The 114231-nt window shown below is 63.9% G+C and carries 103 protein-coding genes (2 of these 103 running past the window's edge); 41 read left to right on the forward strand and 62 right to left on the reverse strand.

Annotated features, from left to right (window positions below; translation table 11 throughout):
* Positions 1 to 1992: the 3' portion of an efflux RND transporter permease subunit gene (locus GR138_RS09825; RefSeq protein WP_160858840.1), read on the forward strand. It extends 1212 nt beyond the left edge of the window; only the last 1992 of its 3204 coding nucleotides appear in the window; the start codon falls outside the window, past its left edge; it ends in the stop codon at positions 1990 to 1992.
* A gap of 105 nt (positions 1993 to 2097) precedes the next feature.
* Here GR138_RS09825 and ureG read toward each other — a convergent pair whose 3' ends face one another.
* Positions 2098 to 2709, reverse strand: coding sequence for an urease accessory protein UreG (gene ureG / locus GR138_RS09830; protein ID WP_160858842.1), 612 nt, complete (start codon positions 2707 to 2709; stop codon positions 2098 to 2100).
* A gap of 417 nt (positions 2710 to 3126) precedes the next feature.
* Between ureG and GR138_RS09835 the strand changes: the two genes are divergently transcribed.
* Positions 3127 to 3432 (forward strand): hypothetical protein, encoded by a 306-nt coding sequence (locus tag GR138_RS09835; RefSeq protein ID WP_160858844.1) that lies wholly within the window; start codon positions 3127 to 3129, stop codon positions 3430 to 3432.
* A gap of 161 nt (positions 3433 to 3593) precedes the next feature.
* Here GR138_RS09835 and GR138_RS09840 read toward each other — a convergent pair whose 3' ends face one another.
* Positions 3594 to 4472, reverse strand: a complete 879-nt coding sequence (locus tag GR138_RS09840) for a LysR substrate-binding domain-containing protein (protein WP_160858846.1) — start codon at positions 4470 to 4472, stop codon at positions 3594 to 3596.
* Positions 4473 to 4581: 109 nt separating this feature from the next.
* On the opposite strand from GR138_RS09840, the gene GR138_RS09845 reads away from it, so the two are divergent.
* From GR138_RS09845 to GR138_RS09865, 5 genes are all read left to right on the forward strand, one after another.
* The gene (locus tag GR138_RS09845) at positions 4582 to 6108 is read left to right on the forward strand and encodes an ABC transporter substrate-binding protein (RefSeq protein ID WP_160858848.1); all 1527 of its coding nucleotides are present in this window, start codon (positions 4582 to 4584) and stop codon (positions 6106 to 6108) included.
* Between the two features lie 267 nt (positions 6109 to 6375).
* Positions 6376 to 7047, forward strand: coding sequence for a dimethylsulfonioproprionate lyase family protein (locus tag GR138_RS09850; protein WP_160858850.1), 672 nt, complete (start codon positions 6376 to 6378; stop codon positions 7045 to 7047).
* Positions 7044 to 7997: an ABC transporter permease gene (locus GR138_RS09855; protein ID WP_160858852.1), complete on the forward strand. Its 954-nt coding sequence runs from the start codon at positions 7044 to 7046 to the stop codon at positions 7995 to 7997. The genes GR138_RS09850 and GR138_RS09855 overlap by 4 nt, the downstream gene beginning before the upstream one ends.
* Positions 7994 to 8872: an ABC transporter permease gene (locus GR138_RS09860; RefSeq protein WP_160858854.1), complete on the forward strand. Its 879-nt coding sequence runs from the start codon at positions 7994 to 7996 to the stop codon at positions 8870 to 8872. The genes GR138_RS09855 and GR138_RS09860 overlap by 4 nt, the downstream gene beginning before the upstream one ends.
* A gap of 3 nt (positions 8873 to 8875) precedes the next feature.
* A complete protein-coding gene (locus GR138_RS09865) occupies positions 8876 to 10921 on the forward strand; it encodes a dipeptide ABC transporter ATP-binding protein (protein WP_160858856.1) in 2046 nt (681 codons plus the stop codon).
* On the opposite strand, the gene GR138_RS09870 is transcribed toward GR138_RS09865, so the two are convergent.
* Complete coding sequence (locus tag GR138_RS09870) at positions 10916 to 12181, reverse strand: NAD(P)/FAD-dependent oxidoreductase (RefSeq protein WP_160858858.1); 1266 nt, start codon at positions 12179 to 12181, stop codon at positions 10916 to 10918. The two genes, GR138_RS09865 and GR138_RS09870, sit on opposite strands and share 6 nt — an antisense overlap.
* Before the next feature lie 65 nt (positions 12182 to 12246).
* Entirely contained in the window at positions 12247 to 13650 is a 1404-nt protein-coding gene (locus GR138_RS09875) for an aminotransferase-like domain-containing protein (RefSeq protein WP_160858860.1), read from the reverse strand.
* 222 nt (positions 13651 to 13872) lie between these two features.
* On the opposite strand from GR138_RS09875, the gene GR138_RS09880 reads away from it, so the two are divergent.
* The 6 genes from GR138_RS09880 (at position 13873) to speB (GR138_RS09905) (ending at position 20009) form a co-directional block, all read left to right on the forward strand.
* Complete coding sequence (locus GR138_RS09880) at positions 13873 to 14952, forward strand: ABC transporter ATP-binding protein (protein ID WP_160858862.1); 1080 nt, start codon at positions 13873 to 13875, stop codon at positions 14950 to 14952.
* 39 nt (positions 14953 to 14991) lie between these two features.
* On the forward strand, positions 14992 to 16041 hold the full coding sequence (locus tag GR138_RS09885; RefSeq protein WP_160858864.1) for an ABC transporter substrate-binding protein: 1050 nt from the start codon (positions 14992 to 14994) through the stop codon (positions 16039 to 16041).
* A 70-nt stretch (positions 16042 to 16111) separates the two neighbouring features.
* Complete coding sequence (locus GR138_RS09890; protein WP_160858866.1) at positions 16112 to 17368, forward strand: ABC transporter permease; 1257 nt, start codon at positions 16112 to 16114, stop codon at positions 17366 to 17368.
* Positions 17368 to 18189: an ABC transporter permease gene (locus GR138_RS09895; protein WP_160858868.1), complete on the forward strand. Its 822-nt coding sequence runs from the start codon at positions 17368 to 17370 to the stop codon at positions 18187 to 18189. Before GR138_RS09890 ends, GR138_RS09895 begins: the two co-directional genes overlap by 1 nt.
* Before the next feature lie 14 nt (positions 18190 to 18203).
* A complete protein-coding gene (locus GR138_RS09900; protein ID WP_160858870.1) occupies positions 18204 to 18941 on the forward strand; it encodes an aspartate/glutamate racemase family protein in 738 nt (245 codons plus the stop codon).
* Between the two features lie 96 nt (positions 18942 to 19037).
* Positions 19038 to 20009 (forward strand): agmatinase, encoded by a 972-nt coding sequence (gene speB / locus GR138_RS09905; RefSeq protein WP_160858872.1) that lies wholly within the window; start codon positions 19038 to 19040, stop codon positions 20007 to 20009.
* 225 nt (positions 20010 to 20234) lie between these two features.
* On the opposite strand, the gene GR138_RS09910 is transcribed toward speB (GR138_RS09905), so the two are convergent.
* From GR138_RS09910 to GR138_RS09940, 7 genes are read right to left on the reverse strand one after another with little or no spacing between them, the layout of a single operon-like run.
* The gene (locus GR138_RS09910) at positions 20235 to 21671 is read right to left on the reverse strand and encodes an NAD-dependent succinate-semialdehyde dehydrogenase (protein ID WP_160858874.1); all 1437 of its coding nucleotides are present in this window, start codon (positions 21669 to 21671) and stop codon (positions 20235 to 20237) included.
* Positions 21672 to 21690: 19 nt separating this feature from the next.
* Positions 21691 to 23637, reverse strand: coding sequence for a 3-hydroxyacyl-CoA dehydrogenase NAD-binding domain-containing protein (locus GR138_RS09915; RefSeq protein WP_160858876.1), 1947 nt, complete (start codon positions 23635 to 23637; stop codon positions 21691 to 21693).
* A gap of 31 nt (positions 23638 to 23668) precedes the next feature.
* Positions 23669 to 24928: a CaiB/BaiF CoA transferase family protein gene (locus GR138_RS09920; RefSeq protein WP_160858878.1), complete on the reverse strand. Its 1260-nt coding sequence runs from the start codon at positions 24926 to 24928 to the stop codon at positions 23669 to 23671.
* Positions 24925 to 25959, reverse strand: a complete 1035-nt coding sequence (locus tag GR138_RS09925) for an ABC transporter ATP-binding protein (RefSeq protein ID WP_160858880.1) — start codon at positions 25957 to 25959, stop codon at positions 24925 to 24927. Before GR138_RS09925 ends, GR138_RS09920 begins: the two co-directional genes overlap by 4 nt.
* Positions 25956 to 26954: an ABC transporter ATP-binding protein gene (locus GR138_RS09930; protein ID WP_160858882.1), complete on the reverse strand. Its 999-nt coding sequence runs from the start codon at positions 26952 to 26954 to the stop codon at positions 25956 to 25958. The genes GR138_RS09925 and GR138_RS09930 overlap by 4 nt, the downstream gene beginning before the upstream one ends.
* Positions 26951 to 27787, reverse strand: a complete 837-nt coding sequence (locus GR138_RS09935) for an ABC transporter permease (RefSeq protein WP_160858884.1) — start codon at positions 27785 to 27787, stop codon at positions 26951 to 26953. Before GR138_RS09935 ends, GR138_RS09930 begins: the two co-directional genes overlap by 4 nt.
* A 4-nt stretch (positions 27788 to 27791) precedes the next feature.
* A complete protein-coding gene (locus GR138_RS09940; protein WP_160858886.1) occupies positions 27792 to 28805 on the reverse strand; it encodes an ABC transporter permease subunit in 1014 nt (337 codons plus the stop codon).
* A gap of 165 nt (positions 28806 to 28970) precedes the next feature.
* Here GR138_RS09940 and GR138_RS09945 point away from each other — a divergent pair, with 165 nt between their 5' ends.
* Both GR138_RS09945 and GR138_RS09950 read left to right on the forward strand, forming a co-directional pair.
* Positions 28971 to 29828, forward strand: a complete 858-nt coding sequence (locus GR138_RS09945) for an IclR family transcriptional regulator (RefSeq protein ID WP_160858888.1) — start codon at positions 28971 to 28973, stop codon at positions 29826 to 29828.
* Between the two features lie 23 nt (positions 29829 to 29851).
* Positions 29852 to 31144 carry an acetoin dehydrogenase dihydrolipoyllysine-residue acetyltransferase subunit gene (locus tag GR138_RS09950; RefSeq protein ID WP_160858890.1) on the forward strand — a complete coding sequence of 431 codons (1293 nt, stop codon included), beginning with the start codon at positions 29852 to 29854 and terminating at the stop codon, positions 31142 to 31144.
* 3 nt (positions 31145 to 31147) lie between these two features.
* Here GR138_RS09950 and GR138_RS09955 read toward each other — a convergent pair whose 3' ends face one another.
* Genes GR138_RS09955 through GR138_RS09965 form a run of 3 tightly spaced genes read right to left on the reverse strand, consistent with a single transcriptional unit; the run spans position 31148 to position 34211 of the window.
* Positions 31148 to 31795, reverse strand: coding sequence for a class II aldolase/adducin family protein (locus tag GR138_RS09955; protein WP_160858892.1), 648 nt, complete (start codon positions 31793 to 31795; stop codon positions 31148 to 31150).
* 9 nt (positions 31796 to 31804) lie between these two features.
* Positions 31805 to 33061 carry a four-carbon acid sugar kinase family protein gene (locus GR138_RS09960; RefSeq protein WP_160858894.1) on the reverse strand — a complete coding sequence of 419 codons (1257 nt, stop codon included), beginning with the start codon at positions 33059 to 33061 and terminating at the stop codon, positions 31805 to 31807.
* A gap of 10 nt (positions 33062 to 33071) precedes the next feature.
* Positions 33072 to 34211: an acyl-CoA dehydrogenase family protein gene (locus GR138_RS09965; protein ID WP_160858896.1), complete on the reverse strand. Its 1140-nt coding sequence runs from the start codon at positions 34209 to 34211 to the stop codon at positions 33072 to 33074.
* 161 nt (positions 34212 to 34372) lie between these two features.
* Here GR138_RS09965 and GR138_RS09970 point away from each other — a divergent pair, with 161 nt between their 5' ends.
* From GR138_RS09970 to GR138_RS09985, 4 genes are all read left to right on the forward strand, one after another.
* Positions 34373 to 36544, forward strand: coding sequence for an alpha-ketoacid dehydrogenase subunit alpha/beta (locus GR138_RS09970; RefSeq protein WP_160858898.1), 2172 nt, complete (start codon positions 34373 to 34375; stop codon positions 36542 to 36544).
* 45 nt (positions 36545 to 36589) lie between these two features.
* Positions 36590 to 38191, forward strand: coding sequence for an ABC transporter substrate-binding protein (locus GR138_RS09975; protein ID WP_160858900.1), 1602 nt, complete (start codon positions 36590 to 36592; stop codon positions 38189 to 38191).
* 54 nt (positions 38192 to 38245) lie between these two features.
* Positions 38246 to 39490: an aminotransferase class III-fold pyridoxal phosphate-dependent enzyme gene (locus tag GR138_RS09980; protein WP_202402581.1), complete on the forward strand. Its 1245-nt coding sequence runs from the start codon at positions 38246 to 38248 to the stop codon at positions 39488 to 39490.
* An 86-nt stretch (positions 39491 to 39576) separates the two neighbouring features.
* Entirely contained in the window at positions 39577 to 40545 is a 969-nt protein-coding gene (locus tag GR138_RS09985; protein ID WP_160858902.1) for an aminotransferase class IV, read from the forward strand.
* A gap of 116 nt (positions 40546 to 40661) precedes the next feature.
* On the opposite strand, the gene GR138_RS09990 is transcribed toward GR138_RS09985, so the two are convergent.
* Positions 40662 to 40910, reverse strand: a complete 249-nt coding sequence (locus GR138_RS09990; RefSeq protein ID WP_160858904.1) for a hypothetical protein — start codon at positions 40908 to 40910, stop codon at positions 40662 to 40664.
* A gap of 296 nt (positions 40911 to 41206) precedes the next feature.
* Here GR138_RS09990 and GR138_RS09995 point away from each other — a divergent pair, with 296 nt between their 5' ends.
* From GR138_RS09995 to GR138_RS10005, 3 genes are read left to right on the forward strand one after another with little or no spacing between them, the layout of a single operon-like run.
* Complete coding sequence (locus tag GR138_RS09995; protein WP_160859236.1) at positions 41207 to 42220, forward strand: alpha/beta hydrolase; 1014 nt, start codon at positions 41207 to 41209, stop codon at positions 42218 to 42220.
* A gap of 31 nt (positions 42221 to 42251) precedes the next feature.
* Entirely contained in the window at positions 42252 to 42734 is a 483-nt protein-coding gene (locus GR138_RS10000; protein ID WP_420853628.1) for a cytochrome P460 family protein, read from the forward strand.
* 23 nt (positions 42735 to 42757) lie between these two features.
* The gene (locus GR138_RS10005; RefSeq protein ID WP_246200375.1) at positions 42758 to 43462 is read left to right on the forward strand and encodes a DUF4405 domain-containing protein; all 705 of its coding nucleotides are present in this window, start codon (positions 42758 to 42760) and stop codon (positions 43460 to 43462) included.
* Here the strand turns inward: GR138_RS10005 and GR138_RS10010 are convergent.
* Positions 43427 to 44317, reverse strand: coding sequence for a LysR family transcriptional regulator (locus GR138_RS10010; protein ID WP_202402582.1), 891 nt, complete (start codon positions 44315 to 44317; stop codon positions 43427 to 43429). The two genes, GR138_RS10005 and GR138_RS10010, sit on opposite strands and share 36 nt — an antisense overlap.
* Before the next feature lie 133 nt (positions 44318 to 44450).
* Between GR138_RS10010 and GR138_RS10015 the strand changes: the two genes are divergently transcribed.
* The 3 genes from GR138_RS10015 to GR138_RS10025 all read left to right on the forward strand — a co-directional run bounded on the left by GR138_RS10015 (position 44451) and on the right by GR138_RS10025 (position 47791).
* Positions 44451 to 45440, forward strand: coding sequence for an aldo/keto reductase (locus tag GR138_RS10015; RefSeq protein WP_160858908.1), 990 nt, complete (start codon positions 44451 to 44453; stop codon positions 45438 to 45440).
* 21 nt (positions 45441 to 45461) lie between these two features.
* On the forward strand, positions 45462 to 46043 hold the full coding sequence (locus GR138_RS10020; RefSeq protein WP_160858910.1) for a flavodoxin: 582 nt from the start codon (positions 45462 to 45464) through the stop codon (positions 46041 to 46043).
* A 278-nt stretch (positions 46044 to 46321) separates the two neighbouring features.
* Positions 46322 to 47791: an amino acid carrier protein gene (locus GR138_RS10025; protein WP_160858912.1), complete on the forward strand. Its 1470-nt coding sequence runs from the start codon at positions 46322 to 46324 to the stop codon at positions 47789 to 47791.
* On the opposite strand, the gene GR138_RS10030 is transcribed toward GR138_RS10025, so the two are convergent.
* Positions 47742 to 48377 carry an NrsF family protein gene (locus GR138_RS10030; protein WP_160858914.1) on the reverse strand — a complete coding sequence of 212 codons (636 nt, stop codon included), beginning with the start codon at positions 48375 to 48377 and terminating at the stop codon, positions 47742 to 47744. The genes GR138_RS10025 and GR138_RS10030 overlap by 50 nt on opposite strands.
* A gap of 1 nt (position 48378) precedes the next feature.
* A complete protein-coding gene (locus GR138_RS10035) occupies positions 48379 to 48933 on the reverse strand; it encodes a sigma-70 family RNA polymerase sigma factor (RefSeq protein ID WP_160858916.1) in 555 nt (184 codons plus the stop codon).
* A 223-nt stretch (positions 48934 to 49156) separates the two neighbouring features.
* On the opposite strand from GR138_RS10035, the gene GR138_RS10040 reads away from it, so the two are divergent.
* From GR138_RS10040 to GR138_RS10055, 4 genes are all read left to right on the forward strand, one after another.
* Entirely contained in the window at positions 49157 to 49438 is a 282-nt protein-coding gene (locus tag GR138_RS10040; protein ID WP_160858918.1) for a BufA1 family periplasmic bufferin-type metallophore, read from the forward strand.
* Between the two features lie 70 nt (positions 49439 to 49508).
* Positions 49509 to 50363, forward strand: coding sequence for an MNIO family bufferin maturase (gene bufB, locus GR138_RS10045; protein WP_160858920.1), 855 nt, complete (start codon positions 49509 to 49511; stop codon positions 50361 to 50363).
* A 3-nt stretch (positions 50364 to 50366) separates the two neighbouring features.
* A complete protein-coding gene (locus tag GR138_RS10050; RefSeq protein WP_160858922.1) occupies positions 50367 to 51152 on the forward strand; it encodes an HvfC/BufC N-terminal domain-containing protein in 786 nt (261 codons plus the stop codon).
* Positions 51145 to 51600, forward strand: a complete 456-nt coding sequence (locus GR138_RS10055) for a DoxX family protein (protein WP_246200379.1) — start codon at positions 51145 to 51147, stop codon at positions 51598 to 51600. The genes GR138_RS10050 and GR138_RS10055 overlap by 8 nt, the downstream gene beginning before the upstream one ends.
* 48 nt (positions 51601 to 51648) lie before the next feature.
* Here GR138_RS10055 and betA read toward each other — a convergent pair whose 3' ends face one another.
* From betA to speB (GR138_RS10075), 5 genes are all read right to left on the reverse strand, one after another.
* On the reverse strand, positions 51649 to 53337 hold the full coding sequence (gene betA / locus GR138_RS10060; protein ID WP_160858926.1) for a choline dehydrogenase: 1689 nt from the start codon (positions 53335 to 53337) through the stop codon (positions 51649 to 51651).
* Between the two features lie 16 nt (positions 53338 to 53353).
* Positions 53354 to 54817 carry a cytosine permease gene (locus tag GR138_RS10065; protein ID WP_160858927.1) on the reverse strand — a complete coding sequence of 488 codons (1464 nt, stop codon included), beginning with the start codon at positions 54815 to 54817 and terminating at the stop codon, positions 53354 to 53356.
* Position 54818: 1 nt separating this feature from the next.
* Entirely contained in the window at positions 54819 to 54986 is a 168-nt protein-coding gene (locus GR138_RS30230) for a hypothetical protein (RefSeq protein WP_202402584.1), read from the reverse strand.
* 110 nt (positions 54987 to 55096) lie between these two features.
* Positions 55097 to 56605: an aldehyde dehydrogenase family protein gene (locus tag GR138_RS10070; RefSeq protein ID WP_160858929.1), complete on the reverse strand. Its 1509-nt coding sequence runs from the start codon at positions 56603 to 56605 to the stop codon at positions 55097 to 55099.
* Between the two features lie 58 nt (positions 56606 to 56663).
* Positions 56664 to 57641 carry an agmatinase gene (gene speB, locus GR138_RS10075; protein WP_160858931.1) on the reverse strand — a complete coding sequence of 326 codons (978 nt, stop codon included), beginning with the start codon at positions 57639 to 57641 and terminating at the stop codon, positions 56664 to 56666.
* Positions 57642 to 57733: 92 nt separating this feature from the next.
* On the opposite strand from speB (GR138_RS10075), the gene GR138_RS10080 reads away from it, so the two are divergent.
* The gene (locus tag GR138_RS10080; RefSeq protein WP_160858933.1) at positions 57734 to 58666 is read left to right on the forward strand and encodes a LysR family transcriptional regulator; all 933 of its coding nucleotides are present in this window, start codon (positions 57734 to 57736) and stop codon (positions 58664 to 58666) included.
* A 136-nt stretch (positions 58667 to 58802) separates the two neighbouring features.
* Here the strand turns inward: GR138_RS10080 and GR138_RS10085 are convergent, their stop codons facing one another.
* The 8 genes from GR138_RS10085 to GR138_RS10120 all read right to left on the reverse strand — a co-directional run bounded on the left by GR138_RS10085 (position 58803) and on the right by GR138_RS10120 (position 66831).
* Entirely contained in the window at positions 58803 to 59693 is an 891-nt protein-coding gene (locus tag GR138_RS10085; RefSeq protein ID WP_160858935.1) for a polysaccharide deacetylase family protein, read from the reverse strand.
* Positions 59690 to 60427 carry an SDR family NAD(P)-dependent oxidoreductase gene (locus tag GR138_RS10090; RefSeq protein ID WP_160858937.1) on the reverse strand — a complete coding sequence of 246 codons (738 nt, stop codon included), beginning with the start codon at positions 60425 to 60427 and terminating at the stop codon, positions 59690 to 59692. The genes GR138_RS10085 and GR138_RS10090 overlap by 4 nt, the downstream gene beginning before the upstream one ends.
* On the reverse strand, positions 60424 to 61206 hold the full coding sequence (locus GR138_RS10095) for an SDR family NAD(P)-dependent oxidoreductase (protein ID WP_160858939.1): 783 nt from the start codon (positions 61204 to 61206) through the stop codon (positions 60424 to 60426). Before GR138_RS10095 ends, GR138_RS10090 begins: the two co-directional genes overlap by 4 nt.
* Positions 61207 to 61209: 3 nt before the next feature.
* Positions 61210 to 62181, reverse strand: a complete 972-nt coding sequence (gene speB, locus GR138_RS10100) for an agmatinase (protein WP_160858941.1) — start codon at positions 62179 to 62181, stop codon at positions 61210 to 61212.
* 39 nt (positions 62182 to 62220) lie between these two features.
* Positions 62221 to 63159: an ABC transporter permease gene (locus tag GR138_RS10105; protein ID WP_202402585.1), complete on the reverse strand. Its 939-nt coding sequence runs from the start codon at positions 63157 to 63159 to the stop codon at positions 62221 to 62223.
* Positions 63156 to 64265 carry an ABC transporter permease gene (locus tag GR138_RS10110; protein ID WP_202402586.1) on the reverse strand — a complete coding sequence of 370 codons (1110 nt, stop codon included), beginning with the start codon at positions 64263 to 64265 and terminating at the stop codon, positions 63156 to 63158. Before GR138_RS10110 ends, GR138_RS10105 begins: the two co-directional genes overlap by 4 nt.
* A complete protein-coding gene (locus tag GR138_RS10115) occupies positions 64262 to 65788 on the reverse strand; it encodes an ABC transporter ATP-binding protein (RefSeq protein WP_160858943.1) in 1527 nt (508 codons plus the stop codon). Before GR138_RS10115 ends, GR138_RS10110 begins: the two co-directional genes overlap by 4 nt.
* A 77-nt stretch (positions 65789 to 65865) precedes the next feature.
* On the reverse strand, positions 65866 to 66831 hold the full coding sequence (locus GR138_RS10120; protein WP_160858945.1) for a BMP family protein: 966 nt from the start codon (positions 66829 to 66831) through the stop codon (positions 65866 to 65868).
* A gap of 135 nt (positions 66832 to 66966) precedes the next feature.
* Between GR138_RS10120 and GR138_RS10125 the strand changes: the two genes are divergently transcribed.
* Positions 66967 to 67587 (forward strand): TetR/AcrR family transcriptional regulator, encoded by a 621-nt coding sequence (locus GR138_RS10125; RefSeq protein ID WP_246200381.1) that lies wholly within the window; start codon positions 66967 to 66969, stop codon positions 67585 to 67587.
* Here GR138_RS10125 and GR138_RS10130 read toward each other — a convergent pair.
* Positions 67584 to 68498 carry a LysR substrate-binding domain-containing protein gene (locus GR138_RS10130; RefSeq protein ID WP_202402587.1) on the reverse strand — a complete coding sequence of 305 codons (915 nt, stop codon included), beginning with the start codon at positions 68496 to 68498 and terminating at the stop codon, positions 67584 to 67586. The two genes, GR138_RS10125 and GR138_RS10130, sit on opposite strands and share 4 nt — an antisense overlap.
* 116 nt (positions 68499 to 68614) lie before the next feature.
* Between GR138_RS10130 and glyA the strand changes: the two genes are divergently transcribed.
* The 6 genes from glyA to GR138_RS10160 are packed head-to-tail and all read left to right on the forward strand — an operon-like array spanning position 68615 to position 77115.
* A complete protein-coding gene (gene glyA / locus GR138_RS10135) occupies positions 68615 to 69886 on the forward strand; it encodes a serine hydroxymethyltransferase (RefSeq protein ID WP_160858949.1) in 1272 nt (423 codons plus the stop codon).
* Positions 69879 to 71267: a dihydrolipoyl dehydrogenase gene (gene lpdA, locus GR138_RS10140; protein ID WP_160858951.1), complete on the forward strand. Its 1389-nt coding sequence runs from the start codon at positions 69879 to 69881 to the stop codon at positions 71265 to 71267. Before glyA ends, lpdA begins: the two co-directional genes overlap by 8 nt.
* Before the next feature lie 41 nt (positions 71268 to 71308).
* Positions 71309 to 72451 (forward strand): glycine cleavage system aminomethyltransferase GcvT, encoded by a 1143-nt coding sequence (gene gcvT, locus GR138_RS10145; protein WP_160858953.1) that lies wholly within the window; start codon positions 71309 to 71311, stop codon positions 72449 to 72451.
* A gap of 11 nt (positions 72452 to 72462) precedes the next feature.
* Positions 72463 to 72825: a glycine cleavage system protein GcvH gene (gcvH, locus tag GR138_RS10150; RefSeq protein ID WP_160858955.1), complete on the forward strand. Its 363-nt coding sequence runs from the start codon at positions 72463 to 72465 to the stop codon at positions 72823 to 72825.
* Between the two features lie 11 nt (positions 72826 to 72836).
* Positions 72837 to 75683 (forward strand): aminomethyl-transferring glycine dehydrogenase, encoded by a 2847-nt coding sequence (gene gcvP, locus GR138_RS10155; RefSeq protein ID WP_160858957.1) that lies wholly within the window; start codon positions 72837 to 72839, stop codon positions 75681 to 75683.
* 49 nt (positions 75684 to 75732) lie between these two features.
* A complete protein-coding gene (locus GR138_RS10160; RefSeq protein WP_160858959.1) occupies positions 75733 to 77115 on the forward strand; it encodes an L-serine ammonia-lyase in 1383 nt (460 codons plus the stop codon).
* A gap of 92 nt (positions 77116 to 77207) precedes the next feature.
* Here the strand turns inward: GR138_RS10160 and GR138_RS10165 are convergent, their stop codons facing one another.
* The 4 genes from GR138_RS10165 to GR138_RS10180 all read right to left on the reverse strand — a co-directional run bounded on the left by GR138_RS10165 (position 77208) and on the right by GR138_RS10180 (position 82995).
* Positions 77208 to 78605: an APC family permease gene (locus tag GR138_RS10165; protein ID WP_160858961.1), complete on the reverse strand. Its 1398-nt coding sequence runs from the start codon at positions 78603 to 78605 to the stop codon at positions 77208 to 77210.
* A gap of 383 nt (positions 78606 to 78988) precedes the next feature.
* A complete protein-coding gene (locus GR138_RS10170; RefSeq protein ID WP_160858963.1) occupies positions 78989 to 80581 on the reverse strand; it encodes a winged helix-turn-helix domain-containing protein in 1593 nt (530 codons plus the stop codon).
* Positions 80582 to 80840: 259 nt separating this feature from the next.
* Positions 80841 to 81974, reverse strand: a complete 1134-nt coding sequence (locus tag GR138_RS10175) for an NAD(P)-binding domain-containing protein (protein ID WP_160858965.1) — start codon at positions 81972 to 81974, stop codon at positions 80841 to 80843.
* A 91-nt stretch (positions 81975 to 82065) separates the two neighbouring features.
* Entirely contained in the window at positions 82066 to 82995 is a 930-nt protein-coding gene (locus GR138_RS10180) for a LysR family transcriptional regulator (RefSeq protein ID WP_160858967.1), read from the reverse strand.
* Positions 82996 to 83128: 133 nt separating this feature from the next.
* On the opposite strand from GR138_RS10180, the gene GR138_RS10185 reads away from it, so the two are divergent.
* Positions 83129 to 83992 (forward strand): pirin family protein, encoded by an 864-nt coding sequence (locus tag GR138_RS10185; protein WP_160858969.1) that lies wholly within the window; start codon positions 83129 to 83131, stop codon positions 83990 to 83992.
* A gap of 98 nt (positions 83993 to 84090) precedes the next feature.
* Positions 84091 to 84780 carry a hydrolase gene (locus GR138_RS10190; protein WP_160858971.1) on the forward strand — a complete coding sequence of 230 codons (690 nt, stop codon included), beginning with the start codon at positions 84091 to 84093 and terminating at the stop codon, positions 84778 to 84780.
* A 108-nt stretch (positions 84781 to 84888) separates the two neighbouring features.
* On the opposite strand, the gene GR138_RS10195 is transcribed toward GR138_RS10190, so the two are convergent.
* The 18 genes from GR138_RS10195 to GR138_RS10280 form a co-directional block, all read right to left on the reverse strand.
* Positions 84889 to 86385 (reverse strand): aldehyde dehydrogenase family protein, encoded by a 1497-nt coding sequence (locus GR138_RS10195; protein ID WP_160858973.1) that lies wholly within the window; start codon positions 86383 to 86385, stop codon positions 84889 to 84891.
* Between the two features lie 26 nt (positions 86386 to 86411).
* Positions 86412 to 87407 (reverse strand): helix-turn-helix transcriptional regulator, encoded by a 996-nt coding sequence (locus tag GR138_RS10200; protein WP_160858975.1) that lies wholly within the window; start codon positions 87405 to 87407, stop codon positions 86412 to 86414.
* A 47-nt stretch (positions 87408 to 87454) separates the two neighbouring features.
* Entirely contained in the window at positions 87455 to 88405 is a 951-nt protein-coding gene (locus GR138_RS10205) for an electron transfer flavoprotein subunit alpha/FixB family protein (RefSeq protein WP_160858977.1), read from the reverse strand.
* A complete protein-coding gene (locus GR138_RS10210) occupies positions 88405 to 89154 on the reverse strand; it encodes an electron transfer flavoprotein subunit beta/FixA family protein (RefSeq protein ID WP_160858979.1) in 750 nt (249 codons plus the stop codon). The genes GR138_RS10205 and GR138_RS10210 overlap by 1 nt, the downstream gene beginning before the upstream one ends.
* A gap of 67 nt (positions 89155 to 89221) precedes the next feature.
* Entirely contained in the window at positions 89222 to 90466 is a 1245-nt protein-coding gene (locus tag GR138_RS10215) for an acyl-CoA dehydrogenase family protein (RefSeq protein ID WP_276508777.1), read from the reverse strand.
* A gap of 203 nt (positions 90467 to 90669) precedes the next feature.
* Entirely contained in the window at positions 90670 to 91719 is a 1050-nt protein-coding gene (locus GR138_RS10220) for an alpha/beta hydrolase family protein (protein ID WP_160858983.1), read from the reverse strand.
* Positions 91706 to 92299: a gamma carbonic anhydrase family protein gene (locus tag GR138_RS10225; RefSeq protein ID WP_160858985.1), complete on the reverse strand. Its 594-nt coding sequence runs from the start codon at positions 92297 to 92299 to the stop codon at positions 91706 to 91708. Before GR138_RS10225 ends, GR138_RS10220 begins: the two co-directional genes overlap by 14 nt.
* A 24-nt stretch (positions 92300 to 92323) precedes the next feature.
* Positions 92324 to 92656 carry a cupin domain-containing protein gene (locus tag GR138_RS10230; protein WP_160858987.1) on the reverse strand — a complete coding sequence of 111 codons (333 nt, stop codon included), beginning with the start codon at positions 92654 to 92656 and terminating at the stop codon, positions 92324 to 92326.
* Positions 92657 to 92665: 9 nt separating this feature from the next.
* A complete protein-coding gene (locus GR138_RS10235; protein ID WP_160858989.1) occupies positions 92666 to 93670 on the reverse strand; it encodes a quinone oxidoreductase family protein in 1005 nt (334 codons plus the stop codon).
* 31 nt (positions 93671 to 93701) lie between these two features.
* Positions 93702 to 94580, reverse strand: coding sequence for a beta-keto acid cleavage family enzyme (locus GR138_RS10240; protein WP_160858991.1), 879 nt, complete (start codon positions 94578 to 94580; stop codon positions 93702 to 93704).
* Complete coding sequence (locus GR138_RS10245; RefSeq protein WP_160858993.1) at positions 94580 to 95341, reverse strand: SDR family NAD(P)-dependent oxidoreductase; 762 nt, start codon at positions 95339 to 95341, stop codon at positions 94580 to 94582. The genes GR138_RS10240 and GR138_RS10245 overlap by 1 nt, the downstream gene beginning before the upstream one ends.
* Before the next feature lie 3 nt (positions 95342 to 95344).
* Positions 95345 to 96271 carry a dioxygenase family protein gene (locus tag GR138_RS10250; RefSeq protein WP_160858995.1) on the reverse strand — a complete coding sequence of 309 codons (927 nt, stop codon included), beginning with the start codon at positions 96269 to 96271 and terminating at the stop codon, positions 95345 to 95347.
* 17 nt (positions 96272 to 96288) lie between these two features.
* Positions 96289 to 97074 carry a glutathione S-transferase family protein gene (locus tag GR138_RS10255; protein ID WP_160858997.1) on the reverse strand — a complete coding sequence of 262 codons (786 nt, stop codon included), beginning with the start codon at positions 97072 to 97074 and terminating at the stop codon, positions 96289 to 96291.
* Positions 97075 to 97138: 64 nt separating this feature from the next.
* The gene (locus GR138_RS10260) at positions 97139 to 98185 is read right to left on the reverse strand and encodes a branched-chain amino acid ABC transporter permease (protein ID WP_160858999.1); all 1047 of its coding nucleotides are present in this window, start codon (positions 98183 to 98185) and stop codon (positions 97139 to 97141) included.
* Complete coding sequence (locus GR138_RS10265; RefSeq protein ID WP_160859001.1) at positions 98182 to 99060, reverse strand: branched-chain amino acid ABC transporter permease; 879 nt, start codon at positions 99058 to 99060, stop codon at positions 98182 to 98184. The genes GR138_RS10260 and GR138_RS10265 overlap by 4 nt, the downstream gene beginning before the upstream one ends.
* Positions 99061 to 99072: 12 nt before the next feature.
* A complete protein-coding gene (locus GR138_RS10270; RefSeq protein ID WP_160859003.1) occupies positions 99073 to 99801 on the reverse strand; it encodes an ABC transporter ATP-binding protein in 729 nt (242 codons plus the stop codon).
* Complete coding sequence (locus GR138_RS10275) at positions 99801 to 100547, reverse strand: ABC transporter ATP-binding protein (RefSeq protein WP_160859005.1); 747 nt, start codon at positions 100545 to 100547, stop codon at positions 99801 to 99803. Before GR138_RS10275 ends, GR138_RS10270 begins: the two co-directional genes overlap by 1 nt.
* A gap of 86 nt (positions 100548 to 100633) precedes the next feature.
* On the reverse strand, positions 100634 to 101911 hold the full coding sequence (locus tag GR138_RS10280) for an amino acid ABC transporter substrate-binding protein (RefSeq protein WP_160859007.1): 1278 nt from the start codon (positions 101909 to 101911) through the stop codon (positions 100634 to 100636).
* A 317-nt stretch (positions 101912 to 102228) separates the two neighbouring features.
* On the opposite strand from GR138_RS10280, the gene GR138_RS10285 reads away from it, so the two are divergent.
* On the forward strand, positions 102229 to 103281 hold the full coding sequence (locus GR138_RS10285; protein ID WP_160859008.1) for a LacI family DNA-binding transcriptional regulator: 1053 nt from the start codon (positions 102229 to 102231) through the stop codon (positions 103279 to 103281).
* Between the two features lie 40 nt (positions 103282 to 103321).
* Here GR138_RS10285 and GR138_RS10290 read toward each other — a convergent pair whose 3' ends face one another.
* The gene (locus GR138_RS10290; RefSeq protein ID WP_160859010.1) at positions 103322 to 104380 is read right to left on the reverse strand and encodes a class I SAM-dependent methyltransferase; all 1059 of its coding nucleotides are present in this window, start codon (positions 104378 to 104380) and stop codon (positions 103322 to 103324) included.
* 158 nt (positions 104381 to 104538) lie between these two features.
* Here GR138_RS10290 and GR138_RS10295 point away from each other — a divergent pair, with 158 nt between their 5' ends.
* Positions 104539 to 105414 (forward strand): LysR family transcriptional regulator, encoded by an 876-nt coding sequence (locus GR138_RS10295; protein WP_160859012.1) that lies wholly within the window; start codon positions 104539 to 104541, stop codon positions 105412 to 105414.
* Between the two features lie 70 nt (positions 105415 to 105484).
* Here the strand turns inward: GR138_RS10295 and nagA are convergent, their stop codons facing one another.
* The 7 genes in view from nagA to GR138_RS10330 are tightly spaced (each overlapping or abutting the next) and all read right to left on the reverse strand, a layout consistent with a single transcriptional unit that may run on beyond the window.
* The gene (gene nagA, locus GR138_RS10300) at positions 105485 to 106636 is read right to left on the reverse strand and encodes an N-acetylglucosamine-6-phosphate deacetylase (RefSeq protein ID WP_160859014.1); all 1152 of its coding nucleotides are present in this window, start codon (positions 106634 to 106636) and stop codon (positions 105485 to 105487) included.
* Complete coding sequence (locus tag GR138_RS10305) at positions 106633 to 107925, reverse strand: class II D-tagatose-bisphosphate aldolase, non-catalytic subunit (protein ID WP_160859016.1); 1293 nt, start codon at positions 107923 to 107925, stop codon at positions 106633 to 106635. The genes nagA and GR138_RS10305 overlap by 4 nt, the downstream gene beginning before the upstream one ends.
* Positions 107922 to 109985 carry an ROK family protein gene (locus GR138_RS10310; protein WP_160859018.1) on the reverse strand — a complete coding sequence of 688 codons (2064 nt, stop codon included), beginning with the start codon at positions 109983 to 109985 and terminating at the stop codon, positions 107922 to 107924. The genes GR138_RS10305 and GR138_RS10310 overlap by 4 nt, the downstream gene beginning before the upstream one ends.
* On the reverse strand, positions 109982 to 110854 hold the full coding sequence (locus GR138_RS10315; protein ID WP_160859020.1) for a transcriptional regulator: 873 nt from the start codon (positions 110852 to 110854) through the stop codon (positions 109982 to 109984). The genes GR138_RS10310 and GR138_RS10315 overlap by 4 nt, the downstream gene beginning before the upstream one ends.
* Positions 110851 to 111993, reverse strand: coding sequence for an ABC transporter ATP-binding protein (locus GR138_RS10320; RefSeq protein ID WP_160859022.1), 1143 nt, complete (start codon positions 111991 to 111993; stop codon positions 110851 to 110853). The genes GR138_RS10315 and GR138_RS10320 overlap by 4 nt, the downstream gene beginning before the upstream one ends.
* Entirely contained in the window at positions 111993 to 114029 is a 2037-nt protein-coding gene (locus GR138_RS10325) for a DUF5107 domain-containing protein (protein WP_160859024.1), read from the reverse strand. Before GR138_RS10325 ends, GR138_RS10320 begins: the two co-directional genes overlap by 1 nt.
* Positions 114026 to 114231: the 3' portion of a carbohydrate ABC transporter permease gene (locus tag GR138_RS10330; RefSeq protein ID WP_160859026.1), read on the reverse strand. Its footprint extends 640 nt past the window's final position; 206 of the gene's 846 nt are visible here — the last part of the coding sequence; its start codon lies beyond the right edge, outside the window; the stop codon is at positions 114026 to 114028. The genes GR138_RS10325 and GR138_RS10330 overlap by 4 nt, the downstream gene beginning before the upstream one ends.

Raw genomic sequence — 114231 nt, forward strand, 5'->3', positions numbered from 1 at the left:
ATCGGTATCGTGGTGGACGACGCAATCGTCGTCGTCGAAAACGTCGAGCGCAACATCGAGAATGGTCTCAGCCCACGCGAAGCGACCTACCGGGCGATGCGCGAAGTGTCCGGCCCGATCATCGCGATCGCGCTGGTGCTGGTCGCGGTTTTCGTGCCGCTCGCCTTCATCAGCGGCCTGTCCGGCCAGTTCTACCGCCAGTTCGCCCTGACGATTGCCATCTCGACAGTCATCTCGGCAATCAACTCGCTCACCCTCTCACCGGCGCTGGCCGCCTTGCTGCTCAAGGATCACCACGCACCCAAGGACTGGCTGACCCGCTTCATGGACGGCCTGTTCGGCTGGTTCTTCCGTGGTTTCAACCGGCTCTTCGGCGCAGCCTCCAATGGCTACGGTCGCAGCGTCGGTGGTCTCGTCTCGCGCAAATCGCTGGTCATGGCCGTCTACCTCGCCCTCGTCGGCGCCACCTATGCGGTGTTCAACGCCGTGCCGGGCGGCTTCGTGCCGGCGCAGGACAAGCAGTATCTCATCGGCTTTGCGCAGCTTCCGGACGGCGCAACACTCGACCGCACGGAAGACGTCATCAAGAAGATGAGCGCGATCGCCCTCGAACAGCCGGGCGTCGCCCATGCCATCGCCTTCCCGGGCCTGTCGATCAATGGTTTCACGATCGGCTCCAACTCGGGCATCGTCTTTGCCGCGCTCGACCCATTCGAGGAACGCACGACGCCGGAGCTGTCCGGCGGGGCGATCGCCATGCAGTTGAACCAGAAATTCGCCGGCATCCAGGACGCCTTCATCGCCATGTTCCCGCCACCGCCGGTCAACGGCCTCGGCACGACGGGCGGCTTCAAGCTGCAGATCGAGGACCGTGCCGGCCTCGGCTATGGAGCCCTGAACGAGGCGACCCAGGCGTTCCTCGCGAAAGCCTATCAGACGCCGGAACTGGCAGGCCTGTTCTCCAGCTTCCAGATCAACGTTCCGCAGCTCTATGCCGACCTCGACCGTTCCAAGGCCCAGCAGCTCGGCGTGCGCGTGACGGACGTGTTCGAGACGCTGCAGATCTATCTCGGCTCGCTCTACGTCAACGACTTCAACGCCTTCGGCCGCACTTACAGCGTGCGCGTCCAGGCCGACTCTGCCTTCCGCGCCAAGCCGGAAGACATCGGTCAGCTCAAGGTGCGCTCGCAAACGGGTGAGATGATCCCGCTTGCCGCGCTCCTGAAGGTCGATGCCACGACGGGACCGGAACGCACCACGCGTTACAACGGCTTCCTTGCCGCCGACATCAATGGCGGGCAGGCACCGGGCTTCTCGTCCGGACAGGCGGAAGCGGCCATCGAGAAGATCGCTGCCGAGACCCTGCCGGCGGGCATCGACTTCGAATGGACGGACCTGACCTATCAGCAGATCCTCGCCGGCAATTCGAGCATCGTCGTCTTCCCGCTTGCGCTGCTTCTGGTCTATCTCGTGCTGGCCGCGCAGTATGAAAGCCTGACGCTGCCGATCGCCATCATCATGATCGTGCCGATGGGCGTGCTCGCAGCGCTCGCCGGGGTCTGGTACACGGGCGGCGACAACAACGTCTTCACCCAGATCGGTTTGGTGGTGCTCGTCGGCCTATCGGCGAAGAACGCCATCCTTATCGTCGAATTCGCACGCGAGCTCGAATTCGAGGGGCGCACCCCGGTGCAGGCCGCGATCGAAGCCAGCCGGCTTCGCCTGCGCCCAATCCTCATGACCTCCATGGCCTTCATCATGGGCGTCGTGCCGCTGGTGCTCTCGACGGGTGCGGGTGCCGAAATGCGTGCCGCGATGGGTCTTGCCGTGTTCTCCGGCATGATCGGCGTCACCTTCTTCGGCATCTTCATGACGCCGGTCTTCTACGTGCTGCTGCGCCGCCTCGCCGGCAACCGCCCGCTGGTGCAGCATGGCAAGTCGACCTTCGAGGAAACACGGCCGGGTGAATCCGAGGTCACACATTCCGCTTAGGCGGTAGTGAACTCTGACTTCACTTCCGTCCGGGTCTACGGCGGGAACCCATTCCGATTGATTTCGGGTCTGGGTTCCCGTTTTCGTTTTCCACGCCGCGGTCGCTTAGAGCCCGCCCTGCACCCGCAGAAAATCGACGATGCGGTCAACGCCATCACCGCGCTTCATATCGGAAAAGACGAAGGGACGCTCCGCGCGCATGCGACCGGCATCCCGCTCCATGACGTCGAGATCGGCTCCGACATGCGGGGCCAGATCTTTCTTGTTGATGACAAGCAGATCGGACCGCGTGATGCCCGGCCCGCCCTTGCGCGGGATTTCCTCGCCCTGGCAGACAGAAATGACGTAGATCGTCAGATCTGCGAGATCCGGCGAGAAGGTCGCCGCCAGATTGTCGCCGCCTGATTCGATAAAGACCACATCCAGTTCGGGAAAACGCCGGTTCAGATCGGCGATCGCCTGGAGGTTGATCGAGGCATCTTCGCGAATGGCGGTGTGCGGGCAGCCGCCCGTCTCAACCCCGACAATACGGTCCGACGGCAGCGCCTGCATGCGCACCAGCGCCTCGGCATCCTCCTTCGTGTAGATATCATTGGTGACGACGGCGACCGAGTAGTGCTCGCGCATCGCCTTGCAGAGCTTTTCGGTGAGCGCCGTCTTGCCCGAGCCCACGGGCCCGCCGATACCCACGCGCAGGGGACCGTTGTGTGATGTCATCCAAACCTCCGGGAAATAGGGAGCGCTGCGCCATAGACAGCATCGTGGTGGGCTCACAGGTGAGCAGGTCACCATTCGCATGTCAATTGGATCATCGACGGTGGGTGGGAGCCAGACGCCTGTAGAGAAGATGTCTCTTAAAGTCCAAAGATCAGTTCAGCCCTGTTCCAAAAAATCGAGCAGGACGGCATTGAACGATGACGCTGGTTCAAGGTTGACCAGGTGGCAGCCGGCGAGCGAAACGTGCCGGCGGGCAACCTTCGATCCCGGACAATGCGAGCGGGACCGCAGATATGAAGCCCCCGCAGCGCACCCTCGCTCAGCCAATCGAAAGAGAGTGGGTTGTGCAAAATTTGAATTGACCGCTTTCGATGGCAAGGCGACACTTCGTTCCTTAGCAGCGCAGGAGGACGAACGATGGACGAACCAGACCGTTGGCGCCACATGGCGAGCGCGCCAAGAGACGGCAGTCGGGTCCTCGTCACGGTCCGCTCGGCCGAACAGGGGCCGGCGGAAGTTGATGTCGCCTACTGGTCCCATGGAGATCGCTTCGGCGCGGAAGGCTGGCGTGCCTCCGATTCCGCGCCTGGCTGCGTCATTGAGTATGCCGAGCCGGAACTGAAGTGCTGGATGCCGATGCCGTCCGCGAATCTCAGCCGCGCCCGCGAACGGTCCCCCTGGGAGGGCGACGATGCCCAGCAGCTTGACGGTTCGGGGATCTAACGTCGCGCGCTGTTAAAGCCGCACCCTGTCGCTCAAACCCTTCGTCATGGGCGGGTAATTGGCGATCTTGCCGTCGCCAATGGTGGTGTTGCGGCCTTCGGGATGTGATCGGGTCGCTGTTGCAGGTCGTTTCTGTTCAGGGTCACGCTTTGCGGCGTGAATCAAACCAGGCCCTGGATCCACTGCAGGAACTTGCGCATCGCCTTTTCATTGCCCCGCCGCTCCAGGTGGACGAGATACCATCCGCCGAGCTGCATGACGTCGGAGCCCAGCGGCGCAACGAGCGTGCCGGCGGCGATATCGGCTTCGACGAGGAACTGCGGCACGACCACCAGCCCCTGTCCGTTGATCGCCGCCTCGATGGCAAGCAGGTTGCTGTCGAAGAGCGGCGCGGATTTCTGCGAAACGCCCGTGGCGCCGACGCTTGCCGCCCATATCGCAGCGTCCTCAGTGGTTCCGCTGACGGCAAGGAAGGAGAAATGCCGCAGATCCTCCGGTGTCTTGATGGCGCGGGCGATGGCGGGCGAGCAGACGCCGACGAGCCGCTCCCGGCGCAGGAGCGTATAGGACAGGTTCGGCCGGTTCGGCGTGCGCGTGTAGATGAAACCGATATCGGCGCGATCCGGATTGAATTCCCAGTCGAGCAGGCTCGCATCGAGGTTCACGGCAACCTCGGGAAAGGCCTCCTTGAACGTCTGCAGTCGCGGTATCAACCATCGCACGGCGACCGTCACATAGACCTGCACCGTCAGCGAGACCGGCGCATGCGTCTGGCGGATGAGATCGGTGGTCAGCGCGATCCGGTCAAGCGCGTCCTGCACGACGGGGAAATAGATTGCGCCCGCCTCGCTCAACTCTACCCGCCCAGGCAGGCGCAGGAATAGCGGCGTGCCGAGATGGCGCTCCAGCGAGGCGACCTGGTGGCTGATTGCCGATTGCGTCACGCGCAGCTCTTCGGCTGCCGCCTTGAAGCTGACGAGCCGTGCCGCCGCCTCGAAGGCTCGCAGCGTCGTCAGAGGAGGCAGAGTACGCCGGACCATGCTTGTCAACCCACATGAATTTTACTCATGTAGACGTTAATTCTAATCGTTTGCAAGGCGGCGGGCATCTTTTCATACTCGGGCCATAATCAAAAAATGGGGAACCGAAATGAAGAGACATCTTCTGAAGGGCACGGCGCTCGCCGTGGCCATGAGCGCCTTTGCGCTTTCCGCAATGCCCGTCGCCGCCCAGGAAGGCTGCGTTCGCGTGCTCGGCTACGAATCCGACGGCGAAAAGCAGACCATGGACCCAGCCGCGCTGATCGGTACCGACAGCGTCTACCATATCCGTTCGATCTACGAGCCGCTGGTCGACCGCAGCAACACCATGCAGCCCGTGCCGGTTCTGGCCGAATCCTGGGAGGCCAATGCCGATGCGACGGAATGGACCTTCCACCTCCGCAAGGGTGTGAAATTCCACGACGGTTCGGATTTCGACGCCAAGGACGTCGTCTATTCCTATAAACGCCTGCTCGATCCCGCCGTTTCGCCGGGCGGCTTCTCGACGCTTGCCTTCCTCGACGCCGATGGCATCACCGCCGTTGACGACCACACGGTGCGCTTCAAGGTCAAGCGGCCGGTCGTCGAACTGCCGATGCTGATCGCCACGAAATATGCGCTGATGGTGCCTGAAAACGCCAAGGCCGAAGACCTGCGCATGAAGGGCAACGGAACCGGCCCCTTCGTGCAGGAAACGTTCACGATCAACGGCGCCGTGCGTGTGATGCGCAAAAACCCGAATTACTGGCGCGCGAGCCTGCCAAAGGCCGAATGCCTCGAAATCACCACCAGCCTGGAGCCGACCTCGCGGCTTTCTGCGCTGCTGTCAGGCACGGTCGACCTGTCTTTGACCGTCGATCCCGCAAGTCTCATCACGCTGAAGGACAATCCCGCCGTCGAGCTCGTCGCAACGCCGGGCGCAACCTCACTCTATCTAGCCGTCTGGACCGACACGCCACCGTTTGACGACGTCCGGGTACGCCAGGCGATGAAGCTGGTGATGGATCGCCAGAAAATCCTCGACACGGTGCTGCTCGGTTACGGCGAGGTCGGGGCCGACACGCCGATCCCGCTGTCCTCGCCGCTCGGCCTCGGCACGCCGGCAAAATCGGTCGATATCGAGAAGGCGGCGGCGTTGCTTGCCGAAGCCGGCCACGCCGATGGTATTGATTTCGACCTCTACACCTCGGATTCCTATCCCGGCATGATGCTGCTCGCCCAGGTCTATGCCCAGATGGCAGCCCCCGCCGGCATCCGCGTCAACGTCATCACCTCGCCGGCCGAAGGCTATTGGGACACGATCTGGCTGAAGAAACCGGCCGTCATCTCCTACACCAGCGCCCGCCCGCCGGCCGAAGCCCTGACATTGTCGCTGAACAGCAAGTCGGAATGGAACGAGACGCACTGGAAACGCGACGATTTCGACGCGCTCGTCGTCAAGGCCGGCCAGACGGCGGACGAGACACAGCGCAACGACCTCTACCGCGAGGCCCAGCGCGTCGTCGCGGATGAAGGCGGCATGATCCTGCCGGTCTTCACGTCGGTCGTCGCGGGTCTGCGCAAAGGCTGCACCGGCTATACGCCGAATGTCGACGTCAACCGTATCGACTACGCTGCGCTGGCTTGCAGCGAATAAGCCGCCTGCCTATGGGCAGGACGATGCCGATTTCCCCTTCTCCCCCACGGGGAGAAGGTGCCGGCAGGCGGATGAGGGGGAGGTTGAAGGCGCAAAAGATTGTACTGATCCGTCTGCACCAGCCCCCTCATCCGACCCTTCGGGCCACCTTCTCCCCATGGGGAGAAGGGAAACTTGGCACCGCCCTGCCATGAGCGACAACCCGCCTTCCCTGCCGAGACCACACACATCCACGACACGCATCGCCCCGTGGAAGAGGATACCTGCATGACCACGTCCGCCCTCAAAACCTTCCTCGACCGTTTCGCCGATGCGCTCGACCATGACGACCGGCCGATCTCCCGGTCCCACGCCCGCCGACTGCGTCAATTGGCCGGGCACCTGCCGCAGGTGTCGGATGCTTCGCCGAGCCGGGTGCCGGTCCAGGCCGCCTGCGAGGCGGAGCTTGCCGTCTACGCCGCGCAATCGCCGCTCGCCCGTGCACTCGCCGATCTCCTGCCTTCCCTCCACATCACCCGCAGCAAGAACTACCTCGCCAACCCACCGAGCGGCGATTTCGGCGAGAACTATGGCTATGGCGTCATCTGCGGCCCCGAGGGCGGGCCGCCGACGCTGATCCGCGATCCCGAGATCGCCTTCGGCCTGATGTTTCTCGGCCCGAAGACCCACTATCCACTGCACCACCACCCGGCCGACGAACTGTACTACACCGTCACCGGACCCTCCTTCTGGCGCGCCGGCACGGCGAACTGGACCGGCCACGGCACCGATGCGATCATCCACCATCCGCCATGGCTGCCGCATGCGACGCTTTCGGCGGACCGGCCGCTCGTGCTGCTCTACATCTGGGAGGGCGACCTCGACACCGACGCCGCCTTCATTCCCGATGCCGTGACGGCAGAAGCCGCACTTTCCTCCCTGGGGCTCGAAGCGCCATGAGCATTTTTCGCCTTCTCGCCAGCCGAATCCTGTTTTCCGCCCTGACACTGCTGCTCGTCTCTATCCTGATCTTCCTGATCCTGGAAGCGCTGCCGGGCGACGTCGCCACCCGCATCCTCGGCCGCGAGGCCACTGCCAAGGCGCTGGAGGTTTTGCGCAGCCAGCTCCACCTCGACCAGCCCGCGCTGGTGCGCTACTTTCAGTGGCTCGGCGATTTTCTGCGCGGCGATCTTGGCACGTCGATTGCCACCGGCCGCCCGATCGCCGATGTGCTCGGCCCGCGCATCGTCAACACGCTGCTGCTCTCGCTGTTCGCCTTCGCCCTCTATATCGTGCTGGCGCTGGTTCCGGCGATCATCCAGGCGGTGAACCGCGGCAAGACGATCGACAACGTCATCTCGGTCATCACGCTCCTCCTGCTCTCGCTGCCGGATTTCCTTCTGGCGACGATGCTGCTCTTCCTCTTCGCCGTCGCCGTGCCAATCCTGCCGGCGCTCGCGACCATCTCGGAAAACAGCACCTGGCAGGAGATGCTGCGCGCCATGGTGCTGCCGGCCGTCACGCTCGCCATCATGATGGCCGTCTATGCCATCCGTGTGCTGCGCGACAGTCTGATCGAGGTGCTGCGTTCCGACTATGTGCGCCTTGCCGAACTGAAGGGCCTGCGCCCCCGCGCCGTGCTCTTCCGCCACGCGCTTCCGAACGCCATCGTGCCGGCGCTGAACGTTACCGCGCTCAATCTCGGCTTCCTCATCGGCGGCGTCGTCATCGTCGAGCGCGTCTTCTCCTATCCGGGCTTCGGCACGCTTTTGATCGACGCGCTGCAACTGCGCGATATCCCGCTCATCAAGGCGACCGTGATGATCAGCGCCGCCGTCTATGTCGCCGCCAATCTCGTGGCGGACGTGCTCGCCGTCCTGCTCCAACCGCGCCTGAGGACCAGCCGATGACATCAGTCACCTCTACCCCGTCCAGGCGTTTCAACGCCGCCCGCTGGCGCGCAACGCCCGGCCCGTTCAAGGTCGGCGCGATCATCCTTGCCGCCCATGCGCTCTTCGCCATCGTCGGCGCCGTCTGGACGCCCTACGGTTATGCCGAAATGGGCGCGGGCCTACCGCTGTCGGGCCTCTCGTGGGGCCATCCGATGGGACTCGACCAGATCGGCCGCGACGTCTTCAGCCGCTTCATGCACGGCGCGCATATCGTGCTGCTGCTCTCCTTCGCCGGCACCATCCTCGGCATGGTCGCCGGCACCACGCTCGGCCTCCTCTCCGGCTATGTTGGCGGCTGGTTCGATGCGGTCACCCAGCGCGTGGTCGAGGCGATGATCAGCATTCCCTTCCTGGCGCTTGCCCTCGTCATGATCATCGCTGCCGGCCCGGCGCTCGCCGGCGCGCCGGTGCTCATCGTCTTCGTCGTCGGCCTCGTCTATGCGCCACGCATCACCCGCATCGCCCGGGCCGCCGCCATGGAGATCGCGACGCGCGAATATGTCGCCGTCGCCGAACTGCGCGGCGAAGGCACCTGGTCGATCGTCTTCCGCGAAATCCTGCCCAATGCCGCAAACGTGCTGCTGGTCGAGTTCTCGCTGCGCCTCAGCTATGCGCCCATCCTCATCGGTGCACTCGGCTTCCTCGGCTTCGGTATCCGCCCGCCGACGCCGGAATGGGGGCTGATGATCAGCGAAAACCGCAACCTGCTGATCGCCTCGCCCGTGACGGTGTTTGGCCCCGGCCTCGGCCTTGCCTCCCTCGTCATCGGCTTCAACCTTTTCACCGACGGCCTGTCGCGCATGCTCGGCCAGCGGCCCGTCGCGGGAGCGTAAGACATGAAAAAGCTCATCGAAGTCCGCAATCTCAACATCGCCTATGGCAGTGCGGCCGGCTGGACCAATGTGGTGCAGGGCGTGTCCTTCGAGATCGCCCGCGGCGAGGCCTTCGGCCTAGTCGGCGAATCCGGCTGTGGTAAATCCACCGTCGCCTACCGCCTGCTCGGTTATGGCACGATCAACAGCCTGGTGCAGACCGGCGAAGTCATCTTCGACGGAATCGACCTGCTGAAACTCGACGCCACCGCCCTGACGCGCCTGCGCGGCAGCCGCATCGCGTTGGTACCGCAGAACCCGACGACCTCGCTCAGCCCCGGCATGCGCGTCGGCACGCAGATCCGCGAGATGATCGCCACGCACAGGGCGCTGCCGCCGGGCATGGCGATGGAGACCCGCATCGTCGAGCTTTTCGCGCTCGTCGGCCTGCCCGATGTCGGCCATCGTTATCCGCACGAACTTTCCGGCGGCCAGCAGCAGCGCGTGACGATCGCCATGGCCGTCGCTTGCAATCCCGACCTGCTGGTACTCGACGAGCCGACCACCGGTCTTGACGTCACCACCCAGCGCCAGATCATTCAGCTTCTTGCCGACCTGCGCGCCCGCATCGGCATGGCGATGCTCTACGTCACGCACGACCTTGCGCTGCTCGCCCAGATCGCCGACCGCGTCGGCGTCATGTATGCCGGCCAACTCGTGGAAGTCGCGCCCTGCGAAACGCTGCTTGCCGCCCCGGCGCACCCATATTCCCGTGGCCTCATCGCCTCCATCCCCACCATGGACGGCGCGGCCCAGCCGGGCCAGGGCCTGCGCGGCGTGCTGCGTCGCGACCAGATGTCGACAGGCTGCAAGTTCGAGCCGCGCTGCGATTTTGCCGCCGCCGCCTGTCGCACCACGCCGCAGGCACTTGAACCGGTTACGGGGGCCCGCACCGTCGCCTGCATGCGCTGGCGCGAGGCCGTCGCGCCGCATGTCCCGGTGCTGGTCAAGCGGGAAGACAAGAAGACCGCCGAAGTGCCGAAACGGGTGCTCTCCGTCGCCGACCTCGCGCTCTCCTATACACGCCCCAGCCTGTTCGACCGACTGCTTGGCCGCAGCAGCCCCGCCGTGGTGCGCGACATCGATCTCGACCTCAGGGCCGGCGAGGTGGTGGCGCTCGTCGGCGAATCCGGCAGCGGAAAATCGACGATCGCGCGCGCCATCAGCGGCCGCCTGCCGCCCCGCGCCGGCATTATCAGCCTTGATGGTGCAGCACTTGCACCGGCATTGAAGGACCGTTCGGTCGAGGAGCTGCGGCAGATCCAGTATATCTTCCAGAACCCGGACGCCTCGCTCAATCCGCGCCGACGCATCCGCGCGATCCTGGCGCGTCCCGTCGACCATTTCGGCATAGAGGTAGACGACAAGGCGTTGGAAACCGTGCTCGACAATGTCGGCCTGCATGCCGGGTATCTCGACCGCTTTCCCGAACAGCTCTCCGGCGGCGAGCGCCAGCGCATCGCCATCGCCCGCGCGCTGCTGGTCAATCCGAAACTGCTGATCTGCGACGAGATCCTCTCCGCCCTCGACGTCTCGGTGCAGGCACGCATCGTTGAACTGCTCCGCTCGCTGAAGGAAAAACACGCCGTCGCGATGCTCTTCATCTCGCATGACCTGGCCGTGGTGCAGGAATTCGCGGACCGCGTTGCCGTGCTCTACCGCGGCGAACTCATGCAACTCGCCGACACCGCCACGCTGCTTTCCGAACCGCTGCATCCCTATACTGAAATGCTGCTGGAAGCGGCTCCCAGCCTTCGGAAGGACCACTACGTCTCTCGCCCGCCGGCGGTTCCGAATTCGAAGGCCGCACAGGGCGTCGGCTGTCCTCTTGCCGGGCGTTGTCCGCGCCAGATCGGCAGCCTCTGCGCCGAGACCCGCCCTCCCCTTCAAACCACCGGCAATGGCTTTGTCCGCTGCCACCTGGGCGTCGAGGCGTTGCCAGTCCATTCCACACCAACAGACGCTCGTGACCCCTCCGTGCAGAAGGTTTCCTCTCAACGTTCTCTATAGGCGGCGAATGGGACGCAGCGCCGTGACGTCGAGGTGTGTGGCTCGGTCGGAGATCAGGTCACTCAGCAGCGCTCCCGTGACGCCCGCAAGCGTCAGGCCGAGATGACCATGACCGAATGCATAGATAACCCGCTCGGTTCGGGGCGACTTACCAATAACGGGAAGCGAATCCGGCATGGAGGGGCGCAAGCCAAGCCATTCGGACGTGCCCGTTCCAGCAGCGGGCAAGAGCTTTGCGACCGCGTTGCGGATCACGGACGTGCGCCGTTCGTTGAGCGGGGGCGCAAGGCCGGCGAGTTCCACTGTGCCGGCCGCGCGCAGGCCGTCAGCCATCGGCGTCATGTAGAAACCGTGCTCCGTATAGCAGACGGGGCGCCTCAGAAGGCCGCGGCCTTGCGGGAAGAGAACGTGGTAACCACGCTCCGTATCGAGACGGATGTGATCGCCGATGCTGGCGCCCAGGCTTTTCGACCAGGCGCCGGCCGCCACGACAATGCGGTCGGCGCCCAGTGTCTCATCCGCGAGGACCGCAGTTGCACTTTCCGCATCAATGCGCAGACCGCGCACATCACCCGTGATGAAGCGGCCACCGCGCGCAAGCACGGCTTTCGCGAGGCGGCGGGCGAGCTGCTCAGGGCTCGCGACGACATAGGCGTCCTTGAACAGCACGCCGCCGGCATAGTTTGCGGGGAGATTGGGTTCGAGGGCGCGGATATCGTCGGCGGAAAGACGGGCGAGGTTGACACCGTGGCGGGAGCGGAAATCGGCATCGCGGTCGGAGGCCGCACGGTCGGCGTTCGATTTGTAGAGATAAAGGCAACCATGCTCCTCGCGAAGGTCCATGGCACCTGCCTCCTCCATCAGCGGCCGCCAGGCGGCGTCAGCCTGTTTGAGCAGCGTTGAAAGCGTCGCGGCGATGCGCTCCACCCGGCCTGTACGGCTGGCAGAGAGGAAGCCAAGCAACCAGGGGGCAAGGCGAGGCAGATATTTCCAGTCGATGGCAAGCGGACCGAGCGGATTGGCGAGCATACCGGGCACGCGCCAGGCCACACCGGGCGTGGCGACGGGCACGACGCCGTGCGGTGCGATCGTGCAGGCATTGCCGTAGGAGCAGGCGTGGCGATAGTCCGAACCGTCGAGCGGCGGTGCCCGATCGACGATCGCGACGCGGTGGCCGTCGCGCAACAGCGTGAGGGCCGCGGTGAGGCCGATGAAGCCGGCACCGATGACGATGATCGATTGCTTGTGTGTTTCCGTCAAGCGCACTCCTCCCCTGGCGCGGATGAGCGTCAGCGCCAGCCCTTTGATTTTAAAATGAAACGTCTCTAGGCGTGGCCGATCAGCGCGCGTGGGCGATCAGCCAATGTCGACACGACGATGCGTAGCGCGGAGGCAAGCTCGTCACGCGAGGCGGCGCAGGCGATGTTGATGCGCACGGCATGTTCCACCGGCTGGCGATCGCAGGCGAAGGCGCTGGCCGGCATTACAGCGACGCCATGCGCGCTCAGCGTCGCGGTAAAGTCCTCCGACCGCCACGGTGCCGGCAGGCGCAGCCAGAGGAACATGCAACGCGGATCGGCACCGAAGCTGTGGCCGGTGAGAAGCGTCGCAGCCAGCGCATTGCGGGCACGTAGTTCGGCGAGCTGGGCCTTCAGGATGCTCTTTGCCGTGCCGTCTTCCAGCCAGCGAGTCGCGACGAGCAGCGACACGGGCGACGGCATCCAGGAGGTCGTGCGGATCGCCTCCGCCGTTACCAGTGCAAGGCCGGGCGGGCAGGTCAGGTAGCCGACACGCAGGCCGGGCGCCAACGCCTTGGAGAGTGCGGAAATGTGGTAGGTGCGGTGTGGCGCCAGCGTGAAAAGCGCCGGTGCCCGGTCGCCGAGCATCGGGCCGTAAACGTCGTCCTCGATGATGACGACATCATGCCGCTCACAGACTTCGACGAGTTCGCGCCGGCGGCGCTCGCTCATGGTGACGACGCTCGGATTGTGCATGGAGGGCGTGGTGAAAACCGCGCGCACGGTCTCGCGGCCGCAGACGGCTTCGAGTTCACTCGCCGACAAACCCTCCTCATCCGTGCCGACGCCGACGATCCGGAAGCGGAACATCGCGGCAAGCGCCTTCAGGCCGTAATAGGTCAGCCGGTCGGAAACGATGACGTCACCGGGCTCGATGATGCTGCTGACGACGGCCAGCAGCGCGTGCTGTGCGCCGCTGGTCACCACGATGTCCGCTGCCGCGGGCGTAAAGCCGTTCAGCGAGATCCACTGGCGCCCCGCCTCGCGTGCCCAGGCCGGCCCCTCCGGCGGCTGGTATTCCTGCATTTGCGCGAAACGCGGGTCTTCGGCCAGGTGCGGCAGGGTCTCGGCGAGGCGCTGCTGGAAATCATCCACCGCGGGGCGGTTGACGGTGAGATCGATAATCCCGGTCGATTTCGTCGCCCGGTCGACGCGCGGCATGGCAGCCTCCGCGCGCACAATGGTGCCGCGGCGCGTGCTGCCGACGACAAGGTTGAGGTTCTGCAATTCGCGATAGGCGCGCGTGACGGTCGAGACATTGACCGAGCGTTCCCGCGCAAGATCGCGCTGCGGCGGCAGCTGGCTGCCGGGTGTCAGTTCCCCGGCGCGGATCTTCGCCTCCAGCTCTGCGGCAAGCTGCAAATAGGCCGGCAGGCGCTGCGGAAGCCTTTGTGTGGTTTTTTCCTTGGTGTTTTCTTTATCGATAGCCATACAAAAATCCGCTGCGGCCTGAATTGCGAACCGCCAAACCCGGCGAAACCATCAAATATCGTCGATTTTTTCGCTGATAGCAGCTTTTTGCCGGAAAAGCGATGGGCATAGTAGGGCAAGACAAAACAATTTGTGTGCTTGACAATCGGAATCATACCGAGACAATATCTCCACACACCGAGACAAAGGGACGGGAACCCCGCCGGTGCAAGGAGGCTATTCATGACAGAGCGATTCATCGCCTTCGAAGGCGTGCGCAAATCCTATGACGGCAAAAGCTATGTCGTGCGCGGACTCGATCTCGATGTCGCCAAGGGCGAATTCCTGACGCTGCTTGGCCCCTCCGGCTCCGGCAAGACGACAACGCTGATGATGCTGGCGGGTTTCGAAATCCCGACGCACGGCTCGATTACCCTTGCCGGCCAGCGCATCGAGCGCGTGCCGCCGCATCGCCGCAATATCGGCGTCGTGTTCCAGAACTACGCGCTCTTCCCGCATATGACGGTCGGCGAAAACCTCGCCTTTCCCCTGAAAATGCGCCGCCTGCCCAAGGCCGAGGTGACGGAGCGCGTGCGCCACGCGCTCGACATGGTGCGCATGGCGAGCTTCGAAAGCCGCCGGCCCGCGCAGATGTCCGGTGGCCAGCAGCAGCGCATCGCGCTTGCCCGCGCGCTGGTGTTCGAGCCACAGCTCGTACTGATGGACGAACCGCTCGGTGCGCTCGACAAGCAACTTCGCGAGCATATGCAGCTCGAAATCAAGCACCTGCACGACCGGCTCGGCATCAATGTCGTCTATGTCACGCACGACCAGAGCGAAGCGCTGACCATGTCGGACCGCGTCGGCGTCTTCAACGACGGCACGCTCCAGCAGATTGCAACGCCGCACGACCTCTACGAGGCGCCGGACAATCCCTTTGTCGCGACCTTCATCGGCGAGAACAATGCCATTGCAGGCGAGGTGATGGAGCTTTCCGGCGGGACTTGCCGCATCCGCGCGAGCGATGGCTCGCTGATCGCGGCGCGGGCCGGCGTGGGCCTCAAGATCGGCGCGAAGACGACGCTGGTTCTGCGCCCGGAGCGCATAACGCTTGCCGCCGCCGCATCCGGTCCGAACCGGTTTCGCGCCCATGTGCACGAGCTCATCTATCACGGCGACCATCTACGGCTGCGCGTCAGCGTCTGCGGTTGCGACGATGTGCGCATCAAGGTTCCCGCGGGCAGCGTCGAGACGCCGAAGCCGGGCACCGACATCGATATAGGCTGGGCCGAAGGCGATTGCCGGGCGCTCGCCCTGTCCTGACGACAAAGCAACAACCTCCAACCAAATAGGAGACTGCACATGGGAACGATCATAAGACTGCTGCAGACGTCTGCGCTTGGCCTGGCACTCGCCACGCCCGCGCTTGCGGAGGACACGATCACCGTCACCTCCTGGGGCGGTGCCTATACCAAGAGCCAGGAGCAGGCCTTCTTCGCCCCCTATGCCAAGGAGACGGGCGTCAAGATCCTTCAGGACGAATGGGATGGTTCGACGGCAAAGCTCAAGGGCATGGTGGAGACCGGCCAGGTAACCTGGGACATCGTCGATGTCGAGCCGGGCCATGCGTTGCAGGGCTGTGACGAGGGCTGGCTCGACGAGATCGACTATTCCAAGGTCGGCGGCAAGGAGGCCTTCATCGACGGTGCGGCGATGGATTGCGCGGCTGCGACCATCGTCTTCGGCACGATCTATGCCTATGACGCGGAAAAATTCCCGAACGGCGGCCCGACGACCATGGCTGACCTGTTCGACACGGAAAAGTTCCCCGGGCCGCGCGCTTTGCGTAAGGCACCGAAGACGACGCTGGAATTCGCGCTGATCGCCGATGGGGTGAAGCCTGCCGAGGTCTATGACGTGCTCGGCACGCCCGAAGGCGTCGACCGTGCCTTCAAGAAGCTCGATACGATCAAGAAGGACGTAAAAGTCTGGTGGACGGCGGGCGCACAGCCGCCGCAGCTTCTCGCCGACGGCGAAGTGGTGATGACCACCGCCTGGAACGGCCGTATCTACGACGCGGTGAAGAACAGCGGCAAGAACTTCAAGATCGTCTGGGACGGGCAGGGCATGGACTTCAACCTCTGGGCCCAGCCGAAGGGTGCCGCCCACAAGGAGGCCGCCGACAAGTTCATCGCCTATACGCTAACCCCCGATGTGATGGCGCGGCAATCGCAATACATCTCCTACGGGCCGACGCTGAAGGCGGCGATCGAAAAGGTGCCGGCGGACATTCTCGCCGACCTGCCGACCGCACCCGACAACACCAAGACCGCCTTCGTGGTCTCCGCCGAATTCTGGGCTGACCATGACGAGGAGCTGACCGAGCGCTTCAACAAGTGGCTCGCCCAGTAATCGTCTTTCCTGCGGGCAGGTTCATTCTCCTGGCCTGCCCGCATTTTTCTCTCATGGCCGGGAGGTGGACATGGCAATGGTGCTGAGTGACGAAACCGTCAAGACCGCGATCGATACGGCGGCGCTGACGCGGCGGCTGCGGCTTTTAAGACGCAGAAGCCAGGTGAAGGCGCTGCTGCTCGTGGCACCCCTCATGATCTTCCTCGTTTCGGTCTTCGTGCTGCCGATCGGGGTCCTGCTGACGCGCAGTATCGACAACAGCGATGTTTCGCGCGCACTGCCCACCACGGCCGCAGCGCTCGCCACCTGGAACGGACGCGATGTCCCGGGCGAACCGCTCTTCGCAGCACTCGCCGCCGACCTGAAAGCCTCCTCCCGCGAAGATGTCGCCGAAGTCGCCAAGCGGCTGAACAATTACGAAAGCGGCATCCGGTCCTCGCTCCTGAAGACCGCCCGCAACATCCGCAATGCGCAGGCGCCGTTCCAGGCGGCGTTCATCGATGTGGATGCGCGCTGGGCAAATCCCGAACGCTGGTCCGTCTTCAAACAGGCCATGCCTAAGATGACGGATTTTTACCTGCTCGCCGCGCTCGATCTCCAGCGCAGCGAGATGGGCCAGATCACCGGTGTCACGCCTAAAAATGCCGTTCATCTCGACGTGCTGCTGCGCACCTTCGCCGTCAGCCTGTCGGTCACGATCCTCTGCGTGCTGACGGGCTATCCACTCGCCGCCCTGATGGCGCGTTCGAAGGGCTGGGTCGCCAACGCGCTGCTCATCCTCGTTCTGCTGCCGTTTTGGACATCGCTTCTTGTGCGAACCAGCGCCTGGGTCGTACTGCTGCAAAGCCGCGGCGTGGTCAATTCCGGGCTAATCTGGCTCGGCCTCATCGATGCCGCCCAGCCGCTCGATCTCATCTACAACCGCATCGGCGTGCTGATCGCCATGACGCATATCCTGCTGCCCTTCATGGTGCTGCCGATCTATTCCGTGATGAAGAGCATTCCACCCGTCTACCTGCGTGCCGCCTCTTCGCTCGGCGCCCCGCCCTTCTCGACCTTCTGGCGCGTCTACCTGCCGATGAGCATGCCCGGCGTCAGCGCCGGCGGGCTGCTCGTCTTCATCCTGGCACTCGGCTACTACATCACGCCCGCCCTCGTCGGCGGTCCGCGCGATCAGATGGTCAGCTATTTCATCGCCTATTATGCCAACCAGGTGACGAACTGGGGTATGGCGGCGGCGCTCAGCGCCATCCTGCTGGTCGCCGTGCTCATTCTCTACGCGATCTACAACCGCCTGATCGGCATCGACCGGCTGAGGATTGGCTGATGAACACCGCACTCTCCTTCAACCGCCTTGTTACGCTCGGCCTGTGGGTGGTCGGCGGCGGCACCGCGCTCTTCCTCATCGCGCCGATCGTCGCGATCGTGCCGCTGTCCTTCAATGCGGAGCCCTTCTTCACCTATCCGATGCCCGGCCTGTCGCTGCGCTGGTACGAAGAATTCTTCGCCTCCGACGTCTGGCAACTCGCGCTACGCAACAGCATCATCGTCGCCATCTTCGCGACGATCCTCTCGACCATCCTTGGCACGCTTGCCGCCATCGGCCTTTCGCGCAGCGACTGCCCGGCGCGCGCCACGCTGACGGCCATCCTGATCTCGCCGATGATCGTGCCGGTCGTCGTCGCCGCCGTCGGCATCTATTACGCCTTCGCCGCCGTCGGCCTGCTCAATTCCCTGACCGGCCTGGTGCTTGCCCATACCGTGCTCGGCGCGCCCTTCGTCGTCGTCACCGTCACTGCGGCCTTGAGCGGCTTCGACCAGAATTTGATGCGCGCCGCGGCAAGCCTCGGCGCACAACCGGTGGAAGCCGTCTTCCGCATCATGCTGCCGCTGATCGCCCCCGGCGTGGCCTCCGGTGCGCTGTTCGCCTTCGTCACCTCCTTCGACGAGGTGGTGGTCGCGCTGTTCATTGCGGGCTCCGAAGAGCGCACCCTGCCGCGCCAGATGTGGAGCGGTGTGCGCGAGACGCTGAGCCCAACCATCGCCGCCGTTGCCACCCTGCTCATCATCTTCTCGACGCTCTTCCTCGCAACGATCCAATGGCTGCAACGGCGGGCCGAGCGCCAGAAGCTTACGCAGTTCGAGTAAACGAGAGAAACGAAATGGCCATTTACAAGGTCCGCCCACAGGCCGAATCCTACGGCCACGAGATCGGCATCCTGCTGATCGACTGCCGCACCCCCTTCATTCCCGGCGACGTCGGCAATGCAAGTTCCTACGGCTACCCCGTGCTCTACCGCACCGTGCCGGATGTGACCCTCGACCGCCTGATCGAACAGGGCGACCTGTCGCTGACCGAAAAGGTCATCGAGACGGCGCGCGCCCTTGAAGCCAGCGGTGTCCGGGCCATTGCCAGCGATTGCGGTTATATGATGCATTTCCAGGAGCAGGTCGCGGCCGCTGTCTCCATCCCGGTCATGCTGTCCTCGCTGCAGCAACTCCCCTTCATGGCCTCGCTGCTGGGACCGCGGCAGGCCATCGGCATCATCTGCGCCAATCGCCGCCGCCTCACTGATGCCTTGCTGGAGAAGGCCCATCCGAACGGCCACATTGCCCTCCATGTTGCAGGCCTGGAAAACTGCCCCAACTTTCGCGCGCCCGTTCTCGACGAGACCGACACCCTCGATAGCGACGCCATCGAGGCCGAAGTCGTCAAAACGGCTGAAGCGCTCTGTGAAGAGCATCCGCAAATCGGCGCAATCTTGCTGGAATGCTCGAACCTGCCGCCATATGCGCATGCCGTCCAGGCTACCACGGGCCGCCCGGTTTTCGATTTTCTCACGATGATCGATCACGTCCGCGCGGCCTGCCGGCGAAGGATCTATGTTGGCGGCTATTGAACGCCCCGATTCCCAACTAAGCTTGATACCGATTCCGCCCGACAGGCGGGACGTCCTGTCATGTGCGTTCCTTTTGATACCATGGAGAAAACCGGTATGCATGAGAAATTCCATCAACCTGTCGATGCGGCCAAGGTACCCCGGTTTGCCGGTCATGCGACGTTCATGCGGCTACCGGCCGTTTCATCCCCGAAGGGCCTGGACATCGCCTTGGCCGGCATTCCCTGGGACGGTGGAACGACCAATCGGGCCGGCGCGCGCCATGGTCCCCGGGAGGTCCGCAACCACTCGAGCCTGATGCGAAGTACTCACCACGTCTTCAAGACCGAGCCGTTCCGCGTCGCCAATATCGCCGATGTCGGTGATCTCGCGGTTAATCCGATCGATTTGCTGGATGCCCTTCGGCTCATCGAAGCCGGTGCAGCCGAAATCGTCGACGCGGGCGCGATCCCCCTTTGTGTTGGCGGCGATCATCTGACGACCCTACCCGTATTGAGGGCCGTCGCGGGAGAAAAACAGGTTGGGCTCATTCAGTTCGATGCCCATTCCGACACGAATGACACCTATTTCGGAAACAATCCCTATACGCATGGCACGCCCTTCCGGCGCGCGATTGAAGAGAAGCTCCTCGACCCGCGCCGTATCGTGCAGATCGGCATTCGCGGATCGATCTACGCGCCCGATGAGCATGACTGGGCGGTCGCTCAGGGCATTCGCATCATCTATATGGAAGAGTTCGTTGGTCGCGGCGTCGAAAGCGTCATGGAAGAAGCACGCCAGATTGTCGGCCAGGCCCCAACCTATGTAACATTCGACATCGACGCGATCGATCCGTCGATGGCCCCTGGAACCGGTACGCCGGAAATCGGCGGTTTCACAACAAGGGAAGCGCAGCAGCTCATTCGGCTGCTCGATGGCCTCAATCTCGTCGGTGCGGATGTCGTTGAAGTTTCCCCGCCATTCGACCTTGCCGACATGACCTCAATCGCCGGCGCGACCATCATGTTCGAACTGATGTGCATCCTGGCAAGGCAGGTCGAAAGAACGCGGGGAGCCGCAATCGGCTAGTTTGCCCGATTAATCTGGCCCGCTCACGGCAACAGCTCTGCCGAAGGACCGGTTGCCGCTGCTTAGCCTCGCAAGGCTTGCGAGATAAAGTCGAGAAGCGCCGGGAGACTCGACGCTGCTCGACAACTTGATGGGTCAGGGATTTTTAGTTGGCTTTGAAGGGAGCCGAATTGTGGTTCCCTTCCAGTCGGTTCGCCAAGCCCGTTTTCCCTGCGCCTTGGACCGTCATCCCTTTCGCGTCACCAGACGGGTATCGAGATACGCCTGGAGTGCCTCGGAGCCGCCTTCGGTGCCGTGGCCGGAATCCTTGAGACCACCGAAATGCACCTCGGGTAGCGCCAGTCCCAGATGGTTGATCGACAACATGCCGGCTTCGATCTCGTTGCCGAGCCGCGTCGCGGTGGCGCTGCTTTGCGTGAAGGCGTATGCGGCAAGACCGTAGGGCAACCGGTTGGCCTCGGTGATCGCCTCGCCGAGGTCGCCGAACCGATTGACCACGGCAACGGGGCCGAACGGCTCCTCGCTCATGATACGGGCCGAAAGGGGGACATCTGCGAGCACCGTCGGCTCGAAGAACCAGCCCTCGTTGCCGAAACGGCGCCCGCCTGTCTTCAGCTGCGCCCCCTGCTCGACGGCATCGCTGATCAGGCTTTCCAGCGCCGGAATCCGGCGGTCGTTTGCAAGCGGCCCCATGTCGACACCAGCATCGAGACCGTTGCCGACCCGGATCGCCTTCGCCCCGGCCGTGAAGCGTTCGGTGAAGGCGTCGGCGATCCGCTCCTGTACGAGGAACCGCGTCGGCGAAACGCAGACCTGTCCCGCATTGCGGAACTTGTTGGCGACCATCAGGTCCACGGCGAGGTCGAGATCCGCATCCTCGGCGACAATGATCGGCGCGTGCCCGCCGAGTTCCATGGTGGCCCGCTTCATATGCGCACCGGCGAGCGCCGCCAATTGCTTGCCGACGGGTGTCGAGCCGGTAAAGCTGATCTTCCGGATGACAGGATGCGGGATGAGATATTCAGAAATCTCCGCCGGCACGCCATAGACGAGATTGATGACGCCGGCCGGAATGCCCGCATCGGCAAAGGCCCGGATGAGGGCGGCCGGCGAGGCCGGCGTTTCCTCCGGTGCCTTGACGATGATCGTGCAGCCGGCAGCGATGGCCGCCGAGAGCTTGCGCACGACCTGGTTGATCGGGAAATTCCATGGCGTGAAGGCAGCGACCGGTCCGACGGGCTTCTTCAGGGTAATCTGCAGGACATCCGGTGCGCGGGAGGGGATGACCTGGCCGTAAGCGCGCTGCGCTTCACCGGCGAACCACTCGATGATGTCGGCGCCGGCCAGCGTTTCGACGCGCGACTGCGACACCGGCTTGCCCTGCTCCATCGTCATCATGACGGCGATTTCATCGACCCGTTCGCGCAGGAGATCGGCTGCCCGTCGCATCAGCTTGGCGCGATCGTAAGACGATGTGGCGCTCCATGCGGGAAAGCTGCGGTCAGCCGCCGCCAGTGCCGCGTCGAGATCCGCGCGGTCGGCCCAGGCTACGCTGCCGATCGGCTGGGCAGTCGCGGGGTTGACGACGGGAATGGTCCTGCCGCCGGATGCCGGGCGCCAAACGCCGTCGATGAAAAGCAATGTATCGGGATAGGTCGTCATCATACGGTCCTCATTATGGTCATGTCTTGCCTAGCCGCCCGGCCTGGAACATTGGCCCGCCACGTTTTCGCGGAAAGCCATAGCCGTGAACTTCGACAAGGTCGATATCGGCGGCGCCAAGTGCAATACCTTCGGCAAGAATTGCATGCCCCTCTTCCGCCATGGTCGCCATCAACCGGGAAACGATCGCCTCGCCCGCCATCTCTTTTTTCGCGCCGACAAGCGGCGCGATGATCCGCTGCGCATCCATGGAGGTCTTTGGGCGACGGTCGTCCGCGGCATAGTCGTACCAGCCGCCACCGGTCTTCTGCCCCTTGCGTCCGGCGCGCACCAGAAGATCCCCGGGCATGTCCGGCACTGGCATCCCGCGGGCGCGGGCCGCCTCGCGGTAGAGGTAGGCGATATCGAGACCCGCCATGTCCTGCATTTCGAAAGGGCCCATCGCAAAGCCGAAAGCCCGCATCGCCGCATCGACGGCGGCAATGTCGACACCGCCGCACACCAGCGCCTCCGCTTCCGTCCGGTAGCTGCGCAGAATGCGGTTACCGATGAAGCCATCGCAAATGCCCGACCGCACGGGAACCTTGCCGAGGCGACGGGCAAGATCATAACCCGTTGCCAGCACATCCAGCGCAGTGTCGGGCGTCGGCACGATCTCCAGCAGTTTCATGACCTGCGCTGGGCTGAAGAAATGCAGGCCGAGAAAACGCTCTGGCCCCGGCAACCCGTCGGCGATCAGGCGCGGATCAATATAGGATGTGTTCGTCGCATGGATCGCATCCGGCCGGCAGACGCGACCCAGTTCGGCGAACACCGAGCGTTTGACGGCAAGATCCTCGAACACCGCCTCGATCACCAGATCACACCGCTCGGCTGCGCCATAACCGATGGACGTTTCGAGGCGGGCCATCCATTCGGATGCAACCTCGTCCGACATCAAACCCCGACGACGGGACGATTCAAACAGGCCTGCGAGGGTCGAGCGCGCGCGCAAAACACTCGCCTCGTCCTGCTCGATCAGCACGATGGAAAGGCCGGCATTCAGAAGGGCTGCGGCAATGCCGCTCCCCATCGTCCCGCCACCAACCACACCGACCGTTTCAATTGGGCGCGGGCTCAGAGCACGCAGCTCCGCCGGTCGCAATGCCGCGCGTTCGGCGAAGAAGAGATGGCGCAACGCAGCCGCTTCCTCCGTGGCACGGAGTGCGAGGAAGGTCGACCGTTCGAGCGCAAGACCGGCCTCGACACCGTGTTCGATGCCGTGTTTCAGGGCTTGCAGCGCCTGGGGTGGCGCTGCGGCGCCTCTTGCGCTGGCGGTGATCCGGGCTTCTGCCTCCGTCCAGACGTTTGCAGCGGGCGCAGGAACCACCCGTTCAATACTCGTCGGCGACAACGCCTGCCCGACCACCGCCCGCGCAAAGGCAACGGCGCCCGGCACAAGCGGTTCGTCGACAAGGGTATCAACCAGACCGAGCCGCAGGGCTTCCCTACCATCCGGTGAATGGTTCTCCGCAACGATGCGGATCGCCTCTGTGACCCCGACGACCCGCGGCAGGCGCTGCGTGCCACCGGCGCCTGGGATGATGCCGAGGTTGATTTCCGGCAAGGCAAAACGGGCACTCGCCGTGGCAACGCGAAAACGGCAGCCGAGCGCCAGTTCAAGACCGCCGCCAAGTGCTGCACCCCGGATCGCGGCGATCCAGGGTTTTGCAGCCGCTTCGATGCGGGCCACGACATCCGGCAGGAACGGCGGCTCGGGCGGGCGGTCGAATTCGGCGATATCGGCACCTGCGACGAAGAGTTTTCCTGCGCCGGTCAGAACGACCGCCCGGACATTCGGATCGCCATCGAGCGCGTCCGCCAGTGCCAGCAAGCGTTGCCGCACCGTCCCGCTCAAGGCGTTGACCGGCGGATTTTCGATCGTGACGATCGCGATCTCGCCATCGATTTCGACGTTGACGGTCATCATCGTTTCCTGTTCGGCTTGACGTTCCGGCCTATGCAACCGCGCCCTGAACCGTCTCCGAGGGCGGCGCATCCTGCAGATCGTGGCAGGCGATGACGCCGGCTGCGGCAAGGTTTTCTATGCGGGCATCGTCGAAACCCAGCACGTCGCGCAGGATGCCGCGCGTATCCTCGCCGAGAAGCGGCGGCGCCTTCGCACCCGCATTCACCTGCGCGGCAAGGCCGTGGGCCGGACGGATGAGGGCGACCGTGCCGAGTTCGGGATGCTCCAGATGCTGGACCACTCCACGTTCCGTCACACTGGGGCTTTTCAACGCCTCGGAGACGGACTTGACCTGGCCAGCCGGCACGCTCGCGGCAAGGCAGGCGGCAAGCCAGTGCGCGCAGGTCTCCTCGCGGACGATCTCGGCCAACAGGGGCAGCAACGCTTCGCGATGCACGGCACGCTGGTGGGAGGTGACGAACCGTGGGTCACGGGCAAGTTCCGGCCGCTTGATGACCTGCTCGCAGAAATCGACGAACATGCGGTCGTTGCCGACGGCAAGCGCGAACGTGCCATCGCTCGCGTCGAAAATCTGATAGGGCACGACGGTCGGATGCGCATTGCCGTAGCGCACGGGCTCGACGCCGGCATTCAGGTAACCCGTCCCGACATTGATCAGGAGGTTCAGCGTGGCATCGAGCAGCGCGACGTCGATATATTGTCCCCGCCCGGTATCCCGGCGCTGGTAGAGGGCGGCCAGGATCGATTGGGTGGCGACCATTCCGGCGACGACATCCGTGAAGGCGACACCCAGCCGGTTCGGCGGACCGTCCACCTGGCCGGTAATGGACATCAGCCCGCTTTCGGCCTGCATGATGAAGTCGTAGCCAGGACGGTCGCGTTCCGGGCCCGTCTGGCCGTAGCCGGAAATCGCGCAGTAGATGATGCCCGGATTGACTGCCTTGATATCCTCATAGCCGATGCCGAGGCGCTCCACCGTGCCAGCGCGAAAATTCTCGACGATCACATCGGCCTTGGCCGCGAGATCCAGCACGATCTGCCGACCCTCCGGTGCCTTGAGGTCGAGTGCGATGCTCTGCTTGCCGCGGTTTGTGCAGAGATAATAGGTACTCAGCCCCTTGAAGTTCGGGAAGGACCACGCGCGCGTGTCATCGCCGCCCTTGATGTTTTCGATTTTCCAGACCTCGGCGCCGAGGTCCCCGAGGCTCATGGTCGTCCATGGTCCCGCGAGAACCCGCGTCAGGTCGAGCACACGGATGCCCTCAAGCGGCAATGTCGATTCCGTCATTCCATTCCTCCAGGCCCGCGTCGCTCGCGGGCCGACAAACCTGTCTCCATGGCATTCGGGAAGTGGCAGGCAACCGAATGGCCGTCTTCCCGCTCCGTCAGCGGTGGCTCCAGCTGCGCGCAGAGCGGCTGGGCGATGGGGCACCTCGTCCTGAAGCGGCACCCGGACGGCGGGTTGAGCGGGCTCGGCAGATCGCCCTTCAGGACGATGCGGGTGCGGCTGCGCTCAAGCGCAGGGTTTGCGAGCGGCACGGCGGACATCAGGGCCTGAGTGTAGGGATGAAGCGGCGCGCGGTAGAGCCGGTGTTTTTCGGCAATCTCGACGATCTTGCCGAGATACATCACCGCCACCCGGTTCGAAATGTGCTGCACGACCGAAAGGTCGTGCGCGATGAAGACATAGGCCGTACCGAAATCCCGCTGGATATCCTTCAGCAGGTTGAGCACGCCGGCCTGAACGGAGACGTCAAGCGCGGACACCGGCTCGTCGAGCACCAGCAGGTCCGGTTTCAGCGCCAGCGCACGGGCAATCACCACGCGCTGCCGCTGGCCACCGGAGAGTTCGTGCGGATAGCGTTGCCCGTGTTGCGGATTGAGCCGGACGAGATCAAGCATCTCGGCAACCCGCTCCTTGCGCTGCATGGGCGAAAGATCGCTGATGCGCAGCGGCTCGGCAATGTTTTCCGCGATCCGCATGCGCGGATGCAGCGAGGCATAGGGATCCTGGAAGACCAGCTGAATCTTGCGGCGCAGCGCGCGCATCTCGGCCGGGTTCGCCTCGTTGATGTTGCGGCCACGAAACAGCGTCTCGCCGCTGGACGGCTCGATCAGCCGTAAAATGCAGCGGCCGAGCGTGGACTTGCCGCAGCCGGATTCCCCGACGAGACCGAGTGTCTCGCCCGGCTTCACGTCGAAGGAAACCTCGCTGACGGCATTGACCTGCGCGACCTCCCGTTCAAACAGCAGGCCACCGGTGACGGCGAAGCGCTTGGAGAGGCCACGGACGGACAGAATGGGTTCCGGTGACGTCATGCGGCGCTCCCGATCGGCATCGTGGCGAAATGGCAGGCTGCCGTGTGCTCGCCGTCGGCGAAAACGGGTGGCGGCGTGTGGCGGCAGATGTCCTGCACCTGTGAGCATCGGGGATGGAAGGCGCAGCCGCCCGGCAGCTTGCCGAGCGGTGGCGGAGCGCCATCGATCGAAAACAGCCGTTCTTTTTCCTCGGCCATGTTGGGGATCGAGGCAATGAGCCCGCGCGTATAGGGATGCGCCGGGCGCTCGAAGAGATCGTCCACGCCTGCCTGCTCCACCACCTCGCCGGAATAGACGACCGCAACGCGGTCGGCATGTCCCGCAAGCACGCCGAGGTCGTGGGTGATGAGGATCAGTCCGAGGTTGAGCCGCCGCCGCAGGTCCGTGAGCACATCCATGATCTGTGCCTGGACGGTAACGTCGAGCGCCGTCGTCGGCTCGTCGGCAATCAGCAGGTCCGGATCGTTGGCGACCGCCATCGCGATCATCACGCGCTGGCGCATGCCGCCGGAAAATTCGTGCGGGAACTGGTGGATGCGCCGATCCGGCTGGGGGATCGCGACAAGCGAGAGAAGCTCTGCGGCACGATCCATCGCCGCCTTTTTCGACACGCCCGCATTGTGCAGCCGGATGGTCTCGGCGATCTGCGCGCCAACTGTCATGACCGGATTGAGCGAAGACAGCGGGTCCTGGAAGATCATGGCAATACGCGAGCCGCGCAGCATTCGAAGTTCGCTCCTCGGCATGCCGACCAGTTCGCGCCCCTTGAACTTTGCCGATCCACTGACGGACGCGGTCTTCGGCTGGAGGCCAAGCGCCGCCAGCATGCCGACCGATTTGCCGGAGCCGGATTCACCGACGATGCCGAGCACCTCGCCGTGATCGACATGCAGGTTGATGCCCCGCACGGCTTCAAAGGATTGGCCCTGGCGGGTGAAGGAGACACGAAGGTCGCGGACGGAGAAAAGTGGTTCCTGCTGCATCGCGCCCCTCATTTCGACTTCGGATCGAAATAGTCGTGCAAGCCGTCACCAATGAAGTTGAAGCCCAGCACGATGGTGAGGATGGCAAGACCCGGACCGAGGGCGACCCACCAGGAATAGAACTGCGACGCGCCATCGGAGATCATCGAGCCCCATTCCGGTGACGGCGGTGTCGCGCCGAGGCCGATGAAGCTCAGGGAAGCTGCCAAAAGGATGACCTGGCCGAGATCCATCGTCGCGCTGATCAGGACGGGCGTCCAACAGAGCGGCAGGATATGCTTGAAGAGAATGCGTGTCCTGCTGGCACCGGCGGCGATTGCCGCCTCGACATGCTCGCGCTCGCGGATTTCGAGAACCTGCGCGCGCATCAGGCGGGCGTAGACCGGCCACCAGACGATCACCATGGCGACCGTCGCATTTTCAAGTCCGGGACCGAGCGAAGCCGCAACCGCCATGGCGAGAAGCATGGGGGGAAACGACAACGTGACATCCACCAGCCGCATGATCGACGCGCCGAGAAGACCGCCGGCATAGCCGGATATCGCGCCCAGCATGGCGCCGATTGCCACCGACAGCGTGACGACGATGACGGCGATCGGGATCGAATGTTGCGCGCCGTACAGGGTCCGACTGAACACGTCCCGGCCGAGCGCGTCGGTGCCGAGCCAGTGGCTCCAGCTCGGGGCCTGGAGCCTGCGCCCGACCATGTCGAGGGGCGCGTAGGGGCTCACCAGCGGGGCGAGCACTGTGACCGCCAACCAGAAGAGCACGATGGCGATGCCGATGGCGAGCGGAACCGACAACCAGGATGGCCGACGGAAGGTGGTGAGGGCTATTGCAGTCATGATCTCATCCCAGACGCACGCGCGGATTGGCAATGACATAGGCGATGTCGGTGATGAGGTTCGTCAGGAGGAAGACGACGCCCCCCACGATCGTGACCCCGATGATGGCGGGAAAATCAAGGCCGCGCGCCGCCTCGACCGCATAGGAGCCCATGCCGGGCCAGGAGAAGATCGTCTCCGTCAACACCGCGCCGGTGAGCAGGTAGGCGAAGGAATAGCCGATGACCGTCAATGTCGGCACGAGCGTGTTGCGCAACGCATGACCGATCACGACGCGAAGCTCGCCCGCACCCTTGGCCCGCGCCGTAAGGATGAATTCGCGGTCGAGGACTTCCAGCATGTTGGCGCGCACCAGCCGGGAGATGGTGCCGGCGACGGCCCAGCCGAGCACGAAGGCGGGCAGGATGAGGTGCCACAGCGCATCGATGAAGAGTTTCACATTGCCGGCCAGCAACGTGTCGATGGTCATGAAACCGGTGATCGAAGCTGGTGGCGTTGCGCGCGGATCCAGCCGGCCGGGACCGGGCAGAACACCCCATTTGACCGAGAAGACATAGAGCAGCGCCAACCCCAGCCAGAAGACCGGTATCGACGAGCCGAACAGCGCGAAGAAGCGCGCTGCATGGTCGATGGCGGTGTTGCGGAAATAGGCAGCGAGCACGCCAAGTGTAATGCCGATCGTCGAACCGACGAGCATCGCCGCCAGCACCAGTTCCATCGTCGCCGGCAGACGAAAGAACACATCCTGCGCAACGGGCCGGCGCGTGATGAAGGATGTGCCCATGTCGCCGGTCAGGAGATTGCCGACATAGATCACGTAACGCTCCGGCAGGCTGCGATCGAGGCCCCAGCGCGCCTTTGCGGCGGCAACGGCTGCCGGATCGTTCATCTGACGGTCCGAGACGATCGCCGTCAGCGGATCGCCCTTGGTGACCGTCGTGAGCAGGAAGGCGAGCGTCACGATGCCGAGGACCAGGAAGGGCATCGCGATCAGGCGCCGCAGTATGTATCGTGTCACAAATCGCGTCCTTTAGTCCGTGTGCCACCCGTGTCGGCCGGGAAGATCGATATAGGCATTATTGACAAGAGGCAGCGTCGACGTCAACATAAATGAAATTATATTCCAATTACGAGATGTCGACGGATCCCGACGTCGACATCTCGCCGGAAGGAAAGGCAGCAAATGCGCAAGAGGACCAAACCGGCAGACGGGAGCGAGGGTGCGGAGGTCGGCAATTCGGCGGCATCGCTGACCCGCGGGCTTGAAATCCTGCGCGCGTTTACGGCCGACGACGCCACGCTCGGCAACCAGGACCTCATCGAGCGCACTGGATTGCCGAAGGCGACCGTCTCACGCCTGACCTCGACGCTGGTCGGTCTCGGTTATCTCCATTACGACGAGATGCTTGGCCGCTACAGCATCGGTCCCGCGACGGTTTCGCTCGGCTATTCGGCGTTGAGCTCCAGTGCCGTCATCCATATGGTGCGCCCCCTGATGCAGGAGCTGGCGGACCAGACCGGCGCCGCCGTCGCCCTCGGCACGCGCGACGGGCTGGAAATGGTCTATCTCGCCAATTGCCGCTCGATGAGCCCGGTTTCGCTCAGGTTGAATGTCGGCTCGCGCCTGCCGATCTACCGCACGGCCATGGGCCTCGCCTATCTCGTGGAAATGAAGCCGGAGATCCGCCAGTCGGTGGTCGAACAGCTCGTCGCGGCCGAGCCGGACAAGGCTGCCGACCTCGAACGCCTGGTCGAGAATGCCATCGAGGATCACCGGCGCGACGGCTTCATCAGCGCGTTCGGCAGCTGGCACAGCTACATCAACGCCGTCGGCGTCGCCTTCCGTCCGACGGACGGCTCGCCGCTCGTCGCCCTCACCTGCGGCGGTATCGTCGATATCCTGTCGCGCAACCATTGCCGCGAGATCGTCGGCCCGGATCTCGTCCGGTTGACCCGCCGCCTTCGCGCGCGGCTCGCCGGAGAGCCGGATACGCCCCCGACATCGCCACGCCCGCCCACCTGGAAAACCTCGGCCGAATAGGCAAAAGCCTGCAAGGATCTCCCATGCCCATCCATGTCGTCTATCCGAAGGTCAGCCTCGAACTCTCGAGCGGCCGCATCGCCCGCTGGCTCGTCGCCGAGGGCGAAACCGTCCGGCAGGGACAAGTGCTGTTCGAAATCGACAACGACAAGGCTGCCGTCGAAGTCGAATCACCGGCCACCGGCATCATCCGCGAGCTGACCGGCAGCGAGATCGAGGTCGAGGTCGGCGGCAATGTGGCGCGCATCTACGCCGACGGAGAGCCGCACGGCGACGACAAGGTTGCAGCCGTCGAGACGCCCGCCGCCGAGGTGAAGGCGACGCCTGTCGTTCCAGCGGCGGAGCGGCAGAACGGTCGGCGCCAGCACCCGAACCCCACCCCCCTCGCCCGGCGTATCGCCAGGGAACACGGCATCCTGCTGGACGGGCTTCACGGCACCGGTCCGGGTGGTCGCGTTCAGAAGACGGATGTCATCGCGAAGATCGGCAAGGCCGGGCATGTACGGTCGATGGCGGTCGAGAGCATCGTTCTCCAAGCGCCGCGTGACGCAAGCCGAGCGCCGCTCAACGCCGCCTGGCTGCGCAGGGGCCAAGGTCTTCCCGTCGTCTTCCTCCACGGCTTCAGCGCGGACCTCAACAATTGGCGCGGCATGCTTGCCGGCGCGCGCGGGGACTGGCCGGCATTGGCGCTCGACCTTCCGGCGCATGGCCGTTCGCCGCGCAACGTGCCCGAAGACCTCGAGCGGATGGCGGATCATGTCGAAGCGACGCTTGCCGCCGAACAGGTTGGGCCGCTGGTGCTAGCGGGCCATTCCTTCGGTGGCGCCCTCGCGGCGCGGCTGGCGAGCCGCGGCCAGCTGGATATCCGCGGGCTCTGCCTCTTTGCACCGGCCGGCCTCGGTCCCGAGATCAACGGCGCCTTTGTCGATGGGGTCTTGCGTGCGCGGCGAAGCGAGAGCCTCAGGCCCTGGCTCGAGCTGCTGGCCCACAACCCCGCCACCATCTCGCCAGCCTTCCTGCAGGCCGTCGTGCAGCAGCGTGGTGACGAGGGCCTGACGGCAGCGATGCGCGCCTTTGCCGAACGGTTCTTGCCGGACGGCACGCAGGTGGCGTCGATCCGCAGTGACCTCGCCCGCCTGCCCTGTCCGGTACGCGTCGTCTTCGGCCGGCAGGACCGCATCCTGCCGTTCGCTGCGACCGCCGGCCTGCCCGGCAATGTCGGCCTGCATGCCGTCGACAATTGTGGTCACATGCCGCATCTCGAATATCCGGCGCTCGCGATGACCATTCTCGACGAAGTGAGGCGAAGCAGCTGAGGATCAGCGCGGCGCCTGCTGGCCGTAGGTGCCGTAGCGGGCGCGCACCTCCACCAGCTCTTCCGGCGTCAACAGCACCGGCTGGCCGACAGATCGGGCGAGCACGTACTGGCGTGCCAGCATTTCCAGTTTTTCCGCACGCGCAAGCGCTGTGACGATATCGGGACCGATCGTCACGACGCCATGATTGGCCATCAGGCAGGCGGAATAGGTTGTGCCCATGGCGGCGACGACCGTTTCCGACAGCGCATCGCTGCCGAAACAGGCATAGTCGGCGCAAGGAATCTCGCCGCCGCCGAAGCCTGCGACCATATAATGGAACAGCGGGATGGGCTGGCGCAGCGCCGCCAGGGCGACACAATGGTCGGGATGGGCGTGCACGACGGCGCCCGCCGTCGTCGTCGCATAGAGCCGTGCGTGGATTGCCCATTCCGAAGACGGGCGCCAGTCGCCCACCCAATGGCCCGCGAGATCCATCGCGACGATCTGCTCCGGCGACAGCACATCCGGCGCGATGCCCGTGGGCGTGATCAGCACGCCCGCGCCATGCCTGACGCTGAAATTACCCACCGTGCCGCTGTTGAGGCCGATGGCCACCGAGCGCCGGCTGGCCTCGACCAACGCCTCTCTTGCCGTTAATTCGTCCGTCATCATCCCCTCCTATAAATCCATCGCCTCGATTGCCCGCAACAGGATATCGTCGGCGCCCAGTTTTCCCGGCTTGAGATACAGCGAGAGCGGAACCGCTCCGGACGACACGCAGAATCCGGTCCCGAGCCTGCCTTCCGGCAAGGCGCGGACGGCCGTGATGCCGAGCGCATCGACGACCGCTCCGGAGGTCTCGCCGCCGGCGACGACGAACCGGCGCACGCCGCGATCACGCAGCCCCTTTGCGATGGCACCAAGGATGCGTTCGGCGCGCCGTGCTGCCGCAATCGGGCCGAACGCCGCCTGTACCGCCGCCACTTCCTGCGGGCCGGCGGCCGTGGAGATGGCAAAGGGCCGTTCGCCGATCCGCCCATCGGCCCAGTCGAGCGCGTGGGAAACCAGCCCCTCCTCCCCCGCCGGGTCCGTGAGATCCAGCTTCAGCACGGGAAAATATTCCGAAAAGGCGGCAAGCTGCGCCAGCACGACCGGGCCGACGCTGCCGGCGAGAACCGCAGCAGGACCTTCCACATGTTGTGGCCACGCAACTTTCTCCGACGCTTCGGCGCGCCCGAGACAGGTCGCGTAGGCGATGACCAACGGATCGCTCGCAACGACGACGCAAGGCATAGCCGCGGCGATGGACGCGGACACCACGACGTCACCGTCATCCGTCGTATCGAGAAGCACATGGCCAGCACCTTCGCTGGCGAACGCCTCGATAGCAGAGATGGCTGCCTCTGGCCCCTTCAGGAGGGTCGCATGGTTGAGAAGGGCGATCCGGTGCGGCGTCTGGCGTCCGAGGAAACGAACGAGATCGGGATCGGACATGGGTGTCAGCGGGTCGAACCGCTTGATCGACTCGGAAACGAGGCGGCCACGGTAGAACATGTAGCCTTGATGCACCGTCGTGCCGAAGCGCGGGAAGCCTGCGCTCATCAACACCGGGCGCATGCCTGCGCGATCGGCAAGATAGTCGGCGGCGGGCCCGATGTTGCCGTCTTCCGTGGAATCGAACGAGGCGCAGGCCTTGTAGGCCAGGCGCTTGCAGCCAGCCCGGGCGAAGGCGTCGGCAAAGCGCGCGAGCTGGTCGAGCGCCTCCGCCACGGGCACGGTGCGGGTGCGCGTGCCGGCAATCACCACCGCGGATGGTGGGATATCCGCCCCGGGATCGAACAGAACGGGACAGTGCACGCCCGCGCTTTCGAGATAGCCGGCGACCATCAAGGCGCCGGTAAAGTCGTCCGCGACGATTCCAAGGGCTCGCTGCATCGATCCTGCCTCAGGCGTTGAGCATTTCGCGTGCGATGATGATCTGCTGGATCTGCGATGTGCCCTCGTAGAGCCGGAACAGCCGCACGTCACGGTAGAAGCGCTCCACCGCATAATCCTGCATGTAGCCGGCGCCGCCATGGATCTGCACCGCCCGGTCGGCGACACGGCCCACCATTTCCGAACAGAACAGTTTGGCGCTCGCCGCCTGCTGGACGACGCGCTCGCCCCTGTCGAACTGACGGGCGGCCTCCAGCACCATGGCGCGCCCGGCAAAGGTCTCGGTCGAACTGTCGGCAAGCATGGCCTGGATGAGCTGGTGTTCCGCAATGGGTTTGCCGAACTGGACACGCTCGCGCGCAAATCGCACGGCCTCGTCGCAGAGCCGCTCTGCGGCACCGACGCAGACGGCCGAGATATGCAGGCGACCGCGATTGAGCACCTTCATCGCCGTCTTGAAGCCCAGGCCCTCCGTACCGCCGATCACGCTCTCGGCTGCAATCCGGCAATTGTCGAAAATGACGTCGCAGGTCCGGGTGCCGCGCTGCCCCATCTTCCGGTCAATGGGGCCCAGACTGAGGCCGGGACTGTCTTTCGGCACGAGGAAGGCGCTCACGCCTGCGGACCCGGGGCCGCCGGTGCGCGCCATGACGGTGAAGACGTCGGCCACCGGAGCGTTGGTGATGTAGCGCTTGGTGCCGTTGAGCACATAGTGGTCGCCATCCCGCCGTGCCGTGGTTTTCACGGATCCCGCGTCAGAGCCGACATCCGGCTCGGTCAATGCGAAGGAGCCGATGACTTCTCCCGTCGCCATGCGCGGCAGCCAATAGCGCCTCTGCGCCTCCGTGCCGTCGACGATGATGCCCTGCGACCCGATGCCGTTGTTGGTGCCGATCACGGAGCGGAAGGCCGGGGAGGCATAACCAAGCTCGAAGGCGACGAGCACCTCCTCCTCCATCGTCAGGCCGAGCCCGCCAAAATCTTCCGGTATGGACATGCCGAAGAGGCCGAGCCCGCGCATGTCCTCGATGATTTCCGCAGGCACGGCGTTCTCGTCTTCGACACGCGCCTCCGCCGGCAGCAGGCGTTCGCGCACGAACCGGCGCACCACCTCAACCAGGGCGTTCAGCACTTCGGCGTCCCGGATCATCGCAATTCTTCCTCTTTGGCGGCTCACGAAAATTTCTGTTGCATCCAAAGGCTGGCACAGCTTAGTGTGCCATTCAACAGAAATCGGAATTTATTTCCATAAACGAAAATCGGCGCCCAGCACCAGCGACGCGGCTCCTTCCTGTGAACCCGAGGATACGAATGGCACGTCAGATACCGCTCGCACCGTCCGCGCCCTGGTTCCGGCTGGAACTGGAGGAAGCGGACTGGAGCGAGGAACAGGCACAGGACCTCGTCCACTGGTACGGCCAGATGCTGCTCATCCGTCGCTTCGAGGAAAAGCTGCTCGATCTGGAAAAGGCCGGCCTGATCCACGGCCCGGCGCATGCCAGCATCGGCCAGGAAGCGGGTGCGGTGGGCGCCATGGCGGCGCTCGGCACCGACGACAAGATCAACGGCACGCACCGCGCCCACCACCAGGTCCTGCTGAAGCTCGTCAATCCATCGGTCCCCGACGGCTTCGACATCCGCAAGGACACATTCACGCCGGGCATGGACGATGCGATCTACCGCTTCATGGCGGAGATCATGGGCCTGACGCCCGGTTATTGCGGCGGCCGCGGCGGCTCCATGCACATGCGGTTTGCCGGTGCGGGCGTCGTCGGAACCTCGGCCATCGTCGGCGGCAACCCGCCGCATGCGGCAGGTTACGCGCTCGCCGACAAGATGCTCGGCCGCGACCACGTCTCCGTCGCCTTCTTCGGCGATGGCGCCGCGCAGAACGGCGCCAGCTACGAGGCGATGAACATCGCCGCCGCACAGAACCTGCCGGTGATCTTCTTCATCGAGAACAATCTCTATGGCGTCGCTACGCATATTTCCGACGTGACGCGCGAGACGCGGCTGTCGTCGCGCGGCGCGATGCTCGGCATCGCCGCGATCGAATGCGACGGCATGGATGTCGTCGCCGTTCATCGGGCGATGGTCGAGGCGCGCCGCATCATTCGTGAGACGGGCGGCCCGGTGGTGGTAGAAGCGCTCTGTTACCGCCATTTCCACCAGTCCGGATCCCGCAGCGGCAGCGACTTCGGCTACCGCACGAAGGAAGAAGAGACCGCATGGCGCGAGCGTGACCCGGTGGCGCTCGCCGAAGCCCGCCTGACGGCGCTCGGCCTCCTCTCCGCCGAAGACATTGCCCATATCGACGCGCTGGTGAGCGACCGTGTGGCATCCGCCGCCGCGCGACTGACCGAGCCGGTTCCCGGCGGCAATGCGCTGAGAATCCCGGAGCACCTCTGGCCGGACCCCGCGACACGCGATCACGGCATTCTCGGCGACCTTTCCGAACTGTCCGGCCAGCGCATGCTCGACCACGAGGACATGCGGCCGGATGCCACCGAGAAGGTGAAGTTCGTCACGGCCGCCTCCGAGACGCTGGCGGCCGCGATGGCGCGCGACCCGCGCATCATCGTTATGGGTGAGGATGCCCACCAGATGCGCGGCGGCGTCAGCGGCTTCACCAAGGGGGCGCTGGAGGGCTGGCCCGAGCGCGTCCTACCGATGTCGATTGCGGAAAACGGGTTTACGGGCGTCGCGCTGGGTGCCGCGCTAAACGGACTGCGTCCTGTCGTCGAGATCATGTTCGGCGATTTTTGTTTCACCGCGGCCGACCAGATCGCCAATGGCGTCGGCAAGGTGCGCCATATGTTCGGCGACGGCTTTCCCGTACCGATCGTCATGCGCGTGCGCATCTCGCCGCACACCGGCTACGGCTCGCAGCATTCAGGCGATCCGTCCGCACTGTTCAGCATGTTCCCCGGCTGGCGCATCGTCACGCCGTCGAACGCCTTCGACTATATCGGCCTGATGAATTCCGCCCTTGCCTGCGATGATCCGGTCGTCGTGCTCGAGCATACGGAACTCTACCAGAAGGAATTCGACGTCCCGCGTGGCGATCGCGAGTTCTGCATTCCCTTCGGCTCGGCGCGCATCGTGCGCCCCGGCAGCGCCGTCACGGTGCTTGCGACCTCCGTCATGGTCCAGAACGCGGTCAAGGCGGCCGAGGAGGCGGGGATCGACGCCGAGATCATCGACCTGCGCAACATCGACCATCATGGCATCGACTGGACGCTGATCGGCAACTCCATCGACAAGACCGGCCGGGTCGTCATCGCCGAGCAGACTGCGCGCAGCCTTTCGATGGGCGGCACCTGGGCAGCGGAGATCCAGGAGCGCTTCTTCGATTGTCTCGATCACGAAATCCTGCGCGTGACCGGAGGGCTCGCCGCCCCCACGGTTTCAGCTGCCCTCAACCGTGCCGCGCTGGCGACGGTTGCCGATGTGCGGGACGCCTTGCTCAGAATTGCGGAATAACAAGTGGAACGGGCAGCCGCGGCCCATCAAACTGGAGATACACCGATGAAACGACTTCTTCTGCCGAAATCCAGACTGGCCTTCCTTGCACTCGCACTTTCCGCCACCGCCCTCGGTGGGCTGATGCAGCCCGCTGCCGCCGAGGAGCGTGCGCTCGTCATCGCCCGCGATATGGACGTCAATTCGCTCGATCCGGCGCGCGCCTGGTGTGACACCTGCCAGATCTACAACACGTCTGTCTACGAGCAGCTCGTCACGCTCGACAAGGACAACAAGCTGCAGCCGTTGCTCGCCTCAAGTTGGGAGGTCAACAAGGAACAGACCGAGCTGACCTTCAAGCTCGATCCGGCGGCGAAATTCTCCGACGGCTCCCCGGTGGAGGCGAAGGATGTGAAATGGTCGTTCGAGCGGCTGAAGAACATCAAGGGCAACGGCGCCTTCATCGCCGACCCGATCACTTCGGTCGAGATTCCCGATGCGCAGACCGTCATCGTCAAGCTCGCCGCGCCGAATTCGGAATTCCTCAACCAGGCGGCCGCAGGCTTCCTCGGCGTGATCAACAGCGACGTCGCCGCCGCCAATGGCGCCCTTTCGGACGCAACGGCCGTCGACAAGGACACGTCGGAAAACTGGTTCCTCGCGAACTCCGCCGGCAGCGGACCGTTCGTTCTTGAATCCTACGAGCCGAACGCGGAATTGCGCCTGAAGCGCAACGAGAACTACTGGCGCAAGGCGCCGACGATCCCGCAGGTCGTGTTCCGCCAGGTCAAGGACGCCGTGGCGCAGGCGCAGATGCTGCAGTCGGGCTCGGCCGACATCGCCATGCAGATCGACCCGGAAACCGCCAAGACGCTTGAAGGCAGCGACGTCGTGGTGGAGAAGGTGCCCTCCTACAACTTCGTCTACATCGCTCTTTCGCCGGGTGCGAAGGCCAACACCGTCAAGCTGACGCCCGAGGTGCGCGAGGCCATCTCGATCGCCATCGACCGGACATCGTTGATCGACTTCACCGTCGGCGGCGCCGGCCGCGCAATCGCCACGCCCATTCCGCTCGGCTTCCCTGGCGGCGATGGTCACGAAATCCCCGCCTATAACCCGGATCGCGCCAAGGAACTGCTTGCCGCGGCAGGGGCCGGCGACGGCTTTACGCTGAAGTCGATCTACCCGGACATGAACGTCTACGGCGTCGACTTCTCGCTGATGATGCAGAAGATCCAGCAAGACCTGGCGAAGGTGGGCATCACCGTGGAACTGTCGCCGGTTCCCTTCGCCAACTGGCGTGAAGCGGCCAACGGCGACCACATTCCGCTAACCGCCGTCTTCTTCGCACCCGACTTCTTCGGCACCTCGCAATATGTCGACGTCTTCGGCCTGTCGGAAGGCTCCGTCTGGGCAAAACGTGCCGGCGGAGAAATGGATCCGTCGATCATCAATGCGCAGACCAGCAAGCTGCGCGAACAGGCGCTCGCCGCCGCCACACCGGAAGAGGCGCAAAAGCTGTGGTTCGAGGCCGGCGATCAGATGGCGAAGGCCCGGATCATCATTCCGATGGTCAGCCCGGACCTCATCCTGGCGCATAGCCCGAGCATCAAGGGCGTTCGTTACAGCGCCTGCTGCAACCTGCCGCTCGCCGAAATCTCGAACTGATCGCCCTATCGGGAGGGGCGCAAATGCCTCTCCCGCACAGACAAGGAACGCAAGATGACAGCGAGACTGCTGAACAGCCGCGATGCGGAACTTCTCGAGCGCGCCCAGCGCGTCGTACCGAACGGCGTCTGGGGCCATATGGCGACCCGGGCGATCGCGCCCGGCTACCCCCAGTTCTTCTCGCGCTCGCAAGGGTGCCGGGTCTGGGATGCCGATGGCAACGAATATATCGACTTCATGTGCGCCTGGGGGCCGAACGTGCTCGGCTATCGCCATCCCGAAGTGGAGGCCGCAGCCCTCGCCCGCATCGACCAGGGCGATATCGGCAACGGCCCGACGGACACGATGGTCGAGCTTGCCGAACTGCTCGTCGACACGCTCGACCACGCCGACTGGACGCTCTTCCAGAAGAACGGCACGGACGCGACAACGGTCTGCGTCACCATCGCACGCGCCGCCACGGGCCGCCGCAAGATCCTCGTCGCAAGAGGCGCCTATCATGGGGCCGTTCCGTGGTGTTCGCCGTCACTTGTCGGCGTGACGACGGAGGATCGCGCCCATCTCGTCCTTTTCGACTACAACGACAGCGCGAGCCTCGACGCCGCCGTCGAGGCGGCGGGCGATGATCTCGCGGGCATCCTGCTCACCGCCTTCCAGCACGATGTCGGCAAGGACCAGCACCTGCCGGAGGCCGCCTTCCTCGCCCATGCCCGCGCTGTCTGCGACCGAACGGGTGCCGCCCTCATCCTCGACGACGTGCGCGCGGGTTTCCGCCTCGACGTGCGGGGAAGCTGGGCACGCTACGGTGTAAAGCCGGACCTCGCGGCCTATTCGAAGTCGATTGCCAATGGTTGGCCGCTCGCCGCAGTCGCGGGTGCAGACCGGTTCCGGGACGGCGCCGGCAAGATCTTCACCACGGGCTCCTTCTGGTATGGCTCCGCCGCTATGGCCGCGGCCGTCACCACGATCCGGATCCTGCACGACAGCGACGCGCTCGCCCATACCGAAGCGATGGGCAACCGGTTGCGGGACGGTCTTGCGACGATTTCCGCCCGCCATGGCTTCACGCTCCGGCAGACGGGTCCGGTGCAGATGCCCATGGTCCTCTTCGACGCGGACCAGGATCTCAGGATCGGCAACGCCTTCTGCGTGGCGGCCCTGCGCCGTGGCATCTACCTTCACCCCAAGCACAACATGTTCCTGTGCGCCGCGCATACGGCCGAGGACATCGACCGGGCTCTGGATGGCGCCGACGGCGCCTTCGCCGACATCGTCTCCGCAGGCATCCTGGCGGCCTGAGCGACGCTGCCTTTCAAAACCTGCACGCCGTCCCCTGGACGGCGTGCAGGGGCGCTTGATCACATGCTTTTCAGGGAGGCCGTATCATGTCCTACACGGACCATATCTTCACCGACTATCGCCGGCGCGTGGCAGAACTCGAAGCGAGCGACAATCCGTTCACCAAGGGCATCGCCTATATTGCGGGAGAATATGTGCCGCTCAACGAGGCGCGCATTCCGATCCTCGACCAGGGTTTTCTCCATTCCGACCTGACCTATGACGTGCCTGGTGTCTGGAACGGCCGGTTCTTCCGGCTCGACGATCACCTCGACCGGTTCGAGAAGAGCTGCGCGCAGCTGCGCCTGAAAAGCCCGCTGCCGCGACAGGAAATCCGTGACCGGCTCGTCGAAATGGTGGCGAAAAGCGGCATCCGCGACGCCTATGTCATGCTGATCGTGACGCGCGGCCTGCGGTTTGTGCGCCAGTATGCGCCGGAAGAATGCGACAATTTCTGCTATCTCATGGTCATGCCCTATCTGTGGGTGATGGACGAGGTAACGCAGAAGACCGGCGGCACCGCCGTCATCACCCGCACCGTGCGCCGCGTGCCGCCCGGCGCAATCGACCCCACCGTCAAGAACCTGCAATGGGGCGATTTCACCCGCGGCCTGCTGGAGGCGCGCGATCGCGGCGCCATGTACCCGATCCTCACCGACGGCGACGCGAACCTCACCGAGGGCTCCGGCTTCAACGTCATCCTGATCAAGGACGGCAAGCTCTACACGCCGAAGAAGGGTGTTCTCGAGGGGGTGACGCGCAAGTCCGTGCTCGCCGTCGCCGAAACGCTCGGTTATCCCTACACGATCGACGATGTCCCGGTGGAACTCGCCTACCAGTGCGACGAGATTCTCTTCGTCACAACCGCCGGCGGCGTCATGCCGATCACCACCCTCGACGGCCAGCCGGTCGGCGACGGCAAGGTCGGCCCCATCAGCAAGGCACTCTGGAGGGGCTACTGGGATGCGCACGCTGACCCATCGGTCAGTTTTGCAGTCCACTACGAACCGGCTTGATCGTCACCTGCTGCAGCCAAGCTCCAGGGCCAAGCATGCGGCTCCAATCCGAACCAGCCGCACCCAAGCATCGGCGTCGACAACGAGACTGCCGCGCGCCGCGCCTGACAATGTCATCAATTGACAAGCGTTAGTCGCCGCAGTGTGCGCTCGGTCACCGGGCAACCTTCCTGGACCTTGGTCCAGGACGAGACGTTGAGCTTCATCTCGCAGCGCGCGAGATAGGAGCCGCCGTCGACATTCAGGCAGGACACCTCTCCGAGCTTGAACATGACGCCGCGATTTCGGCATTTGCAATTGTGAGCATCCGCCGAGACGGGTATCAGGGCCACGATGAGACCAACGATGAGCACTCCAATGCGCATGGCAGATGCTCCTGATAGTATGCAGTCAGATTACACCCAGTCGTCGGCATCGTCAAAGCGGCCGCTCGGGGCAGCCGCCGCCAGTTTTCGAATGGCGTTGGTGGTACACCGTCGCCAAGCATTGTTAAGCCAGCCTTAAAGACGCATCCCGATATCGGCATCTAATCACGGAATGAAGCCGCCTCTATCTTTCCCGCCGAAGCGAAACGTCGAGAAGGATAGGCGCCTTGTATTCATGCAATCGGTTCATAGCATCGCTGGTGGCCGTGGCCACAGCGCTTTCGCCGGTGGCCGCGATGGCCGATCAGGGCAGAAAATTTGCGCCTCTCACGATTGAGGAGCAGGGAAGCGTCGCTGTCGGCGGCACCGTTCTGACGACGCCTGGGACCTACGACAACAACAACCCGACCGCGGTGGGTCAGACCTTCCACGGCGACCATCTCTACGCCTTCTACCAAATCCCGCAGGATTCCAAGGCGCTGCCCATCGTCATGCTGCATGGCGCGTATCAATCGGCGCGGAGCTGGGAAACGACGCCGGACGGCCGTGAAGGTTTCCAGACCATCTTCCTGCGCCGAGGCTACCCGGTCTATCTCGTCGATCAACCACGCCGGGGGCGTGCCGGCAACAGCACCGTGGCGACGACAGTCGAGCCAACGCCGTTCGACCAACTGTTCTTCGATCAGTTCCGGCTCGGAAAATGGCCGGACTATTTCGATAACGTGCAGTTCGACCGCAAGCCCGAGACGCTGGACCAGTTCTTGCGGTCGGTCACACCCAATACCGGACCTTTTGACGCCGGCATGATTTCCGATGCCATGGCGGCGCTGTTCGACAAGACGGGCCCCGCCATCCTGTTCTCACACTCGCAGGCAGGCGGGCCGGGCTGGCTGACGGCGATCAAGAGCACGAACGTCAAAGGCATCGTCGCTTTCGAGCCCGGCAGCGGCTTCATCTTCCCCGAAAGCGAACTGCCCGAGGAAATGCCAAGTGCGGCGGGCTCGTTGAAGCCGGAGGCCGTGCCGCTCGCCGACTTCGAGAGGCTGACCGGCATTCCGATTATCATCTACTACGGCGACAACTTTCCGGTCGAGCCGACCAAGGAGCGCGGCCAGGACAATTGGCGGGTGCGGCTTGCCATGGCCAGGCTCTGGGTCGAGGCCATCAACAAGCATGGCGGCGACGCGCAGCTCGTGCATCTGCCCGACATCGACATTCGCGGCAACACGCACTTCCTGATGTCCGATCTCAACAACATCGAGATCGCGGATCAGGTGTCGAAATTCCTCTCGGACAAGAAGCTGGACTGACGCGTCCTATCCCCCAGAATGAGGCACACCCTTGAAGAGATTTGCAACGCCCCTCGCGTCGAGCACGCTCGCCGCCTTCGCCGTCTCCATGATCGGATGGCAGGTCCACGCCGAACCGAACCGTGTGCAGTTTCCCGATCTCGATGCGCTGGTTCACTACACCACCGTCCGGCGGGGTGATGTGACGGAGCACATCATGACCACGCCCACCGCGATGGAGGCCGTCAGGAGTGGGAAGCCGATCCCGGCGGGCACGCATTTCGTGCTGGTCGACCACCGCGACGGCGAACTCTATCGCTACTTCGTCATGCAGAAGGGCGAGGATTGGGGCGCGGACTATGACGAAAGCCGCCGCACCGCCGACTGGCAGTTCCAGTGGTTCTGGCCGGACAAGTCGATCAACATGGACGAAAACACCGCGCGCTGTCAGTCCTGCCACCGCGGCCAGGAAGGCAGCGACTACCTCTATACCGCCTATCGTATCCCCCGGTTCGACGGCACGCCGGTCGAGTAAGCGGAGGCTTCACATTGTCCCCCATGTTTGTGATGCGACTTGCCTTCGATCTCATCGCCGTCGGACTGGTGCTCTTCGCCTTCTCCTATTGGTGGCTCGGCAATGTCGCGCATGAACTGGCCGGAACCGGCCTGTTCGTGCTGATCGTCGTGCATACCGTGTTCAATCGCCGCTGGTACGGCACGATCCCAAAGGCCCGTCGCGAGGCGCGCGGCCTGCTCAACATCGTTGTGACGTTTCTGCTGGTGTTGGCGATGGTGGGTCTTCTCGTCACCAGCGTGCTCATTTCCAACGCGCTGTCCGGCGTCATGTCGCCCTATGCCGGTTTCACGATGCGGCAGATTCATACGCTCGCGGCCTATTGGGTTCTCGTGATCGTGTCCGTTCACCTCGGCCTGCGCTGGCCGATGCTCATGGGCGTGGCGCGCAAGCTGGCACGCATCTCGCAGCCAGACGGAACGCGGACACTCACACTCCGGGTAGTCACGGCCGCAATCGCCCTCCATGGTGTCTGGAGTTCATTCGAGCTGGCGATCGGCACCAGGCTCTCCATGGGGATGACGCTCGACTGGTGGAATTTCGAGGAATCCGTCGCCGGATTCTTCATCCACTGCCTCGCGATCATCGGCCTTTACATCGCCCTCACCTATTACGCCATGCAATGGTTGCGCGGGCGCAAGGGTAAGGCCGCGTCACCGAGAGCGATAACGCAGAACGTCCACCAGTAGGGCCAGCGCCGGGGACTGTTGCCGTCGGCTCGGATAGTAGAGATGATAGCCGGGGAAATACGGACACCAGTCCTCCAGAACCCGCACCAGTCGTCCATCGGCGACATAGGGCAGAACCTGATCTTCGGGCATGTAGGCGACCCCCAGACCATCCAATGCCGAGGAAAGCCGCATGCTCAGGCTGTTGTAGATGAGTTGGCCGTCCGCACGCACCTTCACTTCACGGCCATTCTTCTCGAGGCCCCAGCTAAAGACGCCGCCATAGGTCGGCAGGCGCGTGTTGATACAGTTATGGGATGTCATGTCCTGGGGGTTTTGCGGCGGCGGATTCCGCTCGAAATAGGCCGGTGACGCGACGACGGCCATCCGCATCTGCGGCCCGATGGGCACGGCGATCATGTCTTTCGCGACCTGTTCGCCCATCCGCACGCCAGCGTCGAACCCCTCCGCGACGATATCGGTCAGGCCATAGTCGATGATGATCTCGACCTGGATATCCGGATAATCCGGCAGGAAGCGCTTGAGGGCCGGTTGCAGGATCGACACCGCCGGATGCTCACCGGCGGTGATACGGACGGTTCCGGCTGGCTTGTCGCGCAATGCGCTCAAGGCCGCCAGTTCCGCTTCGATTTCCTCGAAACGCGGTGCGATCGTGCGCAGTAGACGTTCGCCGGCTTCGGTCGAAGCGACGCTGCGTGTCGTCCGGGTCAGCAGCCGCAAACCCAGCCGCTCCTCGAGATTGCGAACGGTCTGGCTCAGCGCTGACGGCGAAACGCGCAGTTTCGCGGCGGCGCGCGTAAAACTGCGCTCCCTGGCGACGACGGCGAATGCGGCGAGATCGTTGAAGTTTTCCATCTGGATTTGTTAGCTCTTCTAAAAGGCCCATGCGGATTATGACACCTTATCGCAAGCTGCCGCGAACGCTAGAGTCCTCTCAAACGCAGATTTGTCGCGCCGTCCCCGGGCGCGCAGTCCATTGGAGAGTGCAATGCAAACCCGAAAACTTGGAACGCTCAATGTCTCCGCTCTCGGCCTTGGCTGCATGAGCATGAGTTCGGCTTACGGTCCGGCGGCCGACAGGGTCGAGATGATCGGCCTCATCCGCGCCGCTCGCGATCGCGGCGTGACCATGTTCGACACGGCCGAAGCCTATGGTCCGTTCGTCAATGAAGACCTGGTCGGTGAGGCGCTCGCGCCGATCCGGGACGATGTCGTCATCGCCACAAAATTCGGCTTCGACATCGACCTTGAGACCGGCGCGCGCACCGGCGGCACCAACAGCCGGCCCGAACATATCAGGGCGGTGGCCGAGGCCTGCCTCAAGAGACTGAGGACCGATCGCATCGACCTTTTCTACCAGCATCGCGTCGATCCCGGCGTGCCGATCGAGGACGTTGCCGGCGCAGTCGGGGAGCTGATTGCGGAAGGAAAGGTCAAACATTTCGGCCTCTCCGAGGCGGGTGTCCAGACGATCCGCCGGGCGCACGCGGTGCAACCGGTGACGGCGGTGCAGAGTGAATATTCTCTGTTCTGGCGTGGCCCCGAAACGGAGCTTCTGCCAGCACTTGAGGCGCTTGGCATCGGCTTCGTGCCGTTCAGCCCGCTCGGCGCGGGTTTTCTCACCGGCAAGATCGACGAGAACACCAAATTCGACCCCACGGACTTCCGCAACAGCGTGCCGCGCTTTTCACCGCAAGCCCGCAAAACCAACATGGCGCTGGTCGCCATCGTCAAGGCCGCCGCGGATCGCAAGGGCGCGACGCCCGCGCAAATCGCCCTCGCATGGCTGCTGGCGCAGAAACCATGGATCGTGCCGATTCCCGGCACCACCAAGATTCATCGCCTGGAGGAAAATCTCGGTTCGGTCGATCTGACGCTCACGACAGAAGACCTGAGCGAGATCGCGGCTGCCCTTTCAAAGATCGAGGTCCAGGGCGAGCGCCTGCCCGAAGCGGTCCTCAAGATGACGGGTCTTTGACCCGATTTTCGGAGTGAGGCCATGAACGACAATCCAACACGACGGGAACTTCTCGTGACGTCGCTGCTCCTATCTCTGACGGCTGCACGGGCAGCGCCGGCCACGGCGGCGCAGCTTCCGGCGGGCGAGGTCCTCGTCGCGTATTTTTCGCGAAGCGGACATACGCGCGTCGTGGCGGGTCACATCAGCCGCGCCCTGCGAGCCGATCTGTTCGAGATCGAGCCCGAGCAGCCCTACCCTGCCGACTATTTCGCCACGGTCGAACAGGCGAAGCAGGAGAGCAGCCGCGGCTACGAACCGCCGTTGAAGGCGGAAACCGGAGACCTCGTCCGGTACGATACGGTGTTTCTTGCCTTTCCGGTCTGGGGAATGACAGCGCCCCCGGTGATACGATCATTCCTCACCGCGCACGATCTCTCGGGCAAGACGATCATTCCGGTGATCACGCACGGCGGCTACGGGTTGGGTAACAGCCTGGAGGTTGTCGCCAGTCATGCGCAAAGGGCCGATCTTGTCGATGGTTTTTCCATGCAGGCGCCGCAGGAGCGGCAGACCATCGAACGGGTTGCGGCGTGGTTGGATGGGTTGAAGGTGGCGCGGTGACGATACGGGACAGCACGAGGCGAGGCCGAACCGCGCCCACCTGATATTGCGTGTCCGAGACTGTCTCGACGTATCGACCGTCCTCGTCGTGCCGCCGCCACGCGTCTGGCGAGGTTAAACACGAACCGCGCAATCGTTTTTCAAGATTGCGCCGTCCATCATCCCATGCAACTATTCGGCAGTCAGTTCATCCCAAGTCACGGCGCACCGGACGTCGCGGCAAACAAGTCTTGTTTGCCGTGCGCCAGCCATGCCGTGCGCGCAGCAAGGAGACGGCCGTGACAGCTCTCAATGCCATCATCGATTTGCTCAACACGATCTTCTGGGGCTATGTGCTCATCTACGGGCTGATCGCGGTCGGCATTTATTTCACCTTGCGTCTTCGCTTCATCCAGATCCTGCATTTCCCGGAAATGTTCCGCTCCGTGATGGCCGCACCGGCAAACGACTCAAGCGGCATCACACCGTTCCAGGCGCTGTGCACCAGCCTTGCCTCCCGCGTTGGCACGGGCAACCTTGCCGGTGTCGCCGTCGCGCTTTTCCTCGGCGGGCCGGGCGCGCTATTCTGGATGTGGGTGGTGGCGGCCGTCGGCATGGCGACGGCCTATTCGGAAAGCGCGCTCGCGCAACTCTACAAGATCACCGACCACAATGGGCAGTATCGCGGCGGGCCGGCCTTCTACATTTCGCGCGGCCTGAACGCACCCTGGGCCGGCGCCATCTTCTCCATCTGCCTGATCATCGCCTTCGGCCTCGTCTTCAACGCGGTGCAGGCGAATTCCATTGCCGACGCGATGCAGGGTGCCTTCGGCATCGACAAGATCTGGGTCGGCGTCGGGCTTGCGGTGCTGACCGCAGTGGTGATCTTCGGCGGGATCCGGCAGATCGCGCAGGTTGCCGAATATGTCGTGCCCTTCATGGCCGTCGCCTATCTCGGCATGGCCGTCTATGTCGTGGTGACGAACATCACCGAAGTGCCGGCCGTGCTCTCGCTCATTGTCAAGAGCGCCTTCGGCATCGAGCAGGCCGCCGGTGGCGTGGCAGGCGCCATGCTGAACGGCGTCAAGCGCGGCCTCTTCTCCAACGAAGCCGGTATGGGTTCGGCGCCGAACATCGCAGCCGTTGCCACACCGTCGCCGCATCATCCGGCCAGCCAGGGCTTCGTGCAGGCGCTCGGCGTGTTCATCGACACGATCCTGATCTGCACGGCGACCGGCATCATGATCCTGCTGTCCGGCGTCATGACACCCGGCTCCGAGCTGACCGGCACGCCGCTTACACAGGAAGCGATGGTTGCCCATATCGGCGAAGCGGGTCGCTATTTCATCGCCATAGCGATCTTCTTCTTCGCCTTCACGTCGATCATCGGAAATTACGCTTATTCGGAAAACGCGATGGTCTTCCTGAAGCTCGACAACAAGGGCACGATCGCTGCCTTGCGGGTCGCCGTGCTCTTGATGGTCATCTGGGGCGCCTATACGACCGTCGCGGTCGTCTTCAACATGGCCGACGCGGCAATGGGGCTGATGGCGTCGGTCAACCTCGTCGCCATCGTACTGCTCTCTGGCACCGTGGCGAAGCTGACGAAGGACTATTTCGATCAGAAAAAAACCGGCGACCCACGCTTCGATCCGGATGCCTATCCGGAACTGAAGGGCAAGATCGAACACGCTATCTGGGTGCGGCAGCCGACACCCGTCACCAACGCAACCAGCGCCGACCAAGGAGCGCGCCAGACAGGGTCATGATGGCAATGGCGATCGTGTACCAGGTGGCGAGAAAGAGCGGACTGTCGTCGGGGCAGTGCCAGGCATAGATGGCGGCAGCGACAGCGCCCGCGGCAAACCCCGCAGCGCTACCGGCCGCTGTCGGATTGGCAGGCGCACCCTTTTTCAGCGCCCAGAACAGCCCCGCAAAGGGCGCAAGGGAGAGAACCGGAACGAAGAACAGGCAGAACAGCGCGTTGCGGCCGACGAGATTTGCTTTCCACGCGTCCGAAGGGAGAACAACGAGCTCCGCAACGACCGCGACCGCCACCATCAGTGCCGGCACCGCGAGCAGAAGGGTGGGAATGCGCATCGGCTCGCCCGGTCGACCGATCCGCATGGCGAGCCGCACCGCAAGGACGGCAAGGACGATCGTCACGACGATTTTGAAGCACACCCGCGCGGTCTCGAACACTGTCGCCATGTTGTGCCGGAGGCCGACGGTGACGACGAGAAGCAACGCGGAGAAGACGAAGCCCGCAACGATCGCGATCGCAAGCGCCCGGCCGTAGCGCATGCCTACGGGCGCATCTTGCGTCATCAGGGTGATCAGGTCGTCGGTCTTCATGTCATTCGCTCCGATAGAGGGCAGCCAGCGATTTCAGCGCCCGGTGGAGGGAGACGCGCACGGCCACCTCCGTCATTTTCAACCGTGCCGCCGTTTCCCTGATGCCTGCTCCTTCCAGGGAAATCGAGCGGACGATGTCCCGCTGCGGTTCCTTCAACTGGGCCAGGACCGTCTCGGTGTCGAGCCGGTCGGCGGCCTCATGCGTCCCGTCCTCCGCCTCCAGGAAATCGGAGACATCGTCGATCGGCACATTCACATGCCGGCCACGGCGGCGCAGGCTGTCGATCAGCTTGTTGCGCACGATGGTCGTGAGCCACGGGCCGAGCGGCCGCGCCGGATCCCAGGTACCGCGCTTCAGGTGGATCGCCAGCAGCACTTCCTGCACGACGTCCTCCGCCTCGCTCGCAGGCGCACCGAACTGATCGCAGCGCCGCCGCGCCATGGCGCGCAGATGAGGTGTCACCGCCAGGAGGAAACGGTTATAGGCTTGCGCGTCGCCCTTGATGGCGAGGCGCAGCCAGGCCGCCCATTCCTCTTCACGCACCGATTGTTTCACTGCTGTCTACCCTACGTCGGGGAACACAAACTTGTTACCACGCTCGATAAAACAAATTCGTAACAAGCATAAGCCACTGACAGAAAACGAATTTTTCTTCCAGTCGGATTGTGCTGGCGGGCATGACCGAAAAAATCGGCACCCTGCCGTGTAACGTAGAACAGGTCCTTTGCGTAGCCGTGAATGCACAGCCAATCGCGGCTGCCACCAACGGAGACATCCTATGAAGACCACGATCGCCACCCTCGCCCTCGCCGGTTCGCTTGCCTCTGCGCTTGTCGCCATCGCCACGCCGGCGGCTGCCGAAGATGCCAAGGAAAAGTGCTACGGCATCGCGATGAAGGGCCAGAACGACTGCGCCGCAGGCCCGGGCACGACCTGCGCCGGCACGTCGAAGATCGACTACCAGAAGAACGCCTTCAAGCTGGTTCCCAAGGGCACCTGCATGTCGATGAAGACCCCCGATGGACACGGCATGCTGGAACAGGGTGCTGCGCCGGCCTGAGGTCACGTCGGACACAATGGGCGGCGTCTCTCCCCAGGCGCCGTCACCTTCCTCTTCAGAAAGGCCCGCCATGATCGCCTCCACCCTTCCGCGCCGTGCCGGCATCGGTTTCAAGCCGGAGCACTTCGTCGATATTCTCGCCGCGCCGCAACCCATCGGCTTTTTCGAGGTTCACGCGGAAAACTACATGGGTGCCGGCGGTCCGCCGCATGCACAGCTCGGCCGGTTGCGCGAGGACTACGCGCTTTCCATCCATGGCGTCGGCCTGTCCATCGGCTCCATGCAGCCGCTCGACCGAGATCATCTCAGCCGGCTGAAGACCCTGTGCGACCGCTATCAGCCGGAGAGTTTTTCCGAGCATCTCGCCTGGTCGACCCATGACAGCGTCTTCCTCAACGATCTTCTGCCGCTTCCCTATACCGAGGCAACCCTTGCCCAGGTGGTCGATCACGTCGAACAGGTCCAGGCCACGCTGGGGCGGCAGATGCTGCTGGAAAACCCCGCCACCTATCTGCTTTTCCAGGAGAGCACGATCGAGGAAACGGATTTCCTCGCCGAGGTCGCGCGGCGCACCGGCTGCGGCCTGCTGCTCGACGTCAACAACGTCTTCGTCGCGGCGACGAACCACAATCTCGATCCCTATGACTACATCGCGCGCTTTCCCTTGGAGGCCGTGCGCGAAATCCACCTCAGCGGTCATTCCGAAACGGTGGACGATCTCGGTGCACCGCTTCTCATCGACAGCCATGATACACCGGTGAAAGATCCGGTCTGGGCGCTCTACGAAACGGTCATCGGCCGCATCGGCCCGATTGCCAGTCTCGTCGAATGGGACAACGATGTGCCGGCCTGGCCGGTGCTTCGCGCCGAAGCGGGCGCAGCACAGGACATCCTCGACGCCGCCACGCGGCAAAGGGCGGCTTGAGCGATGTCCGCCGCCACGCAGAACGCCTTCGCCGTCGGCCTCTTCGATATGACCCCGCCGCCCGCCGGGTTGACGGCTTGGAATGCCGCCGTGCCGGAGCGACGCTACGGGGTCTACCGCAACAATGTTTCCTCCAGCCTCACCGGCGCCCTCGCCTCCCGCTTTCCGGCGACGGAAACCATTGTCGGTCCAGAATTCTTTGGCGCGATGGCGCAAGCCTTCATTCGGCTCCACCCGCCGCACTCCCCCTTGCTTCTCGCCTATGGCGACGACTTTCCCGATTTCATCGCCGATTTCGAACCGGCAGCCGAACTGGCCTATCTACCGGACGTAATGCGCCTGGAGGTCGCCCGTGGAAAGGCCTATCACGCGGCGGACGTGACATCGATCGATCCGCAGGCGCTTGCCGCCGTCGCGCCGGCCCGGCTTGGCTCGCTCGTCTTCGCGCCGCACCCGTCCCTGTCGATCCTCTCGTCCTTCCATCCGATGGTGACGATCTGGGCGATGAATTCCGGTCACCAGCCGCTTGCCATCATCGAAGGCTGGCACGGCGAGGACGCGCTGATCGCACGCCCAGCCATGATCGTCGAGGTCGTCCCGCTTGCACCGGGCGGTGCAACCTTCTTCCGCCAGCTTGCCGCCGGCACAGTGCTTGCCGGAGCCGCAGAGGCTGCCATCCGGGCGGATGCGCGCTTCGATGTCACGACGAACCTTGCAACGCTGCTCCGCAGCGGAGCCTTCACCACCTTCAGCCAGGAGAACACTGATGAAGACCGAGACCATGCCTGATCTTGCAGGCCCCTTGCCGAAGCGGTTCTTCGAGCAGGTGGTCCAGACCCTCGATCGTATCCCGAACGATCTCATCGCGCTCGTGGCGCGCCTCTCCATCGCCGCCGTCTTCTGGCAATCCGGACAGACGAAGGTCGAGGGTTGGATGCTCTCCGACAACGCGCTCTATCTGTTCGAGAACGAATACAAGCTGCCGCTCATCGATCCCTGGCTCGCCGCGCATCTCGCCGCCTTCGCCGAGCACTTTTTTCCGATCCTGCTGGTCATCGGCCTTGCCACCCGCTTCTCCGCGCTGGCGCTTCTGGGAATGACGCTGGTGATCGAGATTTTCGTCTATCCCGACGCCTGGCCGACGCACGGCACCTGGGCCGCCTGCCTGCTGTTCATCGCGGCACGCGGACCGGGACTGTTTTCGCTGGATGCGGTGATCGCCAGAATGGCCCGCTAAAATCGACGCCAACGCCGCAACCGCGCTCGGAGTGTTTGCGGCATGGCCTCAATGTTGCAGAGTGCGCAGCGGCGTGCCGCTTCGCTGGGTGACGCCGATACCGGACGCGATGCCGACCGCCGCATTGGAGGCCGCGAGCAGCGGCTTGCCGCGGACAATATCCGAAGCGCGTTCGGCGAGCATGATGGTCGGCGCATTGAGGTTCGCGTTTGGCTCGGCGGGGAAGACGGAGCTGTCGATGACCCGAAGCCCTTCGACGCCCCGCACCTTGAGATCACTGTCGACGACGGCCATGGCATCCTCACCCATGCGGCAGGAGCCGCAGGGATGGTAGGTGCTCTCCATGGTTTCGCGCACCCAGGCGTCGATCTCGTCATTGCTGCGCACATCCTTGCCCGGCGCAATCTCCTCGCCACGGAAACGGTCGAAGGCTGGCTGGGCAATGATCTCCCGGGTGAGCCGCAGGCAGCGGCGGAAACCCTCGCGGTCCTCTTCACGGTCAAGGTAGTTGATGAGGATGTCCGGCTGCTCGTGCGCTTCCGGTGAGCGCAGGCGCACGTAACCGCGACTCTTCGGCTTGTTCGGCCCGGTCAGCACCATGAAGCCGTGACCATCGAGCGGCTTCTTGCCGTCATAGCGCATCGCGGCGGGCAGGAAGTGGAACTGGATATCCGGCCATTGCAATGACGCGTCGGAGCGGATGAAGCCGCCGCTCTCGAAATGATTGGAGACCGAAAGACCTTTCTTGAACAGCAGCCATTCCGCGCCGATCATTGCCTTGCTCAAGAGCCCCATCTTGCCGTTCAGCGTAATCGGCTCCTTACAGGCATATTGAATATAGACTTCCGAATGGTCCTGCAGGTTCTCGCCGACGCCCGGCAGGTCGTGCAGCACCGCGACACCCGCCTTCTGTAGAAGGGCGGCCGGGCCGATGCCGGAACGCTGCAGCAAATGCGGGGAGCCGATCGGACCGGACGAGATCAGCACCTCGCCCGTGGCCTTCGCCACGATGCGCTGGCCGCCACCGAGTTCGTATTCGGCACCGACGGCCCGTTTGCCATCGAGGATCACGCGCCGCGTCATGGCATGGGTGATGACGGTGAGGTTCGGCCGGCTCATCGCCGGCTTCAGATAGGCGTTCGCCGTCGACCAGCGCACGCCGTCCTTGACGGTCATGTGCATGGGGCCGAAGCCTTCCTGCATATGGCCGTTCGGGTCTTCCGTCGTGATGTAGCCCGCCTCGTGGCCGGCATCGACGAAAGCCTTGTAGAGCGGGTTCTTCATCTTGTTGCCGGCATTGGTGGCAAGCGGGCCGGAAGCGCCGCGATACGCGTCGCCCCCGTCCTGCCAGCTTTCGGCGCGCTGGAAATAGGGCAGACAATTGGCATAGCGCCAGCCGCGCGCGCCCAACGCCTCCCACTCGTCGAAGTCACTGGCATGGCCGCGCATGTAGACAAGCCCGTTGATCGACGAGGAGCCGCCGATGACCTTGCCGCGCGGGCAATGGACCTGGCGCCCGCCGAGACCAGGCTCCGGCAAGGTCATGTATTTCCAGTTGTATTTGGTGCCGTTCATCGGAATGGACAGCGCCGTCGGCATCTGGATGAAGATCGACTTGTCGCTGCCGCCATATTCGAGGACCAGGACCTTGGTGGCCGGATCTTCCGAAAGACGGTTGGCAAGCACGCAGCCGGCCGATCCGGCACCGATGATGATGTAGTCGTAGGTCTCGGTCATGGCGGTCATCCAAAGGTTACGGGTAGAGGCCCCAGCCGCGCCCGCGGGCGAAGAGCCGGGTCAGGACATAATGGACCGTGCCGGCTGCAAGGCAGGAAGGTACGGAGGCGGTCAGGTATTTGAAGATCGGCAGGCTTGCGAGCGTCTGCGGATTGAAGACGAGCACATAGACCCCGAAGCCGACGGCAAGCGCGAAGAGGCCGATCGGGTTGAAGCCGCCCCAGAACCGGTAGGGACCGTTTTCCTGCGGGGCGTGCAGGCTGCGCACGTCGAGTTTCTGGCGACGCAGGAAGAAGTAATCGGCGATGCCGATGCCGGCGAGCGCGGAATTGAGCGCCGAGGTCCAGACGAGGAAGATGAAGAACCCGTCATACATCTGCGGATAGAAGACCACGAGACCGAGCGGGATGACGCAGAAGAGGAAAAGGATCGCGCCCCAGGAAATGGCGCGGATGGACGCCGTTCCCACCTGCCGCAGGCCGACGATGGAGGTGTAGAGAATGTTCGCCATCGAGGTCATGTTGGCGAAGGCGACGAAGAGCAGCGCGATGATACCGATGACGGGACCGGCGATCTTGGTCATCCAGATCGTCGGGTCGCTGTCGCCGAGCGCGACAGCAGCGAGCAGGCCGACGATTTCGCCGAGCGCAGCGGCGCCGAAGATGCCGACGATATTGGGCCAGAAGGCAGTACGCTCTTTCTTGGTGAGGCGGGCAAGGTTGCCGATATAGGGCCACCAGGAGAAGCCTGCGGCAAGGTTCACTTCGACGGCAATGATGAAGTTGAGCGTATTGTCCTCGAAAGGCGGGGCAAGTGCCGGCATCGCCAGCAGCTCGGAGAAGGAGCGGTGCTGAAGGATGAGGTAGAGCATCACGATCATCAGGATCACCAATGCGGGCGAGACGATCATGTTGAAGAACTTGATCGAGGTCGGCCCCTTGGCGACGATGAACCAGGTGACGAGGATGGCGCCGACGGCGGCGATGATCATCTTGATGCCGGTCGGATTGGCCGCCTCGCCGGCACTCAGCGCCGTAAGCCCGTCGATCGAGCGGCCGAACATCATGGCAAGCACGGCAAGCCAGCCCATGGTGAGGACGACCACGGCGAGCACATAGACGACGCGGCTGCCGTTATAGCCGAACTGGCTGCGCAGGGCGATGAACTGCTCGATGCCATAGCGGCCGGAAATCGGCGTGGTGGCGAGCGCCGTCAGCATGACGCCGACGATATTGCCGATGATGATGGCGGCGATGCCTTCCTTCGGCCCAACGAACAGGCCGACCGAGCCGCCGATCAGGAAGGCCCAGGTGGCGATGGCGAGCGCGGAATTGGCGTACGTGAATTCCCAGAAACCCCAGAGCCGCTCGGATGGCAGGAGTGGCGCATCGCCGCGTTCGGCGGCAGCGCGGTTGCGCTCGGCTTCCGCCCGTTCGGTTTCGGCGGCGGCAAAACCGCCATGGGTGACGTGATCAGTCATCTCATGCCCCCCAGATCCAGAAGGCGACGACCAGCAGCAGCGTCAACGCCGCCATGCCAGCATAGTCGATGGCGGTCATCTTGCCTTCGAAGCGGTGGCCCGCCTCGATGTCCTCGTAGATGCGGGCGCGGCGCGCCAGTTCGTTCTGCCAGGCAATATCGTTGTCCATTGTCGTTCCCCTTTCGCGCCGCGCCTTGAGGCGTCTGTCCGCGATGAAGGCGGCCCCATCAGCCGCCCGTGATCGTGAAGCGGCCACCCATGGGCGGCGGCCGGCAAGGTCTATGGCAGCGTGATCCACACCGCCTTGGTTTCCATCAGATAGTCGAGCTGCTCCGGGCCGAGGTCCTTGCCGAGGCCCGAATCCTTAAAACCGCCAAAGGGCATGGACGGGTCGATGGTGCTGTGCGCATTGACGTAGACGGAGCCCGCATGCAGTTGCGGGATCAGCGTGTGCACGCGGGCGAGATCGTTCGAATAGATCGCGGTGGCCAGGCCGAAGGGCGTGTCGTTCGCCAGCGAAACCGCTTCTTCCAGCGTATCGAAGGGGCTCGTCACCAGCACCGGCCCGAAGATTTCCTCGCGCACGATCCGCATGTCCGGCTTGCAATGGGCGAAGATCGCGGGTTCGATGAAATGGCCCGGTCCTTCCGGGCTGCCCCCGCCATGAACAAGCTTTGCGCCCTCGCGAAGTCCAAGCTCGATATAGCCGGCGACGGCCTTCTTCTGCTGCGCCGAAACCATGGGGCCGATGTAGCAATCACGGTCGAGGCCGGGCGCCATCTGCAGTGTGCGCGTGACGGCAATCAGCTCGTCGAGGAAGGCATCATGCACCGACCGCTGGATGTAGACGCGGGTGCCGGCATCGCAGACCTGGCCGGAATTGAAGAACACGCCGTTTGCCACCGCCCGCGCGGCACTTGCCAGATCGGCATCGTCGAGCACCAGCACCGGCGACTTGCCGCCGAGTTCCAGCGTCACATGCTTGAGATTGCCGACGGCTGCGCGTCCAACCTCCTGCCCAACGGGGGTCGAACCGGTGAAGGTGACCTTGTTGATGCCCGGATGAGTGGACATGGCCGCGCCGATGACGCTGCCCTTGCCGGTGACGATGTTGACGACGCCATCGGGAATGCCGGCTTCCTGCACCAGTTCTGCAAAGCGCAGGGTGGAGAGCGACGTCAGCTCCGCGGGTTTGACAACGACCGTGCAACCGACGGCGAGCGCCGCAGCGACCTTCCAGGCCATGGTCTGCAGCGGGAAATTCCACGGAACGATGGCGGCAACGACGCCAAGTGGTTCCTTGCGCGTATAGGCGAGATAGTTGCCGGGAATGGACGGCTCGACGGTGCGGCCGTGAAGCTTGGTCGGCCAGCCCGCAAAGTAGCGGAAGGTATCGATCGTGCCCTGGATATCAATCTCGCGCGCGAAGGTCACCGACTTGCCCATGTCGATGGCTTCGATCTCCGCCAGTTCGTCGGCATGGGTTTCGATGAGATCGGCAAGCCGGTGCAGCATCCGCTCACGTTCGAGCGGCTTCAGGCGACGCCATTCGCCGCCGTCGAACTGTTGGCGCGCGGCAGCGACGGCGCGGTCGAGATCATCCGTCGTGCCCGACGGGCCGTGCGTGATCAGGCCGCCGGTGGACGGTTCGAAAATGTCGAAGGTTGCGCCGTTGCTGCTCTCGACCCAGGCACCGCCGATGAACATCTTTTGCGATTTGTCGAGAAACCGCCGCGTCGCATCGCTGACGCCGTATTGATCCAGATAATTGCGGACTGTTGAGTCCATCATATTTCCTCCTCGCCGGCCGCTATAGGCGTGCCGGCCCTCCTCGGGGGGGCTTCGATCAGCGCTTTTCGGCTTTTGCGTGCATGATGCGGCCGATGAGGTTCATGAGAACCTGCGCGGCCAGAATGGCGGTGCCGCCTGTGTGGTCGTAATCCGGCGCGACCTCGACCAGGTCGATGCCGACGATGTCGCCGCGTTTGGCAAGTGCCGCCAGGATCTCCAGCACCTCGTAATAGATGAAGCCGCCATGCGACGGCGTGCCGGTGCCCGGCGCAATCGACGGATCGAAGCCATCGATATCGATGGTGACGTAGTAGCGCGCACCGGCCGGGATGCGGTCCACCACACCGTCCGTGCCCAGCGCCCGGATCTGGCGGACGGAGAGAATGTCCGAGCCCATCCTGCGGGCATCCTCATAACCTTCCTTCGCCGTCGAGGAGACGTTGCGGATGCCGAGCTGCGACAGGCCGCTGACATAGGACTTTTCCGCCGCACGCCGCATCGGGTTGCCATGGCCGTAACGCACGCCATGGCGCTCGTCGACGAAGTCGAGATGGGCGTCGATCTGCACGATATGGATAGGGCCGTTCTTGGCGCAGTCTTCGGCAAAGGCGTTGACGCAGGGGATGTTGATGGAGTGGTCGCCGCCGAGCACCACCGGCAGCGCACCGGCCTCGAGGATCTTGCGCACGCCGAACTCGATGTTCGCATGGCTCTTCATCGTGTCGGTGTGGACGATGTCGGCGTCACCGATATCGACGATGGAGACGGCGCCGCTCGGCATATAGGTGACGTCATCCTCGTGATCATAGGCACCGCCATGGCCGAAGGAGAACAGCGTCGAGGCCTCGCGGATCGAGCGCGGCCCGAAGCGGGTGCCGGCGCGCCATTGCGTGCCGCAGTCGAACGGCGCGCCGAGGATCGCCACATCCGCGTCGATGGCGTCCCAATCCGGCTGGTAGGGATATTTGCCGAAGGTGCAGATGCCGACAAACGGCAGGTTCAGACGACCGGTCTCATACGAATTGCTGCTCATGTGCCCTCCTCCAAAGGTAGGAGGAGTGTGCCAAAGGCAGAAACATTTAAAAGCATCTATGATTTCATGTTTACTTGTGAATTATTCAATGAATGATCAACAAGGTTCGGCAACGCGTCCTCAATCTGTCACTTGGCGACGCCGAGCTTAGGCTGCTGCGTGTCTTCGCCTCGGTGGTGCAACATGGCGGCTTTACCGCTGCGCAATCGGCGCTCGGCATGACACAGGCGACCATCTCCACCCACATGCGGCATCTAGAGGAGCGTATCGGCTTGCGCCTGTGCACCCGCGGGCGCAGCGGTTTCCAGCTGACGGAGGAAGGGCGGCTCGTCTACGACGCGGCGCTCGAGCTCTTCGGCTCATTGGAAAAATTCCAGAGCCGCATCGGCGAGGCGCAGGGTGAGCTTTCCGGCAATCTCAGTTTCGGCACGGTCGATGCGATGATCAGCAACCGTGACCTCAATCTTCCCGGCGCGCTCGCCGCTTTTCACGCGGAGGCGCCGCGCGTGCATCTCGAAATCGATGTCGCGGCACCACAAGTCCTGCATCAGGGTCTCTTGAATGGTGCCTACCAGATCGCGCTCATGCCCTCGGTCGGCAGCGTCATGCCGAATTTCCGCAGCCATCCCGTCTTTTCCGAGGTGCAGAAACTCTACTGCGCCGAGGGTCATCCGCTCTTCGACCGTCCCGACGCGGATCTCACCGACGCGCTTCTGGAAGCCCAGTCCTTCGCCGGCCGCACCTACATGCTGAACGAGACGATCTGCGGCGTGAATTTCAACTGGGCTGCGGCGACGCCGCATATGGAAGGCACGCTGCTTCTCCTGCTTTCCGGCGCCTATATCGGCTTCCTGCCCGATCACTATGCCGACGAATGGGTACGCAACGGTCGCCTGCGAATCCTCGCGCCCGAGCGCATGACCTTCGAAGACATGTTCCACATCGCCTACCCGCGCAACAAACCCTCGCGGGCCGCCGAAACCCTGGCGGCAGCCATCGCCAGGAGCGTGCGCAAGCTGCGCTGACAGTCCTTATGGAAAGAGGCAACTGCGCAACAAGGCAGGCAGCCGTTTCACTGCCCACCTTGTTGTCCCGGTTTACGACTGCTTAACCGATGCAGCGCAGCAAATCCTCCCTTTCGAGCGCCCGACGTTCCAGCTGTCACCGAACCCGGACGGGCTCCGTGTAGTAGGGCAGCCGATCGATCCTCGGTGACCACAATCCCGTGTCGACGACCGTGCGCACATGCGCGGCGATCTCCTCCATCGGCGCGAACCAGACATCACCTCGTTCGCGAACCTGCTCGAGGAACCGGTGCACCACCTCCCAGCGCGCAAGGCGGCCGGTAGCGAAGGGATGAACGACCGGCACCCAGAGCGCGCCGTGCCGGTAGGCGGCCTCGAATTCCTGCGCGAAGGCGGCAAAACCCTGCTCGGGCGCGCGGATCGGCATCATGTAGTCGAGGTCCATCGACTGGACATATTGCGGCCAGTCGTCGAGGCCCCAATGCGAGGGCAGCTCCACAAGACGGCCGGCTTCGCATTCCAGGAGATAGGGAATATCGTCCCCCATCAGCGAAGCGTCGTATTCGAAGCCGCGCGAGACGAGCAGGTCGGCCGATCGGTGCGAGAAGTTGTAGAGTGGCGCCCGCCAGCCGCGCGGACGCTTGCCGCTCGCCTTGACGATCACGGCGATGCTGCGGTCCAGCCAATAGGCCTCGTCCTCATCCGAAAGCTCGCGCGGATGCTCGTGCAGATAGCCGTGGTGGGCAAGCTCGTGGCCGCCTTCCAGAATGGCCTCAATCGCTTGAGGATACTGCTCTATGCACCAAGCCGGCACGAAGAAGGTCTGGTTGATGCCGAGCTGGCGGTAGCTTTCCACGATGCGCGGGATCGCCACCTTCGGCCCGTATTGCAGCATGGAGATCCCAGCAACGCGGCTATGGCCATCCTCGGGATGGGCGATATGGATGAGGCTGTCCGCATCCATGTCGAAGGTGATGCAGGCGGCGCATTTCGCGCCTTTCGGCCAGGGAATGGGGTTCTTGATCATGGCATGATGCTCCCGCCATTGCTGCCGACGCCTTGGCCGGTGAAGTAGCGACCGCCGGACCCGGCAAGGAACAGCGCCAGTTCGCCAATCTCCTCCGGCTTGCCGAAGCGGGCGAGCGGGATGGCAAGTTCCCTGGCACGCCATTCGGGGCTCATGTTGGCCGCACCGAGCATTTCGGTATCGATGGGACCGGGGCAGATGGCGTTGACCAGGATGCGCGGCGCGAATTCCTTTGCCCAGGAGCGAACCAGACCGAGCACCCCGTGCTTGGACGCGACATAGGGGGAGAAGGTCTCGCGGCCGTAGTAAGCCATGTCCGAGGCGATCATGATCACCCGTGCCGGCGCATCCGGAGTGCCGTCCATCAGCCCGATCGCCATCTTGCCGACGAGGAAACTTCCGCGCAGGTTGATGCCGATCACCCGGTCGAAATCGGCGACCGGGGTTTCCAGCAGAGGCGCTTCGTGAATGACGCCGGCGCAATGCACGACCACATCCAGACCGCCGAACGCTTGCTTCACCGCGTCGCCGACCGCAAGGACGGCGCCTTCATCGGAGACGTCGCAGGCAAGCGCCAGTGTTTCTATCGCCCCTGCCTTTGTTGCCGCGGCGGCGGTTTCATCGGGCTTGCGAATATCGGCGAGCGCGACGCGCGCACCGGTTCCGGCAAATGCGAGGGCGCAAGCCGCGCCGATGCCGCGATAGGCACCTGTAACGAGAACGCGCCGGCTCATGCCATCACCTCGCCGCGGTCGAGCATAAGCCCCTGGCCGGTCATGTCCTTTGCCCCATCGGAGGCCAGGAAGAGATAGGGAGCGGCGAGGTCTTCCGGCTCCAGCAAGCCGGGCAGAACCTGCGCGCCGACAATTTCGGCCAGCAGGTCCTCTTCGCTGCGGCCCGTGCGCAACGACATGTTCTTCAGCGACAACATGGCCGCCTCCGTGCGCACCCAGCCAGGGCAGACGGCGTTGACGCGGATACCCTTAGGGCCGAGCTCTTTGGCCATGACGCGGGTAAAACCGAGATTGGCGTGCTTGGAGGTGATGTATGCAGAAAATTCCGGCACCGCGACACGGCTCCAGATCGAGGCCGTGACGATGATGCGCCCGCCCTCCCCCATATGCGGCACGGCATTGCGCGTCACATAGAACGTGCCGTTGGTGTTGATGTCGGTGATGCGGCGGAACGTGTCTTCGATTGCGGCATCGGGATCGAGCAGCGGCGTGATGCGCTCCAGCCCCGCATTGTTGACGAGCACGTCGATGCGGCCGAGCGGCGCAAGCGCGGCCTTCACCGCGGCGCTGTCGGTGATGTCGCATTCGATCGACGCGATCGTGCGGCCGTAACGGGCAGACATTTCCAGCGCTGTATCATGGATGCCTGAACCGGAGGAAAGGATCGTTACCTCGGCGCCTGCGGCGGCAAAACCTTCCGCCACCGCCCGGCCGATGCCGCGGCTTGCCCCCGTGACGAGCACGTGCTCGCCGGAAAAATCGTAGTGAAGTCGTCCCATGGTTCAGCCTTTCCTTGCGTGCATGATGCGGCCGATGAGGTTCATGAGAACCTGCGCGGCCAGAATGGCGGTGCCGCCGGTGTGGTCGTAATCCGGCGCGACCTCGACCAGGTCGATGCCGACGATGTCGCCGCGTTTGGCCAGTGCTGCCAGGATCTCCAGCACCTCGTAATAGATGAAGCCGCCATGCGACGGCGTGCCGGTGCCCGGCGCAATCGACGGATCGAAGCCGTCGATGTCGATCGTCACGTAGTAGCGCGCACCGGCCGGGATGCGGTCCACCACGGCGTCCGTGCCAAGCGCCCGGATCTGGCGGACGGAAAGAATGTCGGAGCCCATTCTGCGGGCATCCTCATAGCCTTCCTTCGCCGTCGAGGAGACATTGCGGATGCCGAGCTGCGACAGGCCACTGACATAGGACTTTTCCGCCGCACGGCGCATCGGGTTGCCGTGGCCGTAGCGCACGCCATGACGCTCGTCGACGAAGTCGAGATGGGCGTCGATCTGCACGATATGGATCGGGCCGTTCTTGGCGCAGTCCTCGGCAAAGGCGTTGACGCAGGGGATGTTGATGGAGTGGTCACCGCCGAGCACCACCGGCAGCGCGCCGGCCTCGAGAATCTTGCGCACGCCGAACTCGATATTGGCGTGGCTCTTCATCGTGTCGGTATGGACGATGTCGGCATCGCCGATATCGACGATGGAGACGGCGCCGCTCGGCAGATAGGTGACGTCATCCTCATGATCATAGGCACCGCCATGGCCGAAGGAGAATAGCGTCGAGGCTTCGCGGATCGAGCGCGGCCCGAAGCGGGTGCCGGCGCGCCATTGCGTGCCACAGTCGAACGGCGCGCCGAGGATCGCCACATCCGCATCGATGGCGTCCCAATCCGGTTGGTAGGGATATTTGCCGAAGGTGCAGATGCCGACAAACGGCAGGTTCAGACGACCGGTCTCATACGAATTGCTGCTCATGGTCATTCCATTTCTGTTGGGTGAAGACGAAGGGGGCGCTTATTTTCCGCCCCGAACATATTTGATGCCGATGGCTCCCGGCGGGCGCACACGACCGGCGAAGACGACGAGCGCGACGAAGGAGGCCAGGAACGGCACCATCGAGAAGAGCTGGTAGGGCACATCCGGATTGTTGAACTGCAGGCGCAGTTGCAGGGCTTCCGAAAAGGCAAAGAAGATGCAGGCGGCAAAGACGAGCGCCGGGTTCCAGCGCCCGAGGATGACGGCGGCAAGCGCGATCCAGCCCTTGCCCGCGCTCATGTTCTCGGTGAAGACGAACACCTGGCAAAGCACGAGATAGCAGCCGCCGAGCCCGCCGAGCATGCAGCTTGCGATGACGCAGAGTGCGCGAACTGCCGGAACGCTGACGCCAACCGTATCAGCCGCAATCGGGTAATCGCCGATGGCACGCACGATGAGCCCCCAGGGCGTGCGATAGAGGAACCAGAAGGACAGCGGCACGGCGAGATACATCAGGTAGGCCAACGGATCCTGATTGAACAGCACTGGCCCGATGACCGGAATGGACGAAAGCACGGGGATCGCCATCGGCGAGAAGCCCGGCAGGGTCGAGGTGGCATCCGCCCCGAGGATGAGGCGCGCCAGATAGGATGTCAGCCCCAGCACCAGGATATTGATCGCGATGCCCGTCACGAGCTGGTTGATGCCGAGACTGACCGCAAGGCCGGCAAGGATGCAGCCGATGGCGGCCGCGGCCAAGAGCCCGACAAGGAGGCCGCCGACCGGCGTTCCCGTAAGATAGGCCCCCGTCGCCGCGCCAAAGGCGCCGCCAAGAATGCAGCCCTCCAGCGAGACATTGAACACGCCCGCCCGCTCCGAAAGCACGCCGCCGAGCGCGGCGAAAACGATGGGAATGGACAGTCTGAGGACGGTGGAGAAAAAATCCACCCAGGCCGACATATCACCCAGCAAACTCATGACGTGCCTCCGGAATTGTTCGTTACGCCCTGGGCGAGGCCGGCATCCAGCAGCCTGCGCCGTTCCAGGAAGCGGCGCCAGTTGCCCCGATCGAACCGGAAGGCGAGGCTGACGGCGACGAAGATGATGACGAGACCCTGAATCGCCTCGACGACGGTGCTTTCCAGTCCCACCGCGCGCTGCATGATGAGGCCACCGACCTTCAGCCCACTGAGGAAGAACGCGGCGATCGGCGCCATCAGCGGCGACAGTTGCGCCAGGAAGGCGACGACGATGCCGTCAAAACCATAACCCGGGGAGAAGAGATGGTAGAGGCGATGCTTGAGGCCCAGCACCTCGAAGGTGCCGGCAAGTCCGCCGATCGCACCGGCGACGAACATCACCGCCACAACGTTGCGCCGGACGCGGATGCCGGCATAGGTGGCGGCCGTCGGGTTCTTGCCGATCATGCCCAGACCAAAGCCGACCGTGGTGAAACGGAAGACGAACCACGCGGCAAGGCAGAGGACGATACCGGCCAGAACGCCGAGATGCGCATCGGTCTGCGGCATGATGTAGGGCAGCCAGAGCCCTTCGCGGATTTCCTCCGAATAGGGATAGGGCGCGCCCTCCTGCATCATCGGCCCGCCGGCGACATAGCTCACCAGATTGATGGCGATGAAGTTGAGGAGAATGGTGATGATGACTTCGTTGACGCCGCGATAGGCCTTCAGGTAGCCCGGGATCATCCCCCAGAAACCGCCACCGACGGCGCCGGCGAGAACGCATAGCGGCACCTGCAGGTAGGGTGACATCTCCGGCAGCAGCAGGGCCGCCATCGACGAGAAGAGCCCGCCCATATAGATTTGCCCTTCCGCGCCGATATTGAGCAGGCCGACGCGGAGGGGCACGATGACCGCCAGTCCGGCCAGCAGGATCGGCGACATTTTTGCCAGGGTGCTGGCAAGGCCGTAATAGTCGAGGAAGGCGCCGCCGAAGAGGGCGCCATAGGCGTCCCACGGATTGACCCCGGCAACGGCGATGAGCCCTGCGCCCACGAGGAGCGCGGCCAGCACAGCCCAGACCGGGCGCAACACATAGATATACTGGATGGCTCGCAGCATCATGCCACCTCCGCCTCTGCAAGCCCGCCGAGGAGAGCGCCGACACGTTCGGCCGTCGCCTCTTCAGGGGAAATGATGCCGGTGATCCGCCCCGCGCACATGACGGCCACGCGATCGCAGACGCTCAGGATGTGCTCCAGCTCCGTGGAGATGTAGAGGATCGCCGTGCCGCGCTCGCGCTCGGCGAGAACGGTGCGGTGAACGGCCTCGATGGCGCCGACATCAAGGCCCTTGCAGGGCTGCATGATGACCAGCAGCCGCGGCCGGCACTCGACCTCGCGGGCAAAGATCAGCTTCTGCTGGTTGCCGCCCGACAGGAAACGGATCGGCTGATCCACCGATTGCAGGCGCACGTCGTAGCGTCGGACCCAGTCCTCGGTCACCGCTTTCGCATTCGCCGTCCTGAGCATCGGGCCGGAAGAAAACGAACTCTCCCGGAAGTCACGGATCATGGCGTTCTGGTAGACCGGGAAATCGAGCACGAGACCCGTGCCGTGACGGTCCTCCGGCACGAAGGAAATGCCGAGCCGGTGACGGCGCTCGTAAACGCCGGTGCATGTGATGTCTTCCCCAGCCAGTTCAACTGAACCGCCCTCCGCCGGGCGCAGGCCCGTCAGGACTTCGGCAAGTTCGGCCTGGCCGTTGCCATCGACACCGGCGACGCCGAGGATTTCCCCTGCCCTGATATCGAAGGAGACGCCTTTCAGCGCCTGGTTGCCGCGGGTGACGCGCGCCTTGAGATCGCGTGCACGAACGAGAACCGTATCGGATTTCAGCGACGCCTTTTCGAGCGTGGTGAGAACAACGTCCCGCCCGACCATCATTCGCGCCATTTCGCGGGGCGTTGCACCTTCAATGGGAAGGTCAGCGGAAACGGCGCCGCGGCGCAGCACGGTAACCCGATCAGCCACCGCCGCCACCTCGTCCAGCTTGTGGCTGATGAAAATGACGGTCTTGCCCGCCGCCCGAAGCCGGCGCAGGCCTTGGAGGAAGCCCTCCACCTCATTGGGCGCCAGCACGCTGGTCGGCTCGTCGAGGATAATGAGGCGGGCATCGCGATAAAGCACCTTGAGGATTTCGACCCGCTGGCGCATGCCCATCGGCAGCTTCCACACTTCCTGGTGCGGATCGACATCGAAGCCAAAGCTGTCGGCAAGCGTCGCAAGCCGGCGCGCGTGCTCATCAAGGGACAGCCGCATTCCCTGCCCCGGCAGGCCGAGCACCACATTCTCGACGACCGTCAGCGTTTCAACGAGCATCAGGTGCTGGTGGATGATGCCGATCCCGAGATCCATTGCCCGACGTGGAGACGCGATCCGTTGGGGTACACCGTCCAGGAGAATGCGCCCCCCGTCGGGCTGGTAGAGCCCGTAGAGAATGTTCATCAATGTCGTCTTGCCGGCACCGTTCTCACCGAGAATGGCGTGAATGCTTGCCGGTGCGATCGTCAGGTCGACGCCGTCGAGGGCCTTGAAATCACCGAAGGTCTTGGTAATTTTTTCGAGCCGAAGTCCTTGCGCGGTCATGGCACAATCCAGGATTCTTGCGAGGGGTGGGGAGTTGCGCGAGGAGGAATATCCTCCCCGCGCGGAAGCGCGACGCCTTAGTGGACGTCGATCTCGCCGGCCTTGATTTTCTCGATGATCGCGGCGGCTTCGTCCTGCACGGCGGCCGGAACGGAGGCGTGGTACGTGCCGATACGCGTCGCCTTCGGCGTTTCCAGGCCATAGATGTAGGCCTTGCCTTCCAGCCGGCCTTCCTTCGCCTCGGTCAACGTCGTCAGGAGCGCACCGCGCATGTCGAAGATGGCGGATTGCACAACCGTATCCGGCCAGTCCGAAATGGCATCGTAATAGATGCCGATGGCCTTCTTGCCCTTTTCCTTCACGCCCTGGAGGCTGCCGACCACGGCATTGTCCATGGACGGGAAGATGACGTCTGCACCCTGGCTGATCTCGTTGAGGGCCGCTTCCTTGCCCTTGGCGACATCGTCCCAATCGTTCGTCCAGGCGGTCAGCACCTCGCCGTCCGGGCGGGCGGCCTTGAAGCCCTTGGTGTAGCCATTGCCGAGATCGACATAGAATTTCAGCTTCTGCGCACCGATATAGCCGCCCTTGCCGGTCTCGGAGACCTTCCCCGCGACATAGCCCATGACATAGCCGAGTGCGGGGAAATCGAAACTCATGATGGCAACATTGCCGCCCGGTTCCGTGCCGTTCACCACGACGAACTTGGTATCGGGAAAGCGGGAGGCGACCTTTGCGACCGAATCCTGGAATTCACCGCCATGGCCGATGACCACGGAATAGCCGCGCCGCGCATAGTCGGCCAGCGCTTCGGGTTGGTCCGGCTGGGCGACCTTCTCGCTATAGGCGAATTCGAGGCCAAGCTCCTTGGCCGCGTGCTCCACCCCTTCGTAACCCGCCTGGTTGAACGACTTGTCCGTCTTCACCCCCGGCAGGACGATTGCAACTTTAAGATTTTCGGCAAAGGCCGGCGTGGACAGGCCGAGGCCCGTCAAAACCGTCGCTGTTGCCAGCAGGCAGAAAGAACGTCTGGAAATGCTCATGGTTGGTTCCCCTAATTTTTAGAGCATAAAAAGTTTATGTCACTAAAAAATCTTGTCAACACCAATTTTGGTTGCGCATCAACGAAATCGGAGGCACAAGCCATGGAGGGGAGGCGAACGGGTGGTATGGCCTTGATGGGACTGAGAGAACGGCAGAAGGCAAATCGTCGCGAGCGCATCCTGGAAGTCGCAAAGGCTCGTTTCCAGACGGATGGCTACGCTCCGACGACGATCGAGCTGATCGCCAAGGATGCCGATGTCTCCACCGTTACCGTCTACAACTATTTCGACAGCAAGGCTGGTCTTCTCCTCGCGCTGGTCAGCGAAAGCGACCAGTTGCTGATCCGCCAGTTGAAAACCATGATCGCGCAAAAGCCGACGGACCTCATCGATGCCGTCGCCACTTTTGGCCAGATCCTGCGCCGCCACGCCATGCGATACCTGGCGAAGTCGACATGGCGCGAGGTCCTTTCGGCGAGCATTCAGGAAGGCAGCAGCGACTTCGGGCGAACCTATCTCGAACTGGACCGCGTTCTCGTCGACCTGATGCGGTCGATGATCGTCGACTTCCAGGCCCGCCGCCTCGTGCCGGAGACAGTGGACAGCGATGCCCTCGCCGACTGTCTGTTTTCACTGCAGAACATCCGGTTCTTTCAGTTCATTGCAGACGACAACCGCGACGACGAGGATATTGATAGTCGTCTGCGCAGCGACCTCAAGGCACTTCAAGGCCTCTTCTCTACGCCAGCCCATTAACCGGCGGCGTATTGCCCGGAAACCGGCGCAAGCCCACCGGCCTGACCGAGGCGCTCCGCTATGTAGGTCTCCAGATAGTCGATCGCCTCTTCCGACTCGGCCGTGGGCCGGCGGTGCAGGTGGACGTCGAGATGTCCGAGCTGAGCAAGACCGTCCGCCATTCCCAGCGGCCGCACATCATCGGGAACCGTGCTCTGAGCCATGGCGGTGACGCCGAGCCCGGCCCTGACGGCCGCAAGCACGGCGCTGTGGCTAGAGCTCAGATACGCGATCCGGCACGGCTTTGCCTCCCGGTTCAGTTGCTGAAGCATGCGCCGGCGATAGACACAGGGCGGCGGTGCCAGCACCAGCGGCAGAGGGCTTTGCATATGCCCGAAGTGATCCGCACTGGTGAACCATATCAGCGGCTCGGTGTGGATGGGTTTGCCCCCGCCGGCCGGCGTATCATCGTGCAGAGCGATGACGAGATCGAACTCACCATTCTGCTGGCGGGAAAGCAGGTTCTTGCTGAGATCGCTGGTGACTTCGAGCATGACGTGGGGGTGCGCCTGCGCGAAACGCCCCAGCAGGTGCGGCAACAGGGAATCGGTATATTCGCTTGGTGCGCCAAGCCGCACCCGGCCCGACACCGCCGGGCTTTGCATCAAGGCGAGAACCTCGTCGTTCAGTGCCAGCATGCGACGCGCATATTGCGCGAAAGTGCGCCCCTGCGCGGTGAGTTGCAGATTATGCGCGTCGCGCTGAAACAGCCGTACGCCGACAACCTCCTCCAGCCGCTTGATTTGGAGGCTGACAGCCGATTGCGTGCGCCCGACCATCTCCGCCGCACGGGTGAAACTGCCCCCGTCGATCGCCTTCACAAAGCTGCGCATCAGGTCTGTCGGGATATTCCGCACGGCCAATCCTATCATGAACAAACCTCATGCTAGCATAAGAACTATGAAGTTCAACAATGATCGGTCTTCGTTATCCTCCGCCAAAAGATCGGCCGGCCTGCGCTGGCGGTCGCTATTCGGAGGAGAAAGACATGACCGACGCTACAGCGCCACTTTCCATTTTCGACCCGGCCCTCTGGGCGGCCATCGAGGCCGAGGGGCGGCGCCAGGAGGGTGAGATCGAGCTGATCGCCTCGGAAAACCACGCCAGCCTGCGGGTGATGGCCGCCCAGGGTTCCGTGCTGACCAACAAATACGCGGAAGGTTATCCCGGCAAGCGCTACTACGGCGGCTGCGGCGAGGTGGATGTGGTCGAACAGCTTGCCATCGACCGCCTCAAGCAGCTCTTCGGCGCTGACTTCGCGAACGTGCAACCGCATTCGGGCGCGCAGGCGAACGGAGCGGTGATGCTGGCCCTGCTGCAGCCGGGTGAGACCATTCTCGGCATGTCGCTCGATGCCGGCGGCCATCTCACCCACGGCGCTCGCCCGGCCCTCTCAGGGAAATGGTTCCACGCCGTCGCCTACGGGCTGACACCGGAAGGACTGATCGACTATGAACAGGTCGCCGCGCTGGCGGAAGCCGAGCGCCCCAAGCTGATCATCGCCGGCGCCTCGGCCTATTCGCGGATCATCGACTTCGCCCGTTTCCGCGCCATCGCCGACAGTGTCGGCGCGCTGCTGATGGTCGACATGGCCCATATTGCCGGCCTCGTCGCCACCGGCCACCATCCGAGCCCCATGCCGCATGCCCATGTCGTGACCTCGACCACGCACAAGACGCTGCGCGGCCCGCGCGGCGGCATCATCCTGAGCAATGACGAGGCAATCGCCAAGAAGATCAACGCGGCGGTCTTTCCGGGCCTGCAGGGAGGCCCGCTCATGCACGTCATTGCCGCCAAGGCCGTCGCTTTCGAGGAAGCGCTGCAACCTGATTTCACCGACTATGCCGGCCGGGTCGTCGCCAGCGCCAAGGCGCTCGCCGAGGTTCTTGTCGAGCGCGGTGCGGCAATCGTCTCGGGTGGAACCGACAATCATCTGATGCTGGTGGATCTGCGACCGCTCGGCCTGAAGGGTAACGAAGCCGCCGATGCCTTGGAGCGTGCCGGCATCACCTGCAACAAGAACGGCGTGCCGGGCGATCCCGAAAAGCCGACCGTCACCTCCGGCATTCGCCTCGGCACGGCCGCCGGCTGCTCGCGCGGTTTCGGTCCGGATGAATTCCGGCAGATCGGCCACCTGATCGGCGACGTGCTGGACAACCTGCGCAACGGCCCGGACGCCTCCGTCGAGGACGCCGTGCATCAGAAGGTTTCCGCGCTCTGCCGTGCTTTCCCGATCTATGGAGGCACGGCGAATGTCTGATTTCGACCTCGTCGTCATCGGCGCGGGTCCCGGCGGTTATGTCGCCGCCCTGCGCGCCGCACAGGCCGGCCTGCGGGTGGCCTGCATCGACGAGCGCGCCACCGCCGGCGGCACCTGCCTGAATGTCGGCTGCATTCCATCGAAGGCGCTGCTGTCGTCCACCGAACACTGGGCGGAGTTGAAGACGCTTGCCGATCACGGCATCGAAACGGACGCCGCACGCTTCGACCTGACGCGCATGATGGCCCGCAAGGACCGGGTGGTTTCAGACCTCACCAAGGGCATAGCCTTCCTGTTCAAGAAGGCGGGCGTCGACTTCATCAATGGGCGCGCGGCCATCACCGCACCGGGACAGTTGGTTGTGGACGGACGCGAGATCACCGCCCGGCATATCCTGATCGCCACTGGTTCGGAGCCGACCGCCCTGCCCGGTATCGCCTTTGACGAAAAACGCGTCCTCTCGTCCACTGGCGCCCTGTCGCTCGACGCGGTGCCGGAGCGGCTGGTCGTGGTTGGCGCCGGCGTCATCGGCCTCGAACTTGGCCAGATCTGGTCACGCCTTGGCAGCAAGGTGACGGTAGTCGAATATCTCGATCGCATCCTGCCCGGCATCGACGGCGAAGTCGCCAAGACTGCGCAACGAATTCTCGCCCGCCATGGCATCGGCTTCAAGCTGAACACCGCGGTCAAGGCAGTCACTCGTACGGGCGAGACGGCCGCCGTCGAGATCGAAAGCCGTGCTTCGGGCAATGGGGAAACGCTGGAAGCCGATGCCGTCCTGGTGGCCATCGGCCGACGGCCGCGCTCCGCCGGACTCGGGCTGGAGGCGTTGGGCGTCCAGCGTGATGCCAGGGGCTTTATCGCCGTGGATGCACAGTTTCGCACGAGCGTTCCCGGCATTCTCGCTATCGGCGACGTGGTTCCGGGACCGATGCTCGCCCACAAGGCGGAGGAGGACGCTGCGGCCTGCATCGACGCGCTTGTCGGCAAGCCGCATGACGCACCGGACTACGGGCTCGTGCCGGGCGTGGTCTACACCGCACCCGAGATCGCGGGCGTGGGTCTGACGGAAGAAGATGCAGGCGCCGCCGGGCGTGCGGTTCTCGTCGGCAAGGCGAGCTTCCTGGCGAACGGCCGTGCCCGCGCCATTGGGGCGACGGACGGGTTTGCGAAGGTGATCGCCTGTGCCGAAACCGGCCGGGTTCTCGGCGCGCACATCCTTGGCCACGGGGCCGGCGAACTTTTGCAGGAGCTCGTGCTGGCGCTCCGGCTCGGTGCGACCCTGACCGACCTTGTCGGGACGTCACACGCGCATCCCGGCATGGGCGAGGCAGTCAAGGAAGCCTGCGTTGTCGCGCTTGCCGCCCGCCGCCCGGCCTGACGCCACCCCAATCCCTTTCCGCTTTCTATCGGAGTCTTTCCATGACCTTGCCAGACGACCTGCGGCAAACCCCGCTCACCGCCTTCAACATCGCCCATGGCGGCAAGATGGTGCCGTTCGCCGGATACGAGATGCCGGTCCAGTTCCCGGACGGCGTGTTGAAGGAGCACCTGCACTGCCGCGCCGCGGCCGGACTTTTCGATGTCAGCCATATGGGACAGGTCATCCTGCGCCCGAAGTCGGGCAGGCTTGAGGATGCCGCGCTTGCGCTCGAACGGCTGGTGCCCGTGGACGTGCTCGGCTTGAAGCCGGGACGCCAGCGTTACGGGCTGTTCACCGCGCAAGACGGCGGCATTCTCGATGACCTGATGATCGCCAACCGGGACGATCACCTGTTCCTCGTTGTCAACGCGGCCTGCAAGGCTGAGGACATTGCCCATCTGCGGACGCATCTCGGCGACGAATGCGACATAGAGGAACTAACCGATCGCGCCCTGATCGCACTGCAGGGGCCGCAGGCCGAGGCCGTGCTTTCGACCCTGGCGCCTGAAGTGGCGGACATGCGCTTCATGGAAGTGGCCGATGTCGTACTGCTGGGATCGCCCGCCATCGTGGCCCGCGCCGGCTATACCGGCGAGGACGGCTACGAAATATCGGTTCCTGCCGACCGCGCCGTGGCGCTCGCCGAGGCGTTCCTGGCCGACACGCGGGTCCTTCTTGTCGGGCTCGGCGCGCGCGACAGCCTGCGGCTTGAATCGGGGCTGTGCCTCTACGGCCACGACATCGACACCGCCACCACGCCGGCGCAGGGCGCCATCGAATGGGCGATCCAGAAGGTCCGACGCAGCGGCGGCGCACGCGCCGGTGGCTTTCCCGGCGCCGACATCATCCTGGCGGAACTGGAAACGGGCGCGCCCCGGCGCAGGGTCGGGTTGCGGCCCGAAGGTCGCGCGCCGATCCGCGAGGGCGCGGTGCTCTTCGCCGATGAAGCCGGCGGCGAACCGGTCGGGCGGGTAACGTCCGGCGGCTTCGGCCCCTCCGTCAATGCACCGGTCGCGATGGGCTACGTTCCGGCCAGTCTCTCTGCCGCCGATACAGCGCTGTTTGCCGAAGTGCGCGGCAAACGCCATCCCGTTTTCATCTCGCCCCTTCCCTTCATCACCCAGCGCTACAAGCGCAGCTGAGGAGCCCTGTCATGCTGAAATTCACCGCAGACCACGAATGGTTGTCCATCGAGGGCGATGTCGCGACCGTCGGCATCACGCAGCACGCCGCCGAGCAGTTGGGCGACCTCGTCTTCGTCGACCTGCCCGATGTCGGCGCCGTGCTCGAAGAAGGAGGCGCCGCATCGACCGTGGAATCCGTCAAGGCGGCGTCCGACGTCTATTGCCCGCTGGCCGGCGAGATCGTTGCCGTCAACGAGGAGATCCTTGCCGATCCCTCGCTGATCAACCGGGCACCGCAGGGCGAGGGCTGGTTCTTCAAACTCCGGCTTGCCAATCCGGACGATGCAACAGCGCTGATGGACGAAGCGGCCTATCTGGCGCTGGTTGGTTGAGGAGACACGGCATGAGCTATATCCCAACGGGCTACGCACCCTACGACTTCGCAAACCGCCGCCATATCGGCCCCTCCCCGCGCGAAATGGCCGAGATGCTGGAAGCGGTCGGGGCCGAAAGCCTCGATGCCTTCATCGATGCCATCGTGCCCGCCGATATCCGCCAGTCGCGCCCGCTCGCCTGGGGCAAGGCGCTTTCCGAGCGCGGCGTGTTGGAACGCCTGCGCGCCGTTGCCGCGAAGAACACGGCCAATGCCAGTTTCATCGGACAAGGTTACCACGGCACCGTCACGCCGCCCGCGATCCAGCGCAATATCTTCGAGAACCCCGCCTGGTACACCGCCTATACCCCCTATCAGCCGGAGATCAGCCAGGGCCGGCTGGAAGCGCTGCTCAACTACCAGACCATGATGGCCGACCTCACCGGGCTCGACGTCGCCAATGCCTCGCTGCTCGACGAAGGCACCGCCGCCGCCGAGGCGATGGCGCTGTGCGAGCGCGCGTCACGCACCAAGGCGCGTGCCTTCTTCATCGACCACCATTGCCATCCGCAGACCATCGCGGTGGTCGCGACCCGCGCCGAACCGCTCGGCTGGGAAGTGATCGTCGGCGATCCCTTCACCGATCTCGACCCGTCGACGGTTTTCGGCGCGTTGTTCCAGTATCCCGGCACCTATGGCCATGTGCAGGATTTCACCGCGCCGATCGCCGCGCTGAAGCAGGCCGGAGCGCTCGCCGTTGTCGCCGCCGATCCGTTGGCGCTGGCGCTGCTCAAGCCGCCGGGCGAGATGGGCGCCGACATCGCCATCGGCGCGACCCAGCGCTTCGGCGTGCCGATGGGCTATGGCGGCCCGCATGCGGCCTATATGGCTGTGCGCGCCAACCTCACCCGCTCCATGCCGGGCCGCATCGTCGGCGTCTCGATCGACGCGCGCGGCAACCGCGCCTACCGCCTGTCGCTGCAGACGCGCGAGCAGCACATCCGCCGCGAGAAGGCGACGTCGAATGTCTGCACCGCCCAGGCGCTTCTCGCCGTCATGGCCTCGATGTACGGCGTCTTCCACGGTCCAGACGGCCTGCGCGCCGTCGCCGAACGCATACACCGCAAGATGGTGCGGCTGGTCAAAGGCTTGGAAACGCTCGGCTTCAGCGTCGAGCCGAAAACCTTCTTTGACACGATCTCGGTGGAATGCGGCCCACGCCGCGACGCCATCCTGGCCGCGGCGCTGCGCGAGGGCGTCAACCTGCGGGCGGTCGGCGAGACGCGCATCGGCATCGCCTTCGATGAAACGACGCGACGCAGCCACACCGAGGCGATCTGGCGCGCCTTCGGCGGCGGCATGACGGACGACGTGCTGACCCACGAGTACCGCCTGCCCGAGGCACTGCTGCGCACGTCCGGTTTCATGACCCATCCGGTCTTCCACATGAACCGTGCGGAAGCCGAGATGACACGCTACATGCGCCGCCTCGCCGACCGCGACCTCGCGCTCGACCGGGCGATGATCCCGCTCGGCTCCTGCACGATGAAACTCAACGCCACAGCCGAGATGATGGCGCTGAGCTGGCCGGAATTCGCCAACCTGCATCCCTTTGCCCCCGCCGACCAAGCGAAGGGCTATGCCGAGATGCTGACCGACCTCGAAGCGAAACTGTGCCAGATCACCGGCTACGACGGCTTTTCCATGCAGCCTAATTCGGGTGCGCAGGGCGAATATGCCGGCCTGCTGGCGATCCGCCGCTACCACGCGGCACGCGGCGAAGGCCACCGCGACATCTGCCTGATCCCGACCTCGGCGCATGGCACCAATCCGGCCTCCGCACAGATGGCCGGTATGAAGGTGGTCGTGGTCGGTGTCGCGCCCGACGGCAACATCGACGTCGCGGATTTCCGCGCCAAGGCGGAGGTCCATGCCGCAAACCTCGCCGCCTGCATGATCACCTATCCCTCGACCCACGGCGTCTTCGAGACCACCGTGCGCGAGATCTGCGCGATCACCCATGCCCATGGCGGGCAGGTCTATATCGACGGTGCGAACATGAACGCGATGGTCGGCCTGGCACGGCCCGGCGATATCGGCGGGGACGTCAGTCATCTCAACCTGCACAAGACCTTCGCGATCCCGCATGGCGGCGGCGGACCTGGCATGGGGCCGATCGGCGTCAAGGCCCATCTTGTGCCGCACCTGCCGGGCAATCCGGCCGAAGGCGACTTCGCCGTTTCCTCCGCCACCTTCGGCTCGGCATCCGTCCTGCTCATCTCCTGGGCCTATTGCCTGTTGATGGGCGGCGAGGGGCTGACCCAGGCCACCAAGACCGCGATCCTCAACGCCAACTACATCGCCCGGCGGCTGTCGCCGGCCTATCCGATCCTCTACAGCTCGGCCGCCGGCCATGTCGCGCATGAATGCATTCTCGATACGCGGGTTTTGAAGGAGCGGGCCGGCGTTTCGGTCGATGATATCGCCAAGCGCCTGGTCGACTGCGGCTTCCACGCACCGACCATGAGCTGGCCGGTCGCCGGTACGTTGATGGTGGAGCCCACCGAAAGCGAGCCGAAGGCCGAACTCGACCGCTTCATCGCGGCCATGCTGGGCATCGCGGCCGAAGCGGAGGCGATTGCAGCCGGCACGCTCGATGCCGACAACAATCCGCTGAAACGCGCGCCCCACACCGTCGAGGATCTCGTCGGGGAATGGAACCGTCCCTACAGCCGCGAGGCCGCATGCTTCCCGGCAGGCTCGTTCCGCACGGACAAGTATTGGCCGCCGGTCAACCGGATCGACAATGTCCATGGCGACCGCAACCTGATGTGCAGTTGCCCGCCGCTCGAAAGCTACGCGGAAGCTGCCGAGTGAAATCTTCGCCCCCGGTTCACCGCCGGGGGCGCTTTGTCAGGATCGATCCATGTTTCTCTCCGTCTTCGATATTTTCAAGATCGGCATCGGCCCGTCCTCGTCCCACACGATGGGACCGATGGTCGCCTCTTCGCGTTTCCTCGCGGCGCTCGCCGCCCTCCCGGAAAGGGCGGATTGTGCACGGCTGACAGTCTCCCTACACGGGTCCCTTGCCTTCACCGGCAAGGGCCATGCCACCGATCGGGCGGTGTTTCTGGGCTTCCTGGGCTTTCTCCCGGAAACGCTCGACCCGGACCAGGCTGAAGCGCTCGTAAGGCAGTTGCAGGGCACACGGAGCATTGCCGTGCCCGGCATCGGCCCCGTTGCCTTCGACCCCGAAAACGACCTCCTCTTCGACTATGGGCCGCCCCTGCCGGGCCATGCCAACGGCATGACCTTCACGGCACTCGGTCCTTCCGGCGGCGTTCTGTTGCGGCAGGTCTGGTATTCCATCGGCGGCGGTTTTGTCGTCAACGAAGACGAGCTTTCCGGCGTGTCGGCGTCACCGGACGTCGCGGCAGCTGAGGTGCCCTATCCTTTCACTTCCGCCGTTGAAATGCTGCGGATGGGACGAAGCACCGGCCTGTCGATCGCAGCAATGAAGGAGGCGAACGAGCGCATCCGCCACGGCGCTGATCTGGAGCCCGGGCTCGAGCGCTTGCAGGCGGCGATGGACGGCTGCCTCGACCGGGGCCTTACGCAGGACGGGATCCTTCCCGGCGGACTGTCGGTCCGTCGCCGCGCCCGCGCGCTTCATCAACAATTGCTGCACGAACGGGGAAGCAACCGGGCGCAGCCGCATGCCGCCACCGACTGGCTGCTCGTCTATGCGATGGCCGTCAACGAAGAGAATGCGGCGGGAGGGCGCGTCGTGACGGCGCCGACCAATGGTGCTGCCGGCGTCGTGCCGGCCGTGCTGCGCTATTACCGCGATCATTGTATCGGTGCCAGCACCGACGGTGCGCGGCAGTTCCTGCTGACCGCGGCCGCGATCGGTGGCTTGATCAAACATCGCGCTTCGATTTCGGGGGCGGAATGCGGTTGTCAGGCCGAGGTCGGTTCGGCCGCCGCCATGGCCGCTGCCGGGCTTTGCGCAGCCCTCGGCGGAACCAACGAGCAGGTCGAGAACGCAGCCGAAATCGCACTTGAGCATCACCTCGGCATGACTTGCGATCCTGTCGCAGGGCTCGTCCAGGTGCCGTGCATCGAGCGCAATGGGCTTGGCGCCATCAAGGCCGTATCGGCGGCAAGCCTCGCTCTGCGCGGCGATGGACAGCACTTCATGCCGCTCGACAATTGCATCGAAACGATGCGCCAGACCGGGCAGGACATGGCCGAAAAATACAAGGAGACGTCGATCGGCGGGCTGGCCGTCAATCTCCCGGAATGTTGAGGCACCTGTCCTCGACATCCAGGCAAATCGACGAACAGAAAACCCGCCGCTGATTCCAGCGGCGGGTTTTTGTCTTTAACTCCGGCCTCCGCTCAGGCCGCCTTGCGCCAGAGCTTCGACAGAGCCCAGAGCCCGACAGCAATACCCGCCAGGACCAGCTCGCCGATCAGGAAGTCCGTGGTCTGCGTCACGAGAGCATAGCCGGTGAAGCCGACGACGATGATGGGCGGCAGCGGCCAGAACGGCATCTTGAACGGCCGGGGGACACGCTTCTGGGAAATGCGGCTCCAGAACGCGGCGATTCCGACGAAGAAATAGACCGTCGCAATCATGGTTCCGGCGAACATGATGAGCCAGTCGAGGCTGGACATCATGATCAGGAACGCCGACGGGACAAGCAGCGCAGCAACGCCCCAGCCCGGCGAACGGAAGCGGTTCAGCTCAGCAAGCCTGTTGCCGATCACCGGTGGCCAGAGGCCGTCGCGCGCCGAGGCGAAGACGCCACGGGCGAAATACATCTGCAGCGTCAGGGCCGCGTTGAAGAGCGCCGCGATGACGCCGATGTTGACGATCGTGCTGGCCCAGGGGCCGAGCGCGCTTTCGACCGCCGAAACGATCGGCGCGTCCGATTGCAGGAAGGCGACGAGGTCCGGCGCGGCAATGACCCCGGCGAAGAGCGGGATAGTGATGAGGATTGAGGCAAGGATTGCCGCATAGATCACCGCCTTGCCGACATCATGCGCGCCGCCCTTGAGCTCCTCGACGAAGCCGCACACGGCATCATAGCCGTTCAGCACGTTGAAGGCCGGGGCGAGCGTCGCCAATGCAATACCAAGCGTCAGGGGCACGAGTTGTCCGTTTTCGAGCACGACCGGGTGGAACACGATCTCAACCGGATTCTGCACCGGAGCGACAATGGCCGCCAGGACGATGAGCCCGACCACGATGAGCTGCACGAAAAGAATGGCGATGTTCACCTTTGCGCCGATCTCGACCTTGGTGATGGCAATGGCGCCGGAGATAGCCAGCAACACGAATGCGATCACCTCGTTGGGCACCGTGATCCACGGAAGCATGTTCTTCAGGAAAATCGGGATGCCCAGGAGCAGCGACGCGGGGATCACGATGCCCTGCGTGACGAAATTGAACAGCGTAATCCAGGCGAGTGGCTCGGGCAGCGCACTGCGCACCATCGAATATGAGCCACCCGTCGACGGATACGTGGAGGCAAGCTCCCCCAGGCACATCGCAATCAGGACGACAACGACGCTGAGGATCAGCATCGCTCCAACGCCGAACGTCCCGCCGACCTGAAACACACCGGCCGTCAGCAGCAGGACGGCCATTGCCGGCGAGGCATCGGCCATGGCCAGGCACACCACATGCGAAACCTCGAGGCGCCGCCGGAGCGTATGCGCCTCCCCCTCAGGCGCCGCCCCTTCAAACTCCGGGCTCTGCCCGACCCCTTCCAGCATTTTTGTCGATGACATCGTTCACTCCTCCCTCTCCGCACCCTGCATGGATGCGCCTCCAACCGTCAGATCAAAGTCCGCATGCGCTGCGCGACGTTCGACACTCCACTCGAACATCCACGCGGGCTCCAATAGCTTTGAGTCTCTTAAAGTTTTTATTGAGTAAAATTTTTAATCGCGAAAATTCTTGTCGTCAACGATGAATGCGTTAACGGCTCGATGAGATTTCGATTTAATGCCATGCAACGATGCATCGCCTTCGGCAAAGGGCAGCCAATCGGGATCAAGGCCCGGCCTTGAGAGAAAGCAAAGTGGGCATTGCTCCGCTCTAAGTCGTTTGGCTGGGGGCCCCAGGGGCTGCCCGGCTCACGACCTGCTTGACCTGAAACCTCAGGCTCAGGTCATTCAGGCAGTCCCGCCAAACGCAAGCCCTCGGAAAAACGGGCAAGGTCTTCCGGCCGACGGATCGGCAGCCAGTCCTTCAGGTTCGCGAGGCTCAGCGACGGGTCGAGGGCTTGCAGGCGTTCCATCGCCTTCTGGGCATCCTCGAGCCGCCCAGCCAGGGCATGGCTTGCCGCCACGATGGCGACGGTGACGAGGAGGCTCGGCAGGTTGCCCAGCGCATCTTCCGCCGAAGCCAGCGCAGAATCGTAGCGCCCGGCGGAGAAGTGGGCGAGCGCCATGCCGGCCTGTATGCGGAACATTTCCGGATCCAGCGGGCTGAGGCGCACAGCATGCGTAAGGTTTTCAACCGCGCTGTCCGTCTCACCCCGGAAAATGCGCAAGACGCCGCCGAGGAACCAGGCGGTAGCAAAATTGGGATTGAGTAGCCGTGCCCGATCGATGAGCGCGATACCGCCATCGAGATCGCCGGTCAGGTGGGCGAGCGCGTGACCGCCGCGGGTCAACGCCACGGCATCGTTCCGGCCAAACTCCACCGCCAGCCGCGCCAGCCGCATCCCCTCGGCAACCTCTTTTGCGGGATCGGCCATCCAACCATTGAGTTTTCGCCAGAAGTAACACCAGGCAGCCCCGCCATAGGCCGAGGCGAATTCGGGGTCGCGTTCAATCGCCCTGGAAAACAGCGGGAGCGCCGTGTCGATGGCGGTGCGTGTTCCGATATGGAGGCTGGCCACGCCGCGCAGATAGTAGTCATAGGCGTCCAGGCTTTCCGTCGGCTTGCGCTTCGCGCGCTCGATCTCCGCTCTTTCGAGCTGCGGCGCGATAGCCCCTACGACGCTTTGCGCAACCCGGTCCTGCAGGTCGAAAATGTCGTCGAATGCCCCTTCGAAGCGCTCCGCCCAGAGATGCGCGCCGGTCGTCGCGTCGAGAAGCTGCCCGGTGATGCGCACCCTGTTTGCGGATTTGCGCACGCTGCCTTCCAGCACATAGCGCACGCCAAGTTCCCGGCCGACATCCTTTACGTCAACGATGCGGTCCTTGTAGGTGAAGCTCGAATTGCGCGCGATGACGAACAGCCAGCGCACGCGCGACAGGGCCGTGATGATGTCCTCCACCACACCATCGGTGAAATATTGCTGCTCCGGGTCACCACTCAAATTCTGGAAGGGCAGCACGGTAATCGATGGCTTGTCGGGAAGGGGGAGCGGAGACGATACCCCTACAGTTGCGCTGAAACCGTCTTTGTCGCCCACGCCCTCGGGCTGGCGCCCCTCCTCCGCCTCGCTGGATGTGATGTCGCCGACAAAGCGAAAGCCCTTGCGGGCCACGGTGCGCACAAGGCGCTGCTCCTCGCCGCTGTCGCCAATCGCCCTGCGAACCGCATTGATATGGCTGGTGATCGTCGATTCCGAGACGATGCGGCCGCCCCACACCGCCTCCAGCAGATCATCCTTGCTGGTAACGCGGTCGCGATGCGTGATGAGGTGCAGCAGGAGGTCGAATGCCTGCGGCCCCAAGGCAACGGCCTGGCCGCGCAGCATCAGCTCCCGGCGTTCCGGATCGAGCACATAGTCTCCGAACATGAACCGCACGTCGCATCCCCTGGGCCGAGCGCAGCAAATCCCTCACCGAGGCAGCCTGCGAATATCTCCATGCATCGATAGCATGGCCAAGTGTGGTTCGTGCATCCTATGCCTGCATCTGGCAAGCGCCTTGGAGGGAAACGCAAGCTTTTCTCGAAGATAATTTGGGCGGCAGCCAAGGACCTCTCCGGCACCGACCTTGGACCCGGCTTTAGCTTTCGTCCACCGGCGGCGCGCTCGTTGCGGCCCTCCCCTCACGTTTTGAACGTCAGATCAGGCCGAGACGCTCGGCAAGCTCCCGGGCGGCCGCGGCGCCGGCGCGGTTGGCGCCGATGGTGGAGGCGGACGGCCCGTATCCCACGAGGTGGATGCGCGGATCCTTCACGATTTCGGTGGCGAGCCGTCCCGCCATGACGATGCCACCGTTCTCCCCGCGCAGTTGCAAGGGCGCAAGATGATCGAGCGAACTGCGAAACCCTGTCGCCCACAGGATGACGTCGGCCCTCTGCTCCGTGCCATCGGGCCAACGTATGCCATGCGCGGTGATCTCGCTGAACATCGGCAGGCGCTTGAGCGCGCCGCGTGCCGCCGCCGCACGCAGCGCCGGCGTCCAGGGAATTCCGGTGACCGACACGACGGAGCCCGGAACCAGCCCGTTCCGCACCTTGTCCTCGACAATGGCGACCGCAGCGCGGCCGTCCTCCGGCGTGAAAGGCCGGTCGCGAAACTGCGGCTCGCGCCGCGTGACCCAGCTTGTCGTCGTCACCTGTGAAATCTCATCGAGATGCTGGAGCGCGGAAATACCACTACCGACGATGACGACGTGCTGGCCGGCGAATTCGGCGGCCGTCCGGTAGTCGCGGGAATGCAGCTGCCGCCCCTGAAACAGCGCGGCGCCAGGATAATCGGGCACCTGCGGGGTCTCCCACGTTCCGGTGGCATTGATGATGCCACCGGCCGAAAAGGCCTCGCGATCCGTTTCCACCCGAAGCCGCTCGAAGCGATTGCAGACAACCTTGACGGTGACCGGCCGATAGACCGGCAGCCGGAACTTTTCCTCATAGGCGGCAAAATAGCCCGGCACCGCGACCGATGCCCGCGCCTCGGTCTCGCCTGCCGGCACCACCTCGGCAAACTCCATGCCGGGCAGGTCGTGAACCCGGTTGACGGTGCTGAGCGTCAGCGACGGCCAGCGATGCTGCCAGGCGCCGCCCGGCTTCTCATTCTTGTCGAGCACGATGAAATTGCGGCCCGGCCGCAGACCCAGCCGCATGAGGTGATAGGCCGATGACAACCCCGCCTGACCGGCGCCAATCACCACGATGTCGACCTTGATGGCCGCGCGCAGACCCGCCTCGTGGGGCGGCGTTTCAGGTGGCAAAGCTGGCAAATCGATCCCCATTCTTCCCGGTGGCCTGACACTATCCGGATACTTCATTGTCGGCCCGGTGAAAACCGGAACCGTCCCTGCGGGTTTGTCCGATCTGCCCTGATCACCTGTCCTGGATTTGCTGCTCGGCCCGGCTCAAAGCCGCGTACTCCGCGGCAAGGTAATCCATCAGCGCGCGCACGGAGGGTAGCAGCCCACGCCGGGACGGGAAGACGGCGTGGATGATGCCGGCGCGCGGCGCCCAGTGCGGCAGGATGTCGATGAGGCGGCCGGCCGAAAGATCGTCCTGCACGACCATGGTCGGGAACTGACCGACGCCGATGCCGGACAGGGCGGCCTGACGAAGCGCCACCATGTCCTCCGTCACCAGCCGCGGATCGTGCGGCACGATGGCCGTCGCGCCCTGCGGCCCGTCCAGCCGCCATTCGTGCCCGCCGGACGACGGTCCCCAGGCGAGGCTCGGCATGACCGTCAGGTCCGCCGGCACGATGGGCCGTGAAAAACATCCCTCCACCAAATCCGGGCTTGCGACCAGCCGCTGGGTGCTCTCGGCAAGCTTGCGGACCACGAGGTCGCTGTCGTCCAGCGGAGGGAAGCGCACGCGGATGGCGATGTCGAAGCCCTCCCTGATGACATCGACACGCCGGTTGGTGCTTTCCAGATGAACGTGGACCTGGGGATGCTTCGCCATGAAGCGGGCGACCATCGTCCCGATCTGGAAATAGATCACGGACGACGGGCAGCTTATTCTCACGGTGCCGCGCGGTTCGGCACGCATGCGCTCGATCACCTCCTGTGCCGCTTCCGCCTCCACCACCATCGCCAGACAATAGCGATAGAATTCCTGGCCGATCTCCGTCACCGTGAACTGCCGCGTGGAACGCTGCACGAGGCGGACGCCGAGGCTCTCCTCCAGCATGCCGATGCGGCGGCTGAGCCGCGAGCGCGGCATGCCGAGCTTGCGGGCAGCCGCCGCAAAGCCGTTCTGCTCGACCACATCGACGAAGAAGCGGAAATCGTTGAGGTCCTGCATGGCGGTTTCGCTCTCATATTGTCCTGATTTCAGGACATAGTAGCACGATATTGCCGTCTACTGCCAGTTTTGGTGCAGCCGTATATTGCTCTTAACGGATCGCCCAACGGCAGATCCTCAAGGAGCACCTACGATGAGAAAGATCCTCGGCATTTTCAGCAGCCCTGCTCAGCACTGGGTGGGCGATGGTTTCCCGGTCCGCTCGATGCTGTCCTATTCGACGCTCGGCGAGCATGTCAGCCCGTTCCTGCATCTCGATCACGCAGGTCCGGCGACCTTCACCCCGACCAACCGGCCACGCGGCGTTGGCGCCCACCCGCATCGCGGCTTCGAGACCGTCACCATCGTCTATCAGGGCGAAGTCGAGCATCGCGACTCGACCGGCGCGGGCGGCATCATCGGCCCCGGCGACGTGCAATGGATGACGGCCGCCGCCGGCATCCTGCACGAGGAGTTCCATTCGCAGGCCTTCACGCGGCAGGGCGGCACGTTGGACATGGTCCAGCTCTGGGTCAACCTGCCTGCGAAGGACAAGAATGCTGCGCCCGGTTATCAGTCGCTGCTCGCTGGCGACATTCCCTCGGTCGCACTGGCGAACAACGCTGGCCATCTCCGCGTCATCGCCGGCGAATTTGCAGGCCACAAGGGCCCTGCCCGCACGTTCTCGCCGATCAACCTCTGGGACCTGAAGCTGAACCAGGGCAAGTCGACCACTTTCGATCTGCCGGAGGGTCATTCCGCCGTGCTGGTCGTGCTGCGCGGCTCCGTTCTGGTGAACGGCACGTCGGCCGCCCGTGAAGGCCAGTTCGTGCTGTTCGATAGTCAAGGCAGCATCAGCCTGGACGCCGAGAGCGATGTAACGGCGCTGGTGCTGGGCGGTGAGCCGCTCGGCGAACCGGTCACCATGCACGGCCCCTTCGTCATGAACACGCAGGAAGAACTGCACCAAGCCTTCGCAGACTTCCGCGCCGGCAGGTTCGGCATCATCGCCGCCTGACCGCCAAGTTTTGCCCCCGACCAGTCCGTCGGGGGCAGATCGGGCCGGAACGTTCCGGCCATCCCTCCGCCTGAAACACCAACCAAGGAGACTTTGAAATGAGCACCCCCGCCAACATTGCCAATTTCAATGGCCAGCGCCCGGTTATCGATGCCGATGACGCAGTGATGCTGCTGATCGACCACCAGAGCGGCCTGTTCCAGACCGTTGCCGACATGCCGATGCCGGTGCTGCGCAACCACGCGGCAGCACTGGCCAGGATGGCGACGCTGTCCAAGATGCCGGTCATCACGACGGCTTCTGTGCCGCAGGGCCCCAACGGCCCGCTGATCCCGGAAATCCACCAAAACGCCCCGCATGCTCAGTACGTGGCGCGCAAGGGCGAGATCAACGCCTGGGACAACCCGGACTTCGTGGCTGCCGTCAAGGCGACCGGCCGAAAGACCCTGATCATCGCTGGTACGATCACCAGCGTCTGCATGGCTTTCCCGGCCATCAGCGCAGTCTACGACGGCTACAAGGTGTTCGCAGTGGTCGATGCCTCCGGCACCTATTCCAAGATGGCCCAAGAGATCACCCTTGCCCGCGTCGTGCAGGCCGGTGTTGTGCCGATGGACACGGCGGCCGTCGCCTCCGAACTGCAGAAGACCTGGCACCGCGACGACGCCCAGGAATGGGCGACGATCTACACCAAGATCTTCCCGGCCTACCAGCTTCTGATCGAAAGCTACCTGAAGGCGCAGGACGTCGAGAAGAACCACGAACAGCTCGACTCCACCCGGGCCTAGGGTGAGACGGGAGACGGCGGCTTGCGCCGCCGCCTCCCGAGATAGGCACGGCTTCTACGGCTGCCTGCCGGTCCCAAGGACATCCGGAAACCGCATGTGCGTTCCTCCTCAGTCCTTGGGCGGCCAGGTGGGGATCACGCCCTTACCCGATGGGAACCGGACATTCTTCGAGCGGGTGAATTCGCGCAGCGTCTCGGCGGCGTTTTCCCGTCCGAAGCCGCTGCCCTTCTGTCCGCCGAACGGCGAACCGAGAAATGCACGGCGCATGTAGTTGTTGATGAAGACCATGCCGGCCTCGAGCTTGGCAGCCATCTTTCCGGCATGCGCCTCGTCCCGCGTGCAGATGGCGGCGGTCAGGCCATACTCGCTGTCATTGGCGATGCGGATCGCCTCTTCCTCGGTGGAGAAGCGCATGACCGTGGCGATCGGACCGAACATTTCCTCGCGCGCCGGGGTCATGTCGGGTGTCACATCGGCCAGGATGGTCGGTGCCACCCAGTAGCCGCCGCTCAGCCGTGCCTCGGTCGGCAACTTGCCCTGCATCACCAGCCTCGCCCCCTCCTTGAGCGCGATGTCGAGATAGGCGAGCACCTTGTCGCGGTGTTTGGCATCAACCATCGCACCGATATCGGTGGTCTTGTCGAGACCATCGCCGACGACCAGCTTGGCCGTTGCACTGGCAAACTTTTCGAGGAAATCGTCATGCACGCTGTCATGCACGAGGATGCGCGATGTAGACGTGCAGGCCTCGCCCTGATTGTAGAACATGCCTTCCAGCGCGACGCTGACGGCCGAATCGAGATCGGCGTCCGGCATCACGATCAGCGCATTCTTGCCACCCAGTTCCAGTGTCGCATAGGTCAGGTTCTGCGCCGCAGCCTGCAGGACGCGGCGTCCGGTTGCCGTCGAACCGGTGAAGCTGATCCGCTCGACCTGCGGGTGCCCGGCAAGCGCCGGGCCCGCGGCCATGCCGGAAACCGCGTTGAGCACGCCGGGCGGCAGGATCTCATTGGCGATTTCCACCAGGCGCAGAACCGTCAGGGGCGCCTGCTCGCCCGGCTTGATGACCACCGTGTTGCCGGCCGCAAGCGCCGGCGCGCATTTCTTGGAAAAATGGATCGGCGGCCAGTTGAAGGGAAGGATAGCGGCGACGACACCGTAGGGCTCATGGACCACGCGGGCTTCGATCGGCCCCTGGTCGAGAATCTCGCCATGCAGCGTGTCGGCAAGCCCGGCAAAATAGTCGAAACAGGCATGGCTAAATGAAATATCAAAGCGCAGTGCATCGCGGCGCGGCTTGCCCACCTCGCGGGCCTCCAGATCGGCAAGTTCGTCGACATGCTTGCGAATATGGGCGGCAACCTCGCGCATGATCTGGCCACGCTCGCGCGGCGAAAGCAGACGCCAGTCGGCGAAGGCGCGCCGTGCACTCTTCACGGCCAGATCGACCTCTTCCGCTCTCGCATTGGTAACATGCGCGATCGTCCGGCCGGTTGCCGGCTCCTCGACCGAGAAGGTTGTGGCATCGGCATCATCGACGAAAGCGCCGTCGATAAACACGCCCAATGTGCGCAACGGCATGGTGTTGTCGGTCTTGTCGAGCATCTCATCTCTCCCAATGTTCGGATGGTTCAACGCGGTAGGATTGCGGTCGGTGCTGCGCCATCGGCCTCCTTGGCCCGCTTCAGCCTGTAGGCGCTCGGCGTCATTCCCGCCGAACTCTTGAACGCCCGCAGGAAATACTTCTCGTCGTTGTAGCCGACGCGATAGGCGATCTGGCCGATCGTGTCGTCGGTCAGCAAGAGACGCTCCCGCGCGTCCTCGATACGCATTTCGCGGATCAGAACCTGGAAGCTCGTACCGGTGTATTGGCGGATCAGCGCACAGAGCCTGCTCTTGGAGAGGCGCGCGGCGGCGGCCGCCTCATCGAGGCTCGGGCCGCGTGTGTAGTTCTCGCCGATGAACTCGGCGATGCGGCGCATATGGCCGCTGTCGCGGCCGACCACCGGCAATGTCCGCGACAGTTCGGCGAAGTCGGCCTCGTAGTCCTGGCAGAGGGTGGCAAGCATCAGCGTCATCTCGGCGCGCACGATCTCCATCGCCCCGATCCGTTCGGACTGATGCTGGTCGATCATCGAGCCGATCGCCCGCTCCACCCGCGTCGCCTGCGCTGCATCGAGATCAAAATTCACGTGGTTCTGCCAGGCGAAGAGGGTCAGTTCCGGCGCCAAGCGCACCAGTTCCGCCACGGGATAGGACCGCGTGATGCCGGGGCGGAGGAAATCGAGATCGAAATAGGCGACGACACAGCGCGTCGCATAGTCGAACCGGATCTGATGCGGCACCATCGGCGCGACAAAGTAGATCGAGCCTGCTTTTGGCTTGTGCGACGTCAAGCCAATCCGGATCGCCGGGGCATCCGACAGGAAATAGAGTATCTGGAAATAGTCGTGCTTGTGGGCAGGGTAGAGCCGCTGCGTGTTCTCCACCAGCCGGATGTGAAAGCGCGGGCTGTCGGACCTGTCGAGCGCGTAGGAGCGGAATGGCGCCGCGCCGGCGCGATCTTCCTCGTCCTCGGCCGGATCGGGGCGCGGCGGCATCGTCTTCTTGCTCACTGCCTTGACCATGTTCGCTCCTGTCCTGCGCCCCATCGAGAGATCACCGTTTCCGATCGCTACGCCCCGGCTTTCGCAGCAACCGCCGTGTGAAGCTCCGGCACGGCTTCGAACAGGTCCGCCACCAGACCATAATCGGCGACCTGGAAGATCGGCGCGTCAGGATCCTTGTTGATGGCGACGATCACCCTGGAATCCTTCATGCCGGCAAGATGCTGGATCGCCCCGGAAATGCCACAGGCAATGTAGAGATCGGGCGCGATGATCTTGCCCGTCTGGCCGACCTGGAGATCATTCGAGACATAACCGGCATCGACCGCCGCGCGGCTCGCACCGATTGCCGCGCCCAGCGTATCGGCAAGCGGCGCCAGCACGGTGTCGAAGTTTTCGGCCGAGGCCAGCGCCCGTCCGCCCGACACGACAATCCGCGCGCCCGCCAGTTCCGGACGTTCGGACCGTGACAGCGCGCTTCCGATGAAAGTCGACACCCCGGGATTGTCCGGCATGGCGACGGCTTCGATCGGCGCTGCCGCAGCGGCGACGGGTGCGGCGGGAAAGGCCGATGCCCGAATGGTAAGCACCGTTTTTGCATCGACCGACCGCACGGTCTGGATGACGTTGCCTGCATAGATCGGTCGCTGGAACAGGTCCGGCCCGTCGATGGCGATAACGTCGGATACCTGCATCACGTCGAGCAGGGCCGCCACGCGCGGCATGATATTCTTGCCGTTGGTGGTCGAGGGCGCGAGCACGGCGCCGTAGCTGCCGGCACGGCTGACGACCAGGGCGGCCACCGGTTCTGCAAGCCGGTTCGACAGGGAAGGCTCGTCTGCGAGGAGAACCTTGGCGACGCCCGTCAGTCGCGCCGCCGCTTCGGCCGCCGCGCGGCATCCGGACCCCGCCACCAGGACGTGAATCTCGCCGCCCATCCGACCCGCGGCCGAGACTACCTTGGCGGTGGCTTCGTCGAGAAGCGTATCCTGATGTTCTGCCAGAACAAGAATAGTCATCAAAGAACTCCCGCTTCCCTGTGCAACCGCTCGACAAGTTCACCGACCGAGCCGACTTTGATACCGGCCTTGCGGTTTGCCGGCTCATGCACCCGCACAACGATCAGCCGCGGCTCGATGCTCGCGCCATAGTCGGCCGGTGTCCGTTCATCGATGGGCTTCTTCTTCGCCTTCATGATGTTGGGCAGCGAGGCGTATCGCGGTTCGTTCAACCTGAGATCGGCCGTAACCAGCGCTGGAAGTTGAAGGCTGACCGTTTGCAGGCCGCCATCAATCTCGCGGGTGACTTCGATCGCCTTGTCGCCGACGACAAGTTTCGAGGCAAACGTGCCCTGCCCCCATCCCAGCAGCGCCGACAGCATCTGGCCGGTCTGGTTGGCATCGTCGTCGATCGCCTGTTTGCCAGTGATGATGATGTCCGGCCTCTCGGCCTCGGCGACCGCTTTGAGCAGCTTGGCGACGGCAAGCGGTTCGACAACGGCCTCCGTGCGGATGAGGATGCCGCGATCCGCGCCCATCGCCAGCGCCGTGCGCAATGTTTCCGCCGATTTTTCCGAGCCGATCGACACGACGACGACCTCGTCTGCCCGGCCAGCCTCCTTCAGGCGAACCGCCTCTTCGACGGCGATTTCATCAAACGGATTCATCGTCATCTTGACATTCGCAAGGTCGACGCCTGAACTGTCCGCCAGCGCGCGAACCTTTACATTGGGATCGGCAACCCGCTTCACCGCAACCACTATCTTCATCTGTGTTCCTCCCTTGGCCAGGGCGAGCGGCACTTGCCCTCCGGCTCCACCACCCGCCCGTTTCGCGTCAGTTTTCCGGACCGGCATATTTTCCGGCGGTAGCGGGGAACATCGTCTTGATGATCTTCATACGGCTGACATCGACCGTCGCGTCCATGTGCAGGAAGATCGCGGCATCGCGGAACAGCTTCTCGATACCGAATTCGAGCATCGCACCGTTGCCGCCGTGCAGTTCCAGCGCATGGGTCGCGACCTTCATGATCTCCTCCGAGGCGTAGACCTTGGCCATGTTGCACAGGATATCGGCGTCCGGGTGGGCTTCGTCCACGGCCTTCGACGCCCGCTCGACCAGCGACCGCACAGCCTCGATGCGTGTGGCCATGTCCGCAAGCCGCAGCGCCACGGCCTGGTGCTTGATGAGGATGCGCCCGCCCTGAACATAGTTCTGGACATAGTCCGCCGTGCGCTCGAAGCAGGCGACGCCGACCCCGAGATTCTTCGCCGCCTGGATGATCTTTCCGGCGCGGAAATACTGGCCGGCGGAGGCCAGGGCCGTGCTCTTGACGAGCAGGTGATCGGCCGGGATGCGGCAATCCTCGAAGACCAGCTCGCCGTTGTTCATGAAGCGGCAGCCCATCGTCTCGTTGCACTTGGTGACGGTCAGGCCGCGTGTTTCGCGAGGAACCAGAAAGCTCGACGTGCCCTGCAGCATGCCAACGGAGGGGTCGGTGTTGGCATAGACGACATAGAGGCTGGCGTCGAAACCGTTCGAGATGAACTGCTTGCGGCCATTGATGACCCAGTGATCGCCGTCCAAGACCGCCTTGGTGTGCATTGAGGCTTCCGGGACATTGTAGGGCAGCCAGCGATCGGAGGCGCCCCTCGGTTCCGTCAGGCAATGCGCCAAAAGGAACTTCGGATCCTTCAGCAGACGCGGGAACCACTTTTCCTGCAGGTGCGAGGCTGCAAACTGGCGGATGACAATCGAGACCTTCCAGTTCTGCACCAGCTTGTCGGCAAGACCGGAATCGCCGCGGGCGATCTCCTCGGCGATCAGGGCAAAGGTGCGCACCTCGGTCTCGCGTTCGAGGTCGATACCGCCGAATTCCTCCGGTACGCCGAGCGTGCGCACACCAATCGCCTCGGCGCCTTCGAGGATCGAACCCGGCAATCTTTCACCCGGGCTCATGTCCCACTCGCGCTGCCAGTTCGACCGGATGAACGGCGTCACCACATCGTCGACAAACGATCGGCAACTGTCGCGCATCAGGCGTTGTTCCTGGGACAAAATCCCGTCATCGGCGTGAATCATCTTCGCTCCCCTTGAGTGCAAAACGGTCGGCTGCTTGTGTCTTCCGCTATGCCGCAATTGGTATCAGCCCGCGCGATAGGCGATCAGGTGGCGGTGTCCGCTTGTGGTGGACAATCGTCTAATTTCGAGTGGACTTTTCCCGTTCCAGACCAACCCAATCGACCTGCCATTTTGGACACCCCGCCTCCAGCCCACTTGCTTCGCTAGACCTTAAGCCGTTCCGCGAGCCAGTCGGCCACGAGCGGCCGGTACATCCAGGGAATGTTGTTGCAGACATGGTTTCCGGTGGGAAAGACATGCAATTCCGAACCCGCCCTGCAGATCTCGGCGCATTTCTGCGCTTCCGAGGGCGGGAAGATCTTGTCAAGGCCGCCATGCAGCACGAGCGCCGGGACCACCGGCCCCTCGATACCCGCCAGGGTGAAACGACAAGCACGTTCGACAACGTCATCGCCCAGCGCGAAGCTCATGTTGTCCTGGTAGACCTTGGGCAAGGTCGGCCAGAGCGCGCCGAGATCATAAAAGCCGTTGATGGAGACAACGGCAGCAAGCCCCTCCAGTGCCGCCGCTGCCCGGAGCGCCAGAAAGCCGCCAAAGGCCATGCCGACCAGGCCGATGTCGCCGGTAAGACCTGGCCGGTTCTCGAGCGCCTTGATCGTCGCGGCGATAGCCGGGGCGATATCGGCGCGCAGGTAGCCATGCGACCGGCCCTCGCCCTGCCCCGGACCATCGAGCGACAGCGTCGCCATGCCGCGGATGAGAAAATGCCGTTCGAACGCCGGGAACTCCTCCTTGGTGGAATCCGAGCCGGGGATAATGAGCGCCAGCGGATGCGGCCCCTGCCGCGCCGGGCGGCGGAGATATCCGCGCAGAATGCCGCCCTCGAACGGCACCTCGATCAATTCGCCCGACTGCTCCAGCAGCGGCGCGGCCCTGCGGAACGCCTCCACCTTCATCGCAGCGACGCGCTCTTTTGCGACAAGATCGTCGAAAGCCATGAACTGGCCGAAGTGGTAGAACAGGCTGGCGCGGGCGAACGCCTCGCCGGCGGTGACCTTGCGCCCGCGCGCAAGGGCCGCCTCGCCCATTTCGGCATGGCGATCGCCTTCGGCGCTCCAGGCCGCAAGCCAGTTCTCCCAGACGCCGGCGCTGTCGATCACCGTCTTCGCCGTCGCCGAAGGGATGCCGGCGACCTCCATGCGTGGCAGCCAGTGTTCCACCACGCTCAGCAACCGGTTCTCAGTCTCGCTCATTCTCTGTCCTTCCAGGGCCGCCGGATATGCCCCGTTTTCCGGGATCAAACGCGGCGAGGTCACGCGGATAGGATTCCGCTTTCGCGCGATATCGTTCTGCTCCGCGTGCGAGTTTTTCCGCCGCCTCCGCATCAAGCGTCCTGACGATTTTGGCTGGCACGCCGATGACGAGTGATCCGTCAGGCACCACCATGCCCTCGCGCACGAGGGAATTTGCCCCGATCAGACACCGCTCGCCGATGCTCGCGCCGTTGAGAATGGTCGCCCCCATGCCGATCAGACTTCCCTTGCCGATGTTGCATCCGTGAACGATCGCATTGTGGCCGATCGTGACGTCTTCGCCGATCTCGACCGGGAAGCCCGGATCCGTGTGGATGACGCACCCGTCCTGGATGTTCGAACCGGCACCAATGGTGATCGGCTCGTTGTCACCACGCAGGACCGCGTTGAACCACACGCTGGCACCACGGGCGAGGCGCACGTCGCCAATGACGACGGCGCCCGGTGCAATATAGAATTCGCCGTCTTCCGGCAGGCTGGGCGCCCAATCACCCAGCCGATACAGTGTCGGATTGCTCATAGCTTTCGGCCGCTCGTTCCGGTTTCAGGTCGGCATCGCAAGCAGGATCGACGCCGGCGCATTGGTGCGGTTGACCAGCGCACGCGCTTCGCCCGGCGCCAGCCGGCAACTGTCGAGCACGCCAAGCGTGACGGCGGCATCGACGGTTTCCACGGTCACCTCGCCAGCGACGACGATGTAGATCTTCTCCACCGCCGCGTCCTTGAGCGAGGTATGCCCGCCCGGCAGAAGGTGCGACAGGCCGATCCAGATCGTGTCCGTCACCGTCGCCTCCTTGCCTTGCAGGCGCAGGCAGCGCATGTCGTAGTGTTCCGGAGCCTCGTAAGGCTTCGCCTCGCTGTAGCGGGTGACCTGCATGGTGCCTCCTTACGGCTTGAGCAGCACCCGCTCGGGCGTTCCGCGCAGCACCGAAGCGTAGGCCTTCGCAGCGTCAGCAAGATCGTAGCAGCAGTCAGGGTTGATCGGGAACGGCTTGAGCAAACCTTCCTCGAACTTCAACTTCAACCTGTCGAAGATCCGCGCACCGTCCACGGACGACAGCGCCAGCGTGTCGATGCCGATATATTTGTGGCGACCGCGGAAGAAGTTGAAGATGTCGAAGGGCACGGCGCGATCGAAGGTCGAGATGAAGATCTGCCGCGCCTGCTTGGCCATCGCCTTGTTGGCGATCTCGAAATAGGGGCTGCCGACGGTGTTGAAAACGATATCGGCACCATGGCCGTCGGTCATGTCACGAACGATGGCCGCGACATCGTCTACCGCGCTGTTCAGTATCGTGACCGGACCATTGGTGTGGCCCATCAAGGGCTGATCATTGTATTCGACGGCGAAGACCTTTGCCCCGGCCATCGTGGCAAGCTGGATCGCCGCCTGCCCGACCTTGCCATTGCCGCCGCAGACCAGAACGACATCGGTCGGCTGGGCGCCGCCGGCCTCGCGCAGGCCCTCATAGGCCGTGATGAACGGCACGCCGACCGAGCCGGCCTCTTCCATGGAGAAAGTCTTCGGCTTGGCGCGCACCGCCTTCTGGTCAAGCACCATCCATTTGCCATGGCTGCCATCCTGGCTGATGCCGAGTTCGCCGCCACCGCCCCAGACTTCCATGCCGATCATCTGCGAAGGCCCCTCGCGCACGATGCCGCCGAAGTCGCGGCCCGGTATGCGCGGCCAGATGGCATGCGGCATGTGGCCGAGCGAGGCCTTGACGTCGCTGGGATTGACCCCCGCCGCCACGATCTCGACCAGCACCTGGCCCGGGCCAGGACGCGGTATGGCCACCTCGACGACGTCGATCAGAAGATTGTCGAGGTCCGGTGATTTCTGGGAAACCCTGAGGGCGTTGCCGGCTTTGGCGCTTGTTTGAATGTTCATGTCTCAGTCTCCTTTGCTTCAGCTGCGCCGCTCAGGCTGCAAGCCCCAAGATTTCCCTGGCCTCCGACGGACCGGCAATCTGCCCGCCGAGTTTCTCGATGAGGTCGCGGGCGCGCTCCACCAGTTCACCATTGCCTTTCGCCAGCACGCCCTTGGCGATGTAGGAATTGTCCTCGAGGCCGACGCGGACATGCCCGCCGAGCAGATAGGCCTGCATCGCCATCGGAAACGACATCCGGCCGACGCCGAAACCCGTCCAGACGGCGTCACCAGGAAACATGCGCGCAGCGGTCGCCATGACATCGGTCGTGGCGGGAAAGCCGTACTTGACGCCCGTGACGATGGTGAACATCGCCGGTGACTTCAGCACGCCCGCCTTCAGCAAATCCTGTGCGAGGACGATATGGCCGGTGTCGAAGACCTCGAGTTCCGGCTTTGACCCGGCCTCATTGATAAGGTCGGCCATGATCTTCACATTGCCGGGGGTGTTGATCACCACCTCATTGCCGAAGGTCATGGTGTTGAGGTCTAGCGTGGCGATGTCGGGCTTCAGCGCGGTGATGTGTTCGACGCGCTTTTCCGGCCGCATCAGCGTCGTGCGCGGACCGGCCACCGCCGGATTTTCATCGCTCGGGTGATAACGTCCGCCCGGTCCCGTGGTCACGTTGAGGATCAGCGCGGTGTTTCTCGCCCGGATCCTCTCGACCACCTCGCGGTAGTGCTTCAGCTCCATCGACGGCTTCGCGGTCTCGGGATCGCGCACATGGATGTGGGCGATGGCAGCCCCGGCATCCGCCGCCTCGAGACAGGCATTCGCAATCTCCTCCGGCGTCACCGGCAGGTCGGGATGATTCTCCCGTGTCGTCAGGTTGCCGGTCACGGCACAGGTGATGATGACTTTCGGCTGCATTACAGGTGCCTTCCTCCATCGACGACAATCCGACTGCCGGTCGAGAACTTCAGGTGCGTTGCGCAGGAGACGATCGCCTCGGCGACATCCACCGGGCTGGTGATCCGTCTGAGCGGCGTGGTCGCGGCGACCTTGTCGGCAAATTCCTTGCCCCGGCCGGGCACGAATTGCGTGTCGACAGCCCCGGGTGACACCACCATGACCCGGATTTCCGGTGCGAGCGCCCTGCCCAGCGAGTTCGCCATGATGTCGATGCCTGCCTTCGCGCCGCAATAGGCGACGTTTGAGCCGACGCCGGTGAAGCCCGCAATCGACGAGACATTGACGATCAAGCCGTCGCCGCCTGCTTTCAGCGCTGGAGCAAAGGCGCGGATAGTAGCGAAGACGCCGCGCCAGTTGTTGATGAAGATGCGATCGATCATCTCGTCCGTCAGGGCATCGAGATCGGCATGCGCCACCGGCTCGGTGACGCCTGCGGTATTGACCAGGATGTCCGCCCGGCCGAGCCTTTGCAGCACCGCATCCCGGAACGCTTCGATGGTCGCGGTCTCCTCGATGGAGACCGGCAGCGCGACATGGCCTTCGCCCGCCAGTCCGGCAACAATTTCCTCGGCCTTCTGTCTGCCCGCGCGATAACCGACGACGACCGTCGCACCGGCGGCGGCGAGCATTCGGCAGGTCTCGCGGCCGATACCGCCGGAACCACCGACGACGACAGCCACCTTGCCCTCAAGCGGATGATGGGAGTTCTGCACGGCCATGGCTCAGCTCTTCTTTCCCGAAATCGGCGGAACGGGGAGTGTCGATGTGCCGGGCACCAGCTTGAAATCGTACTTGCAGGTATAGAAGGGCAGGCTCGCGTCCGGATAATCGGGATGCGGCTCGGTATGCATGACGAAATTCCCGACGATCTGTTGTTTGGCGCCGAAGACAACGTCCGCCGCCAGCGCCTCGGGCGCATCGGAAAAGATCTGCGTGACCAGGGTCTTGTGCCCCGGCGCGGAAACGATGAAGTGAACATGCGCCGGCCGCATCGATTCGCGGTTCTGCGCCCGCAGCAGCACGCCGACGGGACCGTCGGTCGGCACGGGATAGCCCGCCGGCTTCACCGAGCTGAAATGGTACCGGCCATCGGCCTCGCTCGTGAACTTGCCACGAAGGTTGCAGTCCTCCTGGGTTTCATCCTGGTTCTCGTAGAGCCCCACGGGTGATGCCTGCCAGACATCGAGCACCGCGCCCGCAACCGGCGCACCATCGATACCGACCACCCTGCCGGAGAAGAAAAGCGAGGCGCCGGGCGTTTCAGAACGGGCGATGCAATCGCCATTCCCGCAGACTGGCGCCCCACCACGATAGAATGGCCCGAGCAGCGCCGACATCGTCTCGCCCTGCATGCCATCATTGTTGATGAGGTCGATCAGCGTGGAAGCGCCGAGCACATCGGCCGCAAGCACCACCTCATTGTGGAATTCGTTCGTCCGTTGGCCGATCTCGACGATCCAGCGCAGCGCATATTCGAACTCCTCCTCGGTCGGGCGCGTCTTGAGGATGAATTGGTGGAGGTGTTCCACCAGCGCGGTCATGATTTCCTTCAGCCGCGGATTTTCGGTATCCGCCATCGCCGCAAGCACGGTGGGCGTTACATCGGCTTCCGTCGTGATGAGCTTGGGGGTGGTGCTGACATAGTCCATTTCATCCTCCACTGCGTTCATGCGTGCATGGCTTCAGGCCGCTTGGCATCGGCCTGCAGGTGCGGGTATTTTTCGGTCAATAGCGACCCGTGATAGTAGGTTGCGGAGAAGGCGGGCGTTTCCCGGATCCGCTCGAGCCAGCGGCCGATGGCGGGTGCATTTTGCCACATGCCGGAAAGCCGGATGTCGTCCATCCGCACGATGACGGGCATGATCGCGATATCGGCAAGGCTGAGCTCCGCGCCCATCAACCAGGGCCCGCCGCTGGCGGCGAGCCACGTCGCCATGCGGTCGGTGCCGCGCTGCAGCCGCCCCAGGGCCTCGTCCATGTCGGCCTTCGGGAAGCCGGTCCGCCCCATCTTCATGAGGAATTCGCGGCGCAGGGGCTTGCTGTCGCAAAGCGCCTGGAATTCCTCATCGCTCATGGCCTGGAAGTGCGGAAGGAAGGCGAGGTTATACGATGGCACGCGAACAGCCGGTGTTGGCACCTCATCGATGAAACGCATCATCGATCGCATCTCCGCCACCTTGAGCGGGTCACTCGGCCTCAGCGGTGCCACACCGCCGAGGATATCCTCGAGATACTCCATGATGACGGCGGAATCCGTGACCGGCGCACCATCGTGAACCAGGGTCGGCACCACGCCGTTGGGATTGATCGCGAGGTATTCGGGCTTGAGCTGATCTCCCTTGAAGAGGTCGAGCTTGTGTTCCTCGAAGGCCTTGCCCTTGACGTGAAGGGTATAACGCACGCGCTGGCTGCATGTGGACTGCGGCGCATTGTAGAGCACGAATTCCGGCATACCGATTTCCTCTCTTTGACCGTACGAGCCGTATTCTCTGTTGTCGGGGGCCGTTGGCTTGCCGCTAGTCCCAGTTGAGGACGCGGGGGAGCTTTCCGCTTCTGGCCAACGTTCCGACCAGTCCGAGCGGGAAGAAGATCAGGCCGATCGCCATCACCAGGCCGGTGCCGAGGATGTTGATTTCGGACGCCCCCATCGTGGCGACGAAGAGCTCGTTGAGCGCGACGATCAGGATCGCGCCAATCACCGGCCCGGCAATCGTGCCCTTGCCGCCGAGGATGCACATCAGCACCATGTTGGCCGAGATCAGGATGAGCAGGAAAATGTTCGGCCGGAGGTAGGTCAGGTATTCTCCCCACACCGCGCCCGCCATGCCGACGAAGAAGGCCGAGAGTGCAAAGGCCGTGACCTTGTAGAAGCGTGTATCGATACCCGCGCTTTCCGCCTTGATTTCGTCCTTGGACAGGGCGCGCAAGCCAAGCCCGAACTTCGAGTGCTTGATCTTGTAGGCCGACCACACGGTGAAGGCGGCGATCGCCAGCATTGCGTAGTAGTAAGGCACCTTGGCCCACTGCACCGACAAGTCGTTCGGCGGCAGGGTCAGGCCGTTGGCGCCGCCAATGAAGTGCCAGTTGTCGAACAGGATGCGGGCGATCATCAAAAGGGCGATCGACGAGATAATGAAGCTCGGGCCGCGCACTTTCAACGTGACCATTCCGACGGCATAGCCGAGTGCCGCCGCGACAAGGCCGGCAAGCGGCGCGGTGACCAACGTGGAGATGCCGTAGCGCGCCAAGATCATGCCCGAAAAATACCCGCCGACACCGAAGAACACGGCGTGGCCGAGCGAGACATAGCCGGCAAAACCGCCGAGGATGTTCCAACCCGACGCCATGGCGACGTAGGAGGCGGTGAAGAGCACGAGGTGCAGGACATAATTGTAGTTGCCGACAAATTGCAGCAGCGGCAGCGCGGCGAGCAAGACAAGCAGGGTGAGCGGGAACCAGGTTGCCCTCGTCTGATCGGCCTTGCGCGACAGCTTTTCATTGTGAGCGCGGCGCGCCTCGATCACAGCGCTGGCGCTGGAGTCCTGAAGGGTAACGGCCATCATGCCATCTCCGGTTTTTCGCCGAACAGCCCCTGGGGCCGGACAAGCAGAATGATGAAAAGGGCGAGGAAGAAGGTCAGCGTCGACCAAGTCGCGCCGATCCAGGTGCCGACAAAGGCGGCGACCACGGAAAGGATGAGCGCTCCCACCACCGTGCCGAGGATGCTGCCCATCCCGCCCAGCACCACCACCGACATCAGCATGGCGATCCATTCCCAGTGTTTGGCCGGGAAGAAGCTGAACACGAAGCTGACGAGCGATCCGGCGGCACCGGCGAGGGCAAGGCCGATGGCGAAGGCGAGCACGCTGATGAACTGCACGTTGACGCCCAGGAGTTCCGCCGCCTCGCGGTTCTGCGTGGTGGCGCGGATGGCATAGCCGAGCCGCGAATATTTGAGGAACAAGGACAGTCCCGCGATGATCGTCAGCGAGACGATGCCGGCATAGAGCTGCCCCTTGGGGATGAAGACGTCACCGATGAAGAAGGCAGCGGTGGCGTAGTCGGGCGACGTCACCCGCTGGGTGTTGGTGAAGAGACCGCCGAGCAGCCCTTCCACCATCATCGCCAGCGCGAAGGTGAGCAGCACCGTCATTTCCGAATATTTGGCGCTCTTGGCTTCGCGCTGGAACACCAGCCGATAGAGCAGCACGCCGATGGCGGCCATGATGGCGGCTGCGACCGGAAGCATCACGATGGGGTCGATCCCGAGCGACTTGAAACCCCAATAGGTAATGTAGGCGCCGCCGATGATCAGCGAGGGATGGGCGAGATTGACGATGCGCATCACGCCGAAGACCAGCGACAGGCCGGACCCCATGAGGGCGATGACGCCGCCAAGCGCCAGGCCCAGTATCAATATCTGCACTATTTCTGCCATGTCTGCTCCTCGTCAGGCGGCCTTCTTGCCGCCGAGGTAGAGTTCCTGGATGCGCGGATCAGCCAGCACCGTGGCGGCCGGGCCTTCGAACAATGTCCGGCCAAGGTCGAGGACAACGCCCCAATCGGCGTTCTTCAGCCCCATCAGGGCATTCTGTTCGACCAGGAGAACGGTGACGCCCTCTGCCGACATCATCTTCATGATATCGAACATCTCCTGGACCACCTTCGGCGCCAGGCCGAGGGACGGCTCGTCGAGCATGACGATGTCGGGTCTGATGATGAGCGTGCGGGCCATGGCGAGCGTCTGCTGCTGGCCGCCGGACATGGTGCCGGCATGCTGGTCGGCACGCTCGCGAAGGATCGGGAAGCGTTCGAGGATGCCGTCGATACGGCGCTCGACCTCCCTTTTGTCATCGATGATGAAGCCGCCCATGCGCAGGTTCTCGCGCACGGTCATCTTTGCAAACAGTGCGCGCTCCTGCGGCACGAAACAGATGCCCTTGCGCAGGATCTGGTCGGGGCGCAGCCCGTTCAGGCGTTCGCCCTTGAACATCACGTCGCCCTTGCGGATCGACAGCATGCCGCAGATCGCCTTGAGCAGCGTCGACTTGCCCGCGCCGTTCGGACCGATGATGCAATGGACCTTGCCGGGTTCGACGGTCAGATGCGCGCCATCGATGATGGCGGGGCCGTCGCCGTAGCCGGCGGTGATATTGGTAACGTCGAGAAGTTTCGTCATCAGGCTGCCTCGTCTTCCAGGACGCCGCCGAGATAGGCATCGAGCACGTGGGGATCCTTGCGCACCACGTCGGGCGTGCCGGCACAGATGACCTTGCCGTGCGCCATGACCACGACCTTGTGCGAGAGACGCATGATCAGGTCCATATTGTGCTCGACGATCAGCACCGTCAGGCCCTTGTCGTTGAGTGCGCGGATATGGCCGACGATCTCTTCCATCAGCGACGGATTGACCCCACCGGCCGGCTCGTCGAGCAGGATGATCTTGGGGTCGGACATCAGAAGAGCTGCGAGATCCATGAGCTTCTTCTGCCCATAGGAGAGGTTGTGGCCATCCTCGTGGGCGATGCGGGTGATGCCGAGGAAGTCTAGAATGGACATCGCCTTGTCCTTTTCCTCCTGCGACATGGCTGGACGGAAAAGTCCGCGCAGGCCATCGACCCTCGACTGGACGATGACATTCTCGATCACCGTCATGTCGCCGAGGTTGCGCGAGATCTGAAACGTCCGGCTGAGACCCTTGGCCGTGATCTTGTGCGGCCGGAGGTGGTCGATCCGTTCGCCATCGAGCCAGACCTCGCCAGACGTCGGCGCTGCCGTCCGGCTGATGCAATTGAACGCAGTCGTCTTTCCGGCACCATTCGGTCCAATCAGAGCGGTGATCGCCCCTTTCTCGACCGTGAACGTGGCACCGTCGACGGCTTTGATGCCGCCGAAATGCTTACAGAGGTTCTTCACTTCCAGCATGCGCCATCTCTCTTTCGCAGTTGCGCCGACACGGGCCGGCGGTGGGAAAGATGCCCAAGGCGGGCACCTTTCCGCTGCCTGTCCTGTCAGAACCCGCTCTTGGGGTAGCTGAACGGCGATACACCCTCGAATTCGCCGGTCGGGTAGACGAACTTCAGGCTGCCATCCTGCCACTGGGTCATGATGTGCGACTTCTCCACCGGCAGGCCGACGTCATCCCAGGAGAAGCGTCCAAGAACCGTGCGAACGGGGTCGTCCTTGCTGCGCGCGTGCAGCCACTCGCCCATCTTGGCATTGTCAGTGGTGCCCGCACCGAGGATCGCCTGCTCGATACCCTGGCAGACCGCGAACGGAATGGCGCTGTCCTCGTCCGGCTCGACATTGTATTCGGCCGTGAACGCCTTGACGAAGTCGGCATTGTTGAACGGCTTGCCGGCAAGCGTGCTTTCGAACGGCACGTCCTTGTGCCAAGTGGTGTGGATCAGCACACCATCGGCCGCTTCCTTGCCGACACCCTCGATGAACTCCGTCTGCGCGCCCTGGCTGAGATAGACCAGCTTGGGCGTGGCGCCGACGGTCTTGAGGCTGCGGGTCAACTGCACGGCCTCTTCCGCCGAGGCCGTCAGGCCGATGACCATCTCCGCGCCGGAGCGCTTGATCGAGTTGGCAAGGTTCAGCCAGTCGTTAAAACCCTCCTCCGGCCACTTCTCCTGCATCAGCACCTCGATGCCCACATCCTTGAGGTAGCCGGGCGCCAGATCGGCGATCTCCTTGTCGGTCGCCGGGTCCTTCACTTTCTGCCCGAGCAGACCGGCCTCGATGGCATTAGCGAAGAAGTCGTCGGCCGAAACCACGGCCACGGTCTTCGGCGCCTCGCCGGCCGGAATGAGCTGCTTGATCACCGCGGCCACGTCCTTGCCGGTATATTCGGCAGCATTGACCTGGAAGTAGAACAGGTTCTTGTAACCCTGTTCGTAGATGCGCAGCGCACCGCCCGAGGGAATGGCGTGCACCATGTTGTATTTCGAAAGGATGCTTGCGACCGGGAAGGTTAGCCGGCTTGAGAACGTGCCGTATACTGCCTCGACCTTGTCGACATTGATGAACCGCTCATACTGGTTGATTGCGGTTGCCGTGTCCGATCGGTTGTCGCTGACGATCAGTTCGACCTGCCGGCCGAGAATTCCTCCGGCTTCGTTGATCAGCTTCGTGCAGAGTTCATATCCCCTCTTGTGCTTCTCGCCGCTGACCGAAAGTCCCCCGGTGATTGGCAGCGACGCGCCTATCCGCAGATTTTCCGCATGCGCCGCACCTGCCATTATTGCCGCCGCGGCCGTTGCCGCGAGCAATGTATTCAATCTCATACGCCTTCCTCCCGTTAGCGTTCGATTGCATCAACGACCGGGCGTCCACCATCGAGACGTCCGGGTAGGTTCCGTGCCCGGCAAAGTTCATCCTGCGGTCTTTTCCGCTTTTCCGTCCGGGATCATTAGGGATGCTGGCTTCGCCGCCCTCCAAGACGACCAAGCCATTGCTCGATGCACGAACGCTCCTCCAAGCGGCTATGCAATCGATTGCGAGAGTGAAGTATCATGGCCCTTGCGTTTGGTCAAGGATATTTTGCAAACGATTGCGTGCGGCGCCCGTGATCTGCTAATATGGAGAAATCAGAGGAGATCAGATGCGGCAGAAACGGATTACGCTGAAGGACATTGCCCGGGAGACGGGCGTGCATGTATCCACCGTGTCCCGGGCCCTTGATCCGGTCGAGCGCAAGTCGATAACGGAAGAGGTCGCCAGCCGCATCCAGGCCGCAGCGGACGCTCTGGGATATCGGCCGAACCGCATCGCCGCCGGTCTTCGGACCAGCCGCACGATGACCGTGGGGGTAATGATCCCCGACATCACCAACGTGATTTTCCCACCGATCCTGCGCGGCATTGAAAGCGTCCTCGAGCCGCTGGGCTATGCATCGATCATCGTCAATACCGACAGCGAGCGGGACAGGGAAAGCCGCCTCGTCGACGTGCTGCGTGACCGCGGCGTCGACGGCATCATTCACGCTGCGGTGCTAAGAAGCGATCCGACCATCGCCAGGGCCGCGGCCGAAGGCTTGCCGGTGGTGACCCTGAACCGCATGGTCGAAGACTCGCAGATTCCCTACATCATCAATGACGAGGATGCAGGCATCTGCGAAATGCTGCGTCATCTGCGCGACCTCGGGCATCGAGAGATCGCCCATCTGGCCGGCCCGCAGGATCTGTCGACCGGCCAGCTTCGCCTGGCCGCCTTCCGCAATGCCGCAACAAGCCTGTCACTCGAATTCCGTCCGGAACTCGTGGTGACGGCCAGACGCTTCGACGAGCAGGAGGGCGCGCGCTGTATCCGCGACCTTTTGGCGTCGGGCCGGAAATTCACCGCCATCCTGTGCGCCAACGACCGTCTCGCGCTGGGCGCGATCGATGAATTGCGCGAGCACGGTATCGACTGTCCCCGCGAAATCTCGGTCACCGGCTTCAACGACATGCCCTTCCTCGACCTCATCCGCCCAAGGCTGACAACCGTCCGCATCCTCCAGCACAGCGCCGGCCAGACCGCAGCAACCGTCCTGCTGCAACTGATGAATGGCGACACGGCTGAGAACATCCCCACGGAAACCATCCTCCCGGTCGAAATCGTCGTGCGTGAGAGCACCGCGCCGGCAAGGCCGGATGGCCCGCAACAGCCTGCATGATACCGGCAAGGGCGGCGGCGTAGCGACGTGCCCCCCGCGTTCAGGGCCTCGCCTCCAGAACGATGTTGAACGGCGTCTCGGCGGCGCGGCGGAAGCGGGTAAAGCCACTGTCGGTGACGACCTCGCGCAACCTCGCTTCGCCGGCCTGGGCGCCGAGCCCGAGACCGACTTCCTGCGACAGGGACGCGGGCGTGCACAGGAACGTCGACGCGGCATAGTAAACGCGCCCGACCGGATTGAGGTTGTCGGAGAGCCGATCATGTGCAAACGGCTCCACGATCATCCATGTGCCGTCCGGCCTGAGCGAACGATGCACATGCGCCGATGCGCCCGCCGGATCGCCCATGTCATGCAGGCAATCGAAAAAGGTCACGAAATCGTAGGCACCAGGATAGGACTTGGCGCTCGCAACTTCGAAACGGGTGTTTCCCCGAACACCTCCCTCTTCGGCGGCCTGGCGCGCCTGGTCGATGGAGGGAGCATGGTAATCGAAGCCGACGAAGCTGGAGCGTGGAAATGCACGCGCCATCAGCACCGTCGAGGCGCCATGGCCGCATCCGACGTCGGCGACCTCGATGCCGCGTTCGAGCTTCTCGACCACACCGTCGAGTGCCGGCAGCCAGGAGTCGATCAGATTGGCGTTGTAACCCGGGCGAAAGAACCGCTCGGTCCCGCGAAACAGGCAGGCACAGTGTTCATGCCAGCCAACGCCTTTGCCAGAGCGAAAGGCCTGGCTCACCTTCTCCTCATCGATCCACAGGCTGGCCAGAACCTCGAACGCGCCGGCCATGAATGCCGGGCTATCCTCATCGGCAAAGACCAGTTCCTGCTCGGAATTGAGATAGAAGCGATCAGCCCCCTCGTCATACTCGATATAGCCGGCGGCAGCCTGCGCGGAGAGCCATTCCCGAACGAGACGCTCTTGCGTGCGGGTGCGTACCGCGAGTTCAGCAGCCGTCATCGGCCCGCCCGCCCGCATAGCTTTGAACAGGCCCAGCCGATCTCCCAGCAACACAGCCGCGCCCGTTGCGATCGCACCGAGGTCACCGACCATCTTTCCCAGAAATGCGTTGAGCTTCTCCTGGTTCGGCTCCGACATATCGCCCTCCCGCTGTTCGTTCCGGGCAGCCACCGACCGGGGTACGGTTCCATCGCCGCCTTCGGTAATTCGGGTGAATTTACCGAAAGGCGGAAATCCTCGATAATGCCGAATTCTCATCGGATCGATGCAGGCGCGACATCGGGAGGGAGCGCGACATGGAGATGCATGAAATCCGCTATTTCCTGGCCGCCTGTCAGACCCTCAACTTCCATCGCGCGGCCGAACGCGTCCACGTCGGCCAACCCGCTCTAACACGGGCAATACAGAAGCTGGAGGCGGAACTCGGAGGCAACCTTTTTCACCGCGAAAAGGGCCATGTGCAACTCACCGATTTCGGTGGCCTGATGCGCACGCGGCTGGAAGAGGTGTTGCAAAGCTCGGAAACCGCCAAAAGAGCGGCAAAGAATTTTCTTTCTCTCGAGGCCGCCACGCTGACGCTCGGTGTGATGTGCACCATCGGGCCGCTGCGTTTCATCGGCTTCCTGAGGGCTTTCCGGGCGCGCCATCCCGGCATCGAGATCACCATGATCGAGGGGAGAGCGGACCGGCTTGTCGAGCTCCTTATAGAAGGCGATCTGGACATTGCCATACTGGCGCGCCCGGAACCGTTCGACGACGGACTGAAAGCGGAACCGCTTTTTCGGGAACGTTTCGGGCTCACCTTCTCCGCCGGCCATCCCTTCGAACGCTGCAATACGATTCAACTCGACGATATTCGGGGTGAAACCCGCCTCGAACGCAGCAATTGTGAATACGCCGATTACATTGGCGCGCTTTGCATGAATCTCGGTGTCGAAGCCCAGAGCGTTTTCCGCAGCGAGCGAGAGGACTGGATTCTGGCAATGGTCGCGGCCGACATGGGCGTCTGTTTCATGGCCGAGTTCTCCGCCAGCCAAACCGGGGTCTGCCACAGACCTATCGCCAATCCTGAAATCATACGCGAAGTGTCGATCGTTTCAGTCGCCGACCGACCGCCTTCGCCGGCCACCGCCGCCTTCATGAAGGTGGCGCGGGAGTATGTGTGGATGTGAAGCCGAACCAAATTGCAAAGACGCTAGAGAGCAACGCGTGCTTATTTATTATCGATCACCAAGTGTTTGTTTAGCATCCTCGATTTCCGTAATCGAGCAAGACGATTTCGGCAGGCATGCCCGGCCTGAGAAAACCGACGCTCTCCTGGAGGCGCATGAGGCGGCTTGGGTTTGCGGTTGCCATTTTCAGCGCCTCCTCCAGCGGGATACCAACCGTCGTGACCAGACGCCGGAGCGATGTCGCCATATCGATATGCACACCCGCGAGTGAGCCGATGCGATTGACCAGTTTGCCGCCTTCAAGTCGAACGGTCTCACCGTAGAGGGAGAAGTGATCGGGACCATTCCAGGTCGGCATGGCATCCGATACGAGCACCATTCTATCGGCCACCGGCCGCGAACGGACCGCGAGCCGAAGAACGGTATCGTCCACGTGATGGCCATCGGCGATGAACCCGCAATAGACGTCACTGTCGAGCGCCGCGCCGACGACACCCGGTTCGCGCGAGGTGATGGGAGTCATGGCATTGTAGAGATGGGTTACCGATCGTGCGCCTTCGGCGATTGCGGCGCGCGTCGTTGCCGCGTCGGCAGCGGTGTGACCGATCGAGACCACGACTCCCATCGCGCACAGCGTTTCGATCGTCCCCGGTGGCACGCATTCCGGGGCGAGCGTCAGGAGCACGGGCACGTCGGCGCGGCGCAACCGCTCGACAGCGGAGATCGTTTTGTCATCCATCGGCCGAATGAGCCGCGGATCGTGTGCACCCTTCCGTTCAAGGCTGATATGTGGCCCTTCGAGATGCACACCGACAATGCCTTCGCTGCCCACGACACCGAGAATGGCGTCGACCGCCGCCTCCATGACCTCCGGAGCGTCCGTGATCAGCGTCGGCAGAAGCGCTGTCGTGCCGCCCTTGCGGTGTGCGGCGGCGATCATCCGCAGACCGTCGGCGGTCGGGTTGGTGTTGAACAGGACCCCACCGCCGCCATTGACCTGGATGTCGAAGAAGCCGGGCGATGCCAGGCTCGTCGTGTGCCAGACAGGCAGTCCGTCTCGTCCCGCTTCCTCTGCCGGAAGGACGTTGTCGATCTTGCCGTCCGCAATGCGCACGGCGAGGCCCGATCGTAGTTTTTCGCCATCGAATAGCTGTTTCGGTACGAGCCACCAGGCCGCAGTACGCACGACATCGAACGGAGGCTGACCGTTGATCACTGTCATCGTGTAGACCCTGCCGGCGAGGCATAGTAGGGCGCGAGCGCTTCCTGTATCTGCGCGTAGACGAGCGTTTTCCGCCAGTCCGGCACGACCGTTTCGAGGCGACCGGCACGCGCGAGCGTGGCCGGGGCGAAGAACTGTTCCAACACCATGACGGGCGGCCTGGTCTCGCCCAGGCGCACCATCAGTCGGCCGACCTGCTCTACGGCGGCCGGCTGGTTCCAGTAGTATCGAATGCGATCCGCATAGCTGAAGTGGCGCAGCAAGCGCAGTTGTGCGTCACTGCCACTATAGTGTTTGCTCCAGTTGGACGGGTCGGCGCGCATGAGGCCTTCCATCAGGTCGGAGACCTCGGACCCGGTCGCCGTCGCATCCATCCACGGCGAAAGGGCATCCAGCGCATAGATCGCCTGCCGATAGGCATGGGTCAAAGCGGGGCCGACCTTCAGCACCGCGAAATGCCGGCGGCCGAGTTCGGGATAGACGGCAGGCGCCTGGTAATCGGTGGAGTGGGCCTCGAAGCTGAGGCCGGGCATATCCTGCAAGACGGGCGAGAGATCGTCCGGCATCGCCGGATCGAAGCGGTGCACATGGTCGGGCGCGAATTCCAGACCCGGCTGCACCACCAGGCCGATCGCCCGCTGCCATGCATCGCCAAGCCCCAGCGCCTCGAAGTGGCGGCGATGGGCATCGATGGTTGCCCGGGCGCTCTCCGGCTTCGTCGGCGCGATGCCCTGGCCGCCCTCCTCCGCCCGCGCACCGCCGGGAGGCGGCACTTCGGTGCCGTATACATAGCTCAGGGTTGACGGATCTTCGGCCGCGGCCTCGCAGATGCCGGCAAGCTCGGCCGCCCGCGCGGCACTCACCTCATCCGATACCTGGGGAGGTTCGCCGGCGCAGCCTTCCGAGCAATCGAGATGGATTTTCGTGAAGCCGGCGCGGACATAGGCCGCGACGAGATCACGCGCATGGCCCATCGCCACCTCGGCCGGCTGGCTGCGCCAGACCTGCGGTCCGAGATGGTCGCCGCCAAAGAGCACCGGCTGCTCGGACGCGCCGACATTTCCGCAGATCGCCCGCACGAAACGGATGAAATCGGCCGGCCGCATGCCGGTGTAACCACCGAGCTGGTTGACCTGGTTGCTGGTCGCTTCGATGAGCAGCGGCACACGCATTTCCTGCGCCAGCAGCACGGAGGCGGCGATGACATCCGGATGCGCCGAGCAGACGGAGGGCATGGCTTCGCCGGAGCCCGCGCGATTGCGGGCGATCAGATCGCGCAGTTCCTTCATGGCCGGCCTGCCTCTGCCGCCTGGCGGGCGAGGATGGCGGCGCCCCTCGTTCCGCTGGCATCGCCGTGCTCGGCGATCCTGAAGACCGGGCTGCGCACACCCGGCAGTTTGTGCGTCTCGAAGGCGGCGGCAAGGTCTTCGGCAAGGCCCTCCATACGCGACAGGCCACCGCCGATGACGACGCAATCCGCATCGATGGTGAGCTGGATCGTGTGGATCAATTCGCACAGCAGGTCGAGCCAGATGTCGAGCACGGTCTGCATCGCGGCCTCGCCCTTCGATGCGGCAGCAACGATCTCCTCCGCACGCGCCGGCCGGCCGGCGACATGCGCGGCAAGGCACGACAGACCGGGGCCGGAAACGTAGGTCTCGTAACATCCTGTGCGTCCGCAGCCGCAGGCGACCAGAGGCAGGCCGTGTTTCGCGACCCGCTCCGCCGGCAGGCCGAAATGACCGACTTCGCCGGGAAGCCCGTTGAGACCCTTCACCAGACGCCCATCGACACAGACACCGCCGCCGACACCCGTGCCGAGAATGAGGCCGAAGACCGTTCGGTAACCTTCACCCGCTCCACCATTTGCTTCCGACAGGGCGAAACATTTGCAGTCGTTTTCGACCGGGACAGGACGCCCGAGGCGTGCCGAGAGGTCGGCACCGAGGCTGCGCCCGGTCGCCGGCAGGTTCGAGGTCACCGAAAGCCCGGTTGCCGGATCTATCAACCCCGGCAGGCCGATGCCGATCGCCGTGGGCTTGCCCGCCACGGCCTGCAGCCAGTCCGCCTGTTCGACGATCGCATCGAGCAGGTCGGCATAGCTCTGCTTGCGGGTGTCGATCCGCCGCTTTTCGATCGGCTGCATATTCTCGCCGAACAGCGCCGCCTCGATCTTCGAGCCGCCGACATCGATGGCGCCGTAGGCCGCCGGCGCATGCTTCGGCAGGTCGTAGAGTTGCACGCCGGCGACGACACGCGTGAGGTTGCGGCCGGCGAAGGGATCATCGACATTCAAGCCCATGCGATCCGACCAGATGACGGCCAGCATCTGTCCGATGAGGACGTGAAGGACGGAACCCCAGGCATCGTTGCCAGTGGCGGGCACGGCGACATCCGCACCGGTCGCCACGTCGCCGAGGCGCACGACGGTTTGCGGACTGAACTGGACCGCGATCTCCTTTGCGAGGTCGGTATCATAGGCTTGCGTGAACGGGTCGGCCGATTGCAGCACGAAGACCAGCGTCTTGTCGTTGACGACGGCCTTCGGACCGTGGCGGAAACCCAGCGTCGAATCCCAGGAGGTGGAAATGGCGCCGGCCGTCAGCTCCAGCACCTTCAATGCGCATTCCCGCGCCGTGCCGGTCAGGGGCCCGGAACCGAGAAAGACGACACGGTCCGGCATTGGGAATCGTGCCAATGCGTCGAAGCCGCGGGCGATCAGGCCTTCCGCATCGTCCGCGAGACGCTTAAGAAGTGCTACCGGATCAGCCGGTGGCTCCGGGTCAAAGCAGGCAAGCGCCGACAACAGCATCGTCGTATAACTCGACGTCATGGCAAAGCCGCGGTCATTGGTCTCGGGCGGCAGGACAAGTGTGCGCTGCTCGCCCGGCCCCTGGAGAGAGGGCGCTGCAAGGGCGCTTTCGGCATTGCAGGTGATATGCAGCCGGTCGGCCTCCGGGGCATGGGCATTCAGCAGGTTCAGGGTGCCGAGGCTTTCCGAACTGTTGCCGCTGCGCCCGAACGAGACGACCAGCGCGCGCACGCCCGGGCGCAGGAAACTGCGCGGAGCGGAGACCAGATCGGTCGTCGGCACGGCGCGAAAGCGCGCCGGACCGGGCGCACGGTTGAGATAGGCCGCCAGTGTCTCGCCGATGAAGGCGGAGGTGCCAGCACCGCAGAACCAGATTTCCTCGTGCGCGCGACGCTCCAGCCAGGTCTGGATCTCGGCGGCGAAGGTTGCGAGTTGCGGCGCGAACGCCCGCCAGACGGCTGGCTGCTGGACGATCTCCCGCACGGTTTCCCAGCGATGAAGACCAGCGGTTGCGGTGGAAGCGCGTTGCGGCGTCATTTCTTATTCTCTTCGATTGGGTCTACGCGGTGGACGACGACGCCCCGCGCCTCGATCGCCTCGACGATATCGTCGCCAAGGCCGGTGTCGGTGACGATCGTGTGGATGCGCTCGATCTCGCAGAAACGGTGCAGCCCCGGCGCACGGAACTTGGTGGAGTCCGCCAGTACGACGACACGCCGGGAAACGGTGATCATTGCGGTGTTCTGGTGCGCCTCCTCCTCGTTGAAGGTGCTGAGGCCGGAAACCGGATCGATGGCGTCGGCGCCGAGATAGAGGGCGTCGAAATGCATGTTGGCGAGCGTGCTCTCCACCATGCGGCCGGAGAGAGAGCGGGATTCATGGCGCAGCACCCCGCCCGGCAGCATGATCGAGTGCTGCGTCGCCCCGCGCAAAGCATCGACGATGTTGAGGCCCGTGGTCATCACGGCGAGCGGATCGGCATCGCGGAGCGTCTCGGCAAAGAGCTGCGCCGTCGAGCCGGAGTCGATGATGATCGAGCGGTCCGTGCCGATGAGCGTGCGGGCAAAGCGCGCGATCGCGCGCTTCGAGGCGAGGTTGACCACAGCCTTGTCGGTGATCTGCGGTTCGAGGAAGGAACTGCGCTCGGCCGCTGGCCCGTGCACCAGCGCCATGGCGAGCGCAATCCTGAAATCCGGGATGCCCTTGAAGCCGTAGCGGCGGCAGAAGCGAATGACGGAGGGCTCGCTGACCTCGGCGGCGGCGGCGATCTCCTGCACAGGCTTGTGCATGAAGCCTTCCGGGGCCGACAGCATATATTGCGCCACGCGGCGGAACGTCTTGTTGAGTTCCGGCAGGTCGGCGGAAACGGCCTCGATCAGCGTTTGTCCTGACGGATGGGATGTCAAACCGGGCTCCTTTCGACCAGATCGCCGCGACGTTCGATTGTGACGGCCTCTTCCGTCCGGTAGCGCAAGTTGCGGCCGGTCGCATCGAATATCTGCAACCGCTCATGCGCAATCGTGAAGGCAAGCCGGTCCCCGGCGCGGATACCGGCCTGCCCGGCGAGTTTCGCCGTCAGCGCCTGGCCATCAGCCAACCGGCCGTAGACGATCGTCTCACCGCCGAGCTGCTCGACCACTTCCACCGTCGCATTCAGCGCCCCCGCCGCGGAAACCGCCATGTCCTCCGGGCGCACGCCGAGTTCCAGGCCTTCGGTCGAGACCGCGCCGATTGCCGGCGGCAGGTCGAGTGTGAGGCGGCCGCCGCCCGGAAGTTCGCCGTTCATCACCTGCCCGGCCTGCGAGGCCGAAGCGAACCGGATGAAATTCATCGGCGGCTGGCCGAGGAAGCCGGCAACGAAGCGATTGACCGGGTTGTTGAACAGCTCGAGCGGCGCGCCGACCTGCTCGATGACGCCCTGGCGCATCACCACCATGCGGTCGGCGAGCGTCATCGCCTCCACCTGGTCGTGGGTAACGTAGATCATCGTGTTGCCGAGTTGCGCGTGCAGCTTCGAGAGTTCCACACGCATTTCACCGCGCAGCGACGCGTCGAGGTTGGAGAGCGGCTCGTCGAACAGGAAGATGCGCGGTTTGCGCGCCAGCGCGCGGCCGATGGCGACACGCTGGCGCTGGCCGCCGGAAAGTGCCTTTGGCTTGCGGTCGAGCAGCGCCTCCAGTTTCAGGAGCTTGGCCACTTCGAGGACACGTGCCCGGATTTCCGGTTTCGGTGCGTTGGCGATCTTCAGGCCGAAGCCGATGTTTTCCGCGACCGTCATGTGCGGGTAGAGCGCATAGGACTGGAAGACCATGGCGATGCCGCGTTTCACTGGATCGGCCACCGTCATATCGTCGCCGTCGATGAGAAGATTGCCGCCGGTGATCGGCTCCAGGCCGGCGATGCAGCGCAGCAACGTGGATTTGCCGCAGCCCGACGGGCCGACGAGCACGACAAACTCGCCGCTCGATATGGCGAGGTCGGCGCTGCGGATGATCTCCAGATTGCCGTAGGATTTTTGCAGGTTGCGGATCTCGACCGTCGTCATCAGTTCGTCCCGTCTTGGAGCGCGACCCGCATGCGGAAATCCAGGTGTTCCGGCAGCGGATGAGCCTTCATGTGCGTTTCCAGTTCAGCGGGCGCCGGCGTGCGGCCGAGCCGCTGTTCGAGCCTGCCCTTTTGCAGGCGCTCCCAGAGGTCGGCGGACAGATCCTCGCCCTCGCGGATCGTTGCGAACTCAACCTTCAGCAGGGCTTCAAGCGCATCGAGATCGCCGCGCTCGGCGGCAACGGACGCGCGAGCGAGCACGATGCGCTCCTGCGCCGCGATATCGTCCGGTAGTTTCGCCAAGAAGCCTTCCAGGGCCTGGAGTTTCCCGGCGCGCAGCAGGAACTGCACGATCTCGACGGCAAGTTCGGCCGGCGCGTCCTCTGCTGCCCATGCGAAGAGATAAAGCTGTTCGGCCCTGTCCTCGTTCTTCTCGATCAGCGCCAACTGGCGAAGGCCGAGCCAGGTCGGCCGCGCCGCCACGGAGCGCTCGAACAGGCTTCGTGCCGCAGCCATGTCCTCTTGATCGAGCGCCGCAATGCCCAGCAGCAGGTCGTGCAACCAGGTCGCCCCCTGCCGTCCGGCGCTGCGTTCCAACGCGGAACGCCAGAGGTCGGAGACGGCGAAATCGACCGGAACCCGCATCAGGTTGCCCGCGGAAATTTCGCCCGTTTCCGCCAGTTCGTCCCAGACGCTGCGCTCGGCTTCGACGGCAAAGTCGAGGCCTGCGGCAAGCGGCTTTCCGGTGAGCTTTGCCTGACGCGCGCCCCAGGGAGAGCCTTCCGAAAGGCGCCGGTCGAGCGGCTGTTGCGAAACACGGGTGAGGAAACCATCGACATCCGAGAGTTCGGCTGTCGGGAATCGGCGGTCGACGGCTTCGGCCGTGGCGCGTTCGGCGACCGCATAGTCCTCGGAATGGACCGCAGCCGGATCGACCGACAGGCCGCCATAGACCTCCGTCCAGTGCGTTTCGCTGTCGGCGGCAAGCACGAAACGCTGGTTCTGCGTCGGCGTGATACCGGCCTGGATCTCGATATAGTCGCCTTCACCCTTACGGGCGAGATAATCCATCCAGTGCTGCCCGCCGGCGGCCGTGCCGAAATAGAAGAATTTCCGGCCGGTCAGCGCCGATGTGGCGGTCTGCGCGAGACCCGTTCCTGCCTTGTCGAGGGCGGCGATGAAAAGGCGATCCGCCTCCCGCTTGCGGAAGAAGACCGAAGTCGCGCCCTTCCAGAGGCCGGGATAGGACCCGTCGAAACGCTCCGGATCGGGGAAGGGAAAACGTGCAAGCTCATTGCCGGGTAGCACATGCTCGATCGCATAGTCGCCGGGACTGACCACGCGCATGCCAGCACTTGCCGGCACCGCCACGTTGGTCCACCAATAGGCGCGCTTCTCGGTCGGCGCGGCATTGATGATACGGCCGTGCACATAGAGCCGGTCTTCATCGGCCGGCAGGTAGAGGTCGATCTGCCAGATGGCCTCGACGATCCGGTCGAATTCGTAGATGCGCAGCACCGGACCGCGCTCCGTGTCCACCACGCCGGTAAAAACAGGCACGCATGTGAACGGCGTATGGCCGGGGATGAGCCCGTTCCATTCGATGCCGCCGGAGAACCAGGCGTTCAGCGCAGCGAGGTTGGCTGGCTGGAACACCGGGTTGCGGAAGACGAGGTCGCGCCCGAGTGCATAATCGTAAAGCTGCATCAACCGGCCGCCGTATTGCGGGGCGATGGTGACGCGTAGCCGGCCGTTGTCGAGCGCGACCAGCGGCATCTCGCCAGGTGTCTGCGCCCGGTCGTAATCGTCATAGACGCTGTAGGGCAGGATCGAATCCTTGCCCCAATCAAAGGCGTTCGCGTTTTCTTCCGCGCTGAGGCCGCGCGATGGCGGCGTTTCCTTATCTGGGATCGGCTGCTGCCAGCGGAAGCGCGGCAGGCGGCTTGGCCCGCCGAGATGCGACATCGGCAGCGTCACGACCGTTTCTTCCACGCTCGTTCTGCCTTCGGCGCGGGCCTTCTGTTGGGTCTGGTTCACTTCACGCCTCCCATAGTGATGCCACTGATCATCCGCTCGGAGAGGATGATGAAGAGAAGGATCGTCGGCACCATCACGATGGTGACGCCGGCGAAGAGGCCGGCCCAGTCGCCGCCCGAATATTGCATGGAGGTGATCAGCGAATAGATGCCGAGCGACAACGTCCGGTTTTCCGGGCTATTCAGGAGGACGAGCGAAAGCT

This window comes from Shinella kummerowiae (assembly GCF_009827055.1).
GTDB classification, from domain to species: Bacteria; Pseudomonadota; Alphaproteobacteria; order Rhizobiales; family Rhizobiaceae; genus Shinella; species Shinella kummerowiae.

Excerpts from the sequence above, each read along its gene's own strand:
- speB (WP_160858941.1), bottom strand. The coding sequence starts at position 62,181 with ATGAGCAGCAATTCGTATGAGACCGGTCGTCTGAACCTGCCGTTTGTC.
- GR138_RS10095 (WP_160858939.1), bottom strand. The coding sequence starts at position 61,206 with ATGGGACGACTTCACTACGATTTTTCCGGCGAGCACGTGCTCGTCACG.
- GR138_RS10195 (WP_160858973.1), bottom strand. The coding sequence starts at position 86,385 with ATGCTCGACAAGACCGACAACACCATGCCGTTGCGCACATTGGGCGTG.
- bufB (WP_160858920.1), top strand. The coding sequence starts at position 49,509 with ATGATCGCCTCCACCCTTCCGCGCCGTGCCGGCATCGGTTTCAAGCCG.
- GR138_RS09860 (WP_160858854.1), top strand. The coding sequence starts at position 7,994 with ATGACATCAGTCACCTCTACCCCGTCCAGGCGTTTCAACGCCGCCCGC.
- GR138_RS10215 (WP_276508777.1), bottom strand. The coding sequence starts at position 90,466 with ATGATTCACGCCGATGACGGGATTTTGTCCCAGGAACAACGCCTGATG.
- GR138_RS09865 (WP_160858856.1), top strand. The coding sequence starts at position 8,876 with ATGAAAAAGCTCATCGAAGTCCGCAATCTCAACATCGCCTATGGCAGT.
- GR138_RS10180 (WP_160858967.1), bottom strand. The coding sequence starts at position 82,995 with ATGCAGGACCTCAACGATTTCCGCTTCTTCGTCGATGTGGTCGAGCAG.
- GR138_RS10070 (WP_160858929.1), bottom strand. The coding sequence starts at position 56,605 with ATGGACTCAACAGTCCGCAATTATCTGGATCAATACGGCGTCAGCGAT.
- GR138_RS10295 (WP_160859012.1), top strand. The coding sequence starts at position 104,539 with ATGGAGATGCATGAAATCCGCTATTTCCTGGCCGCCTGTCAGACCCTC.
- GR138_RS09845 (WP_160858848.1), top strand. The coding sequence starts at position 4,582 with ATGAAGAGACATCTTCTGAAGGGCACGGCGCTCGCCGTGGCCATGAGC.
- GR138_RS09975 (WP_160858900.1), top strand. The coding sequence starts at position 36,590 with ATGAAACGACTTCTTCTGCCGAAATCCAGACTGGCCTTCCTTGCACTC.
- GR138_RS09980 (WP_202402581.1), top strand. The coding sequence starts at position 38,246 with ATGACAGCGAGACTGCTGAACAGCCGCGATGCGGAACTTCTCGAGCGC.
- GR138_RS10210 (WP_160858979.1), bottom strand. The coding sequence starts at position 89,154 with ATGAAGATAGTGGTTGCGGTGAAGCGGGTTGCCGATCCCAATGTAAAG.
- GR138_RS09990 (WP_160858904.1), bottom strand. The coding sequence starts at position 40,910 with ATGCGCATTGGAGTGCTCATCGTTGGTCTCATCGTGGCCCTGATACCC.
- GR138_RS09930 (WP_160858882.1), bottom strand. The coding sequence starts at position 26,954 with ATGAGGGGCGCGATGCAGCAGGAACCACTTTTCTCCGTCCGCGACCTT.
- GR138_RS09910 (WP_160858874.1), bottom strand. The coding sequence starts at position 21,671 with ATGACGACCTATCCCGATACATTGCTTTTCATCGACGGCGTTTGGCGC.
- GR138_RS10120 (WP_160858945.1), bottom strand. The coding sequence starts at position 66,831 with ATGAGCATTTCCAGACGTTCTTTCTGCCTGCTGGCAACAGCGACGGTT.
- GR138_RS09840 (WP_160858846.1), bottom strand. The coding sequence starts at position 4,472 with ATGGTCCGGCGTACTCTGCCTCCTCTGACGACGCTGCGAGCCTTCGAG.
- lpdA (WP_160858951.1), top strand. The coding sequence starts at position 69,879 with ATGTCTGATTTCGACCTCGTCGTCATCGGCGCGGGTCCCGGCGGTTAT.
- GR138_RS10190 (WP_160858971.1), top strand. The coding sequence starts at position 84,091 with ATGAGCACCCCCGCCAACATTGCCAATTTCAATGGCCAGCGCCCGGTT.
- GR138_RS10285 (WP_160859008.1), top strand. The coding sequence starts at position 102,229 with ATGCGGCAGAAACGGATTACGCTGAAGGACATTGCCCGGGAGACGGGC.
- GR138_RS09960 (WP_160858894.1), bottom strand. The coding sequence starts at position 33,061 with ATGCAGCGAGCCCTTGGAATCGTCGCGGACGACTTTACCGGCGCCTTG.
- GR138_RS09985 (WP_160858902.1), top strand. The coding sequence starts at position 39,577 with ATGTCCTACACGGACCATATCTTCACCGACTATCGCCGGCGCGTGGCA.
- GR138_RS09850 (WP_160858850.1), top strand. The coding sequence starts at position 6,376 with ATGACCACGTCCGCCCTCAAAACCTTCCTCGACCGTTTCGCCGATGCG.
- GR138_RS10010 (WP_202402582.1), bottom strand. The coding sequence starts at position 44,317 with ATGGAAAACTTCAACGATCTCGCCGCATTCGCCGTCGTCGCCAGGGAG.
- GR138_RS09920 (WP_160858878.1), bottom strand. The coding sequence starts at position 24,928 with ATGACGGAATCGACATTGCCGCTTGAGGGCATCCGTGTGCTCGACCTG.
- GR138_RS10265 (WP_160859001.1), bottom strand. The coding sequence starts at position 99,060 with ATGGCAGAAATAGTGCAGATATTGATACTGGGCCTGGCGCTTGGCGGC.
- GR138_RS10050 (WP_160858922.1), top strand. The coding sequence starts at position 50,367 with ATGTCCGCCGCCACGCAGAACGCCTTCGCCGTCGGCCTCTTCGATATG.
- GR138_RS09955 (WP_160858892.1), bottom strand. The coding sequence starts at position 31,795 with ATGACGGACGAATTAACGGCAAGAGAGGCGTTGGTCGAGGCCAGCCGG.
- gcvP (WP_160858957.1), top strand. The coding sequence starts at position 72,837 with ATGAGCTATATCCCAACGGGCTACGCACCCTACGACTTCGCAAACCGC.
- GR138_RS10245 (WP_160858993.1), bottom strand. The coding sequence starts at position 95,341 with ATGGCCGTGCAGAACTCCCATCATCCGCTTGAGGGCAAGGTGGCTGTC.
- GR138_RS10175 (WP_160858965.1), bottom strand. The coding sequence starts at position 81,974 with ATGGGGATCGATTTGCCAGCTTTGCCACCTGAAACGCCGCCCCACGAG.
- GR138_RS10205 (WP_160858977.1), bottom strand. The coding sequence starts at position 88,405 with ATGACTATTCTTGTTCTGGCAGAACATCAGGATACGCTTCTCGACGAA.
- GR138_RS10160 (WP_160858959.1), top strand. The coding sequence starts at position 75,733 with ATGTTTCTCTCCGTCTTCGATATTTTCAAGATCGGCATCGGCCCGTCC.
- GR138_RS10240 (WP_160858991.1), bottom strand. The coding sequence starts at position 94,580 with ATGCAGCCGAAAGTCATCATCACCTGTGCCGTGACCGGCAACCTGACG.
- GR138_RS09915 (WP_160858876.1), bottom strand. The coding sequence starts at position 23,637 with ATGACCGTCAACGTCGAAATCGATGGCGAGATCGCGATCGTCACGATC.
- GR138_RS09875 (WP_160858860.1), bottom strand. The coding sequence starts at position 13,650 with ATGGCTATCGATAAAGAAAACACCAAGGAAAAAACCACACAAAGGCTT.
- speB (WP_160858872.1), top strand. The coding sequence starts at position 19,038 with ATGCATGAGAAATTCCATCAACCTGTCGATGCGGCCAAGGTACCCCGG.
- GR138_RS09995 (WP_160859236.1), top strand. The coding sequence starts at position 41,207 with ATGGCCGATCAGGGCAGAAAATTTGCGCCTCTCACGATTGAGGAGCAG.
- GR138_RS10185 (WP_160858969.1), top strand. The coding sequence starts at position 83,129 with ATGAGAAAGATCCTCGGCATTTTCAGCAGCCCTGCTCAGCACTGGGTG.
- GR138_RS10030 (WP_160858914.1), bottom strand. The coding sequence starts at position 48,377 with ATGAAGACCGACGACCTGATCACCCTGATGACGCAAGATGCGCCCGTA.
- GR138_RS09950 (WP_160858890.1), top strand. The coding sequence starts at position 29,852 with ATGCCCATCCATGTCGTCTATCCGAAGGTCAGCCTCGAACTCTCGAGC.
- GR138_RS10225 (WP_160858985.1), bottom strand. The coding sequence starts at position 92,299 with ATGAGCAATCCGACACTGTATCGGCTGGGTGATTGGGCGCCCAGCCTG.
- GR138_RS10105 (WP_202402585.1), bottom strand. The coding sequence starts at position 63,159 with ATGAGTTTGCTGGGTGATATGTCGGCCTGGGTGGATTTTTTCTCCACC.
- GR138_RS09925 (WP_160858880.1), bottom strand. The coding sequence starts at position 25,959 with ATGACGTCACCGGAACCCATTCTGTCCGTCCGTGGCCTCTCCAAGCGC.
- GR138_RS30230 (WP_202402584.1), bottom strand. The coding sequence starts at position 54,986 with ATGGACAACGATATTGCCTGGCAGAACGAACTGGCGCGCCGCGCCCGC.
- GR138_RS09900 (WP_160858870.1), top strand. The coding sequence starts at position 18,204 with ATGGCCATTTACAAGGTCCGCCCACAGGCCGAATCCTACGGCCACGAG.
- GR138_RS09945 (WP_160858888.1), top strand. The coding sequence starts at position 28,971 with ATGCGCAAGAGGACCAAACCGGCAGACGGGAGCGAGGGTGCGGAGGTC.
- GR138_RS10260 (WP_160858999.1), bottom strand. The coding sequence starts at position 98,185 with ATGATGGCCGTTACCCTTCAGGACTCCAGCGCCAGCGCTGTGATCGAG.
- GR138_RS10310 (WP_160859018.1), bottom strand. The coding sequence starts at position 109,985 with ATGACGCCGCAACGCGCTTCCACCGCAACCGCTGGTCTTCATCGCTGG.
- GR138_RS09970 (WP_160858898.1), top strand. The coding sequence starts at position 34,373 with ATGGCACGTCAGATACCGCTCGCACCGTCCGCGCCCTGGTTCCGGCTG.
- ureG (WP_160858842.1), bottom strand. The coding sequence starts at position 2,709 with ATGACATCACACAACGGTCCCCTGCGCGTGGGTATCGGCGGGCCCGTG.
- GR138_RS10235 (WP_160858989.1), bottom strand. The coding sequence starts at position 93,670 with ATGAACATTCAAACAAGCGCCAAAGCCGGCAACGCCCTCAGGGTTTCC.
- GR138_RS09890 (WP_160858866.1), top strand. The coding sequence starts at position 16,112 with ATGGCAATGGTGCTGAGTGACGAAACCGTCAAGACCGCGATCGATACG.
- GR138_RS10040 (WP_160858918.1), top strand. The coding sequence starts at position 49,157 with ATGAAGACCACGATCGCCACCCTCGCCCTCGCCGGTTCGCTTGCCTCT.
- GR138_RS09965 (WP_160858896.1), bottom strand. The coding sequence starts at position 34,211 with ATGATCCGGGACGCCGAAGTGCTGAACGCCCTGGTTGAGGTGGTGCGC.
- GR138_RS10255 (WP_160858997.1), bottom strand. The coding sequence starts at position 97,074 with ATGCCGGAATTCGTGCTCTACAATGCGCCGCAGTCCACATGCAGCCAG.
- GR138_RS10055 (WP_246200379.1), top strand. The coding sequence starts at position 51,145 with ATGCCTGATCTTGCAGGCCCCTTGCCGAAGCGGTTCTTCGAGCAGGTG.
- GR138_RS09885 (WP_160858864.1), top strand. The coding sequence starts at position 14,992 with ATGGGAACGATCATAAGACTGCTGCAGACGTCTGCGCTTGGCCTGGCA.
- GR138_RS10125 (WP_246200381.1), top strand. The coding sequence starts at position 66,967 with ATGGGACTGAGAGAACGGCAGAAGGCAAATCGTCGCGAGCGCATCCTG.
- GR138_RS09835 (WP_160858844.1), top strand. The coding sequence starts at position 3,127 with ATGGACGAACCAGACCGTTGGCGCCACATGGCGAGCGCGCCAAGAGAC.
- GR138_RS10280 (WP_160859007.1), bottom strand. The coding sequence starts at position 101,911 with ATGAGATTGAATACATTGCTCGCGGCAACGGCCGCGGCGGCAATAATG.
- GR138_RS10270 (WP_160859003.1), bottom strand. The coding sequence starts at position 99,801 with ATGACGAAACTTCTCGACGTTACCAATATCACCGCCGGCTACGGCGAC.
- GR138_RS10020 (WP_160858910.1), top strand. The coding sequence starts at position 45,462 with ATGAACGACAATCCAACACGACGGGAACTTCTCGTGACGTCGCTGCTC.
- GR138_RS10250 (WP_160858995.1), bottom strand. The coding sequence starts at position 96,271 with ATGGACTATGTCAGCACCACCCCCAAGCTCATCACGACGGAAGCCGAT.
- GR138_RS10220 (WP_160858983.1), bottom strand. The coding sequence starts at position 91,719 with ATGAGCGAGACTGAGAACCGGTTGCTGAGCGTGGTGGAACACTGGCTG.
- GR138_RS10065 (WP_160858927.1), bottom strand. The coding sequence starts at position 54,817 with ATGACTGATCACGTCACCCATGGCGGTTTTGCCGCCGCCGAAACCGAA.
- GR138_RS10320 (WP_160859022.1), bottom strand. The coding sequence starts at position 111,993 with ATGACGACGGTCGAGATCCGCAACCTGCAAAAATCCTACGGCAATCTG.
- GR138_RS10085 (WP_160858935.1), bottom strand. The coding sequence starts at position 59,693 with ATGATCAAGAACCCCATTCCCTGGCCGAAAGGCGCGAAATGCGCCGCC.
- GR138_RS10305 (WP_160859016.1), bottom strand. The coding sequence starts at position 107,925 with ATGAAGGAACTGCGCGATCTGATCGCCCGCAATCGCGCGGGCTCCGGC.
- GR138_RS10165 (WP_160858961.1), bottom strand. The coding sequence starts at position 78,605 with ATGTCATCGACAAAAATGCTGGAAGGGGTCGGGCAGAGCCCGGAGTTT.
- GR138_RS09880 (WP_160858862.1), top strand. The coding sequence starts at position 13,873 with ATGACAGAGCGATTCATCGCCTTCGAAGGCGTGCGCAAATCCTATGAC.
- GR138_RS09935 (WP_160858884.1), bottom strand. The coding sequence starts at position 27,787 with ATGACTGCAATAGCCCTCACCACCTTCCGTCGGCCATCCTGGTTGTCG.
- GR138_RS10230 (WP_160858987.1), bottom strand. The coding sequence starts at position 92,656 with ATGCAGGTCACCCGCTACAGCGAGGCGAAGCCTTACGAGGCTCCGGAA.
- glyA (WP_160858949.1), top strand. The coding sequence starts at position 68,615 with ATGACCGACGCTACAGCGCCACTTTCCATTTTCGACCCGGCCCTCTGG.
- gcvH (WP_160858955.1), top strand. The coding sequence starts at position 72,463 with ATGCTGAAATTCACCGCAGACCACGAATGGTTGTCCATCGAGGGCGAT.
- GR138_RS10015 (WP_160858908.1), top strand. The coding sequence starts at position 44,451 with ATGCAAACCCGAAAACTTGGAACGCTCAATGTCTCCGCTCTCGGCCTT.
- GR138_RS09855 (WP_160858852.1), top strand. The coding sequence starts at position 7,044 with ATGAGCATTTTTCGCCTTCTCGCCAGCCGAATCCTGTTTTCCGCCCTG.
- GR138_RS10290 (WP_160859010.1), bottom strand. The coding sequence starts at position 104,380 with ATGTCGGAGCCGAACCAGGAGAAGCTCAACGCATTTCTGGGAAAGATG.
- GR138_RS10275 (WP_160859005.1), bottom strand. The coding sequence starts at position 100,547 with ATGCTGGAAGTGAAGAACCTCTGTAAGCATTTCGGCGGCATCAAAGCC.
- nagA (WP_160859014.1), bottom strand. The coding sequence starts at position 106,636 with ATGACAGTGATCAACGGTCAGCCTCCGTTCGATGTCGTGCGTACTGCG.
- betA (WP_160858926.1), bottom strand. The coding sequence starts at position 53,337 with ATGACCGAGACCTACGACTACATCATCATCGGTGCCGGATCGGCCGGC.
- GR138_RS10080 (WP_160858933.1), top strand. The coding sequence starts at position 57,734 with ATGATCAACAAGGTTCGGCAACGCGTCCTCAATCTGTCACTTGGCGAC.
- GR138_RS10130 (WP_202402587.1), bottom strand. The coding sequence starts at position 68,498 with ATGATAGGATTGGCCGTGCGGAATATCCCGACAGACCTGATGCGCAGC.
- GR138_RS10005 (WP_246200375.1), top strand. The coding sequence starts at position 42,758 with ATGTTTGTGATGCGACTTGCCTTCGATCTCATCGCCGTCGGACTGGTG.
- GR138_RS10200 (WP_160858975.1), bottom strand. The coding sequence starts at position 87,407 with ATGGTCAAGGCAGTGAGCAAGAAGACGATGCCGCCGCGCCCCGATCCG.
- GR138_RS10090 (WP_160858937.1), bottom strand. The coding sequence starts at position 60,427 with ATGAGCCGGCGCGTTCTCGTTACAGGTGCCTATCGCGGCATCGGCGCG.
- speB (WP_160858931.1), bottom strand. The coding sequence starts at position 57,641 with ATGAGCAGCAATTCGTATGAGACCGGTCGTCTGAACCTGCCGTTTGTC.
- GR138_RS10110 (WP_202402586.1), bottom strand. The coding sequence starts at position 64,265 with ATGATGCTGCGAGCCATCCAGTATATCTATGTGTTGCGCCCGGTCTGG.
- GR138_RS09895 (WP_160858868.1), top strand. The coding sequence starts at position 17,368 with ATGAACACCGCACTCTCCTTCAACCGCCTTGTTACGCTCGGCCTGTGG.
- GR138_RS10115 (WP_160858943.1), bottom strand. The coding sequence starts at position 65,788 with ATGACCGCGCAAGGACTTCGGCTCGAAAAAATTACCAAGACCTTCGGT.
- gcvT (WP_160858953.1), top strand. The coding sequence starts at position 71,309 with ATGACCTTGCCAGACGACCTGCGGCAAACCCCGCTCACCGCCTTCAAC.